This is a genomic window from Streptomyces venezuelae (assembly GCF_008642355.1).
GTDB classification, from domain to species: Bacteria; Actinomycetota; Actinomycetes; order Streptomycetales; family Streptomycetaceae; genus Streptomyces; species Streptomyces venezuelae_B.
This window is the reverse complement of record NZ_CP029193.1, coordinates 1,427,249-1,541,542: the sequence shown is the minus strand read 5'-3', so window position 1 is coordinate 1,541,542 and position 114,294 is coordinate 1,427,249. Positions and strand designations below refer to the sequence as shown.

104 protein-coding genes and 1 tRNA gene (2 of these 105 only partly in view) are annotated in these 114,294 nt (G+C 71.0%); 64 read left to right on the top strand and 41 right to left on the bottom strand.

All coding sequences use genetic code 11. From position 1 onward, the window contains the following. The 3 genes in view from DEJ47_RS07160 to DEJ47_RS07150 are tightly spaced (at most 21 nt apart) and all read left to right on the top strand, a layout consistent with a single transcriptional unit that may run on beyond the window. A protein-coding gene (locus tag DEJ47_RS07160) for an SDR family oxidoreductase (RefSeq protein WP_150166025.1) crosses the window boundary here: on the top strand, window positions 1–342 show its end. Its footprint begins 426 nt before the window's first position; only the last 342 of its 768 coding nucleotides appear in the window; its start codon lies off the left edge, out of view; its stop codon occupies window positions 340–342. Further along, entirely contained in the window at window positions 339–2,021 is a 1,683-nt protein-coding gene (locus tag DEJ47_RS07155) for a class I adenylate-forming enzyme family protein (RefSeq protein ID WP_223828259.1), read from the top strand. Before DEJ47_RS07160 ends, DEJ47_RS07155 begins: the two co-directional genes overlap by 4 nt. Window positions 2,022–2,042: 21 nt before the next feature. Beyond that, the gene (locus DEJ47_RS07150) at window positions 2,043–2,639 is read left to right on the top strand and encodes a TetR/AcrR family transcriptional regulator (RefSeq protein ID WP_150166023.1); all 597 of its coding nucleotides are present in this window, start codon (window positions 2,043–2,045) and stop codon (window positions 2,637–2,639) included. Between the two features lie 124 nt (window positions 2,640–2,763). On the opposite strand, the gene DEJ47_RS07145 is transcribed toward DEJ47_RS07150, so the two are convergent. From DEJ47_RS07145 to DEJ47_RS07135, 3 genes are all read right to left on the bottom strand, one after another. Next, the gene (locus DEJ47_RS07145; protein WP_150166021.1) at window positions 2,764–3,984 is read right to left on the bottom strand and encodes an acyl-CoA dehydrogenase family protein; all 1,221 of its coding nucleotides are present in this window, start codon (window positions 3,982–3,984) and stop codon (window positions 2,764–2,766) included. 6 nt (window positions 3,985–3,990) lie between these two features. Beyond that, the gene (locus DEJ47_RS07140) at window positions 3,991–5,013 is read right to left on the bottom strand and encodes a phosphotransferase family protein (RefSeq protein WP_150166019.1); all 1,023 of its coding nucleotides are present in this window, start codon (window positions 5,011–5,013) and stop codon (window positions 3,991–3,993) included. 135 nt (window positions 5,014–5,148) lie between these two features. Beyond that, entirely contained in the window at window positions 5,149–5,445 is a 297-nt protein-coding gene (locus DEJ47_RS07135; RefSeq protein ID WP_150166017.1) for a hypothetical protein, read from the bottom strand. A 132-nt stretch (window positions 5,446–5,577) separates the two neighbouring features. On the opposite strand from DEJ47_RS07135, the gene DEJ47_RS07130 reads away from it, so the two are divergent. Then, a complete protein-coding gene (locus tag DEJ47_RS07130) occupies window positions 5,578–6,513 on the top strand; it encodes an NADP-dependent oxidoreductase (protein WP_150166014.1) in 936 nt (311 codons plus the stop codon). 255 nt (window positions 6,514–6,768) lie between these two features. On the opposite strand, the gene DEJ47_RS07125 is transcribed toward DEJ47_RS07130, so the two are convergent. Genes DEJ47_RS07125 through DEJ47_RS07105 form a run of 5 tightly spaced genes read right to left on the bottom strand, consistent with a single transcriptional unit; the run spans window position 6,769 to window position 9,577 of the window. Then, window positions 6,769–7,101, bottom strand: coding sequence for a DUF202 domain-containing protein (locus tag DEJ47_RS07125; protein ID WP_150166012.1), 333 nt, complete (start codon window positions 7,099–7,101; stop codon window positions 6,769–6,771). Beyond that, a complete protein-coding gene (locus DEJ47_RS07120) occupies window positions 7,098–7,490 on the bottom strand; it encodes a YidH family protein (RefSeq protein ID WP_150166010.1) in 393 nt (130 codons plus the stop codon). The genes DEJ47_RS07125 and DEJ47_RS07120 overlap by 4 nt, the downstream gene beginning before the upstream one ends. 51 nt (window positions 7,491–7,541) lie before the next feature. Beyond that, window positions 7,542–8,078, bottom strand: a complete 537-nt coding sequence (locus tag DEJ47_RS07115; protein WP_150166008.1) for an NUDIX hydrolase — start codon at window positions 8,076–8,078, stop codon at window positions 7,542–7,544. A 57-nt stretch (window positions 8,079–8,135) separates the two neighbouring features. Beyond that, window positions 8,136–8,930 carry a glucose 1-dehydrogenase gene (locus DEJ47_RS07110; RefSeq protein ID WP_150166006.1) on the bottom strand — a complete coding sequence of 265 codons (795 nt, stop codon included), beginning with the start codon at window positions 8,928–8,930 and terminating at the stop codon, window positions 8,136–8,138. Next, the gene (locus DEJ47_RS07105; RefSeq protein ID WP_150166004.1) at window positions 8,927–9,577 is read right to left on the bottom strand and encodes a TetR/AcrR family transcriptional regulator; all 651 of its coding nucleotides are present in this window, start codon (window positions 9,575–9,577) and stop codon (window positions 8,927–8,929) included. The genes DEJ47_RS07110 and DEJ47_RS07105 overlap by 4 nt, the downstream gene beginning before the upstream one ends. A gap of 243 nt (window positions 9,578–9,820) precedes the next feature. Here DEJ47_RS07105 and DEJ47_RS07100 point away from each other — a divergent pair, with 243 nt between their 5' ends. The 3 genes from DEJ47_RS07100 (at window position 9,821) to DEJ47_RS07090 (ending at window position 14,321) form a co-directional block, all read left to right on the top strand. Then, entirely contained in the window at window positions 9,821–11,485 is a 1,665-nt protein-coding gene (locus DEJ47_RS07100) for an FAD-binding dehydrogenase (protein WP_150166002.1), read from the top strand. A 210-nt stretch (window positions 11,486–11,695) separates the two neighbouring features. After that, a complete protein-coding gene (locus tag DEJ47_RS07095) occupies window positions 11,696–12,658 on the top strand; it encodes a hypothetical protein (RefSeq protein ID WP_150166000.1) in 963 nt (320 codons plus the stop codon). Between the two features lie 97 nt (window positions 12,659–12,755). After that, window positions 12,756–14,321 (top strand): APC family permease, encoded by a 1,566-nt coding sequence (locus DEJ47_RS07090; RefSeq protein WP_150165998.1) that lies wholly within the window; start codon window positions 12,756–12,758, stop codon window positions 14,319–14,321. A gap of 131 nt (window positions 14,322–14,452) precedes the next feature. On the opposite strand, the gene DEJ47_RS07085 is transcribed toward DEJ47_RS07090, so the two are convergent. Both DEJ47_RS07085 and DEJ47_RS07080 read right to left on the bottom strand, forming a co-directional pair. Beyond that, window positions 14,453–15,850: a gluconate:H+ symporter gene (locus DEJ47_RS07085; protein WP_150165996.1), complete on the bottom strand. Its 1,398-nt coding sequence runs from the start codon at window positions 15,848–15,850 to the stop codon at window positions 14,453–14,455. 49 nt (window positions 15,851–15,899) lie between these two features. Next, window positions 15,900–16,415: a gluconokinase gene (locus DEJ47_RS07080; RefSeq protein WP_150175474.1), complete on the bottom strand. Its 516-nt coding sequence runs from the start codon at window positions 16,413–16,415 to the stop codon at window positions 15,900–15,902. Window positions 16,416–16,553: 138 nt separating this feature from the next. Between DEJ47_RS07080 and DEJ47_RS07075 the strand changes: the two genes are divergently transcribed. Then, window positions 16,554–17,255: a FadR/GntR family transcriptional regulator gene (locus tag DEJ47_RS07075; protein WP_150165994.1), complete on the top strand. Its 702-nt coding sequence runs from the start codon at window positions 16,554–16,556 to the stop codon at window positions 17,253–17,255. A 38-nt stretch (window positions 17,256–17,293) separates the two neighbouring features. Beyond that, window positions 17,294–17,701 (top strand): YchJ family protein, encoded by a 408-nt coding sequence (locus DEJ47_RS07070; RefSeq protein WP_150165992.1) that lies wholly within the window; start codon window positions 17,294–17,296, stop codon window positions 17,699–17,701. 33 nt (window positions 17,702–17,734) lie between these two features. Here the strand turns inward: DEJ47_RS07070 and DEJ47_RS07065 are convergent, their stop codons facing one another. Next, window positions 17,735–19,012 carry a lipase family protein gene (locus tag DEJ47_RS07065; protein ID WP_150165990.1) on the bottom strand — a complete coding sequence of 426 codons (1,278 nt, stop codon included), beginning with the start codon at window positions 19,010–19,012 and terminating at the stop codon, window positions 17,735–17,737. A gap of 390 nt (window positions 19,013–19,402) precedes the next feature. Here DEJ47_RS07065 and DEJ47_RS07060 point away from each other — a divergent pair, with 390 nt between their 5' ends. Both DEJ47_RS07060 and DEJ47_RS07055 read left to right on the top strand, forming a co-directional pair. Next, window positions 19,403–22,282 (top strand): peroxidase family protein, encoded by a 2,880-nt coding sequence (locus DEJ47_RS07060; RefSeq protein WP_150165988.1) that lies wholly within the window; start codon window positions 19,403–19,405, stop codon window positions 22,280–22,282. After that, a complete protein-coding gene (locus DEJ47_RS07055) occupies window positions 22,269–23,648 on the top strand; it encodes a hypothetical protein (protein WP_150165986.1) in 1,380 nt (459 codons plus the stop codon). Before DEJ47_RS07060 ends, DEJ47_RS07055 begins: the two co-directional genes overlap by 14 nt. A gap of 14 nt (window positions 23,649–23,662) precedes the next feature. Here DEJ47_RS07055 and DEJ47_RS07050 read toward each other — a convergent pair whose 3' ends face one another. Next, window positions 23,663–25,225: an acetolactate synthase large subunit gene (locus DEJ47_RS07050; protein ID WP_150165984.1), complete on the bottom strand. Its 1,563-nt coding sequence runs from the start codon at window positions 25,223–25,225 to the stop codon at window positions 23,663–23,665. Between the two features lie 73 nt (window positions 25,226–25,298). After that, window positions 25,299–26,336, bottom strand: coding sequence for a GlxA family transcriptional regulator (locus tag DEJ47_RS07045; RefSeq protein WP_150165982.1), 1,038 nt, complete (start codon window positions 26,334–26,336; stop codon window positions 25,299–25,301). A gap of 52 nt (window positions 26,337–26,388) precedes the next feature. Here DEJ47_RS07045 and DEJ47_RS07040 point away from each other — a divergent pair, with 52 nt between their 5' ends. The 8 genes from DEJ47_RS07040 to DEJ47_RS07010 all read left to right on the top strand — a co-directional run bounded on the left by DEJ47_RS07040 (window position 26,389) and on the right by DEJ47_RS07010 (window position 33,056). Continuing rightward, the gene (locus DEJ47_RS07040; RefSeq protein ID WP_150165980.1) at window positions 26,389–26,808 is read left to right on the top strand and encodes a cupin domain-containing protein; all 420 of its coding nucleotides are present in this window, start codon (window positions 26,389–26,391) and stop codon (window positions 26,806–26,808) included. 14 nt (window positions 26,809–26,822) lie between these two features. Next, window positions 26,823–27,524: a bleomycin resistance protein gene (locus DEJ47_RS07035; RefSeq protein ID WP_150165978.1), complete on the top strand. Its 702-nt coding sequence runs from the start codon at window positions 26,823–26,825 to the stop codon at window positions 27,522–27,524. A 100-nt stretch (window positions 27,525–27,624) separates the two neighbouring features. Next, entirely contained in the window at window positions 27,625–27,777 is a 153-nt protein-coding gene (locus tag DEJ47_RS36340; RefSeq protein WP_190415310.1) for a hypothetical protein, read from the top strand. After that, a complete protein-coding gene (kdpF, locus tag DEJ47_RS07030; RefSeq protein WP_033264828.1) occupies window positions 27,774–27,863 on the top strand; it encodes a K(+)-transporting ATPase subunit F in 90 nt (29 codons plus the stop codon). The genes DEJ47_RS36340 and kdpF overlap by 4 nt, the downstream gene beginning before the upstream one ends. An 8-nt stretch (window positions 27,864–27,871) precedes the next feature. After that, window positions 27,872–29,536 (top strand): potassium-transporting ATPase subunit KdpA, encoded by a 1,665-nt coding sequence (gene kdpA / locus DEJ47_RS07025; protein WP_150165976.1) that lies wholly within the window; start codon window positions 27,872–27,874, stop codon window positions 29,534–29,536. Next, window positions 29,533–31,692: a potassium-transporting ATPase subunit KdpB gene (gene kdpB, locus DEJ47_RS07020; RefSeq protein WP_150165974.1), complete on the top strand. Its 2,160-nt coding sequence runs from the start codon at window positions 29,533–29,535 to the stop codon at window positions 31,690–31,692. Before kdpA ends, kdpB begins: the two co-directional genes overlap by 4 nt. A 7-nt stretch (window positions 31,693–31,699) precedes the next feature. Continuing rightward, window positions 31,700–32,368: a potassium-transporting ATPase subunit C gene (locus DEJ47_RS07015; RefSeq protein ID WP_150165972.1), complete on the top strand. Its 669-nt coding sequence runs from the start codon at window positions 31,700–31,702 to the stop codon at window positions 32,366–32,368. Between the two features lie 4 nt (window positions 32,369–32,372). Beyond that, complete coding sequence (locus tag DEJ47_RS07010) at window positions 32,373–33,056, top strand: response regulator (protein ID WP_150165970.1); 684 nt, start codon at window positions 32,373–32,375, stop codon at window positions 33,054–33,056. Window positions 33,057–33,089: 33 nt separating this feature from the next. Here DEJ47_RS07010 and DEJ47_RS07005 read toward each other — a convergent pair whose 3' ends face one another. Then, window positions 33,090–33,446 (bottom strand): effector-associated constant component EACC1, encoded by a 357-nt coding sequence (locus DEJ47_RS07005; protein ID WP_150165968.1) that lies wholly within the window; start codon window positions 33,444–33,446, stop codon window positions 33,090–33,092. A gap of 142 nt (window positions 33,447–33,588) precedes the next feature. Here DEJ47_RS07005 and DEJ47_RS07000 point away from each other — a divergent pair, with 142 nt between their 5' ends. Then, window positions 33,589–34,632 carry a glucokinase gene (locus DEJ47_RS07000; RefSeq protein WP_190415308.1) on the top strand — a complete coding sequence of 348 codons (1,044 nt, stop codon included), beginning with the start codon at window positions 33,589–33,591 and terminating at the stop codon, window positions 34,630–34,632. Between the two features lie 4 nt (window positions 34,633–34,636). Here the strand turns inward: DEJ47_RS07000 and DEJ47_RS06995 are convergent, their stop codons facing one another. Beyond that, complete coding sequence (locus DEJ47_RS06995; RefSeq protein ID WP_190415306.1) at window positions 34,637–36,013, bottom strand: glucose-6-phosphate dehydrogenase; 1,377 nt, start codon at window positions 36,011–36,013, stop codon at window positions 34,637–34,639. 140 nt (window positions 36,014–36,153) lie between these two features. Between DEJ47_RS06995 and DEJ47_RS06990 the strand changes: the two genes are divergently transcribed. Further along, on the top strand, window positions 36,154–38,487 hold the full coding sequence (locus DEJ47_RS06990) for an ATP-binding protein (RefSeq protein ID WP_190415304.1): 2,334 nt from the start codon (window positions 36,154–36,156) through the stop codon (window positions 38,485–38,487). On the opposite strand, the gene DEJ47_RS06985 is transcribed toward DEJ47_RS06990, so the two are convergent. Together DEJ47_RS06985 and DEJ47_RS06980 are read right to left on the bottom strand one after the other, a co-directional pair. Beyond that, window positions 38,484–39,926 (bottom strand): trehalose-6-phosphate synthase, encoded by a 1,443-nt coding sequence (locus DEJ47_RS06985; protein WP_161237172.1) that lies wholly within the window; start codon window positions 39,924–39,926, stop codon window positions 38,484–38,486. The genes DEJ47_RS06990 and DEJ47_RS06985 overlap by 4 nt on opposite strands. A gap of 44 nt (window positions 39,927–39,970) precedes the next feature. After that, a complete protein-coding gene (locus DEJ47_RS06980) occupies window positions 39,971–40,636 on the bottom strand; it encodes an SIS domain-containing protein (RefSeq protein WP_150165957.1) in 666 nt (221 codons plus the stop codon). A gap of 139 nt (window positions 40,637–40,775) precedes the next feature. On the opposite strand from DEJ47_RS06980, the gene DEJ47_RS06975 reads away from it, so the two are divergent. Continuing rightward, on the top strand, window positions 40,776–42,089 hold the full coding sequence (locus DEJ47_RS06975; RefSeq protein WP_190415302.1) for a caspase, EACC1-associated type: 1,314 nt from the start codon (window positions 40,776–40,778) through the stop codon (window positions 42,087–42,089). Window positions 42,090–42,151: 62 nt separating this feature from the next. On the opposite strand, the gene DEJ47_RS06970 is transcribed toward DEJ47_RS06975, so the two are convergent. Further along, a tRNA-Leu gene (locus tag DEJ47_RS06970) sits at window positions 42,152–42,239 on the bottom strand. Between the two features lie 188 nt (window positions 42,240–42,427). On the opposite strand from DEJ47_RS06970, the gene DEJ47_RS06965 reads away from it, so the two are divergent. From DEJ47_RS06965 to DEJ47_RS06955, 3 genes are all read left to right on the top strand, one after another. Further along, entirely contained in the window at window positions 42,428–43,753 is a 1,326-nt protein-coding gene (locus tag DEJ47_RS06965) for a M20/M25/M40 family metallo-hydrolase (RefSeq protein WP_150165953.1), read from the top strand. Window positions 43,754–43,886: 133 nt separating this feature from the next. Then, complete coding sequence (locus DEJ47_RS06960) at window positions 43,887–44,120, top strand: chaplin (RefSeq protein ID WP_150165951.1); 234 nt, start codon at window positions 43,887–43,889, stop codon at window positions 44,118–44,120. Between the two features lie 138 nt (window positions 44,121–44,258). Then, on the top strand, window positions 44,259–45,071 hold the full coding sequence (locus DEJ47_RS06955) for a chaplin (protein ID WP_150165949.1): 813 nt from the start codon (window positions 44,259–44,261) through the stop codon (window positions 45,069–45,071). Between the two features lie 60 nt (window positions 45,072–45,131). Here DEJ47_RS06955 and DEJ47_RS06950 read toward each other — a convergent pair whose 3' ends face one another. Next, window positions 45,132–45,320: a DUF5703 family protein gene (locus DEJ47_RS06950; RefSeq protein ID WP_079074641.1), complete on the bottom strand. Its 189-nt coding sequence runs from the start codon at window positions 45,318–45,320 to the stop codon at window positions 45,132–45,134. A gap of 47 nt (window positions 45,321–45,367) precedes the next feature. On the opposite strand from DEJ47_RS06950, the gene DEJ47_RS06945 reads away from it, so the two are divergent. Next, on the top strand, window positions 45,368–46,120 hold the full coding sequence (locus DEJ47_RS06945; RefSeq protein WP_150165947.1) for a hypothetical protein: 753 nt from the start codon (window positions 45,368–45,370) through the stop codon (window positions 46,118–46,120). Window positions 46,121–46,193: 73 nt separating this feature from the next. Here the strand turns inward: DEJ47_RS06945 and DEJ47_RS06940 are convergent, their stop codons facing one another. Both DEJ47_RS06940 and DEJ47_RS06935 read right to left on the bottom strand, forming a co-directional pair. Further along, entirely contained in the window at window positions 46,194–48,401 is a 2,208-nt protein-coding gene (locus tag DEJ47_RS06940) for an ATP-binding domain-containing protein (RefSeq protein ID WP_150165945.1), read from the bottom strand. Then, complete coding sequence (locus tag DEJ47_RS06935; protein ID WP_150165943.1) at window positions 48,398–49,378, bottom strand: aldo/keto reductase; 981 nt, start codon at window positions 49,376–49,378, stop codon at window positions 48,398–48,400. Before DEJ47_RS06935 ends, DEJ47_RS06940 begins: the two co-directional genes overlap by 4 nt. A gap of 165 nt (window positions 49,379–49,543) precedes the next feature. On the opposite strand from DEJ47_RS06935, the gene DEJ47_RS06930 reads away from it, so the two are divergent. Beyond that, window positions 49,544–50,599 carry an LLM class F420-dependent oxidoreductase gene (locus DEJ47_RS06930; protein WP_150165941.1) on the top strand — a complete coding sequence of 352 codons (1,056 nt, stop codon included), beginning with the start codon at window positions 49,544–49,546 and terminating at the stop codon, window positions 50,597–50,599. Window positions 50,600–50,836: 237 nt separating this feature from the next. Next, on the top strand, window positions 50,837–51,625 hold the full coding sequence (locus DEJ47_RS06925) for a ferritin-like domain-containing protein (RefSeq protein ID WP_150175473.1): 789 nt from the start codon (window positions 50,837–50,839) through the stop codon (window positions 51,623–51,625). A gap of 1 nt (window position 51,626) precedes the next feature. Here the strand turns inward: DEJ47_RS06925 and corA are convergent, their stop codons facing one another. Continuing rightward, a complete protein-coding gene (gene corA / locus DEJ47_RS06920; RefSeq protein WP_150165939.1) occupies window positions 51,627–52,628 on the bottom strand; it encodes a magnesium/cobalt transporter CorA in 1,002 nt (333 codons plus the stop codon). 61 nt (window positions 52,629–52,689) lie between these two features. Between corA and DEJ47_RS06915 the strand changes: the two genes are divergently transcribed. The 5 genes from DEJ47_RS06915 (at window position 52,690) to DEJ47_RS06895 (ending at window position 59,434) form a co-directional block, all read left to right on the top strand. Then, on the top strand, window positions 52,690–53,376 hold the full coding sequence (locus DEJ47_RS06915; RefSeq protein ID WP_150165937.1) for a histidine phosphatase family protein: 687 nt from the start codon (window positions 52,690–52,692) through the stop codon (window positions 53,374–53,376). Between the two features lie 73 nt (window positions 53,377–53,449). Further along, on the top strand, window positions 53,450–54,040 hold the full coding sequence (locus DEJ47_RS06910) for a DUF3090 domain-containing protein (protein ID WP_150165935.1): 591 nt from the start codon (window positions 53,450–53,452) through the stop codon (window positions 54,038–54,040). Next, on the top strand, window positions 54,004–54,828 hold the full coding sequence (locus DEJ47_RS06905) for an SCO1664 family protein (protein ID WP_150165934.1): 825 nt from the start codon (window positions 54,004–54,006) through the stop codon (window positions 54,826–54,828). Before DEJ47_RS06910 ends, DEJ47_RS06905 begins: the two co-directional genes overlap by 37 nt. A gap of 67 nt (window positions 54,829–54,895) precedes the next feature. Next, window positions 54,896–56,125, top strand: a complete 1,230-nt coding sequence (mshC, locus tag DEJ47_RS06900; protein ID WP_150165932.1) for a cysteine--1-D-myo-inosityl 2-amino-2-deoxy-alpha-D-glucopyranoside ligase — start codon at window positions 54,896–54,898, stop codon at window positions 56,123–56,125. A 243-nt stretch (window positions 56,126–56,368) separates the two neighbouring features. Continuing rightward, a complete protein-coding gene (locus tag DEJ47_RS06895; protein WP_150165930.1) occupies window positions 56,369–59,434 on the top strand; it encodes an NPCBM/NEW2 domain-containing protein in 3,066 nt (1,021 codons plus the stop codon). A 98-nt stretch (window positions 59,435–59,532) separates the two neighbouring features. Here the strand turns inward: DEJ47_RS06895 and DEJ47_RS06890 are convergent, their stop codons facing one another. The 12 genes from DEJ47_RS06890 to DEJ47_RS06835 form a co-directional block, all read right to left on the bottom strand. After that, the gene (locus tag DEJ47_RS06890; RefSeq protein ID WP_150165928.1) at window positions 59,533–60,132 is read right to left on the bottom strand and encodes a hypothetical protein; all 600 of its coding nucleotides are present in this window, start codon (window positions 60,130–60,132) and stop codon (window positions 59,533–59,535) included. Window positions 60,133–60,167: 35 nt separating this feature from the next. After that, complete coding sequence (locus tag DEJ47_RS06885) at window positions 60,168–61,925, bottom strand: S8 family peptidase (RefSeq protein ID WP_150165926.1); 1,758 nt, start codon at window positions 61,923–61,925, stop codon at window positions 60,168–60,170. A gap of 213 nt (window positions 61,926–62,138) precedes the next feature. Then, window positions 62,139–63,128, bottom strand: coding sequence for a PAC2 family protein (locus DEJ47_RS06880; protein WP_150165924.1), 990 nt, complete (start codon window positions 63,126–63,128; stop codon window positions 62,139–62,141). 150 nt (window positions 63,129–63,278) lie between these two features. Then, a complete protein-coding gene (locus DEJ47_RS06875) occupies window positions 63,279–63,950 on the bottom strand; it encodes a FadR/GntR family transcriptional regulator (RefSeq protein ID WP_150165922.1) in 672 nt (223 codons plus the stop codon). 51 nt (window positions 63,951–64,001) lie between these two features. Beyond that, window positions 64,002–64,763 carry a ferredoxin reductase gene (locus DEJ47_RS06870; RefSeq protein ID WP_150165920.1) on the bottom strand — a complete coding sequence of 254 codons (762 nt, stop codon included), beginning with the start codon at window positions 64,761–64,763 and terminating at the stop codon, window positions 64,002–64,004. Next, a complete protein-coding gene (locus DEJ47_RS06865; protein WP_150165918.1) occupies window positions 64,756–65,373 on the bottom strand; it encodes a sulfite oxidase-like oxidoreductase in 618 nt (205 codons plus the stop codon). Before DEJ47_RS06865 ends, DEJ47_RS06870 begins: the two co-directional genes overlap by 8 nt. 68 nt (window positions 65,374–65,441) lie before the next feature. Beyond that, on the bottom strand, window positions 65,442–66,803 hold the full coding sequence (locus DEJ47_RS06860; RefSeq protein WP_150165916.1) for an amidohydrolase: 1,362 nt from the start codon (window positions 66,801–66,803) through the stop codon (window positions 65,442–65,444). A 15-nt stretch (window positions 66,804–66,818) separates the two neighbouring features. Then, window positions 66,819–67,589 (bottom strand): nucleoside phosphorylase, encoded by a 771-nt coding sequence (locus DEJ47_RS06855; protein ID WP_150175472.1) that lies wholly within the window; start codon window positions 67,587–67,589, stop codon window positions 66,819–66,821. Between the two features lie 139 nt (window positions 67,590–67,728). Beyond that, window positions 67,729–69,339 (bottom strand): glycerol-3-phosphate dehydrogenase/oxidase, encoded by a 1,611-nt coding sequence (locus DEJ47_RS06850; protein ID WP_150165914.1) that lies wholly within the window; start codon window positions 69,337–69,339, stop codon window positions 67,729–67,731. Window positions 69,340–69,344: 5 nt separating this feature from the next. Beyond that, complete coding sequence (gene glpK / locus DEJ47_RS06845; RefSeq protein WP_150165913.1) at window positions 69,345–70,889, bottom strand: glycerol kinase GlpK; 1,545 nt, start codon at window positions 70,887–70,889, stop codon at window positions 69,345–69,347. Between the two features lie 69 nt (window positions 70,890–70,958). After that, on the bottom strand, window positions 70,959–71,750 hold the full coding sequence (locus DEJ47_RS06840) for an MIP/aquaporin family protein (protein ID WP_150165911.1): 792 nt from the start codon (window positions 71,748–71,750) through the stop codon (window positions 70,959–70,961). Window positions 71,751–72,131: 381 nt separating this feature from the next. Then, window positions 72,132–72,896: an IclR family transcriptional regulator gene (locus tag DEJ47_RS06835; protein ID WP_150165909.1), complete on the bottom strand. Its 765-nt coding sequence runs from the start codon at window positions 72,894–72,896 to the stop codon at window positions 72,132–72,134. A gap of 266 nt (window positions 72,897–73,162) precedes the next feature. Between DEJ47_RS06835 and metH the strand changes: the two genes are divergently transcribed. The 4 genes from metH to DEJ47_RS06815 all read left to right on the top strand — a co-directional run bounded on the left by metH (window position 73,163) and on the right by DEJ47_RS06815 (window position 81,095). Further along, entirely contained in the window at window positions 73,163–76,696 is a 3,534-nt protein-coding gene (gene metH, locus DEJ47_RS06830) for a methionine synthase (RefSeq protein WP_150165907.1), read from the top strand. Window positions 76,697–76,796: 100 nt separating this feature from the next. Beyond that, the gene (locus DEJ47_RS06825; RefSeq protein ID WP_150165905.1) at window positions 76,797–77,492 is read left to right on the top strand and encodes an HAD family hydrolase; all 696 of its coding nucleotides are present in this window, start codon (window positions 76,797–76,799) and stop codon (window positions 77,490–77,492) included. 348 nt (window positions 77,493–77,840) lie between these two features. Next, a complete protein-coding gene (locus DEJ47_RS06820; RefSeq protein ID WP_150165903.1) occupies window positions 77,841–79,448 on the top strand; it encodes an ABC transporter substrate-binding protein in 1,608 nt (535 codons plus the stop codon). Between the two features lie 60 nt (window positions 79,449–79,508). Beyond that, window positions 79,509–81,095, top strand: coding sequence for an ABC transporter substrate-binding protein (locus DEJ47_RS06815; protein ID WP_150165901.1), 1,587 nt, complete (start codon window positions 79,509–79,511; stop codon window positions 81,093–81,095). Window positions 81,096–81,182: 87 nt separating this feature from the next. Here the strand turns inward: DEJ47_RS06815 and DEJ47_RS06810 are convergent, their stop codons facing one another. Together DEJ47_RS06810 and DEJ47_RS06805 are read right to left on the bottom strand one after the other, a co-directional pair. After that, the gene (locus tag DEJ47_RS06810) at window positions 81,183–81,854 is read right to left on the bottom strand and encodes a response regulator (protein ID WP_150165899.1); all 672 of its coding nucleotides are present in this window, start codon (window positions 81,852–81,854) and stop codon (window positions 81,183–81,185) included. Window positions 81,855–81,869: 15 nt separating this feature from the next. Beyond that, on the bottom strand, window positions 81,870–82,751 hold the full coding sequence (locus DEJ47_RS06805) for a RecB family exonuclease (protein ID WP_150165897.1): 882 nt from the start codon (window positions 82,749–82,751) through the stop codon (window positions 81,870–81,872). Window positions 82,752–82,880: 129 nt separating this feature from the next. Here DEJ47_RS06805 and DEJ47_RS06800 point away from each other — a divergent pair, with 129 nt between their 5' ends. From DEJ47_RS06800 to DEJ47_RS06790, 3 genes are all read left to right on the top strand, one after another. Further along, window positions 82,881–84,548 carry a site-2 protease family protein gene (locus DEJ47_RS06800; RefSeq protein WP_150165895.1) on the top strand — a complete coding sequence of 556 codons (1,668 nt, stop codon included), beginning with the start codon at window positions 82,881–82,883 and terminating at the stop codon, window positions 84,546–84,548. A gap of 50 nt (window positions 84,549–84,598) precedes the next feature. Continuing rightward, window positions 84,599–85,501 carry a tRNA (adenine-N1)-methyltransferase gene (locus DEJ47_RS06795; protein WP_055567236.1) on the top strand — a complete coding sequence of 301 codons (903 nt, stop codon included), beginning with the start codon at window positions 84,599–84,601 and terminating at the stop codon, window positions 85,499–85,501. A 217-nt stretch (window positions 85,502–85,718) separates the two neighbouring features. Further along, window positions 85,719–86,306 carry a hypothetical protein gene (locus DEJ47_RS06790; RefSeq protein WP_150165894.1) on the top strand — a complete coding sequence of 196 codons (588 nt, stop codon included), beginning with the start codon at window positions 85,719–85,721 and terminating at the stop codon, window positions 86,304–86,306. A gap of 19 nt (window positions 86,307–86,325) precedes the next feature. On the opposite strand, the gene DEJ47_RS06785 is transcribed toward DEJ47_RS06790, so the two are convergent. Continuing rightward, the gene (locus tag DEJ47_RS06785) at window positions 86,326–86,637 is read right to left on the bottom strand and encodes a ferredoxin (RefSeq protein ID WP_150165892.1); all 312 of its coding nucleotides are present in this window, start codon (window positions 86,635–86,637) and stop codon (window positions 86,326–86,328) included. A gap of 254 nt (window positions 86,638–86,891) precedes the next feature. Here DEJ47_RS06785 and arc point away from each other — a divergent pair, with 254 nt between their 5' ends. From arc to prcA, 6 genes are all read left to right on the top strand, one after another. Beyond that, complete coding sequence (gene arc, locus DEJ47_RS06775) at window positions 86,892–88,658, top strand: proteasome ATPase (protein ID WP_062780029.1); 1,767 nt, start codon at window positions 86,892–86,894, stop codon at window positions 88,656–88,658. Between the two features lie 213 nt (window positions 88,659–88,871). Then, window positions 88,872–90,383, top strand: coding sequence for a depupylase/deamidase Dop (gene dop, locus DEJ47_RS06770; protein ID WP_150165890.1), 1,512 nt, complete (start codon window positions 88,872–88,874; stop codon window positions 90,381–90,383). Between the two features lie 125 nt (window positions 90,384–90,508). Next, complete coding sequence (locus DEJ47_RS06765; protein WP_150165888.1) at window positions 90,509–90,727, top strand: ubiquitin-like protein Pup; 219 nt, start codon at window positions 90,509–90,511, stop codon at window positions 90,725–90,727. Between the two features lie 205 nt (window positions 90,728–90,932). Then, window positions 90,933–91,214 carry an endonuclease VII domain-containing protein gene (locus DEJ47_RS06760; protein ID WP_398338923.1) on the top strand — a complete coding sequence of 94 codons (282 nt, stop codon included), beginning with the start codon at window positions 90,933–90,935 and terminating at the stop codon, window positions 91,212–91,214. Further along, on the top strand, window positions 91,166–92,011 hold the full coding sequence (gene prcB / locus DEJ47_RS06755) for a proteasome subunit beta (protein ID WP_150165886.1): 846 nt from the start codon (window positions 91,166–91,168) through the stop codon (window positions 92,009–92,011). Before DEJ47_RS06760 ends, prcB begins: the two co-directional genes overlap by 49 nt. A gap of 54 nt (window positions 92,012–92,065) precedes the next feature. Then, window positions 92,066–92,833, top strand: a complete 768-nt coding sequence (gene prcA, locus DEJ47_RS06750) for a proteasome subunit alpha (protein ID WP_150165884.1) — start codon at window positions 92,066–92,068, stop codon at window positions 92,831–92,833. 69 nt (window positions 92,834–92,902) lie between these two features. Here prcA and DEJ47_RS06745 read toward each other — a convergent pair whose 3' ends face one another. After that, window positions 92,903–93,967: a LacI family DNA-binding transcriptional regulator gene (locus DEJ47_RS06745; RefSeq protein WP_150165882.1), complete on the bottom strand. Its 1,065-nt coding sequence runs from the start codon at window positions 93,965–93,967 to the stop codon at window positions 92,903–92,905. A 68-nt stretch (window positions 93,968–94,035) separates the two neighbouring features. Between DEJ47_RS06745 and DEJ47_RS06740 the strand changes: the two genes are divergently transcribed. The 17 genes from DEJ47_RS06740 (at window position 94,036) to DEJ47_RS06660 (ending at window position 111,091) form a co-directional block, all read left to right on the top strand. After that, window positions 94,036–95,295 (top strand): MFS transporter, encoded by a 1,260-nt coding sequence (locus tag DEJ47_RS06740; protein ID WP_150165880.1) that lies wholly within the window; start codon window positions 94,036–94,038, stop codon window positions 95,293–95,295. Window positions 95,296–95,304: 9 nt separating this feature from the next. Further along, window positions 95,305–96,666: a Pup--protein ligase gene (gene pafA / locus DEJ47_RS06735; RefSeq protein ID WP_150165878.1), complete on the top strand. Its 1,362-nt coding sequence runs from the start codon at window positions 95,305–95,307 to the stop codon at window positions 96,664–96,666. A 138-nt stretch (window positions 96,667–96,804) separates the two neighbouring features. Next, the gene (locus DEJ47_RS06730) at window positions 96,805–97,803 is read left to right on the top strand and encodes an FKBP-type peptidyl-prolyl cis-trans isomerase (RefSeq protein WP_150165876.1); all 999 of its coding nucleotides are present in this window, start codon (window positions 96,805–96,807) and stop codon (window positions 97,801–97,803) included. Window positions 97,804–97,863: 60 nt separating this feature from the next. Next, window positions 97,864–98,238, top strand: coding sequence for an FKBP-type peptidyl-prolyl cis-trans isomerase (locus tag DEJ47_RS06725; protein WP_150165874.1), 375 nt, complete (start codon window positions 97,864–97,866; stop codon window positions 98,236–98,238). Between the two features lie 134 nt (window positions 98,239–98,372). After that, the gene (locus DEJ47_RS06720) at window positions 98,373–99,326 is read left to right on the top strand and encodes a helix-turn-helix transcriptional regulator (protein ID WP_150165872.1); all 954 of its coding nucleotides are present in this window, start codon (window positions 98,373–98,375) and stop codon (window positions 99,324–99,326) included. 18 nt (window positions 99,327–99,344) lie between these two features. Continuing rightward, window positions 99,345–100,340 carry a helix-turn-helix transcriptional regulator gene (locus DEJ47_RS06715; RefSeq protein WP_150165870.1) on the top strand — a complete coding sequence of 332 codons (996 nt, stop codon included), beginning with the start codon at window positions 99,345–99,347 and terminating at the stop codon, window positions 100,338–100,340. An 11-nt stretch (window positions 100,341–100,351) separates the two neighbouring features. After that, window positions 100,352–100,621, top strand: coding sequence for a hypothetical protein (locus DEJ47_RS06710; RefSeq protein ID WP_150175471.1), 270 nt, complete (start codon window positions 100,352–100,354; stop codon window positions 100,619–100,621). Window positions 100,622–100,630: 9 nt separating this feature from the next. Continuing rightward, on the top strand, window positions 100,631–100,828 hold the full coding sequence (locus DEJ47_RS06705; RefSeq protein ID WP_150165868.1) for a hypothetical protein: 198 nt from the start codon (window positions 100,631–100,633) through the stop codon (window positions 100,826–100,828). A 210-nt stretch (window positions 100,829–101,038) separates the two neighbouring features. Further along, window positions 101,039–101,323 carry a Sec-independent protein translocase subunit TatA gene (tatA, locus tag DEJ47_RS06700; protein ID WP_150165866.1) on the top strand — a complete coding sequence of 95 codons (285 nt, stop codon included), beginning with the start codon at window positions 101,039–101,041 and terminating at the stop codon, window positions 101,321–101,323. Between the two features lie 95 nt (window positions 101,324–101,418). Beyond that, the gene (tatC, locus tag DEJ47_RS06695; protein WP_150175470.1) at window positions 101,419–102,312 is read left to right on the top strand and encodes a twin-arginine translocase subunit TatC; all 894 of its coding nucleotides are present in this window, start codon (window positions 101,419–101,421) and stop codon (window positions 102,310–102,312) included. Window positions 102,313–102,356: 44 nt separating this feature from the next. After that, entirely contained in the window at window positions 102,357–103,247 is an 891-nt protein-coding gene (locus DEJ47_RS06690) for a diacylglycerol kinase (RefSeq protein WP_150165864.1), read from the top strand. Between the two features lie 95 nt (window positions 103,248–103,342). After that, window positions 103,343–106,153 (top strand): DEAD/DEAH box helicase, encoded by a 2,811-nt coding sequence (locus DEJ47_RS06685; protein WP_150165862.1) that lies wholly within the window; start codon window positions 103,343–103,345, stop codon window positions 106,151–106,153. Window positions 106,154–106,507: 354 nt separating this feature from the next. Next, entirely contained in the window at window positions 106,508–108,115 is a 1,608-nt protein-coding gene (locus DEJ47_RS06680; RefSeq protein ID WP_202457236.1) for a sensor histidine kinase, read from the top strand. Next, entirely contained in the window at window positions 108,112–108,519 is a 408-nt protein-coding gene (locus tag DEJ47_RS06675; RefSeq protein ID WP_055556816.1) for a roadblock/LC7 domain-containing protein, read from the top strand. The genes DEJ47_RS06680 and DEJ47_RS06675 overlap by 4 nt, the downstream gene beginning before the upstream one ends. After that, entirely contained in the window at window positions 108,516–108,929 is a 414-nt protein-coding gene (locus DEJ47_RS06670; protein ID WP_150165858.1) for a DUF742 domain-containing protein, read from the top strand. Before DEJ47_RS06675 ends, DEJ47_RS06670 begins: the two co-directional genes overlap by 4 nt. Next, the gene (locus DEJ47_RS06665; RefSeq protein ID WP_150165856.1) at window positions 108,910–109,533 is read left to right on the top strand and encodes a GTP-binding protein; all 624 of its coding nucleotides are present in this window, start codon (window positions 108,910–108,912) and stop codon (window positions 109,531–109,533) included. The genes DEJ47_RS06670 and DEJ47_RS06665 overlap by 20 nt, the downstream gene beginning before the upstream one ends. 76 nt (window positions 109,534–109,609) lie before the next feature. Then, window positions 109,610–111,091, top strand: a complete 1,482-nt coding sequence (locus tag DEJ47_RS06660) for a cytochrome P450 (protein ID WP_150165854.1) — start codon at window positions 109,610–109,612, stop codon at window positions 111,089–111,091. 6 nt (window positions 111,092–111,097) lie between these two features. Here the strand turns inward: DEJ47_RS06660 and DEJ47_RS06655 are convergent, their stop codons facing one another. After that, window positions 111,098–112,045 (bottom strand): RluA family pseudouridine synthase, encoded by a 948-nt coding sequence (locus DEJ47_RS06655; protein ID WP_150165852.1) that lies wholly within the window; start codon window positions 112,043–112,045, stop codon window positions 111,098–111,100. A 180-nt stretch (window positions 112,046–112,225) separates the two neighbouring features. Between DEJ47_RS06655 and DEJ47_RS06650 the strand changes: the two genes are divergently transcribed. Continuing rightward, window positions 112,226–112,825 (top strand): GNAT family N-acetyltransferase, encoded by a 600-nt coding sequence (locus DEJ47_RS06650; protein ID WP_150165850.1) that lies wholly within the window; start codon window positions 112,226–112,228, stop codon window positions 112,823–112,825. Between the two features lie 98 nt (window positions 112,826–112,923). Here DEJ47_RS06650 and DEJ47_RS06645 read toward each other — a convergent pair whose 3' ends face one another. After that, window positions 112,924–113,760: a siderophore-interacting protein gene (locus DEJ47_RS06645; protein ID WP_150165848.1), complete on the bottom strand. Its 837-nt coding sequence runs from the start codon at window positions 113,758–113,760 to the stop codon at window positions 112,924–112,926. Window positions 113,761–113,822: 62 nt separating this feature from the next. Next, a protein-coding gene (locus DEJ47_RS06640) for a 5'-3' exonuclease (RefSeq protein WP_190415299.1) crosses the window boundary here: on the bottom strand, window positions 113,823–114,294 show its 3' portion. Its footprint extends 434 nt past the window's final position; 472 of the gene's 906 nt are visible here — the last part of the coding sequence; the start codon falls outside the window, past its right edge; it ends in the stop codon at window positions 113,823–113,825.

Here is a 114,294-nt window from a genome sequence, read left to right as displayed (position 1 = left end):
GCGCCGTACAGCGTCACCAAACACGGCGCGTACGCGTTCGCCGAGTGGCTCTCCCTCACGTACCGCCACCGCGGCATCAAGGTCCACGCGATCTGCCCGCAGGGCGTGCGCACCGACATGCTCGCCGCCACCGGCACCGCGGGCGACCTCGTGCTCACCCCCACCGCCATCGAGCCGGACGACGTCGCCGCCGCGCTCTTCGCCGGCATGGCGGAGGACCGCTTCCTGGTCCTGCCGCACCCCGAGGTGGCCGCGTTCTACCGGGCCCGCGCCGAGACCCCCGACAAGTGGCTGAAGGGCATGAACCACATCCAGCGGAAGTGGGAGGAGAACGAGCGGTGAGCGACTCCCTGCCTGTCGGGTCCCCGTACACCGCCAAGCCCTGGCTGGCCCGGCTCAATGACGCCCAGCGCGCCCCCGTCCACCCCGCGCCCTCCGTGCCGGACGCGTTCCGCGCGGCCGTCGCCCGCGCCCCCGAGCACATCGCCCTCGCCTACTTCGACGGGCGCCTGACCTACCGCGAGACCGACGCCCTCAGCGACTCCGTCGCCGGACACCTCGCCGCACGCGGCGTCGCCCGCGGCGACCGCGTCGCGATCCTCCTGCAGAACACCCCGCACTTCGTGCTCGCGCTCCTCGGCGCCTGGAAGACGGGCGCCACCGTCGTCCCCGTCAACCCCATGTACCGCACGGCGGAGGTCCGGCACGTCCTCGCCGATGCCGGAGTGACCGCGCTGATCTGCTCCGACCGCGCCTGGGAGACGTATCTGCGCGACACCGCCGCCGACTCGCCGGTCCGTGTCGTCCTCACCGCCTGCCAGCTCGACCTGCAGACCCGGAACGACACCCGGGTCCTCGACTTCGCACGCCTGCCCGTCGCCGACGACGCCGACGACCTGATCGCCGTCGCCCGCCAGGGGCTCCCCGCCCCGGCCGACCGTGCCCTCGCCCCCTCCGACGTCGCGCTGATCAGCTACACCTCGGGCACCAGCGGCACCCCCAAGGGCGCCATGAACACCCACGGCAACATCACCTACAACGCGGAGCGCCAGCGCACCGGATCCGGCATACCGGAACGCGCCTGCTATTTCGCGATGGCGCCGCTCTTCCACATCACCGGCATGGTCGCCCAGGTCGCCGCCTGCATCGCCAACGCGGGCACGCTCGCGCTCGCCTACCGCTTCGAGGCCGGGGTGGTCCTCGACGCCTTCGCCGAGCACCGGCCCGCGTACACCGTCGGCCCCTCCACCGCCTTCATGGCGCTCGCCGCCCACCCCTCCGTGAGCCGCGCCCACTTCGACTCCTTCGCGATGATCTCCTCCGGCGGCGCGCCGCTGCCCCCGGCCCTCGTCGAGAAGTTCCGCGCCTCCTTCGGCCCCTACCTCCACAACGGCTACGGCCTCACCGAGTGCACCGCGCCCTGCGCCTCCGTGCCGCCCGGCCAGGAGGCCCCGGTCGACCCGGTCTCGGGCACCCTCGCCGTCGGCGTACCGGGTCCCGAGACGGTCGTACGCATCCTGGACGACCTCGGCGAAGAGGTGCCGTTCGGGGAGCACGGCGAGATCGTCGTCCGCGGCCCCCAGGTCGTCCCCGGCTACTGGCAGCGCCCCGACGCCACCGCCGAGGCCTTCCCCGACGGGGAACTGCGCACCGGCGACATCGGCTTCATGGACCCGGCGGGCTGGCTCTACGTCGTCGACCGCAAGAAGGACATGATCAACGCGTCCGGCTTCAAGGTGTGGCCCCGCGAGGTCGAGGACGTCCTCTACACCCACCCCGCCGTCCGCGAGGCGGCCGTCGTCGGCGTCCCCGACAGCTACCGCGGCGAGACCGTGAAGGCGTACGTCAGCCTCCGCCCCGGCAGCGACACCGGGCCCGACGACCTGACCGCGTACTGCAGGGAACGGCTCGCCGCGTACAAGTATCCGCGCGAGGTCGAGGTGCTGGAGGAGTTGCCGAAGACGACAAGTGGGAAGATCCTCCGGCGGGAACTGCGTTCCCGTCCGACCGACAGCAAGTGAAGCGAAAGGCAGGTGGCGGCAGTGGCCAGAACGACGGACGGTGACGGCACGCCCGTCCCGCAGCGACTCCTCGCCGCCGCCACCAGGCTCTTCGCCGACCAGGGCTACGACCGCACGTCGGTCCAGGAGATCGTGGAGGCGGCCGGCGTCACCAAGGGCGCGCTCTACCACTACTTCGGCTCCAAGGACGACCTGCTCCACGAGGTCTACGCCCGGCTGCTCCGCGTCCAGCAGGAGCGGCTCGACGCCATCGCCGACGCGGACGCGCCGGTCGCCGACCGGGTCCGCGACGCCGCGGCGGACGTCGTCGTCAGCACGATCGACAACCTCGACGACGCGTCGATCTTCTTCCGCTCCATGCACCATCTGGGGCCGGAGAAGAACAAGCAGGTCCGGGCGGAACGGCGCCGCTACCACGAGCGTTTCCGTGCGCTGATCGAGGAGGGGCAGGAGTCGGGCGTCTTCTCCACGGCGACGCCCGCGGACCTGGTGGTGGACTACCACTTCGGCTCCGTCCACCACCTGTCCACGTGGTACCGCCCGGAGGGCCCGCTCTCCCCCCAACAGGTGGCCGACCACCTGGCCGACCTCCTCCTGAGGGCCCTGCGGGCCCCGTAAGGGGCGCGGGGAACCGCGCGTTCAGCCCCCGCCGGGGGCGCGGTCGCGTCTGCCGCGGCAGGTTGCATGGCGCGTGCGGCTCGCCGAGGGCCGCTCGCGCAGTTCCCCGCGCCCCTGAAGGGCGCTACACGTACCGCTTGAGTTCGCGGTGGGCCAGCGATCGCAGATGAACCTCGTCCGGCCCGTCGGCCAAGCGCAGCGTCCTCGCCGCGGCCCACAGCTCCGCGAGCGGGAAGTCCTGACTGACACCGCCCGCCCCGTGCAGCTGCACCGCGCGGTCGAGGATGTCCACCACCGCGCGGGGCGTCGCGATCTTGATGGACTGGATCTCCGTGTGCGCGCCCTTGTTGCCGACCGTGTCCATCAGCCACGCCGTCTTCAGGACCAGGAGCCGCAGCTGCTCGACGGCGACCCGCGCGTCCGCGATCCACTCCTGCACGACACCCTGCTGGGCGAGCGGTTTCCCGAAGGCCGTACGCGACACGGCGCGTCGGCACATCAGCTCGATGGCCCGCTCCGCCATGCCGATCAGCCGCATGCAGTGGTGGATGCGGCCCGGACCGAGCCGTGCCTGCGCGATGGCGAAGCCGCCGCCCTCCTCGCCGATGAGGTTCGACACGGGAACGCGGACCCGGTCGAAGACGACCTCGGCGTGACCTCCGTGGTAGTGGTCCTCGTACCCGTACACCCGCATGGCGCGCCGGACTTGAAGCCCGGGGGTGTCGCGCGGGACGAGCACCATCGACTGCTGGCGGCGGATGTCCGTGCCGTCGGGGTCGGTCTTGCCCATCACGATGAAGATCTTGCAGTCCGGGTTCATCGCCCCGGAGATGTACCACTTGCGCCCGCTGATGACGTACTGGGAGCCGTCGGCGGAGCGCTCGATGCGCGTCGTGATGTTCGTGGCGTCGGAGGAGGCGACCTCCGGCTCGGTCATCGCGAACGCCGAGCGGATCTCACCGGCCAGCAGCGGCTCCAGCCACTGCTTCCGCTGTTCCTCGCTGCCGAACTGCGCGAGCACCTCCATGTTGCCGGTGTCGGGCGCGGCGCAGTTCAGCGCGGTGGGCGCGAGTTGGGGGGAGCGGCCGGTGATCTCGGCGAGCGGCGCGTACTGGAGGTTGGTGAGCCCGGCACCGTGCTCGGCATCGGGCAAGAACAGGTTCCACAGGCCCTGCCTGCGTGCCTCGGCCTTCAGCTCCCCGACCACGGCGGGCGTGTCCCAGGGAGAGGCGAGCGCGGCCCGCTGCTCCTCGGCGACGGCCTCGGCCGGGTACACGTGGTCGTCCATGAAGGCGAGCAGCCTGTCGCGCAGCTCTTCGGTGCGGGCGTCGTATGCGAAGTCCACGGAGGGTCAGCCTTCCTGGAGGGTCGTCAGACCGTGCTGGATGAAGACGGGCACCAGCTCGCCGATCCTGTCGAAGCCCGCACCGACCGTCTGGCCCAGCGTGTAGCGGTAGTGGATGCCCTCCAGGATCACGGCGAGCTTGAACCACGCGAACGCCGTGTACCAGGAGACGGCCGACACGTCGCGCCCCGAGCGCACGGCGTACCGCTCGATCAGCTCGGCGGGGTCCGGATGGCCCGGCGCGCCCGCCGTGGTGCTGACGGGGGAGTCGGGCACCTCCAGTCTCGCGCTGTACATCACGAGCAGGCCGAGGTCGGTGAGCGGATCGCCGAGCGTGGACATCTCCCAGTCGAGGATGGCCTTGATCCGGTCGTCGTCGCCTATCAGGACGTTGTCCAGGCGGTAGTCGCCGTGGATGACGGTGGGCGCGGGAGAGTCGGGGAGGGAGCGGCCGAGCGCCGCGTGCAGCTCGTCGATGCCGGCGAGCTCGCGGTTGCGGGACGCGTCGAGCTGCTTGCCCCAGCGCCGCAGCTGCCGGTCGAGGAAGCCTTCGGGCCGCCCGAAGTCGCCGAGCCCGACGGCCGCCGGGTCGACGGCGTGCAGGTCGACGAGGGTGTCGACGAGGCCGAGCACCGCGGCACGGGTGCGCTCGGGACCGAGCGGCGCGAGCTCCTCGGCGGTGCGGTACGGGGTTCCGTCCACGAACTCCATCACGTAGAACGGCGACCCGAGGACGGATTCGTCCTCGCAGAGCAGGACGGGCGCGGGTACCGGCACGTCCGTCGGGTGCAGCGCGGCGATCACCCGGTGCTCGCGCCTCATGTCGTGCGCGGTGGCGAGGACGTGGCCCAGCGGGGGTCGCCGGACCACCCAGCGCGAGGTTCCGTCGGTGACGGCGTACGTGAGGTTCGACCGTCCGCCCTCGATGAGCCGGGCGGAGAGCGGGCCGCCGACCAGACCGGGCCGCTCGCGGTCGAGGTGGCCGCGCAACTGGTCGAGGTCGAGGCCCGGCGGGTGGTCTGAGCTCATCTTCGCTCCTGATCGGCGTGGTGGTGGCGGGCCACCGCGTGGGTGACTGCCCTCCATGATGCCGACCAGTCGGTATGCCGTCCAGAGGCTGCCGCGCCCCGTCACGGGGCGCGGGCGGAGTGGCGGCCGCGGGGCTCAGTGGTCGTCCCAGTGCCCGTCGTGCGACGCGTGCCGGTGGCCGTCGTGCAGATAGTCGACGTGGTCGCCGTGCGTCACGGAGTCGTGCCCGCAGCCGTCCCCGTGCTGGTGGTCGTGGCCCTGGTGCGCGGTGTGGCCGGTCGGCTCGCACTCGTCGTAGTGGTCGGAGTGCAGGCGGTGCATGTGGCCGTCGTGCGCGTAGTCGACGTGGTCGCCGTGCGGCACCTCGGGGTGGCCGCAGGCCGGACCGTGGACGTGGTCGTGCACCGGGTGTTCGTGGTGGAGGGTGGTCATGGCGCGCACCTTCTGTGGCTCCGGGGAAGGGTTGACCCTCTCAGGCTAGCCCCCGATGCCCCTTTATTTCCTTTATGCGAGTCTTGGCAGTCTCGACGGTGTTTCCCCCGACCTCCGCGAAGGCGACCCCTCATGAAGGCGATCAGTTACCGCAGCTACGGCGGGCCCGAAGTCCTCGAGTACGGGGAGGTGCGCGACCCCAAGGTCGGCCCCGACTCCGTCCTGGTGAAGGTCCGTGCCGCCGCCGTGAACCCCGTCGACTGGAAGTGCAGGGAGGGCCACCTCGACGGTCTCCTGGACCCCGTCTTCCCCGTGATCCCCGGCTGGGACGTCTCCGGCGTGGTGGTCCAACCGGGCGCGGCGGCACCGGAGTTCGCGGTGGGGGACGAGGTCATCGGCTACGTACGCGAGGACTTCCTCTCCCGCGGCACCTTCGCGGAGTACGTCGCCGCGCCGATCCGCACCCTCGCCCGCAAGCCACGCAACCTCACCTTCGAGGAGGCCGCGGGGCTGCCCCTCGCCGGCCTCACCGCGTACCAGGTCATCAACCAGGCGCTCGAGGTCACCGAGGGCGACGTCGTCCTCGTGCACGCGGCGGCGGGCGGCGTCGGCTCGATCGCCGTGCAGCTGGCCCGGCACGCGGGTGCCCGCGTCATCGGCACCGCGAGCGAACGCAACCACGACTACCTGCGCGACCTTGGCGCCGAGCCGGTCACGTACGGGGACGGTCTGGTGGACCGGGTCCGCGGACTGGCCCCGGAGGGCGTCGACGCGGCGTTCGACCCGGTGGGCGGCGACACGCTGAAGGCGTCCGCGGAGCTCCTCTCGCCGGGCGGCCGCCTCGCGTCCATCGCGGACGGCGGAGTGATCGGCCTCGGCGGCCACTACTGCTTCGTACGTCCCGTCGCCGCGGACCTCCAGCGCCTGTCCGAACTCGCCGAGCAGGACGTCGTGACCGTCCACGTGGACAGGACGTTCCCGCTGGAGCGGGCGGCCGAGGCGCACCGGCTGAGCGAGGAGGGCCGGACGAGGGGGAAGATCGTGGTGACGGTGGAGTGGAAGGAGTGAGGGCCGGGCGGCCCACCGGTCCGGGGAACGCAACGCCGACGTCGGTTCCGCCGGGCACTGGGCCGCGGGACACCCCGCCGCCCGCAGGAGGGCGTCGAAGTGATGCACCGCGGAGAGGAAGGCGCTTCGCCCCTCGTGCATGAGGTCCGCACTCTTCGCCCGCTCCTCGCGCCCCCCGGGCACGTCGAGCAGCCGCGTCCCCTCGGGGCAGAGGGAACCTCGCGAAGTACGCGTATGGTCACGCCTTCCGCGGGGTCAGATCAGCATCACCACCGCGCACACCGCCAGCGCCACCGTGCACAGCGCCGCCGCCCGCGCCGCCCCCAGTGACATCGTGCGGGGCCGGGGCGCCGTCAGCGTGACCATCCGGCGGTGGGCCACCGCCAGGAAGCCGAGCCAGAGCAGCAGGCACAGGGCGCAGGCGAGCACGCCGAACGCCGTGGCCCCGTCGTGCAGGACCGCGCGGGCGGCGAGCACCGCGGCCACCGTGCACGACAGGGTGGTACGCCGCCACGCGAGACGGGTGCGCTCCGGCTGCAGCCCGGGGTCACGGACCTGCGCGGACCCCTGACCGGCCGCCTGCGTCACCCCTCCCACCCGAACAGCACGACCACCACCATGGCGAGCGCGACCACCGCGACCGCCAGGCTCAGCACCGTCGGGAAGCGGCTGGACGGCAGGTCGTCGCCGCGCCGCATGGCCCGCTCGCAGCGCACCCAGTGGTTGACCGCGCGCAGCGCGCACAGGACCCCCGAGACGAGCAGTGCGAGCGCGAGCCCGATCCGCCACCCCCAGCGCAGGTCCGGCAGGAACTGGTCCACGGCGAAGCCGCCGCCGATCAGCGCGAGCGCGGTGCGCAGCCAGGCCAGGAAGGTGCGTTCGTTGGCGAGGGAGAAGCGGTAGTCCGGGGTGTCGCCGTCCTCGCGGATCCGCTCGGGCGCGAACCACAGCTTCAGGCTCTGTACGAAAGTGCTCACGGCCGCACCCTAGGCGGTGACGATCAAGCCGCGTCGCTCACGCCGCGTCGGTCATGCCGCGCGGAAGGCCCTCAGCCGGTGGTAGGCGTCGAGCCCGTCGGGCACCCACTCCCACTCGCCGAGCCGCCGCTCCAGCTCGTCCTCCGTGATGAACGCGTGCCAGGCTACCTCTTCGACCTGCGGCCGCACGGGCAGCTCGCAGCGGACTTCGTAGAGGTACGACCACCAGGTCTTCCCCGCCCCGTCGTCGTACAGGAACTTGAACAGCGGGGTGGGGCGCGGCAGTCCGTGGACGCCGAGCTCCTCCTCCGCCTCGCGCAGCGCCGCGTCGTCGCAGGACTCCCCGGCGCCGACCACCCCGCCGACGAACATGTCGTACAGCGAGGGGAAGACCAGCTTGGTCGGGGTGCGGCGGTGCACGAAGACGCGTCCCTCGGCGTCGCGCGCCAGGATGAACGCGCAACGGTGGCGCAGCCCGCGCGCGTACGCCTCGCCGCGCCGGGATTCGCCGACCACCTCGTCGTGCTCGTCGACGATGGTGATCATCTCTTCGCTGGGGTCGGGCGCGGGCCCGCGGTCGCCGGTCATGCGCCCCATCCAACCGCACTCCGCCGCGAGAGCACCGGCGAGGCGGTCACCGCTGGGTCACTGGCCCATGACGTACTTCACGGTCGGGCCCGCCGTCCAGCCGCCGTCGACGGCTAGCTCGGCGCCCGTGACGTAGGAGGCGGCGTCGGAGAGCAGGAAGACCATGGCGCCCGCGATCTCGTGCGGCTCGCCGACCCGGCCCATCGGGGTGTTGGGGTACTTGCCCTCGCCCTTCTCGATGCCGACCTGGGCCGTCATGGGGGTGTACGTCATGCCGGGGTGGACGGAGTTGACGCGGATGCGGGCCGTGCCGAGCTCCACCGCGCCGATCTTGGTGAGGCCGCGCACGCCCCACTTGGACGCGCCGTATCCGGCGGTCAGCGCCAGGCCCATCAGCCCGGCGGCGGACGAGATGTTCACGATGGAGCCGCCCCCGGCCTCCTTCATGGCCGGGATCACGGTCTTCATGCCGATGAAGACGCCGGTGAGGTTGATGTCGAGGACCTTGCGGAAGTGCTCGACGGACTCCGACTCCAGGAACTGGCCGGTGGATATACCGGCGTTGTTCACCAGGCCGTGCAGACCGCCGAACCCGGTGACGGCGAGGTCGACGACGCGCCGCCAGTCCTCCTCCGACGTCACGTCGTGGTGCGCGAACCGGGCGCGCTCGCCGAGTTCCGCGGCGGTGGCCTCGCCCTCGTCCACGAGGACATCGGTGAGGACGACGTTCGCGCCCGCGGCGACGGCCTGGCGCGCGGCCTCCGCGCCGAGGCCGCGCGCGGCGCCGGTGATGACGACGGTGCGGCCGGTGAGGTCGTACTGCCCGGTGGGGTGGCTGTCGTGTCGGCTCATGCGGTGTCTCCAGGGATGGGATGCGGGGCCCGCAGCAGCGCTGCGGTGGTGGCGGCGAGATCGGCCAGGAAGACGTCCTCGCCGGTCAGGGGGGTGGTGCCGGCCAGGTACTGGCGCGCGCGGTCGCCCAGCGCGGCGCCGACCAGCGTGAGGGCGAGGTCGATCCGTTCCAGGCGGACCGGCTCGGGCAGGGCGGGGACGAGGGCGACGAGGCAGTCCTCGATCCGTCCGATGAGCGTCCAGTAGACGGTGCCGTCGAGGGTGGGGTGCGGGGTGCGGGTGCGGACGCCGCTCTCGTGGCTGAGCTGGGCGGAGATCCGCAGGCAGCGGCGCCCGCGCTCGGTGCGGAGCTCGGTGGCCTCGGCGCGGACGAGGGCGGCGAGCAGTCCGTGCAGGCCGATGTCGTCGCCGGCGCGGGCGAGCTCGGCGGTGAGGACCTGCTCGGTGCGGTGCTGGCGGGCGGCCATCACGGCGTCGAGGAGGCCCGCGCGCGAGCCGAAGTGGTACTGGACGGCGGACGGGTTGCTCTGCCCCGCGAGCCGCACGATGTCCCGCAGCTGGGCCCCGTCCACGCCCTGAGCGGCGAAGACCTCTTCCCCGGCACGGATGAGCTTCTCCCGGGTCTCGGGACCTGAGGTTCTGGGCATGAGGCCATGGTAATGCTGCCCATTATTAAAAGGCGACGCGGACAGGAGCCCGGGATACGGGCAAGGGGCCCGGCCGACCATGACCGCCGCCGACCCGCCGGCCCGCCCGCGCCGTGCACCGGATCTCGGCGAACTCCCTCGCCCTGTCGGTTGACGTCCGTCACTCCGCTGCCCAGGATCTGACCTGTGCGTGAGATGACCCACCAGTAACCTTGCGGGACCTTGTCGAGGAGGACGACCTCAATGGCGTACGACGCAGATGTGATCGTGATCGGGGCAGGGCTGGCGGGACTCGCGGCGACCGCGGAGCTCGTCGACGCGGGCCGCCGGGTCATCCTCGTCGACCAGGAGCCCGAGCACGCGATCGGCGGTCAGGCGCACTGGTCCTTCGGCGGTCTGTTCTTCGTCGACTCGCCCGAGCAGCGGCGGATGCGGATCAAGGACTCGCACGCGCTCGCGCTCCAGGACTGGATGGGGACGGCGGCGTTCGACCGCCGGGAGGACCACTGGCCGCGCAAGTGGGCGGAGGCGTACGTCGACTTCGCGGCCGGCGAGAAGCGGTCCTGGCTGCACGGGCAGGGCGTCCGGTTCTTCCCCGTCGTCGGCTGGGCGGAGCGCGGCGGCTACGACGCGCAGGGCCACGGCAACTCGGTGCCCCGGTTCCACATCACCTGGGGCACGGGCCCCGGGCTGCTCGCACCGTTCGTGCGACGGGTGCGGGCGGGGGCCGCGCGCGGCCTCGTGCAGCTGAGGTTCCGGCACCGGGTCACGGGTCTCTCGCGCAGCGCGGGCAGCGTCGACACGGTCTCCGGCGAGGTGCTCGAACCGTCGGCCGTCGAGCGGGGTGAGGCCAGCAGCCGCGTGGTGACCGGCGGCTTCGAGTTCCGGGCCCAAGCGGTGATCGTCACCTCCGGCGGCATCGGCGGCAACCACGACCTCGTCCGCGCCAACTGGCCCGAGCGGCTCGGCACCCCGCCCCGGAAGATGATCTCCGGCGTCCCCGCCCACGTGGACGGCCGGATGCTCGGCATCGCCGAGGACGCGGGCGCCCACCTGATCAACCGCGACCGGATGTGGCACTACACCGAGGGCATCCAGAACTGGAACCCCATCTGGGACCGGCACGGCATCCGCATCCTGCCGGGCCCCTCCTCGCTCTGGCTCGACGCGCGCGGCGACCGGCTGCCGGTGCCGCTGTTCCCCGGCTTCGACACGCTCGGCACCCTGGAACACATCATGAGGTCCGGACACGACTACACGTGGTTCGTGCTCAACCAGCGCATCATCGGCAAGGAGTTCACCCTCAGCGGCTCGGAGCAGAACCCCGACCTGACGGGCAAGTCCGTGCGCGGCGTCATCGACCGGGCCCGCTCCGAAGTGCCGGGCCCCGTCAAGGCGTTCATGGACCACGGCGTCGACTTCGTCGTGGAGAAGGACCTCGGTGCCCTCGTGCGTGGCATGAACGCCCTCACCGGGAACTCGGCGAATCCCCTCATCGACGAGGACACCCTGCGCCGCACCATCGCCGCCCGCGACCGCGAGATCGCCAATCCCTTCACCAAGGACCTCCAGGTGACGGCCATCCGCGGCGCCCGCAAGTTCCTCGGCGACCGGCTCATCCGCGCCGCCGCCCCGCACCGCATCCTCGACCCCAAGGCCGGCCCGCTCGTCGCCGTCCGCCTCAACATCCTCACCCGCAAGACCCTCGGCGGCCTGGAGACCGACCTGTCCTCGCGCGTCCTGACCGAGGGCGGGCAGCCGCTCCCGGGTGTGTACGCGGCCGGGGAGGCCGCCGGATTCGGCGGCGGGGGAGTGCACGGCTACCGCTCGCTCGAAGGAACCTTCCTCGGCGGCTGCCTCTTCTCGGGCCGCACGGCGGGCCGCGCCGCCGCCCGCGCGGTGAAGTGAACGCGGTCCTGGCCCAGTCCGAGTTCGATGCGAGTGTTTCTCGAGTGCGGGGTGGTAGAGGAGTTCGCCCAGGTGACGGGTGAAGTCTGAGGATTCTGAGACGAGTTGGTGAAGGCGCTGAGACCACCGGGCCTTGACGTGGAGCAGTGCCTACCGCTTTGCTGTGCGTGATCATCCGTACGCAAGCCGCCTCGGGGAGGACGTCCCGCGGTGTCACCACCCCCGCCCCCACTGGGCCGATCCCGCAAGAAGGCCGCGGGGCACGCCTTCGACGCCGCACTCGACGACGCCGAACTCGTCGCCGCACGCGCGGCCTTGGCGCAGGGCCGCTGGACCGAGGTCCGCGCGCTGCTCGCCGCCACCGGCGACGACTGGGACCGCAGGGGACACCGCGTCGACGTCCTCGCACAGGAACCCACCACCACCGCGTGGGCCCGCGACTGGCGGCTCGCCGAGCCCGAGAGCCACGACGCCGAGGTACTGCTCGCGTTCGCCGCCGTGCACAAGGCGCTGCGCGGGAAGGAACGTTCGGGCAAGGTGCGCGAGAGGTGCCGCGAGGCAGCGGCCCGTGTGCCCGCCGACCCCACCCCGTGGCTCGCGCTGCTCATCCTCGAACGCGCGCTGGGCCACGAGGAGGACGTCGTGCGCCTCTTCGACGAGATCAGGCACCGGCACCCCGAACACCACCACGCGCACCACCTGATGGTGGCCCGCCTCGCCGAGCGGCGACCCGGCGCGGGCCAGGACCCGATGCACGAGGTGTACGACTTCGCGTCCTGGGCCGCCGAACAGGCGCCCGCGGACTCACCGCTCGCCGTCCTGCCCGTCGTCGCGCACGCCGAGCGCTACCGCGTCCTCGCCCACGCGGGCCTCGAACCCGCCGACCCCGCCGCGTCCGGGCACTGGGTCGGCCGTCGCGCCCGTGGCGTCATGAAGGCAGCCTTCGACTGGTGGCTGGAGTGGGAGACGCCCGACGAACCCGGCCACCCCCGCTGCCACATCGACCTCAACTTCCTTGCCCACGCGAAGTCCTGCGAGGGCAGGGCGGCCGAAGCCGCCGTGCTCTTCCACCGCATCGGACGGCACGCGACCCCGGCCCCCTGGTCGTACCCGGACCGGGACCCGTACGAGGCGTTCACCGCCGCACGGGCCGCCGCTTTCGGCTCTGTCTGAACCCTGAAGCCTGAACCCTGAAGCCTGAAGCAGTCTCCGCACCTCTCCTGCAGCACTCTCCGAACCTTCGAAGAACCTCCGAAAGGACAACCGCGCCATGGCGACGGGAAGTTCGAGCCCGAGCGGAACCAGATCACCCGGCGGCCCAGCGGGCGGCACCGGCATCAGTACGTACAAGGGCGAGGAGCAGGCGCTCCGCGCGGGCCGGCTCGGCACCGCGGGTCTGCTGCTCTCCGTGCTCGCCGCGACGGGACCCCTGATGGTCGTCGCCGGCGTCATGCCCACCACGTACGGCGTGATGGGCATCGTCGGACAGCCGCTCCTCTTCCTCATCCTCGGCGTCGTCCTCGCCCTCTTCAGCCTCGGATACGCCGAGATGAGCCGCCACGTCCACAACGCCGGCGCGTTCTACGCCTACATATCCCGTGGCCTCGGCGGCACCGCGGGCGCGGGCGCCGCACTGGTCGCCCTCGTCGCCTACAGCGCCCTCCAGGCGGGCCTGTACGGGCTGCTCGGCTTCGAGGTGTCCGGGCTCCTCCAGACGTACTTCGACGTCGAGGTCGCCTGGTGGATCCCGGCGCTGGCCACTGTGGCCCTCGTCGGCGTCCTGGCGTGGATGAAGATCGACCTCAACGCGCGCGTGCTCGGCGTGCTGCTCCTCATCGAGGTGGCGCTCGTCGTCATCTTCGACATCGCGGCCGTCGTCGACCCGGCCAAGGAGGGCCTGTCCCTCCACGCGTTCAACCCGGACACGCTCACCGGCGCGGGCGTGGCCACCTCGCTCTGCTTCTGCATCGCGGCCTTCACCGGCTTCGAGCAGGCCCCCGTCTACGCGGAGGAGACCAGCCGCCCGCAGGTCGTCGTCGCCCGCGTGATGTTCTTCGCCGTCGGCTTCGTCGCCGTCTTCTTCGCGCTCAGCTCCTGGGCGCTGACGGTCGCGGCGGGCCCGTCCGGCATCGTCCCGGCCGCCCGGGAACAGAGCGCGGGGCTGCTCTTCGGTCTCACGGAGTCCCGGCTCGGCGGCACCTTCACCGATGTGCTCCACGTCCTCTTCGTGACCGGCATGTTCGCGGCGATCCTCAGCTTCCACAACGTCGTCGCGCGGTACGCGTTCGCGATGGGCCGCGAGGGGCTGCTGCCCGCAGCGTTCGGCCGCACGAACACGTCCACGGGCGCGCCGGGCACGGGTTCGCTGCTCCAGACCGTCGTCTCCGTCGTGGTCGTGATCGGCTTCGCCGTCGCCGACGACGGCAAGGCGGGCGATCCGACCGCGCCCGTCCTGCACCTGTTCACCTGGGGCGGCAACATCGGCGCGCTCGGCGTGATCCTGCTGATGGCCACGGCGTCCGTCGCCGTCATCGTCTTCTTCGCCCGCAGGGGCGCGGCCCGCGCGCAGGCCTGGCGCATCGCGGCCTCCGCGCTCGCCGCGGTGGGCCTCCTGGTCATCGCCGGCTACACCGTCAAGGACTTCGACATCCTGGTCGGCGCGGGCCCCGACTCCACCCTGAGCTGGGCGCTGCCGGGCATCATCTTCCTGGCGGCGGTGGTCGGCGTCGCGTACGGGGCGATCCTGCGGGCCAGGAACCCGGAGGCGCACGCGAGGATCGGGCTGGGCAACGAGGCGTTCCAGCTCGAGAAGGCGTCGTCCTCGCCGGGCGCGTAACGGTTCCACGGGGCTCGGTCGGTCACCGGCTCAGCCGAGTTCGTCCTCCATGGCCGGACGGGCTCAATGATCCGCGGCCGCGCCGGAGATTCCGGCGCGGCCGCGGTCCTCCGGGGTTCCCCCCCCCGCAGCTAAATGATCAGGGACAGCAGCAGCACCAGACCGCCCGCCACCACGGAGATGATCGTCTCCATGACGGACCACGTCTTGATCGTCTGCCCCACGTCCAGGCCGAAGTACTCCTTGACCAGCCAGAATCCCGCATCGTTGACGTGCGAGAAGAACAGCGAACCCGCACCGATGGCGAGGACGAGCAGGGCCGTGTGCGAGGTCGACATGTCCGCGGCCAGCGGAGCCACCAGGCCTGCCGCCGAGATCGTCGCCACCGTCGCGGAACCCGTCGCGAGCCGGATCGCCACCGCGATCAGCCAGGCCAGGAGCAGCGCCGGGATCGACCAGTCCTTGGAGAAGTCCAGAATCATCTGGCCCACGCCGACGTCGATGAGCGTCTGCTTGAAGCCGCCGCCCGCGCCCACGATCATCAGGACGCCCGCGATGGGGGCGAGCGACTTCTCGACGGTCGTCGAGAGCCGGTCCTTCGTGAAGCCGGCCGCGCGGCCCAGCGTGAACATGCCCACGATCACCGCGGCGAGCAGCGCGATCAGCGGCGACCCGATGACGTCGAAGACCCGCTGCACGGTGGCCTCGGGGTCGTCGACCACGATGTCCACCAGCGCCTTGGCCAGCATCAGGACGACGGGCAGCAGCACGGTCGCCACCGTCGCGCCGAAGCCGGGACGCTTCTCCAGGTCCTCCGAGGGACGCTGCGGAATCATCTTCTCGGGGGCGGGAACGTCCACCCAGCGCGCCGCGACCTTCGAGAACAGCGGCCCGGCGATGACCACCGTCGGGATCGCGACGAGGACGCCGAGGGCGAGCGTGACACCGAGGTTGGCCTTGACCGCGTCGATCGCGACGAGCGGGCCGGGGTGCGGCGGGATGAGCCCGTGCATCACGGACAGACCGGCGAGGGCCGGGATGCCGATCCGCATCAGCGAGTAGTTGCCGCGCTTGGCGACCATCAGGACGACCGGGATCAGCAGCACGATGCCGACCTCGAAGAAGAGCGGCAGACCGATGACGGAGGCGATGAGCACCATCGCCCACGGCATCGCGCGCCCGCCCGCCCTGGCGAGGATCGTGTCGACGATCTGGTCGGCGCCCCCGGAGTCCGCGAGCAGCTTGCCGAGGATCGCGCCGAGCGCGATGAGCACGCCCACGCCCGCGACCGTCGAGCCGAGCCCGGCGGTGAAGCTGGCGATGGCCTTGTCGAGCGGGGCGCCCGCGAAGGCCCCGAGCGCGAGCGACCCGACGGTCAGCGCGAGGAACGCGTGCAGCTTGAACTTGGTGATGAGCAGGACGATGACGGCGATGCCCGCGAGGACGGCGATCCCCAGCTGGGCATGGCCCGCCGAGGTGATCGGCTCGACGGGATCCGCTGCCAGCATCTCGACGCTGAGATGGGTCACGGTGCTTCCTTGTGCGTGATGGTGGTGGTGCGGTGCGGGGGCGCAGGACCTAGTCGAGGTCCCGCAGGGCCACGACCGCCCGGTCGGCGATCTCCTCGGGCTCACCCGAGACATCGACGTCGACGCCCGCCTCATCCGCCCCGAGAGGCTGAAGCGTGGCGAACTGGGAGTCGAGCAGCGCCGTGGGCATGAAGTGGCCCTGCCGGTGCGACATCCGGTTCTCGATGAGGGCCCGGTCACCGGTGAGGTGGACGAAGACGACGCCGGGCGCGGCCGCCCGCAGCCGGTCGCGATAGCTGCGCTTCAGCGCGGAGCTGCTGACCACCCCGCCGAGCCCGGACCGCCCGTGCGCCCAGGACCCGATCGCGTCGAGCCAGGGCCACCGGTCGTCGTCCGTGAGCGGCGTGCCGGACGACATCTTCCGGATGTTCTCCGGCGGGTGGAAGTCGTCTCCCTCGGCGTACGGAACGCCGAGCCGGTCCGCGAGCAGGGGGCCGATCGTGGTCTTGCCGGTCCCTGCCACGCCCATGACCACGACGACGTGGGGGGTGCGCCGTTCCTGCATCGCGTCCTGCCTCGCTGTCTTCATCGACATCGGTCGGTTGTTCACGTCACTGAAACTCATTAGGTCCGACAAATTCAAGAGCCTGTGACATAAAAGTCTGACTTATTCTCCGCGTCCGGCTCCTCGTAGGCTTCCGTCATGACCGCACAGGCCCGAGGGCTGCACTCCCGCGTACTGGAAAGCCTCGGGCCCGCCATCACCGCGGGCGAGTACCCGCCGGGCAGCGTGTTGCGCACCGACGAGCTGGCCCAGCGCTTCGAGGTGTCCCGCTCCGTGATGCGGGAGGCCGTCCGGGTCCTGGAGTCCATGCACCTCGTCGCGTCACGGCGCCGCGTGGGCGTCACCGTGCTGCCCGCCGAGGAGTGGAACGTCTACGACCCGCAGGTCATCCGGTGGCGGCTGGCCGGCGCCGACCGGCCGCGGCAGCTGCGCTCCCTGACCGTCCTGCGCTCCGCCGTCGAGCCGGTCGCCGCCGGGCTCGCCGCCCGGTACGCCACGGCGGCGCAGTGCGCGGAGCTCACCGAGTGCGCGCTCGGCATGGTCGCCCACTCCCGCGGACACCAGCTGGAGGGCTACCTCAGGCACGACGTCGCCTTCCACCGGGTCATCCTCAACGCCTCCGGCAACGAGATGTTCGCCCGGCTCGGCGACGTCGTCGCGGAGGTCCTCACCGGACGCACCGCGCACCAGGTGATGTTCGAGGACCCCGACCCGCCCGCCGTCACCCTGCACGTCCGGGTCGCCGAGGCGGTCAGGGAGGGCGACGCGGTCCGCGCCGAGGCGCTCACGCGGGAGATCGCCCTCGGCGCCCTTGAGGAGCTGGACATCCTCGCGCCCTGAGCCCACGACCTCGGGAAAGGTCGGCGACAATGGGCTCCATGTCCCGACGCGCGCCACGCCCCACCGCCACGTCCTGCCCCTGCGGGCACCCCCTGCCGTACGAGAAGTGCTGCGGCAGGCTGCACCGCGGCGAGGCCACCGCGGCCACCCCCGAGGAGCTGATGCGCTCCCGCTACAGCGCCTTCGCCGTACGGGACGAGGGCTATCTGCTGCGCACCTGGCACCCGCGGACCAGGCCGCCGCGCGTCGAGTTCGACCCGGCGCTGCGCTGGGTGGGCCTGGACGTCGAGGCGACCACGGAGGGCACGGCGTTCCACACCACCGGTACGGTCACCTTCCGGGCGCGCTACACCGACAGCGGGCGCCCGGACTCCCTGCACGAGAAGAGCCGGTTCGAGCGGGTCGACGGGGCATGGGTGTACGTCGACGGCACCTTCATCGACTAGGCCGTACCCCGCACCCCCGCCGGGCGGCGCCGCTCACAGCACGTCCCCGAACTCGCTCAACACCCCTGGCGGGGTCAGCGCGTTGACGTAGTGCCCCGGCCCGTGATCCTCGAACGAATACGTGAACGGAATCGTCCGCGTCAACGCGAGACGCGCCGCGAAGAACGCCAGCGGCGCCACCACCGCGAGTCCGGCGAGGCTGTCCATCTGCGGATAGTGCAGGCCCGGGTCGCTCACCTCGGCCCAGCCGCCGTCCCGCGGCCCCCGCGCCAGCTCGGTCAGCGAGCGCCCGGCCGCCCGCGCCCTGCGGCCCGCCATCCGGCGCAGCTGCCCGCGCAGCAGGTCGCCCGGGAGCGACACCGCGTCGATCGCCGTCTCGGCGGCGAAGGCGAGCGTCCCCTCCGCCACCCCGCGGGGCCTGCGGTAGTGCAGCTCGCGACCGAAGGGGGCGTACGGCCCGACGGGCCGCGGCGGCAGCGCGGGCACGACGTCACGGTCGAAGATGTAGCGCAGCAGCCGGTCGCGCAGCACGTACTCGCCTCGGTGGTCGGTGGCCCGCGCGCACGCGTCGGCGAAGTCGGGCCCGCCGAGCAGCGGCTGGCCGAAGGTGTAGACGGCCCGCAGCCGTTCGGCGACGGAGCGGTAGCGCTCCTCGTGGGCGAGGACGACGCCCATCAGCGCGGCCATCGCCCCGCCGAGGCTGTGCCCGGTGATGTACAGCGCCTCCATGCCGTCGCCGCGTACCCCCTTCTCCTTCGGGTCGACCGACTCGCCGCGGGCCGCCCGGTCGAGGGCCTGCATGATCAGGTGCCGGGTGGCGCGCATGTTGCGGTAGAAACCCGCGTGCACCTCGTGCCGCTCGCCCGCCAGGTCCACGCAGAGCGTCTCGGGGCGCACGTCGGCGTCGGTGAGGATGCTGATGATGTCCTCGGGCTGGGTGCCGCGGTAACAGAGGATCACCACCCGGCGGTCCTTGTCCTGGATCAGATACGCGGCCGACGCGATGTACATGGCGTCCACCCGCTGCTCGAAGACCCGGCAGCGGTTCTCCTCCAGGCCCAACCTCGACATGATCATGGCGACGGTGCGCGGGTCGCCGACCCGGCCGACACCGGCGTACGCGTACGCGGCGCACGTCGCCATGGTGTGCGGGACGGGCCCCACGGTGTCCGGCAGGCCCTTCTCCGCGGCCAGCAGGTCCACCAGGTCGCGGTGGACGGGGAAGGCCGGGTGCCCCGGCGCGCCCCCGGTGGGCTCCTTGAACGGGCGCAGCTCCGCGAAGCTCGGCCCCCTGGCGAAGTCGTCCCGCATGGCGTTCCCCCCACGACGAGCGGTGGCTGCACCGGAGCTGCGAGCACACCACCGGCCCGGCACACCGTCAACTCACCGGTCCTCCGGCGGTCGGCACCCGACGGGACTTGGCCATCGCCCGCGCCCCGCGCGTGGGACTGATGGGAACCCAGACGCACACGGGGTGTGAACGGAACACCCGCCGTCGCCCGCCGCACCCGGGGCAGCCCGATCCACGGGCCCAAACGCCCTGGCCCGCCCGCCAGTTCGAGGCACTCGGCGGGCCCCGCACATAGGCGGGAACCATCGCTGCGGCCGACCGGAGCCGCCAGTAGCGTCTGCCTGCCCCCTGTCCCGTACGCAGTACCGCCACCAGCCGTGCGAAGGAACGTGCGAAGGAAGAGGCGCCCGATGGCCGACACCGGACAGCACCAGCAGAGTCACGAGCGATACATGGGCGGCAGCCCGGAAGCCGAGCGCCGGATCTTCGAGCGGCTGACCAAGGAACTGATCAAGGTCCAGGAGAAGAACCGGCGCGCGGCCCGGGCGGCGGACATCGGCCGCGTCCAGCACGAGAAGGCCGCGCTCGGCGTGGAGAACGCCCGGCTGCGCTTCCACGACGACCTGCCCGACACCCTGCGCTGCGGCTTCGCCCAGCCCGGCGCCCAGTACCCGGCGACCGTACGGCTCTCCAACGCCGGCGGCATCCGGCAGGCCGACGGCGCCCCCGACCTGCGCGGCGCCGCCGTGCGCGTGACCGTCTCCACCGAGGAGCACCACGACCTGCTCGCCACCAACCACCCGGTCTCGCACGCCCGCGACGCCCGCGAGTTCGTCGCCTTCGCCAAGGCCATGGCGGGCGCGACGACCCGGCTGCACAAGGCCGTCGCGCTCTTCGTCGAACTCCCGCTCACCGTCGGCCTCGCCACCGCCACCCGGATGCGCCGCAACATCCAGGCCGCCACCCGCCGCACCGTGCACAGCCTCGCCGCCGAGACGTACTGGAGCCGCAGCGCCATCCTGTGGGGCGAGGCCGGACCGGTCCGCTACCTGCTGCGCCCCGCGGGCGGCGCGGCCACCGCCAGGTCCGACCCCGAGCGCCGCGACCCGCAGTACCTGCGCCGCGAGCTGGAAACCCGGCTCGCCCGGCAGGACGTCACCTTCGAACTGTGCCTCCAGCGGTACGTCGACGAACGCCGCACCCCCGTCGAGGACGGCTCGGTGGAGTGGCTGGAGTCCGTCGCCCCCGCCGTGCCCGTGGCCACGCTCACCATCCCCAGCCAGGACCTCGACACCGCCGAGGCGCGCGCCGCGGGAGGCCGCGTGGAGGTGATGGGCTTCAACCCCTGGTTCACCACCGACGACTTCCGCCCGCTCGGCAACCTCAACCGGGCCCGCAAGTCGGCGTACGAGGCGAGCGCCGCCCACCGGCACGGCCTGCGCTTCGTCACCGAGGAGCCGCTGCGCAACAAGCTGCTCGGCATACCCACCGACACGGCCCTCCGGCTGCTCAACCGCTACGTGCCGTGGCACAAGCTGCCCGTCCAGGCCGGCCTGCTCAACCTCGTCTTCCTCCGCAAGGCGCTGCGCCGCTTCAACCTCATCGACACCGACGTGTACGAGGCGCCGCCGAAGACCATGCCCGTGCCCGCCCCGGTCGACGAGCAGCTGCGCACCGTCCGCTCCTACGACGGGACGTACAACGACCTCTCCAGGCCGGCCATGGGTGCCGTCGGCGCCCCCTTCGGACGCAACCTCAAGCCCGTGTACCGGCCCGACCTCTTCGACGTCCCCAACCCGGTCACCGTCAGCCGCGAGCTGCTGCACCGCGACACGTTCCTGCCCGCGACCTCGCTGAACGTCCTCGCCGCCGCCTGGATCCAGTTCCAGGTCCACGACTGGGTCAACCACCGCCGCCACAAGCCCGGTGGCAAGTCCGTCGAGGTGCCGCTGCCGCCCGGCACCACCTGGTACAACACCCCGGGCGGGCCCGCCGAACGCGTGATGCGCTTCGCCGACAACGAAGGCGTCGAACTCCCCGGCGACCAGCCGCCGATCCTCTTCGCCAACACCGCGTCGCACTGGTGGGACGGCTCCGAGGTGTACGGCGAGAACGAACACACCGCGAGGTTCCTGCGCGAGCCCGACGGCGGCGCCAAACTCCGCCTGGAGGAAGGCCATCTGCCGCTCGGCCCGAACGGCGTCCCGCTGACCGGCTTCGCCGAGAGCTGGTGGATGGGCCTCAGCGCCATGCACACCCTCTTCGCCCGCGAGCACAACGCCGTCTGCGACGCGCTGCGGCAGGCCTACCCGTCGATGAGCCAGGAGAGCGTCTACCACACCGCGCGTCTCGTCGTCTCCGCGCTCATCGCCAAGATCCACACCGTGGAGTGGACGCCCGCGATCCTCGCCACCGAGGCCATCGACATCGGCCTGCGCACCAACTGGGAGGGACCGCCGAGCAGTTGGCTCAACAAGCTCGGGCTCTGGCTGTTCGAGTCCCACTCGCTGACGGGCATCCCCAAGACGTTGCCGGACCACCACGGCACGCCGTACTCCCTGACGGAGGACTTCGTCACCGTCTACCGCATGCACCCGCTGATCCCCGACGACTTCGAGATGCGCGAGCACCGCTTCGGACAGCGCCTGGAGACCCTCGGCTTCCACGACATCCAGGGCTCCGCCGCCGAGGCCGCCATCCGCAAGACGGGCCTCGCCGACACGCTGTACTCCTTCGGCATCTCCCACCCGGGCGCCATCACCCTGCACAACTTCCCGCGCGCGCTCCAGCACTTCGAACGCGACGGCGAGATCATCGACCTCTCCGTCGTCGACCTCGTCCGCACCCGCAGGCGCGGCGTGCCCCGCTACAACGACTTCCGCGCAGGCCTGCACAAACAGCGCATCCGCCGCTTCGAGGACCTGTCGCAGGACCCCGAGACCGTCGCCCGCCTCAAGGACGTCTACCGCTCCGTCGACGAGATCGACACCGTGGTCGGCCTCTTCGCAGAGAACCCGCCGCACGGCTTCGGCTTCAGCGACACCGCGTTCCGCATCTTCATCCTGATGGCCACCCGGCGGCTGCAGAGCGACCGCTTCCTGACCGTCGACTTCCGCCCCGAGATCTACACGCCGCTCGGCATCGACTGGGTCCAGAAGGGCGGCATGAACTCCGTCCTGCTGCGGCACTGCCCGGACCTCGCGGGCCTGCTGCCGCGCGGCGCCAGCGCGTTCGCGCCGTGGCGGCAGGTACAGGCGATGAGCGACAGGGGCGAGCGTGCGGGCGGCTGACGGCGACCCCGGCCACCCGGGCCTCGCGGACCTGTTCGCCAGGCCCCTCCTGGAGACGGTCTGGCGCCGCCGCACCCACCGGGTGAGCCGCGGCGCCGCCGTCCCCGCGGGCTCGATGAGCTACCGGTCGCCGCACGAGCCGCGGCCCCTCTCCGAATTGGAGGAGGCGGTGCTGATCGCGCTCACCGGCTGCACCGGCCTCACCATGCCGGACCGGCCCTTCGACGACCCGCGCGACGGCAAACCCATCATGGCCAAGCCCAACATGACCATGGCGGGCCGTACCGCGGGCAGCCCCGACAACGCGCAGGGCACGCACTTCTTCCTGATCAACGACTCGGGCACGTACTTCCTGCGCAGGCTGGACCCGGCCCCCTCCACACCCCTCGACGCCACGGCCCTGCTGGAGCGGGCGCGACAGGCGAAGGTCCGCGTCCTCGACCACCGGCTGGACGTCGCCGATGGCCTGCGCGACTTCCCCGCCTACCTCGACTCCAACCGCTTCCTGTCCAACCTCCCGGGGACGACCCTCCTCTTCCCCGTCGTGGACCTCTCCCACCAGTACATCAACGCGCTGATGTACCTGCTCACCCAGCCGGACGACGTCCGCCCCACCGTGGTCGACGACCGCAACTTCTACCGCCCGGCGGGCGTGAAGAAGTGGGTGAGGAACGGCTTCCTGAACGGCGACATCAAGCTGCCGCTGGGCGCCCTCGGCCCGTTGCGCACCCAGATCGAGGCCGACCTGCTCCTGCAGAACCTGATGCTGACCGCGGAGGCGATGGGCCTCGGCGCGTGGATCCACGCCTCCATCAACCCGCAGATCGCCCTCGGCGACCCGAAGTTCTCCCGCGCCTACGGCCGCATGCTCGGCTTCACCTTCGTCACCCCGCGCTGGCGCCCGCAGGACGCGTGGCGCTGGCACGTCCCGCTGCCCAAGTACGCCGACCTGCGCTCCCACCCCGTCGGCCTGCGGTCTCCGGAGGGCGAGGCGCTCATCGAGGCCGCGTGCCCGCCCGCGCACCGCACGATGGCGTCGGCGGTCGACGCGGTCATCCGCGCCAAGTTCGGGCCCGGCGGAACGTACGGCGACAAGGACGTCTTCACCCGCATCTACAAGGAGGGGTACGGGCAGCGGTACCTCGCGGAGGCGAGCGAGTACGAGGACCGGGTCGTCGGCTGCGCACGGGACATCTGTACGTACATCCTGCGCACGCACCGCCGCTTCCCCGCGCACACCGACGCGATCCACGTCCCCGGCGTCTGGCTCCAGGTCCACCACGTCGAGTCCGAGTACTACGACCGGTTCTTCGCCGACGGCCTGACGGACGCACACCGCGACCACGAAGGGCTGTGGGACACCTGACACCCGCTTGAGCCCTACGCCAGCGGCGGCACCACACAGGCGATCAGGAAGGGCCCGGGTTCCGCCAGGCCCCGCTTCAGCAGCGCCGCGAACTCCTCCGCCGTGCCCGCCCGTTCGGCGGGAACCCCCATCCCGCGTGCCAGCGCGACGAAGTCGAGGGGCGGCCCCGACAGGTCGAGGAGCCTGCGGGCCCGCTCCCCGCCCGCGACCGCGCCCACCGCGCCCAGTTCCAGATTGAGGATCGCGTACGACCCGTTGTCGAAGACGACCGTCGTGACGTCGAGCCCCTCCCGTGCCTGCGTCCACAGCGCCTGGAGTGTGTACATGGAGGCGCCGTCGCCGACCAGGGCGAGCACGGGCCGGTCGGGGCAGGCCACCCCCGCCCCCACCGCGACCGGCAGCCCCTGCCCCATGGCACCGCCCGTCAGCGTCAGCCAGTCGTGCGGCGGCGCGCCCGCCGTCGCGCCCGGCAGCCACAGCCCGGAGGTGTTCGCCTCGTCGACGACGACGGCGCCCTCCGGCAGCAGCGCCCCGATCACCCCGGCCGCCGACTCGGCCGTCAGGCCACCGCTGGGCAGCGCGGGCCGTACCGCCTCCTCCCGCACGTGCCGCGCGCCGGGCCCGACCACCTCGGCGAGCCCTTCGAGCGCCGCCGTCACGTCCTCCGCGCCGGCCGCCAGCGTATGCACCGCGCACCCCTGCGGCACCAGCGCGCCGCCCTGCCCGGGATACGCGAAGAAGGTGACCGGCGACGCGGCACCGGCGAGCACCAGGTGCCGTACGCCCGCGAGCTGTCGGCTCGCGCCGGCCGCCAGGTACGCGAGCCGCTCCACGGCGGGCCGCCCCGCGCCCCGCTCCATGCGGGCGGGAAAGGTCTCGCCGAGCAGCCTCGCGCCGGTCGCCGCGGCGATGCGTCCCGCCGCCTCCAGACCGGCCCCGCGCACGGCGTCCCCGCCGAGCAGCAGCGCGGCGTCCTCGCCGGACCGCAGGGCCCCGGCGGCGCCCGTCACGGCGTCCACGGAGACGAGACCGTGCCGCGCGGGGGCGGGACGGGCGGCGGCCGGTGCGTCGCCCGCCTGCGACCAGGACACGTCGGCGGGCACGACCAGCGTCGCGACGGCGCCGGGCGGACCGGTCGCCGCGGTGACGGCGGCGGCGACGTCACCGGCGAGTTCGGTGGCGTAGTAGGTGCGCCGCGTCCATGCCGAGACGGTGCGGGCGAGCGCCCCGATGTCGGACTCCAGGGGCGCGTCGAGCCGCTTGTGGTGCAGGGCGTGGTCGCCGACGACGTTGACGACGGGAGTGGCGGCCCTGCGCGCGTTGTGCAGGTTGGGCAGGCCGCCCGCGAGGCCGGGGCCGAGGTGCAGGAGCGTGCAGGCGGGGCGCCGCGTCATGCGTCCGTAGCCGTCGGCGGCGCCCGTGGCGACGCCCTCGAAGAGGCAGAGCACGGGCCGCAGTTCAGGCGTCTCGTCCAGGGCGGCCACGAAGTGCATCTCGGAGGTGCCGGGGTTGGCGAAGCACGCGCGGACGCCTCCGTCCACGAGTCCGTTGATCAGGATCTGCGCTCCGGTCGGCATGGCGGTCCGCCTCTGCTCGGTGGCGAGGGCGCGCGGTGGGCGACGGCGCCCGGCGCGTGGGGGAGGCCAGTCTTCACGGGGTGCGGGCCATGGCGGCAGCCGGGATCCGGCCAGCCGGTACGGGCGCCCCGGGTCCGAACCTGCGCCGGTAGCCGGACGGGCTGAGCCCGGTCTCGCGGCGCAGCCGGGCCCGCAGGTTGGCGGCGGTGCCGAGGCCGCTGCGGTGCGCGACCACGTCGAGGCGCTCCTCGCCGCGCTCGATGAGTCGGCAGGCCAGCGCCACACGCTCACCCGTGAGCCAGGCCAGCGGGGTCGTGCCGAGCTGGGCGCGGAAGCGGCGGTGCAGGGTGGCGGGGCTGACCCCGGCGCGGGCGGCGAGAGCGGTCACGGTCACGGGTTCGCCGAGCCGCTCCCGCGCCCAGGCGAGGAGCGGCGCGAGGGACTCGTCCCGGACGGTGGGCACCGGCCGTTCGATGAACTGCCGCTGCCCGCCGTCGCGATGGGCGGCGAACACGAGCCGCCTGCTCACGGAGCACGCGACCTCCGCACCGAAGTCCGTGCGCACGATGTGCAGGCCGAGATCGAGGGCGGCCGCGCTGCCCGCCGCGGTGAGGATGTCGCCGTCGTCGACGAACAGCACGTCGGGTTCGAGCTGAACGGCCGGAAACCGCTCCCGGAAGGAGTCGGCCCACTGCCAGTGCGCGGTGGCCCGCCGCCCGTCGAGCACCCCGGCCTCGGCGAGCGTGAACGCCCCGCTGCAGAACCCGACCAGGCGGGCGCCCCGCGCGTGGGCGCGGCGGACGGCGTCGAGGACGGCGGGGCGGCGCGGTACGTCGGTGTCCGGCCGGTTGGGCACGATCAGGGTGTCGGCGGAGTCGGCGGCGTCGAGTCCGGCCACGCCGGTGAGCGTGAAGAAACCGTCCCGCATCGGGGTGCCGGGTCCGGGCGAGCAGAGCGTGAAGTCGTACAGCGTGCGGCCGAGTTCGGGCCTGCGCAGCCCGAAAACCTCCGTCGCGCAGCCGAGTTCGAAGGGGTTGGAGTTCTCGTCGACGATGACGACGACGCGGTGCGGCGGTCGCGCGGCGGACGAGTGCGAGGATCCTTGCGCCATGTGCGATTTCTAGCACTCGTGGCGGCGGTGGGCCACGTCGCAAGATCACGGCATGAACACCGAACCCGGCAACGCGTCCATTCCCCGGCCCATCGCGCTCGACCGGGCCTTCGCCTCCTTCGACGCCCTGTGGAGCCCCCGCATCGTCACCTCCGTCAACGACTACGACGTCCGCGTCGCCAAGGTCGAGGGCACCCACGTCTGGCACGTCCACGACGACACCGACGAGTTCTTCCTCGTCCTCGGCGGCGAGCTGCACATCGACCTGCGCGAGCCCGCGGGGGAGCGCCGGGTCACGCTCCCGCAGGGCTCGCTCTTCACCGTCCCGCGCGGTATCGAGCACCGGCCCCACGCACCCAAGGGCGCCCGCATCCTCCTCTTCGAGCCCACCGGCACCCCGACGGTCGGCGACCGCCACGACGAGATCCCGGACCACGTGGACGCGACGACAGGAACGCCTATTCAAATTTGACTAGACTGGGCGGCATGCCCGAGAAGATGATTCCGCTCCTCCCGTGCCGCACCGTCCAGCCGGTGGTCGACTTCTACACCGCCCTCGGCTTCGAGACGACCTTCTTCCAGAAGAGCCCCTATCCGTACGCCGCCGTCGAGCGCGGCCGCATCGAGCTGCAGTTCTTCGCCATGAAGGAGTACGACCCCCAGCAGTCCTACTCCGGGTGCTACGTCGTCACGGACGACGTCGAGACGCTGCACGCCGCCTTCCGCGCCGGTCTCAAGGCGGCGTACGGCAGGATCCCCACCCGCGGCCTGCCCCGCATCGGGCCGCTCAAGGACATGTCGTACGGCATGCGCCAGTTCCTGATGACCGACCCCGGCGGCAACAGCATCCGCGTCGGACAGCGGATCAGCGAGGACCGGTCGATGCGTCCCGCGCCCAAGGAGACCTTCGCGCGGGCCCTGCACATGGCCGACCTGTTCGCCGACTCCAAGGAGGACCTGCCCGGCGCCGCGAAGATCATCGACAGGGCCCTCGGCCGCACCGACGAGCACCCCACCCCCGTACAGGAGCTGCGCCTCCTGGTCCTGCGCGGCGACATCGCCCGCCGCCTCGGCGACGAAGGCCTGGCCGAGCGGCTGCTGACCCGCGCCGCCGACCTCCCGCTCACCGCCACGGAGCGGGAATCCGCGCGGGACGCCCTGGCGCGCCTGGCCGAGCTGCGGGAGTAGCGGCCCGGCCCCGGACGGGCGCGGACCGGCACCCTCCGTATGGGAGCCGTCAAGACGGCCGAACGCGCCGTATGGAGGGTGTCAACGCCGGCCGTGGACGGTGAAAAGGACGGTTACCTCTAACCGTCCGAGCAACTACTGCACCGTCCACTTCCTTCAGGAGCTCACGATGGCCGACGTGGCCTTCGTCGTCACCACGCTCGCGCTCTTCGCGCTGGTGGCCCTCGTCGCCAAGGGGGTGACGAAGCTGTGACCGCCGAGAACATCGTCGGCCTCGTCGTGGCCGTCGCCCTCCTTGGCTATCTCGTCCTCGCCCTCGTCTTCCCGGAGAGGTTCTGAGTACGGATATGAGCCCCGTTCTTGCCGGTGTGCTCCAGCTGCTCGCCCTCGTGGCGGCGCTCGCGCTCGCATACCGTCCGCTCGGCGACTACATGGCCCGCGTCTACAGCTCGAAGAAGCACCTCCGTGCCGAGAAGTGGATCTACAAGGCCATCGGCGCCGACCCCGACACGGAGATGCGCTGGCCCGCGTACCTGCGCGGCGTCCTCGCCTTCTCCGCCGCCGGCGTCCTCTTCCTCTACCTGCTGCAGCGGCTCCAGGGCTCGCTGCCCGGCTCGCTCGGCTTCAAGTCCATCGACCCGGACCAGGCGTTCAACACCGCGGCGTCGTTCGTCGCGAACACCAACTGGCAGTCGTACTCCGGCGAACAGGCCATGGGCCACGTCGTGCAGACCGGCGGTCTCGCGGTCCAGAACTTCGTCTCGGCCGCCGTGGGCATCGCCGTCGCGGTGGCCCTCGTACGCGGCTTCGCCCGGTCCCGCACCGGTGAGCTCGGCAACTTCTGGGCCGACCTCGTGCGCGGCACCGTCCGCATCCTGCTCCCGATCTCCGTGATCGGCGCGCTCGTCCTGGTCGCCTGCGGCGCCCTGCAGAACTTCTCCGGCATCCACGAGGTCGGACAGTTCCTCGGTACGAAGCAGGAATGGAACGGCGGCGCCGTCGCCTCGCAGGAAGTCATCAAGGAACTCGGCACCAACGGCGGCGGTTACTTCAACGCCAACTCCGCCCACCCCTTCGAGAACCCCGGCCCGGTCTCGAACCTCTTCGAGATCTTCCTGATCCTGCTCATCCCGTTCGCACTGACGCGGACCTTCGGCAGGATGGTCGGCTCGCTCCGGCAGGGCTACGCGATCCTCGCCACGATGGCGACGATCTGGCTCGGCTTCACCGCGCTGATGATGTGGACCGAGTTCCACCACGGCGGCCCGGCCTTCGACCTCGCGGGCGGGGCGATGGAGGGCAAGGAGAACCGGTTCGGCGTCGCGGGATCGGCGATCTTCTCCGTCGCCACCACGCTCACCTCCACCGGCGCGGTGAACTCCTTCCACTCCTCGTACACCGGCTTCGGCGGCGGCATCCAGCTGCTCGGCATGCAGCTCGGTGAGATCGCGCCCGGCGGCACCGGATCCGGCCTTTACGGCATGCTCGTCATGGCCCTCATCGCCGTGTTCATCGCCGGACTGATGGTCGGCCGCACCCCCGAGTACCTCGGCAAGAAGATCGGCACCCGCGAGATCAAGCTGGCCGCCTGCTACATCCTCGTCACCCCGGCGCTCGTCCTCGGCTTCACGGCCGTCGCGATGGCCCTGCCCACCCCGGGCGACTCCATGACGAACACCGGCGCCCACGGCTTCTCCGAGATCCTCTACGCCTACACCTCAGGGGCCAACAACAACGGTTCGGCCTTCGCGGGCCTGAACGCCGACACGCAGTGGTTCAACAGCACGATCGGGCTCGCGATGCTGCTCGGCCGCTTCCTGCCGATGGTGTTCGTCCTCGCGCTCGCCGGGTCGCTGGCCGCGCAGCAGCCGGTTCCCGAGACGGCGGGGACCCTGCGCACCGAAAAGCCGCTGTTCACCGGATTGCTGGTCGGCACGATCATGATCATCACCGGTCTCACCTATTTCCCCGCGCTCGCGCTGGGACCGCTTGCCGAGGGGCTCGCGTCATGAGCACAGACACCGAGAAGCACCAGGCCGACGACCGGAACGAAGGGTCGCTCGCCACCGCGGACCGCGCCCCGCACCAGGACGTCCCCACGGGGCACAAGCCCGCCGACGGCGACTCCGGCAAGGTCGGCGCGGGCCTCTTCGACCCGGCGCAACTCCTGAAGTCACTGCCGGACGCCTTCCGCAAACTGAACCCGCGCGTGATGGTCAAGTCGCCCGTCATGTTCGTCGTCCTGATCGGTTCGGTGGTCACCACCGTGCTCGCGCTCAAGGACCCGGGGGACTGGTTCGGCTGGGCGATCACCGCCTGGCTCTGGCTGACCACCGTCTTCGCCAACCTCGCGGAGGCCGTCGCCGAGGGCCGCGGCAAGGCGCAGGCCGACACCCTGCGCAAGGCCAAGACCGACACCGTCGCCCGCCGCCTCTCCGGCACCGCCGAGGAGTCCGTGGCCGGCACCGACCTGCGCATCGGTGACCTCGTCGTCTGCGAGGCCGGCGACATCATCCCCGGCGACGGCGACGTCGTCGAGGGCGTGGCGTCCGTCGACGAGTCCGCGATCACCGGCGAATCGGCGCCCGTCATCCGCGAGTCCGGCGGCGACCGCTCCGCCGTCACGGGCGGCACGAAGGTCCTCTCCGACCGCATCGTCATCAAGATCACGACGAAGCCCGGCGAGACGTTCATCGACCGCATGATCAACCTGGTCGAGGGCGCGGCCCGCCAGAAGACACCCAACGAGATCGCCCTGAACATCCTCCTGGCGTCCCTCACCATCGTCTTCCTGCTCGCCGTCGTCACCCTCAAGCCCTTCGCGATCTACGCGGGCGCCGACGACCAGACCTCGATGATCGTCCTCGCCGCGCTCCTCGTCTGCCTGATCCCGACCACCATCGGCGCCCTGCTCTCCGCGATCGGCATCGCGGGCATGGACCGCCTGGTCCAGCGCAACGTCCTCGCCATGTCCGGACGGGCCGTCGAGGCCGCGGGCGACGTGTCGACGCTGCTCCTCGACAAGACCGGCACCATCACCCTCGGCAACCGCCGGGCCGCCGAGTTCGTGCCGGTGCGCGGCACCACCGAGGCAGAGGTCGCCGACGCCGCGCAGCTCTCCTCGCTGGCCGACGAGACGCCCGAGGGCCGCTCCGTCGTCGTGCTCGCCAAGGAGAAGTACGGCCTGCGCGAGCGCCACCAGGGCGAGCTGACCGGCGCCGAGTGGATCGAGTTCACGGCCCAGACCCGCATGTCCGGCGTCGACATCGACGGCCGCAAGGTCCGCAAGGGCGCGACCGGTTCGGTCATGGCCTGGGTCGAGGAGCGTGGTGGAGAGGTCGCCGAGGACGCGCAGGAGATCAACGACCGGATTTCCCAGGCCGGCGGCACGCCGCTGCTCGTGGCTCTGGAAGACGCCGACGGGGCCCGGGTCCTCGGGGTGATCCACCTCAAGGACGTCGTCAAGGAAGGCATGCGCGAACGGTTCGACGAACTGCGCCGCATGGGCATCAAGACCGTCATGATCACGGGTGACAACCCGCTGACCGCCAAGGCCATCGCGGACGAGGCGGGCGTGGACGACTTCCTCGCCGAGGCCACGCCCGAGGACAAGATGGCGCTGATCAAGCGTGAGCAGGCCGGCGGCAAGCTGGTCGCGATGACGGGCGACGGCACCAACGACGCCCCCGCGCTCGCCCAGGCCGACGTCGGCGTCGCCATGAACACCGGCACCTCCGCCGCCAAGGAGGCCGGGAACATGGTCGACCTCGACTCCAACCCGACGAAGCTCATCGAAATCGTCGAGATCGGCAAGCAACTCCTGATCACCCGGGGCGCGTTGACGACCTTCTCGATCGCCAACGACGTCGCGAAGTACTTCGCGATCATCCCCGCGATGTTCGCGGTCGCCTACCCGTCGCTCGACAAGCTCAACATCATGAACCTGTCGTCGCCGGAGTCCGCGATCCTCTCCGCCGTCGTCTTCAACGCCCTGATCATCGTCGCGCTCGTGCCGCTCGCCCTCAAGGGCGTCCGGTACCGGCCGATGAGCGCGGACAGGATGCTGCGGCGCAACCTCGGCCTCTACGGCCTGGGCGGGCTCGTCGCCCCGTTCATCGGCATCAAGATCATCGACGTATTCATCTCCCTCATCCCCGGCATTGGGTGACGCAGCCATGAACAACTCCGTAGGAAACACCGCCCGGCTGATCGGCGCCGGCCTGCGCGCCCTCCTCGTCCTCACCGTCATCTGCGGCGTCCTCTACCCGCTCGCCGTGACCGGCGTCGCCCAGGCCCTGTTCCACGACAAGGCCAACGGCTCCGAGGTGACGGCGGACGGCAGGACCGTCGGCTCCGAACTCATCGGCCAGCGCTACGACCTGCCGCTGAAGGAGGGCCAGGAGACGGCCGAGCCCGACCTCAAGTGGTTCCAGCCCCGCCCCTCCAACGGCCTCGGCGAGAACAGCGTCAACACGCGGTACAAGCTGCTCCTGTCCGGCGCCACCAACCTCTCCGGCGCCAACAAGGAACTGATCAAGCAGGTCGAGGACGCCAAGGCGGCCGTCATCAAGGACAACTCCACCCCCGGCCACCGCGTCAGCCCCTCCGACGTGCCCCCCGACGCCGTCACCTCCTCGGGATCCGGCCTCGACCCGCACATCTCCCCGGCGTACGCGGACCTCCAGGTCCGACGCGTGGCCGCCGAGAACCACCTGCCCGTACGACAGGTCCAGGAGCTGGTCGACGACCACACCGACGGACGCACCCTCGGCTTCATCGGCGAGCCGCGCGTCAACGTCCTCCAGCTCAACATCGCCCTGAAGGAACTCACCGGCAAGGGGTGACCAGATGACCCGGGTGCTGGTCGTGGAGGACGACACGCAGCTCGTACGGGCGCTCGTGATCAACCTGAGAGCCCGTCAGTACGGGGTGGACGCCGCCCCCGACGGAACCACCGCGCTGCGCCTGACGGAGGCCCGGCAGCCGGACGTCGTCATCCTCGACCTGGGCCTGCCCGACATGGACGGCATCGAGGTGCTCAGACTCCTCCGCGGCCGCACCCGCGCGCCGGTCCTGGTCCTCACCGCCCGGCGTGCCTCTGCCGAGAAGGTCGTGGCGCTCGACGCGGGCGCCGACGACTACATCACCAAGCCGTTCGGCATGAACGAGCTCCTCGCCCGGCTGCGGGCCGCCGTCCGCCGCACCCAACCCGTCCCGGCCGGACGGGAGACCGCCGTGATCGCCACCGACGGCTTCACCGTCGACCTGGCCGCCAAGAAGGTCACCCGCGACGGCCGCGACGTACGCCTCACCCCCACGGAGTGGCAGCTCCTGGAGATCCTCATCCGCCACCCGGGACGCCTCATCACCCAGCGGCAGCTGCTGCTCGACGTGTGGGGCCCGTCCCACGGCACGAAGACCAACTACCTGCGCGTCTACATGGCGCAGCTCCGCCGCAAACTGGAGACGGACCCCTCCCGGCCCCGGCACCTCGTCACGGAGCCGGGAATGGGGTACCGGTTCGATAACTGACCACGGACGGGGGCGCATGCGGGCAGCAGGGCGTCAGGGTGCCGGGTCCGCGTCCCGCAGCACCGTTCGGATGAATTCCTCGGCACCCGAGATCTGCTCCGCGTCGATCTCCACCTCCTTGCCGTCCGGGTGCCGCACGACGATGGAGAGGTTCGCGCGCCGCTGCTTGATCCAGAGCTGCGCGGACGCCACCAGGGCGGCGACCGTACCGCTGCTGACCGCCGTCAGGACGAGCTCCGACACGGCCCCCATCTGGCCGGGCTCCGGCGCCGCGCCCGCGAGCCCGACCCGGCCCCGCAGGTCGTCCTCCCGCTGCAGCCAGGCGTGCAGATCCCGCACCAGCGCCGCGTCGGACCCCGCAGGACCCCTCACTTCGATCCGTACCGACATGACCTCACCGCATCCGTTCCCGCGTCCGTGCGCACGTCTCCGTGTGTCCGTGTCCGCATGGACGTCTCGTCATACTGTGCCCCACGACAACTCGGCCCGTACGGGGGAGAATTGGGCCGACCCGAGACGAAGTGGTGAGGCAGTGCGCACAACGGTGGCCGCGTTCGACGTGGGCGGTACCCATTCCCGGCTCCGCGGCGGCCGGGCCGGTGAACCGGAGTACGGGGAGTGGAAGGTGCGCACCGCCGACTTCCCGTCGCTCGGGGACCTCGTGACCGCGACCCTCGGCGCGGCGGGCCTGCGCCCCGAGTCCGTGGTGCTCGCGGTCGCGGGCCGCGTCCCCGCGCACGGCAACGTACAGATGACGAACCTGCCGCACTGGCCGCTGTTCGAGAGGGACGCGTTCGCGGCCGAGCACGGCATCCGGCTCCGCGTCGTCAACGACATGACGGCCACCGCGCACGGCATGGCGGACCTCGGACCGGACGAGGTGCGTCCGCTCACCCGCCACGACGCCGCCTCGCACGCGGACGAACTCCTCGCGGTCTCCGTGGGCAGCGGCGTCGGCAGCGCGCTCCTCGACGGGGGCGGGGAGGTGCGCACGTCCGAGTCGGGGCACGTCACCTGGCAGCCGGTGGACGCGTTCGAGGCGGGTTACCTCGCCTTCCTGCGGTCCGGGAGCGGGGGGATCGGCGGGCTCGCGGGGGTCGTCACCGTCGAGGAGTCCATCGGCGGGCTCCGCGGCTTCGACCGGATGTACGACTACGTGTGCCACGCGACGCCGCCGGCCCCCGGCCTGCACGCCGGGGTGACCGAGGCACGGCGGACCGGCGCGGCCGTGGCGCCCCTGATCACCGCGGCGGCCCTGGCCGGCGACCCGTGCGCCCGCGAGGCCGTCCGGCTCTTCGCCGCCCTCTTCGGCCAGTACCTGCGCGACATGGTCCTGGTGTGCATGCCCGCGGGCGGCGCCGTCACCCTGACGAGCGGAGTGCTGCAGGCGCCCGGCGTCGCGGAGTTCCTGTGCGCGGAGACGGCGTTCCTGGACCGCTTCATCAGCCCGGGAGCCTGCCACCACGACCTGCTCGCGGAGGTCCCGGTCCGACTCGCCCTCGACCCGCTGGTGGGCGTGCGGGGCGCCTACCGGCTGGCGACACGGGACGCGCTGGGGGAGGGGCAGGCTCCGTGAAGACCTAGAGCGGCGCGCACCACCCGTCGGCCCCGGGCAGCCCCGCCGCCTCCTCCGGACCCCACGAGCCGCGCGCGTAAGGCAGCGGCGCGTCCCGCACGTCCAGCGCCGGGGCCACGATGCGCCACGACTCCTCCACCGTCCGCATCGACACGAACCGGCCCGTCCTGCCGTGGATCGCGTCCGCGAGGAGATGCGTGTACGCCTCCCACGAGGGCCCCGCCGCCTCCAGATCGAAGGCCAGATCCACCGGCATCGGCCCGGGATCCGCCCCGGGCCTGCGCGCGTTGACGGTCAGCACCGCCCCGCCGTGACCGCCCAGCCGGAACCGCAGACGCGCGGGCCCAGGATCCTCGCCGGCGAACCAGAGCCGGCGCTCGGCGGGCACGAAGTCCACGACCACCTCGATCGCCGTCGCCGCCATGCCCTTGCCCGAGCGCAGCAGGAACGGCACACCGCGCCAGCGCTCGGCGTCGACGTCCAGGCGCAACGCGGCGAACGTCTCCACCGCCGAGTCGCGGGCCACCCCCGCCTCCGCCCGGTAGCCCGCGTACTGTCCGCGCACCAGCCGTCCCGGCTCGACCGGGCGCACCCGGGCGAGTGCCTGCGCGATCCGCTCGCGGAAGGCCTCCGCGGTGCCGTCGGCGGGCGCCTCCATCGCCACTGTCCCGACGAGTTGCAGCAGATGGCTCTGGACGACGTCACGGACCGCGCCGATCTCCTCGTACAGAGAGCCGCGCGTGTCGACACCTCTGCTCTCGCAATGCGTGATCTGCACCCGGGAAATGGTGTTCCTGTCCCACGCGGCGGCGAGAAAGGGATTGCAGAAACGGAAAGCCAGGAGATTTTCGACCGCTTCCTTGCCGAGGTAGTGATCCATTCTCAGGACGGAGTCGGCCGAAAACACCTTCAGCAGCGATTCGTTCAGCGCCCGCGCCGAATGAAGATCGTTGCCGAAGGGTTTCTCGACGAGCACGGAGCCCGGCGGAAGGCGCACGGCTCCCATCGTCGCGATCGTCCCGGAAGCCAGCGGGGGCGGGACGCCGAGGAAGTACACGGAACGGTCCGCGGCGCGCAGCGCCCGCGCCACCTCGTCCATGGTGTCGCGCCGCGCCGTGTCCCCCTCGATGTAGCAGGTCCTGGCCAGCAGTCCGTGGACCGTCACCCCGTCCGAAGGGCCGCACATGTCGTGGACGGCCGACGTCACGAACTTCTCGAAACCCTCCCTGCCGAGACCGGGCAGACCGACCGCGACGATCAAAGGCGAACACTGTTCGGAAAACGGGAGTGACAGACGATAGAGGGCGGGCCAGAGTTTTCGTCGCGCCAGATCACCGGTCGCGCCGAAGAGAACCAAGGCATCTGACGATGCGTTCGCCACGCACCCTCCCCAGGAAGAACCCGACGCCCGCGAGAATACCCAAGCCACCCCTCCGGGACACGTCTCGCGGCCTTTCGAGAGCCGTATAATTCGCTCCACTTGGCTTGACCCACGGGGGTGGACCGGTGTCGGCAGGGGAAATGCACGGAACGGTCACGGGCGCGCCGTCGCGCGACGCGCCCGTGACCGGCTCGCAGACCAGCTGGGAGGGGCTCCGCAGGCTGCTGGACGACCGCACGGGCGGGCGGCCCGGCCGGAACGCGCCGGACACGGAGGAGAGCCGCCGTCCCGCCGTCGGATCGGTCGACGAGCTGTCGCGAGCCGTCACCGCGGACCCCGAGTTCGGCCGCCGGCTGATCGAGAACCTGCTGAGGTTCCGGCCCGCCGAGGCGGCGCCCGCGGACCGGCCGCCGCTCCCCGTCCCCCACCAGCTGCCGCTCGACCGCCCCGGGTTCGTCGGCCGCGACGACGAACTCGCCGAACTGGACCAGCTGCTGGGGGAGCGCCGCGGGGTGGGCCCCGACACCGCCGTCATCTCCTCCGTCGGCGGCGCCCCCGGCGTCGGGAAGACCGCGCTGATGGTCCACTGGGCGCACCGCTCACGCGACGCGTTCCCCGACGGACAGCTCTACGTCAACCTCCGGGGCTACGGACCGGGCATCCCCCTCGAACCCGCAGAGGTCCTCGCCGACTTCCTGCACGCGCTGGACGTGGCCTCACCCAAGGTGCCGCAGGAACTCGAACCGCGCGCGGCCATGTTCCGCACCCTCCTGCACGAACGGAAGATGCTGCTCCTCCTGGACAACGCCCGTGACACGGCACAGGTGCTCCCCCTGCTGCCCGGCAGCGCCACCTGCGTGGTCATCGTGACCAGCCGCAACCGCCTCCAAGGGCTGGTGGGGACCTACGGCGCGCGCTCCATCCGCCTCGACACCCTCAGCGAACGAGAGTCCATCGAGCTGCTGACCGGGATCGTCGGCGGCGACCGCGTGCTGCACGAGCCCGGCGCGGTCGAGGAACTCGCGGCCGGCTGCGGCCATCTGCCGCTGGCCCTCAGCATCGTGGGCGAACGCGTCGCCGCGTACCCGCAGTGGCCCATAGCCGACCTCCTGGAGGGCCTCGGCGACGAGCGCCACCGGCTCGACACCTTCGCCGCGGACGGCGAGGACACCGGCGCCGAACAGCGCGAGGTGCGCGTCGCCTTCTCCTGGTCGTACCGCGCACTCGGCACCGGCAGCGCCCGCTGCTTCCGGATCCTCGGCCTGCACCCCACGGGCGAGTTCAGCCTCCTCGCCGCGGCCGCCGCGACCGGCGACTCCCGTGCCCGCACGCACGTGTACCTGCGCGGCCTGATCGACTGCCATCTGCTCGAACAGGTGGCGCCCGACCGGTTCCGCTTCCACGACCTCATCCACGACTACGCCGCCGAGCGCGCGTACGAGGAGGAGTCCGAGGAGTCCCGCGCGGAATCCATCAGGCGCTGCCTCCTCTGGTACCTGCACACCGCCGACGCGGCGAACCGGCAGCTGATGCCGCACCGGCGCGCCATCGACCTCGACGCGCTGCCCGACCGCTGCGAACCGCTCCGGTTCGCCGACGGGGCCGAGGCCCTCACGTGGTGCGACACCGAACGGACCCACCTGATCGCCCTCGTGCGCCAGGCCGTGCAGTGCGGGCAGGACGCCATCGCCTGGCAGCTGCCCGTGGTCCTGTGGAGCTTCTTCAACGTGCGCAAGCTGATGACCGACTGGATCGTCACCCACGAACTGGGGCTGAGCGGCGCCCGCCGCTCCGGCTGCCACATGGGCGAGGCGTGGACGCTGAACAGCCTCGGCAACGCCTACCGCGGCACGCTGGAGTTCGACAAGGCCGTCGAGGTCTGGGAACAGGCCCTGGCCATCCGCCGCCGCATCGGCGACAAGTACGGCGAAGGGACCTCGCTCAACAACCTGGCGGGCGCACTGCGCCGGATGGACCGCATCGAGGACTCGATCCGCTGCTCCAAGAAGGCCCTCGCCATCCACCGGGAGATCCGCGACCGCTGGAACGAGGGCATCGACCTCAACAGCCTCGGCACCGCCTACCGCGACCTCGGCCGCATCGAGCAGGCGATCGCCTACTGGCTCGACGCCCTCGTCATCCAGCGCGAGATCAAGGACCTCTTCGGCCAGGGCACCTCGCTCAACCACCTCGGCGAGGCCTACCGCACGGCGGGGCGCGACGACGAGGCCGTGTCGACCTTCGACGAGGCGCTGCGGATCAGGCGCTCCTTCGGCGACGAACCGGGCGCCGCGGCGACCGCCGTCAACCTCGGCGCGACACTCGCCGCCATGGGCCGCCCGAAGGAAGCCGCCATCTACTACTCCCTCGCCCTCAAGGATCTCGAACGGCTCGGCGACCCCCGCACCGAAGCGGTCAAGGAAGCCCTCCGCGCCCTGGACGACGACATCGCGCCCTGGACCCCGGACCCCTAGGGACGGAGATCCCGGACCTCTGTGAGATCGGCGAGCTGCGCCCGCAGCCAGCTCTCGGGCGAAGTGGTCAGGAGCGGCTCCCGCATCCGGCGCGCCCGCGCGGCACGCTCGGCGGGCGGCATCGCGAGGGCCTGCCCGAGCGCCGCCGCGGTCGCGCGCACATCACGCGGATCGTCGACCACGACAGCGCCCGCGCCGAGCCGCTCGGCGCTCCCGGTCCTGGCCGACAGGACGACCACCCCCTCCCGCCCGTTCACCAGCACCCCCTCCTGGGCGACCAGATTCATCCCGTCGTGCACGGAGTTGACCAGCAGGACGTCGTACTCCCGCAGAGCCGCCATGGCCCGCACCCGGTCCTCGTCCCAGTACACGGTCAGGACCCCGGGAAAATCCCGCTGGATGGCGGCGACGGCCTCCCGCACACGCGCCGCGTACCACGCGTACTCGGGGACGGCGGGCCGTGAGGGCGTCAGACAGCACACGAACCTGACGCCGTGCCGCAGCTCCGGGCGCTCGGCGAGGAGCAGCGCCAAGGCCTCGAACCCCCGCAGGACGTTCTTCGCGGGATCGAGCCGGTCCACCCGCACCAGCAGCCGCGCACCGGCCCCCGCCCCCTCCCGCAGCCGCCGGAAGGTCTCGGACCACCGGTCCGCCTCCGCCGTGCCGAACACACCGGACAGGTACTCCTGGTCGGGCGGCGCCGGATAGCGCCGGACCAGCGTCCGGCCACCCGCATGCCGGACCGCGCCGGACACGGTGTCGACCTCGTGCCCGGCCTCCCCGGCGAACCGGAGGAAGGAGTCCGCCCACCGCTCGCACTGGAAACCCAGCACGTCCGCCGCGAGCATGCCGCGCAGGAGCAGCCCACGCGCCGCACCCGGCAGCCCGGCCAGCGACGCGGGACCGGCGAACGCGGCGTGCACGAAGAGCCCCACCGTCTGCGTGGGCAGCAGGGAGCGCAGGAACCCGGGCGCCGTGGCGAACTGGTAGTCCTGGAAGCAGACGACGGTACCGGGACGGCAGTACGTCGCCGCCGCCGCGGCCACACCGCGGTTCACCCGCTGATACGCCCGCAGCGCCGCGCCGTCGCCGAGCGGACCCGGGCCCCCCTCGTCCAGACCCCGCGGAAGGTCCGCCCACAGATCGTGGAGCGCGTACCAGAGCCCTCGTACGCCCGCGTCCTCGTAGTACCGCCGGTAGTCCGCGGCCCCGAAGGGCACCGGCCGGAACTCGTATCCCAGGCCGAGACCGGCGAACCGGCCGTCCCGCACCGCCTCCCGGTCCTCCTCGCTCGCCGACGGTGCCAGCCAGCACACGTCGCCGCCGAGCGCCCGCGCGGACCGGTCGAGCAGCGCCGTCACACTGCCCGCCCGGCGCTCCGGAGCCAGGCCTGACGGGGTGGCACGGAACGTCACGGGCCCCCGGTCGGACACCAGCACCACATCGGCCGTACGCGCCCCCCGCGCGGACCGACGTCCCACCCTCAGCCCTGCGTTCCGTCGAGCGAGGCCTCGAGAATGTCCTGGGAACGGCCCCTGCCCGTGCCCAGGGCGAGCGCCAGGGAGTGCACGAGGCCCAGGTGGACGGTCTCCACCACGCCGTACACCTCGCTGTCGACCAGCAGCGGCACGTCGACGAGCGCGGCCGCGCTGCCGCCCGAGCCGCCGAGCAGCCCGACCGTGGGCACCCCGCGCGCCCGTGCCGTCTTCAGGCCCTCCAGGATGTTCGGCGAGTTGCCGCTGACGCTGATGGCCACCACCACGTCGCCCGGCGTCAGCAGACGGGCCAGCTGCTCCGAGAACACGCGGTCGTAACCGACATCGTTGGCCAGCGCGGTCAGCAGCGGGGTGTTGCCGGTGAGCGCGTTCGTCCGCAGCCCCGCCGCCTGCGGGCCCGAGGTCATCGCGAGATCGCACGCCAAGTGGGCCGCCGTCGCAGCGCTCCCGCCGTTCCCGATGGCGTAGAGACAGTTGCCGCTCGTCCTGACCGAGTCGAACAGCCGGACCGCCGACGCGAACGCGGCGGACTCCACCGCGAGAGCGGCGTCGGCCACCAGATTCTGGAACGCCGTACAGACGGCGGAAGCCCGGTGCGCACCGCCTCTGCCGTCTAACGCGTCCACGTCGTCCCGCACGTCCGAGCGCCCCATAACAACCCCCACCCGTCACAGCCGACTTCGGATTGGCCAGCATGCCCGAAACCTCGGACAGCGGTAAGAGCGCCACTCCTCAGATGAGTTGCGTCGCTATCATTTGGGCAGCGGTGCGGCACAGCAAGAGGGGGACCAAGTGCGGTTGGCCGGCGGCTCGAACTCCCATGCAGTGCTCATCGGTTGCGGCAGCTACGACGACGTCGAACTGCCGCACCTGCCCGCGGTCCGCAACAACCTCGACGACCTGCGGACCCTGCTCACCAGCCCCCACAACGTCGCACTGCCCGAGGAACGCTGCACGCTCCTGCGCGACGTACGGGAACCGCAGAAGGTCGGGGCGGCCCTCAGCCGCGCGGCGAGCGGCGTGGAGGACATGTTCCTGGTCTACTTCGCGGGCCACGGCGCGCTGGACGAACACGGACTGCTGCACCTCCTGCTCACCGGGAGCGACACCCGGCTGCTCGGCTGGACGAGCCTGCGCTTCGACCTCATCCGCCAGACCATGGCGTCCGCACCGGCGAGGAACCGCGTCCTGCTCCTCGACTGCTGCTTCTCCGGCCGGGCCATCGAAGCCATGGGCGACACCGCGTCGCTCTACTTCGGCCAGCTGGAGATCGCCGGTACGTTCGTCCTCGCCTCCGCCCCCGCGAACACCCCGGCCCGCGCGCCCCTGGGCGACCGCCACACGCTGTTCACCGGCGAGCTGATCAAGTTCCTGCGCGACGGGTCCGCCGCGGAACCGGAGCTGCTCACCCTCGGCGCGGCCTACCGCCACACGGCCCGCGTCCTCGCGGCCAAGGGCGAGCCGAGACCCCAGCGCTGCGGTACCGGGACGAGCGACCAGCTGGCCCTGGCCGCGAACACCGCGTTCCGCGGGCTCACCGCCGAGGACGTGCCCGAACGGCTGAGCAGCGCCGTCGGCCTGGGCGAGGCCGGTGACCTGGCGGGAGCGCTGGAGGCCCTGGACGTCCTCGCCCAGCAGTGCGGCCGGGTCCTCGGCGCCCGCCACGAGCTCACCCTCCTCACGCACCGGGCTCTGGCGCACGCCGAGGGGGAGAGCGGCCGTGCCGCCGCCGCGGCCGCCCGGTACGGGCGCCTCGCCGAACAACTGGCCGCCCAGCACGGCCCACGCCACCCGGACACCCTCCAGGCGCGCCACGAGCACGCCCGGTGGGCCGGTATCGGCGGCGACGCCGAGGCCGCCGCCGACCTCTTCGCCGAGCTCGCCGTGGACGCCGCCGGAGCGCTGGGCCCCGAAGACGTGCGTGCGCTCAGCTGCCGGTGGCAGCACGCCCACTGGCTGGGAGTGAGCGGCCACCCGGAGCGCGCGGCGGCGGCCTTCGCCGAGCTCGCCGAGAACTACCGCTCCTCGCTGGGCGAGCGGCACGGCGACACGCGGGCGGCCCGCCGCAACCACGCCTACTGGCGGGATGCCGCGGGACCGGCCTGAGCGCCCCGTCCCGCGCGACCCGCACAACGCGAAAGGCCCCAGTCTCTCGACTGGGGCCCTGCTGGTGTCCGAGGGGGGACTTGAACCCCCACGCCCGATAAAGGGCACTAGCACCTCAAGCTAGCGCGTCTGCCATTCCGCCACCCGGACAAGGTGTCTGTCTTCGCGGGGCGTTTCCCGCGGCGACACAGAGAACATTACCAGGCTTCCAGGGGTGTCCGATCACCCCCGCCACCCCTCGTGAACTGCGGATGACGACACCCGCCCGCCCTTGGGCGCGGAGCCGCGGAGAGAGAGGATGAGGGGGACCACCAGCAGCGAATGCGGGAGGAGCCAGCGTGAGCGGGTCCAGCACGGGCAAGGCCGTCACCGGTGAGGACGAGGTCGTCGACCTCTGTCGCGAACTGATCCAGATCGATACGAGCAACTACGGCGACCACTCGGGCCCGGGGGAGCGCAAGGCCGCCGAGTACGTCGCGGAGAAGCTCGCCGAGGTGGGCCTCGAACCCAAGATCTTCGAATCCCACCCGGGCCGGGCCTCCACGGTCGCCAGGATCGAGGGCGAGGACCCGTCTCGGCCCGCGCTCCTCATCCACGGCCATACGGACGTCGTCCCGGCCAACGCGGCGGACTGGACGCACCACCCCTTCTCCGGGGAGATCGCGGACGGCTGTGTCTGGGGCCGGGGCGCGGTCGACATGAAGGACATGGATGCGATGACCCTCGCCGTCGTCCGCGAGCGCATGCGCACCGGCCGCAAGCCCCCGCGCGACATCGTCCTGGCCTTCCTCGCGGACGAGGAGGCGGGCGGCACGTACGGCGCGCGGCACCTGGTCGACCACCACCCCGACCTCTTCGAGGGGTGCACGGAGGCGATCAGCGAGGTCGGCGGGTTCTCGTTCACCGTCAACGAGAACCTGCGGCTCTACCTCGTCGAGACGGCCCAGAAGGGCATGCACTGGATGAAGCTCACCGTGGACGGCACCGCCGGCCACGGATCGATGATCCACAAGGACAACGCGATCACCGAGCTCTCCGAGGCCGTCGGGCGGCTCGGCCGCCACAAGTTCCCGGTGCGCGTCACCAAGACCCTCCGGCACTTCCTCGACGAGCTCGGCGACGCCCTCGGCACCGAGCTCGACCCGGAGAACATGGACGAGACGCTCGCCAAGCTCGGCGGCATCGCCAAGCTCATCGGCGCCTCCCTGCAGAACACCGCCAACCCCACGCAGCTCGGCGCGGGCTACAAGGTGAACGTGATTCCGGGCCAGGCCACCGCGCACGTCGACGGGCGCTACCTGCCCGGCTACGAGGAGGAATTCCTCGCCGACCTCGACCGGATCCTCGGTCCGCGGGTCAAGCGCGAGGACGTACATGCCGACAAGGCTCTGGAGACCTCCTTCGACGGTGCGCTCGTCGACGCCATGCAGACGGCGCTGCGCGCCGAGGACCCGATCGCCCGCGCCGTGCCGTACATGCTCTCGGCCGGCACGGACGCCAAGTCCTTCGACGATCTCGGCATCCGCGGCTTCGGCTTCGCGCCGCTGAAGCTGCCGCCGGAGCTGGACTTCGCAGGGATGTTCCACGGCGTCGACGAGCGGGTGCCGGTGGACGGCCTCAAATTCGGCGTCCGCGTGCTCGACCGGTTCATCGACGCGTCCTGACGAACAATCGTCTGCGCGTGCGTACTTGACTGAGAAGAGTGAAAGGGAGCGACCGCTCGTAGCCTCATCACTTCCTCCTCGTTACAGGTCATGCAGTCCGCGGCTGGGACTGCATTGCCAACAAGGAGGAATAATGATCAAGAAGGTCGTCGCCGCTGTGGCTGCCACTGGCGGTCTCGTGCTCGCGGGCGCGGGCATCGCCACCGCCGACGCCGGCGCCCAGGGTGCCGCTGTGGGCTCTCCCGGTGTCGTGTCGGGCAATGTCGTCCAGGTGCCCGTGCACATCCCGGTGAACGCCTGCGGCAACACGGTCTCCGTGATCGGGCTGCTGAACCCCGCCTTCGGCAACACCTGCGTCAACAAGTGACGTCGTTGTGCCTCGCCCCTTGAGGGTCTGAGTCCGTCGGCCCCGGAGTGCGTGCCATGCGCTCCGGGGCCGATGGGCATTCCGCGTCCGGGCAGCGGGCCCGTACGCATTCCGGCAGGTTGAAGGCAGGGAACAGCTATGCGACAGGTCACGCGCAAAGGCCTGATCACCGTGGCGGCCGCGACCGGCGTGCTCGCCGCCACCGGCGGTTACGCACACGCGGACTCGGGTGCCAAGGGAAGCAGTGCGAATTCGCCCGGCGTGTTGTCGGGCAACAACGTCCAGCTTCCCGTCGACGCACCGGTCAACGTATGCGGGAACACCGTGAACGTGGTCGGCGTCCTGAACCCGGCGATGGGCAACAGCTGCGTCAACGGCGGCCACAAGGGCGGCGGTTCGCACAAGCCGTCCGGCGGGGCCAAGGCGCAGGGTCACGCCAGTGACTCGCCCGGCGTCGGCTCGGGCAACAACGTGCAGTTGCCGATCAACGCCCCCGTGAACGTGTGCGGCAACAGCGTCACCATCGGCGGCCTCGGAAACCCGGCCATGGGCAACGAGTGCGCCAACGAATCCGGTTCCACGGTCACCCCGCCGGGCGGCGAGAAGCCCCCGACGGATCCCGAGGAGCCGGGCAAGCCGGAACACCCCGGCAACCCGGAGGAACCCGGCAAGCCGGGCAATCCTGGTGAACCCGGTCACCCCGGTCACCCGGGCAACCCCGGCGACCCGGAGACGCCCGGGGGCTCGCAGTCCCCGCACGACCCGGTCAAGCCGATCCAGGACCGCGCCATGCCCAACAACCCGCAGGCGCAGGTCGTCACCCCGCCCGAGGGGAAATCGCAGCTCGCGTCGACCGGCAGTGAGCTGCCGCTCGGCCTCGCGCTGCCCATCGGCGCGGGCGCGGTGCTCGCGGGCGCCGTGCTCTACCGCAGGGCCCGGGCGTCCGCCTGAGCCACTGCACGCCGGCACGCCGAACGGAGCGGGCCCCGCGACCGCGGGGCCCGCTCCGTTTCACCAGGTGGCGCGCAACTGGCGGATGATGCGCCGTTTCAGGCGCACCCTGCGGCTCCCGTCGGGGCGCAGACTCAGGCGGTCGAGCTCCCAGTGTCCGTACTCGGCGTGGTCCGTCAGCAGGCGCGTGGCTTCCTTGCGGGTGACCCCGCGCGGTACATACACGTCGACAAATTCGTATTCCGGCATCGCATCTATTGTGCGGGCACGGGCCTCGTACGGATAGCGTCTGCACTATGTCTGATGCTGCGCAGCCCACCGCTGCCGAGGTACGTGCCGCCGCCGAGGCGGTCAAGACCGCGCTCGACCGCCACCTGGCCGCGGTCGAACGCAGGTCGGGCGAGGACGATCCGGCCGTCTACGAAGCGTTCAACGAACTCGCCGCGGCCGCCGAGGAGTACGACGAACTCCTCTACGACCGCTACGACGAGGTCACCCCCTTCGAGATCCCCGGCACCGACGACGCGCTCCCGCCGTACCAGGGCCCCGACGAAGCCAACGCGCTGAGCGTGCTGCTCCGGCGCGACTACACCGTGGTCGAACCGCAGCGGCTCCTCGCCCAGGCCCAGCGGGTCGCCGACCTCGAAGCGGGCGGCACGGGGGGCGCAGGATCGGCGGACACCGTGCACAGCGCGCTCGGCGTCCTCTTCGGAGAGTTCGAACCGGACGAAATCTCCTCGCGGCACAAGGAATTCGGCCTGGAGGAGGGCGACTCCACGCTCTGGGTCACCGCGGTGGACACCCCGGCGGAACCGGGGGAGTGGCTCGACGCCCCCTTCGACCAGGCCGACCCGCACCGGGTGGTGTGCCGCTTCGACGTCAGCGTGGTCTTCGACGACGAACTGGACGACGACGGGCTCGAAGGCCTGGACACCGACGTCGACATCGACATCGACCCGGACGTGCCGGTGCCGCTCGACGACACCGATGACGCCGACGATGTCGACGACGTCGGGGACGCTCCCGGCGCCCGGCAGGCCGGCCGCTGACGGTTGCGTCCGGCGCCGTGGACCCTGGCGAATCGCTCCTGCGCTCGCCAAGGTCCGCGGCGCTCCGGGACTCTCAGGCCGTCGTCGTCGGCACCTGCGGGCGCAGCAGCGTCTGCAGACGCGTCGTGCGGTCCTTCCAGAGGCGTTCCGCCACCGCGCGCGGCAGAGCCTGCTCCACGCCCTGCACGACCGACAGATGCCGCTCCGCGCGGCTGAACGCGGTGTACACCCACGGCCGGGACAGCGCCTGGGCCGCGTCGCCCGGCAGTACCACGACGACCGCGGGCCAGCGTCGGCCGGCCGCCTGGTGCGCGGTGAGCGCCCAGCCGTGCCGCACCTCACGCTCCACCCGCTCCTTGGGTACGACGACGGAGCCGCCCTCGCACTCCAGGTGCAGTCCTTCCGCGTCGGCCCGCACCACACGGCCGAGCGTCGTGCGGCCCGGCGCGGGGGCGTGCGCGACCCGGTCGTCGGGGTCGAAGCCGCCGAACCGGCCGGGGCCCGGATTCAGCCGTTCCTTGAGGGCGGCGTTGAGCGCGCGGGTGCCCGCGGCGCCGCCGTGTCCCGGCGTGATGACCTGGGTGTGCTCGGCGGGCACTCCGATCGCCCGGGGCACGGAGTCCGCGACGAGCTGGACGGTGCGGTGGATAGCCTCCGCGGGGTCGCGCACGGGGACGAGGACGACTTCCTTGCCGGGCGCCTCGACCTGGTTGAGCTCGCCGATGCCGATGCCGGACGTCAGCTCGCCGACGGGGCCCGGGTCCGGGGTGCGCGAGACGACCTGCGGGCAGCAGCGCGCGGAGAGGAGGTCGGCGAAGACCCGGCCGGGGCCCGCCGACCAGAGCACGCCCGGGTCGCCGCTGAGGACCAGGCGGGCGCCGTCGGGCAGGGACTCGACGAGCATCGCCGCGGTCTCCACGTCCAGCTGCGGCGCGTCCAGGACGACCAGGAGGTCGAGTGCGAGCGCGCCCTCCGCGTCGCGCCCGGGGCCCTCGTCGCCCGCGAGGAGTCCGGCCACGGTCACCGCGGTGTCGTCGGCGCCCGTCGCCCGCGCGAGGCGGCGCCGTCCGTCGGCGCTGTGGGCCGCGGCGCACACCCGCAGGCCCAGCGCCGCCGCGGCGCTCACCAGCGCCGCGGGTTCGGCACGCGCCTCCTCGCCGCCGGAGTGCAGTACGAGTCCGTGCCCGGCGACGGCGCGGATCAGCTCGGCGGCGGACCCGGACGCCTGCGTGGCGGCGGCCTCCCAGTCGGGGCTCTCCAGCTCCCTGGTGTCGTCGGTCTCCTTGGGCAGGGAGTTGATCAGGCGGGCGAGGCCGTCGGCGAGGCTCTCCTCCGCGAGTGCGTACCGCTCAAGGCCGATCAGGACGCGGACCGGGCGCTCCGGCTCCGCGTCCTCCCCGACCGCACCGTCCTCTCCGCCGGCCTCGCCCCGCGTCGCCTCGACGTCCGTGCGCGGACCCGGCACCTCGGTCCCTTCGAGCGCGTCCTGGAAGACCAGGGCATCGCCCTCGGCGAGCGCGCCCTGGACCGCCGCGTCCGGATCCGGCACCGCGCGCTGTCCGAGCGCGGCGATCAGCGTCGCGACGTCGAGCGCCGCGTGCCCGGCGACGGCGGCCTGCTCCAGGAGCCACACGGTGATCGCGCGGCCCCTGCGCTCGTCGTCGGGCCCGCACTGGGCGCCGAGCAGCGCCCTGGCGAACCCGTCGGCCTGCTCGGGCCGCACGCCGGGGACCCGCAGCAACTGCCACGGGTCCGCACGCAGTTGCCCGTCGGCGCCGTCGCCGAGCGCGGCCGCCGTCGGCTCGGCGAGCGCGGGCGGCGCGCCTCCCTCGGCGAGCACGGCACGGACGGCCTCGACGGTCTCCTGCGCGGGTGCCCGGTCGGCCGCGGGCTGCTGCGGGCGCACGGGTTCGGGCGCGCGGGCCGGGGCGGGCCTGCGCGCGGGCTCCGGCTCCTGGAACGCGCTCGCGACGGGCTTCTCCCCGCTCTCCACGGCGCGCACGGCGGCCAGCAGGTCGGCGGCGGTGCCGCTCAGCTTCGTCCCTGCCTCGATCGGCCCCTGCTTCGACGCCTTCCGCTGCTCGATGCGCTCCCGCAGTTCGCGCTGCGCGGCGATCTCGGCCTCGGCCTCGGACAGCTCGGTGCTCTCGCCCTCGTCCTTGCTCTCGCCGGTGTCCGTCGTGGCCTCGGCGTCCGGCGCGGCTTCCTCCGCGCCGGGCGACTCCGCCTCCTCCGCGGCAGCGGCCCCGGGGTCCTCCGCGGCGGCGGGTTCCGTACTCACAGCGTGCTCCAGTCGTGATCGGGATAGCGGTGCACCGGCGCCGACACATCGTCGAGCGCCCTGCAGATCTCGTCAGGAAGACTAAGGGTCTCCACTGACAATGCGGCCGTGAGCTGCTGCGCGTTGCGCGCGCCGACGATCGGGGCCGTCACGCCGGGGCGGTCCCGCACCCAGGCGAGGGCGACCTGGAGCGGGGTCGCCGCGAGCCCGTCGGCGGCCGTCGCGACCGCGTCGACGACGTGGCCCGCCGTCTCGTCCAGGTACGGCGCGACGAAGGGCGCCATGTGGTCGGAGCCGCCGCGCGAGTCGGCGGGCGTGGAGTGCCGGTACTTCCCGGTGAGCACGCCTCTGCCGAGCGGCGAGGACGGCAGGAGCCCGACGCCCAGGTCGAGGGCGGCGGGCAGCACCTCACGCTCCACGCCGCGCTGCAGCAGTGAGTACTCCATCTGCGTGCTGGCCAGGCGGGTGCGGGTGCCCGGCGCCGCGAGCTGCCATGTCGCGGCCTTGGCGAGCTGCCAGCCGCAGAAGTCCGCGACACCCGCATAGCGGGCCCGCCCGCTGCTGACCGCGATGTCCAGGGCCTGGAGGGTCTCTTCGAGGGGTGTCCCCGGGTCGAAGGCGTGGACCTGCCACAGGTCCACATAGTCCGTGCCGAGGCGGGTGAGGGAGGCGTCGAGGGCGGCCAGGAGGTGGCCGCGTGAGCCGTCGAAGCGCCGCTCCGGGTCCGGGACGCTGCCCGCCTTCGTCGCGATGACCAGATCGCGGCGGGGCACGAGCCGCTCGACCAGGCGGCCGATGAGGTACTCGGCCTCCCCGTCGCCGTACACGTCGGCGGTGTCGACGAGGGTGCCGCCGGCTTCCCAGAACACCTTCAACAGGTCGGCGGCGTCGTTCTCCTCGGTGTGGCCCCAGGTCAGGGTTCCGAGTCCGATGCGGGACACGCGCAGGCCGGTCCGGCCGAGATGCCTCTGCTCCATGGGCGCTGAGATTACTGGCCGTGCCCCCGCGACGGGCGAGCCTGTGGACAAAGCAGCGATTGTGGAGAACCGGGCCACCCTCCGTCCCTGACGGATCGGGTGCCGCACGCTACAGTCCCGGGCACAGACACGTTACTCATGAGTACAGCGGTAAGGGGACCGGTCATGCAGCTCGGGATCAACCTCGGCTACTGGGGCGCGGGGATGGACGCGGACAATCTCGCCGTCGCGAAGGAGGCCGACAAGCTGGGCTATGCGGTCTGCTGGGCCGCGGAGGCGTACGGGTCGGACGCCGCGACGGTCCTTTCCTGGGTGGCGGCGCAGACGGAACGCATCGACATCGGGTCGGCCATCTTCCAGATCCCGGCCCGGCAGCCGGCGATGACCGCGATGACGGCGGCGACCCTCGACTCGCTCTCCGGCGGCCGGTTCCGCCTCGGCCTCGGCGTCTCGGGCCCACAGGTCTCCGAGGGCTGGTACGGAGTCAAGTTCGACAAGCCCCTGGCCCGTACGCGCGAGTACGTCGAGATCGTCCGCAAGGCCATGACCCGCGAGCGCCTCTCCTACGAGGGCGAGCACTGGACGCTGCCGCTGCCCGGCGGCCCCGGCAAGCCCATCAAGCTGACGGTCCACCCCCAGCGCGAGCACATCCCGCTGTACGTCGCCGCGATCGGCCCGAAGAACCTGGAGCAGACCGGCGAGATCGCCGACGGCGCCCTGCTGATCTTCCCGGCCGCCGAGCACCTGGAGGACACCGCGATCCGGCACCTGCGCGCCGGGCGGGAGAAGGCGGGCAAGACGATGGACGGCTTCGACGTCGTCCCGACGGTGCCGCTCGCCGTCGGCGAGGACGCGCAGGTCGACGCCCTCGCGGACATGTTCCGGCCGTACACCGCCCTGTACGTCGGCGGCATGGGCAGCCGCAAGCAGAACTTCTACAACCAGCTGGCGCAGCGCATGGGGTACGAGAAGGAGGCCGCCGAGATCCAGGACAAGTACCTGGCGGGCGACAAGGACGGGGCGGCCGCGGCCGTGCCCCGGCAGCTGATCGACTCCACCACGCTGCTCGGTTCCGTGGACCGGATCGCCGACCGCATGCAGGCCTACGCCGCGGCCGGGGTCACCACGCTGACGCTGGCCCCCGCGGGCTTCACGCTGGAGGAGCGGCTCGCCTCGCTGCGCGCGGGCACGGAGGCCCTGGAGCGCGCCGGACTGGCGTAGGGAAGAGGGGGAGCGAAGGGGGAAGCAGGTCTGCGGCCGTGGTGGGGGCTCGGGGGGTCTTCCCCGCCACGGCCGTCACGGGGAACAACGCGTCAAGGAGCCCTCGGTTACGGCCTCGTGGCGGGACAGGCGTCCACCGTTCGGCGCAGTCGGCCGGTACAGGTGTTGCCCCTGACGGAACCTCGCATTTGACTCGTTCTTCGCGAGGTTCGCGCGCAGGCCATGGAGGTGCCCGTGATGCTGTCGGCCAGGAGTGTCTTCGGAGAGATCCTCGACCACGACGAATCGTTCAGGCTCTTCTGCTCCATCGCGGCCAGCGGCGAGGCCCAGGGCGGCTGGGAGAACGGCCGCATCGCCGCGCTCGTACCCGAGGCCGAGCGCGCCCTCGCCCCCAGGATCACCCGGCACGGCGCCGACGAGGACAAGCACGGCAGGATCTTCCACGCGCTGCTCAAGAAGCGCGGCCTCCAGCCCGTCGAGGTCCCGCACGACACCGACTACACCATGCTCCTGGAGAAGCACGGCATCGGCCTCGCGCACGACAAGCTGAAGGCCGACGAGCCGCTGTCCGTGCGGGACATCGTCACGTACCTGGCCCACAGCAGAGTCACCGAACAGCGCGCCTCCGAACAGATGCGGCTGCTGCTCAAGTACTTCGGCGACCACCCCGACATCGGCCGCGCCGTCCGCATGATCTCCCACGACGAGGACAACCACCTCGCGTACTGCCACGAGGAACTGCTCCGCCTCGCGCGCGCGGGGCACGGCCGCGCCATCCAGCGCACTCTGCGCGAATGCGCCCACGCCGAGATCCGCATCCACCGCGACGTGAGCCTCGCGGTCATGGAGCGCATGGGACGCATCCTCCACTGGCCGCACGCCAAGAGGCAGCTCCTCACCGCCGGTATTCACGCCATGTACGGCTACGAGAGAGCCATCGGCTGGCGGCGCATGGTCTCCCTGAAGATGCCCCGACGGCGCGACGCCCTCGGCGGACCCGCCACGACGGCCACCGAATTCGCCTGAGCTACAGCCAGCCGCGGCGCTTGAACATGCGGTAGAGCACGATCTCCAGGACCGCCATCAGGAGGATCACCGCCGGATACGTCCACGGCCAGTGCAACTCCGGCATGTGGTCGAAGTTCATGCCGTAGATGCCCGCGATCATCGTGGGCACCGCGGCCATCGCCGCCCACGCCGAGATCTTCCGCATGTCGTCGTTCTGCCGCACGCTCATCTGCGCCAGATGCGCGGACAGGATGTCCGACACCAGCCGGTCCAAGCCCTCCACGGACTCGTTGACGCGCGTCAGGTGGTCGTTGACGTCCCGGAAGAACGGCTGCGCCGTCTCGTCCACGAACGGCACCGAAGGGCTCAACGGGTTCACCCCGGAGAGCCGTGCCACCGGCAGCGCCAGCGGACCCGTCGCCCGGCGGAACTCCAGGATCTGCCGCTTGAACCGGTAGATCCGCGACGCCGTGTTCCGCGACGAGCTCCCGCCCTCCGGCGAGAAGACCTCCGCCTCCAGGACCTCCAGATCGGCCTGCAGCTCGTCGGCCACCTCCAGATAGTGGTCCACGGACGCGTCGGCGATCGAGTACAGGACCGCCGTCGGACCGTGCTTCAGGACATCGGGTTCGGCCTCCAGACGGTGCCGTACGACACCGAGCGGCGCGCCCTCACCGTGCCGGACGGTGACCACGAACGAGTCACCCATGAAAATCATGACCTCGCCCGACGAGACGGTGTCGCTGTCCTGCTCGTACACGACCGGCTTGAGAACCATGAACAACGAGTCGTCGTAGATCTCCAGCTTGGGCCGCTGATGGGCCTTGAGGGCGTCCTCCACGGCCAGCGGATGCAGCCCGAACTCCTGGGTGACCCGCTCGAACTCGTTCTCCGTCGGCTCGTGCAGCCCGATCCACACGAACGCGTCACCCTCCGCCCGCGCCTGATCGAGGGCGTCGGAGAGGTCACCGGGGCCCTCGGTCCGACGCCCGTCCCGATAAATGGCACAGTCGACGATCACACCGCGCATTCTTCCCGGCCTTTCCGCGGTTGCACCACCTGGGGCGCATAGGCTGAACCGCATGCCCACGCTGATCCTCGTCCGGCACGGACGCTCCACGGCCAACACCGCCGGCCTGCTCGCCGGGTGGACCCCCGGCGTGGCCCTCGACGAGCGCGGCTCCGCCCAGGCCGCCGCGCTGCCCGACAGGCTCTCCGCACTGCCCATGTCCGAGGTCGTCACCAGCCCCCTGCAGCGGTGCCGCGAGACCGTCGCGCCGCTGCTCGCCGCCCGCCCCGGACTGCGGGTGCACACCGAGGACCGCATCGGCGAGTGCGACTACGGGGACTGGTCGGGCCGCAAGCTCGCCGAACTCGGCGACGAACCCCTCATGGAGGTCGTCCAGCGCCACCCGTCCGCCGCCGCGTTCCCCGGCGGCGAGTCCATGCGGGCCATGCAGACCCGCGCCGCGGAAGCGGTCCGCGAATGGAACGCGCGCGTGGAGCACGAACACGGCGAGGACGCCGTCTACCTGATGTGCTCCCACGGCGACATCATCAAGTCCCTCGTCGCCGACGCCCTCGGCCTCCACCTCGACCTGTTCCAGCGCATCTCCGTGGAGCCCTGCTCCGTCACCGCCATCCGCTACACACGGCTGCGCCCCTTCCTCGTACGCCTCGGCGACACCGGCGACTTCGCGTCCCTCGCGCCGCGCGAGGAGCCGCCGGGCGACGACGCGACCGTGGGAGGCGGTGCGGGCGCACCGTGATCGTCCCCCGCAGTAGGGTGAACCGGGCTGAAACAGCCCTCCGTACATTGCCGCCGATCAATGGAGACAGGACGTGTCCCGTCAGGTGTTCCTCTACGACCCCCCGGAGCGATTCGTCGCGGGAACGGTAGGGCTGCCCGGACGGCGTACCTTCTTCCTCCAGGCCTCCGCCGGTGTCAGGGTGACCAGCGTCGCCCTGGAGAAGACCCAGGTGGCCGCGCTCGCCGAGCGCATGGAGGAGCTCCTCGACGAGGTCGTACGCCGCAGCGGCGGCAACGCCCCGGTGCCGGCCGTCGCACCGTCCGAGGTCTCCGACAGCGCGCCGCTCGACTCCCCCGTGGAGGAGGAGTTCCGCGTCGGCACGATGGCGCTCGCCTGGGACGGCGAGGAGGAGCGGATGGTCGTCGAGGCGCAGGCCCTCGTCGAGCTGGACGCCGACACCGAGGACGACCTCGCCGCAGCCGAAGAAAGGCTCCTGCAGGACGAGGAGAACGGCCCGCCGATGCTGCGCGTCCGCCTCACCGGCGCGCAGGCCCGCGCCTTCGCCAAGCGCGCACTCGAAGTCGTCAACGCGGGTCGCCCGCCGTGCCCGCTGTGCAGCCTCCCGCTCGACCCGGAAGGACACGTATGCCCGCGCCAGAACGGATACCGGCGGGGAGCGTGACCGTCGCCGACCCCGTCGCGCTCCTCACCCACGGGGAGCTGACCGTGCGCGGCCGCATCCGCGAGGCCTCCAACGCGGTGCTCTACTGCACGGTCGCGTACGAAGGCCAGGAGGCCGCCTGCGTCTACAAACCGGTCGCCGGCGAGCGCCCGCTGTGGGACTTCCCCGACGGCACCCTCGCCCAGCGGGAGGTCGCCGCCTACGAGGTGTCGCTCGCCACCGGCTGGGACCTCGTGCCGCCGACCGTGCTGCGCGACGGGCCACACGGCGAGGGCATGTGCCAGCTGTGGATCGAGGCGTCCGGTGACGCGCGGCTCCTCGCCCTGGTCGACGGGGACGAACCCGGCGAGGGCTGGAAGGCCGTCGGCCTCGCGCAGGTCGACGAGGAGCGGACGGCGCTCCTCGTGCACGCCGACGACGTACGGCTGCGGCGCCTCGCCGTCCTCGACGCGGTGATCAACAACAGCGACCGCAAGGGCGGCCATCTGCTGCCCGCCGACGGCCACCTCTACGGCATCGACCACGGCGTCACCTTCCACGCCGAGAACAAGCTGCGCACGCTGCTGTGGGGCTGGGCGGGGGAGCCCCTGACCGACGAGGCCCTGAAGGCCCTCCAAGGCCTCCAGGACGGCCTCGCGGAGGGCGCGGCGCTGGCGGGCCGGCTGGCCGACCTGATCACTCCCACGGAGACCGAGGCGCTGCGCGCACGAGTGGCGGCACTCCTGAAGTCGGGACGCCACCCGGAGCCGAGCGGTGAGTGGCCCGCTATTCCCTGGCCGCCCGTGTGATCCCCCACTCTTGTCCGCCGTGATCCCCCACTCGTATACGGACGCCCCGTCCGGTTAGGCTCAGGGCATGCATGCCTGGCCCGCTTCTGAGGTCCCCGCCCTTCCCGGCAAGGGCCGCGACCTCCGGATCCACGACACCGCGACCGGTGGACTCGTCACCCTCGACCCCGGTCCCGTCGCCCGTATCTACGTCTGCGGAATCACCCCGTACGACGCGACCCACATGGGTCACGCGGCGACCTACAACGCGTTCGACCTCGTGCAACGCGTGTGGCTCGACACCAAGCGGCAGGTTCACTACGTCCAGAACGTGACCGACGTGGACGACCCGCTCCTGGAACGCGCCAACCGCGACGGCAAGGACTGGGTCGAGCTCGCCGAGGGCGAGACCGCGCTGTTCCGCGAGGACATGACCGCGCTGCGCCTGCTGCCGCCGAAGCACTACATCGGCGCCGTCGAGGCCATACCCGGCATCGTGCCGCTCGTCGAACGCCTCCGCGACATGGGCGCCGCCTACGAACTCGAGGGCGACATCTACTTCTCCGTCGAGTCCGACACCCACTTCGGTGAGGTGTCCGGGCTCGACTCCGCCGCGATGAAGCTCCTCTCCGCGGAGCGCGGCGGCGACCCGGAGCGCGTCGGCAAGAAGAACCCTCTCGACCCGATGCTGTGGATGGCGGCCCGCGACGGCGAGCCGAGCTGGGACGGCGGCAGCCTCGGCCGCGGGCGCCCCGGCTGGCACATCGAGTGCGTCGCCATCGCCCTCGACCACCTCGGCATGGGCTTCGACGTGCAGGGCGGCGGATCCGACCTCGCGTTTCCGCACCACGAGATGGGCGCGTCGCACGCGCAGGCCCTGACCGGCGAGTACCCCTTCGCGAAGGCGTACGTCCACGCGGGCATGGTCGGCCTGGACGGCGCGAAGATGTCCAAGTCCAAGGGCAACCTCGTCTTCGTCTCGCAGCTGCGGCGCGACGGGGTCGACCCCGCCGCGATCCGGCTCGCCCTGCTCGCGCACCACTACCGCGCGGACTGGGAGTGGACGGACGCGGTCCTCGCGGAGGCGGTGGAGCGGCTCGGGCGCTGGCGTGCGGCGGTGTCCCGTCCCGACGGGCCGTCCGCCGACGCGCTCGTCGAGGAGATCCGCGAGGCGCTCGCGAACGACCTGGACGCGCCGACCGCGCTGGCCGCGGTGGACCGCTGGGCGGCGGGGCAGGCTGCGGAGGGCGGAGCGGACGAGGGGGCGCCGGGGATGGTCTCCCGCGCCGTCGACGCGTTGCTTGGCGTGGCCTTGTAGCGGCTTCCTTGCTGAGGTCGAATCGCCCCGCGGGATCGTCCTCGAGCGCCGGACGGGCTGAATTCTCTTCCGTCCGTCCGGTTTTCCGCGTGCGGGTGCAGGCCGTCGCCCCGCGGGCTCGTCCTCAGACGCCGGACGGGCTGGATCTCCGCGCCCTGTCCGCCCGGGACCTGGGCCGGAAATCCACGAGCCCGGCAGCAAAGTCCATGGCCGCGGGGCCGGTTGGCGCGCTAGACCTCCGCCATGAGATCTCCCACGCGCTTCAGACCTGTGGCCGCGGCCGCTCTGCTGGGTCTCCTCGCGGTGTTCGCGGGGCCCGGCGGAGGCTCCGCGCAGGCCGCGGCCGACGAGACCGCGAGCACCGTCGGTGACGTCACCGGATTCGACGCCGAAGGCTCCGTCTACCGGCTGACCGCGGGCGACGCAGAGGCCCGTGTCAGCTTCGTGTCGGCCGAGACCTTCCGCCTCGAACTCGCCCCGGACGGCAGGTTCACCGACCCCACGGGCGACGACATCGTCCTGCCGCGGCAGGGCAAGGCGCCCCGCACCAAGTGGGCCGACAAGGGCGACCGTTACGAGCTGAGCACCTCCAAGGTGACGCTCCGCGCCTACAAGTCGCCGCTGCGGTTCGCCCTGTACCGGAGCGACGGCAGCCGGGTCTGGGCCGAGTCCAAGGGGCTGTCCTGGTCCGCGGACGGCACCACGCAGAGCCTCGCCCGCGGCGCCGACGAGCAGTTCTACGGCGCCGGGATGCAGAACGGGCGCGGCAACACCTCGCACCGCGGCAAGAAGGTCGAGGTCAGCGTCGACTACGACTGGGACGACGGGGGGCACCCCAACTCCGTGCCCTTCTATCTGTCCTCCGAGGGGTACGGCGTCTTCCGCAACACGTACGCCCCCAACACTTATGACTTCGCCGCGCCCGTGACCGCCACCGCGAAAGAACAGCGCTTCGACGCCTACTACTTCGCCGGACGCGGCAGCGACGCCACCAAGGACGTCATCGGGCAGTACACCGAACTCACCGGGAAACCCTTCCTGCCGCCGGTCTACGGCATGGAGATCGGCGACGCCGACTGCTACCTCCACAACGCCAACCGCGGCGAGCGGCACACCCTCGACGCCCTCGAGGTCGCCGACGGGTACGTCGAGAACGACATGCCCAACGGCTGGATGCTCGTCAACGACGGCTACGGCTGCGGTTATGAGGATCTGGGGGAGACCGCCAAGGGTCTCGCCGAGCGCAAGATGAAGATGGGGCTGTGGACCGAGGACGGCCTCGACAAGATCGCCGAACAGGTCAAGGCCGGACAGCGCGTCGCCAAACTCGACGTCGCCTGGGTCGGCGACGGCTACAAGAAGGCGCTCGACGGCTGCAAGGACGCCTACCGGGGCATCGAGGACAACAGCGACGCCCGCGGCTTCACCTGGGCCCCGGAGAGCTGGTCCGGCGCGCAGCGCTGCGGCGTGCAGTGGTCCGGCGACCAGAGCGGCAGCTGGGAGTACATCCGCTGGCAGATTCCGACGTACGCCGGGTCCACCATGTCCGGCCTCGCCTACACGACCGGCGACGTCGACGGCATCTTCGGCGGCAGCCCCAAGACGTACGTACGCGACCTCCAGTGGAAGATGTTCCTGCCGGTCACCATGACGATGGACGGCTGGGCCGCCAGCGACAAACAGCCCTTCCGCCAGGGCGAGCCCTACACCTCCATCAACCGCAAGTACCTGAAACTCCACGAGTCGCTGCTGCCCTACCTCTACTCGTACGCCCATGAGGCGACCGAGACCGGGGTCGGCGCCGTCCGGCCGCTCGCCTTGGAGTACCCCCATGACCCCAAGGCCGCGACCGACGCCGCCAAGTACGAGTTCCTCACCGGCGAGGACTTCCTCGTCGCGCCCGTCTACAAGGACACCACCACCCGCGACGGCATCTACCTCCCGAAGGGCACCTGGACCGACTACTGGAGCGGACGCACCTACCGGGGCCCGACCACGATCGACGGTTACAGCGCGCCCCTCGACACCCTGCCGCTCTTCGTGCGCGGTGGTGCGACCGTGCCCATGTGGCCGGGCGGCATCCGCTCGTACCAGGACAGGAAGGCGGACTCGCCGCTCGCCTGGGACATCTACCCGCAGGGCACATCCTCCTTCGAGCTGTACGAGGACGACGGCGTGACCCGGCAGCACCGCGACGGCAAGTACGCCACCCAACGAGCCGAGGTCCGGGCGCCGCACTCCGGAGCGGGTGACGTGCGGGTGCGGATCGGCGCCAGCAAGGGTGCGTACGAGGGGAAGCCCGGCAGTCGGGACCACGCCTTCACCCTGCACACCGGTGACGCGCCCAGTCGTGTGCGGCTGGACGGGCGCACACTGCCGCGGCTGACCTCGCAGCACGCGTACGACCGGGCACGCGCCGGGTGGTTCTACGACCGTGACGACCGCGCAGGCGTCGTCAAGGTGAAGACGGCCGCGCTGCGCACCGACCGGGCCTTCGAGCTGCGGCTCGACGACACGAGCGCCGTCGGCGGCGCCGTGCCCGGCGCGCCGGCCACCGTGAGCGTCCCCGCGGATCAGGAACTCGGCGCGGGTACGCCCGGCAAGGTCGCCGTCGACATCACGGCGGGCACGAAGGACGCCACCGGCGTCGAGGCCACCCTCGACGTACCGGCAGGCTGGACCGCCGGCACCGCGAAGGCCGACCGGATCCCCGCCGGAACCACCCGCCGCGTCGAGGTGGTCCTCACCCCCGCGAAGGACGCGGACATCGGCGAGCAGCCGCTCACCGCGACCGTCCGCCACCGCTCGGCCGGCCAGGACCGCACCGCCGTCCAGCGGTTCGCACTCGGCGTCATGCCGGAGACACCCACCCGGGACACCTGGGCGAGCGACATGAAGTGGCTCAAGTCCACCAACGGGTACGGGCCCGCCGAACGCGACCGCAGCAACGGCGAGTCCGGCGCCGCCGACGGCCACCCGCTGACCCTGGCCGGAAAGACGTACGAGAAGGGGATCGGCACGCACGCCGATTCCGTCATCGAGGTCTACGCGGGTGGCCGCTGCGGCACGTTCACCGCGGACGTCGGCATCGATGACGAGATCAACGGCTACGGAGAGGTCGCCTTCTCCGTCGAGGCCGACGGCAAGGTGCTGTGGACCTCGCCGAAGGTGACGGGCGCGTCGGCGAGCGTCCCGGTCGACGTCGACGTGCGGGGCGCCCGGCACGTCGGGCTGAAGGTGTCCGACACCAACGGCTCCAAGAGCGGGGACCACGCGGACTGGGCGGCGGCCCGGTTCAGCTGCGGCTGAGCGGCACGTCGACATCTCGGCATGGGGCGGCGCCGGGCGGGAGGATCTCCGCCCGGCGCCGCCGTGTCGTCACGCCGACGGCGTGCCGTTCACGCGCGTCACTTGGTGATGACGATGGCCAGCAGGTAGCCCGGGTTGTTGGTGTCGTAGTAGCCGATCACCTGATGCCCGTACGCGAAGGCCTCCTGGATCTCGTCGTGCGTGTGCGGGTTGGGGTCGACGAAGGCCCGCCACGCGTTGTCGACGTGCAGATAGAGGATGTACGCCTGGCCCGGCAGCGGCTCGACGACGTCCCAGAACGCCGTCGCGACGTTGGACGAGAGGGCCTGTGTGGAGATCTCCGGCGCGTGCGCCTGCGGGATCTGCTGCTCCTGCTCCTGGCCGAACTGCTGGAGCAGGTTCTGGAACGGCTGCTGCTGGCCGAGCTGCTGGAGCTGCTGGCGCAGCTGCGGCGGGACCTGCTGCATGCCCTGCTGGCCCTGGATACCCTGCTGGCCCTGCATGCCCTGTTGGCCGTACTGCTGTCCGTACTGCTGCTGGCTCTGCTGCGGCGGGGCCGTGCTGGGGCTCTGCTGCTGTCCGTACTGTTGCTGTCCGTACTGCTGCGGCCCGTGCTGCTGGGAGCCGTACTGCTGCTGCGGTCCGTACTGCCGTCCTTGCTGCTGACCCAGTTGACTCATCTGCGGGGTGGTGCTCATGCCTGTGCCACCTTCCCTCACTGTGATCGGTTGATTCAGCCGGTGACGACGAGGCCGACGACCTCGTCGTCCGAGAACCAGACACGTACGTCCGGTCGTCCCCCCGCGAAGGCGGCGTGCACCGCCTGCCGCGTCTCGGGGGACGGGTTGTCGAGGTTGCGCCACGCCCCGGCCACGAACAGCCGGAGCCGCGGCGGGAGTTCCGGCGGATACGGGAGCAGCTCGTCCCAGTACCGCTCGGCCTGACCCGAACCCACCGCGGACGGCAGCAGGTTCGTCACCGCCGCCTTGAGGTCGGGGCGGTTGCCTATCCGCTGCGACGCGGGCCTGCCCGGCGCGTCCTGCTGCGGGGAGCCCGTCGCGCGCAGCGTCGCACGGGCCCGCTCCGGCGTCATAGGCTGCTGGCCCGCGGCCTTCAGCATGCCCTGCAGCGAGGCGAGGGCACCCACGACGATCGGTGACGCGGAGGACGTGCCGGAGAACGTGTCCGTGTACCAGACGAGTTCCTCGGCGCCGCCCTGCAGATCGCCGGGCCGGTCCCAGAAGCCGCCGGTCGTCGTGGTCTCACGGCCCCAGCCCTGCGCGTCCACACGCGCCCCGTAGTTGGAGAACGCCAGGCGGGAGCGGTCGGGGCCGTGGTCGCGGCCGTGGGTGCCGGGCGGGGGAGCGCCCGCGCCGACCAGGACCGCGCCGGAGGAACGGTTGCTCGGGTTGAACGGGTTGCGCCACCAGGACGGGAAGCCGTCCGGCCGCCGCTCGTACACCGCGTCGTCCAGGGACTCGCCGCCGTTGCCCGCCGCGCCCACGACGAGCACACCCTTCGCGGTGGCGTACCGCACCGCCGCGTAGTCGTCGGGCCACCACTCGATGGCGATGTACCCCTTCTGGTCGTCGCGCGGACCGAAGTCGAACTTCGGTCCGGGCCGGTGCAGTTCGAGCAGGATGATGTCGCCGCGGTTCAGCCGCTCCGCCGCCGCGTGGATCGTCGCGGCCGTACCGAGGGGCTGGAAGGACGCGGCCGCCGTCACGGCATCCGGCACGATGCCGGTGATGCCGAGGGAGTTGCGGTCGCCGCCGATGACGCCGATCACGGCGGTGCCGTGGTTGCGCCAGGCCAGGTCCTGGATGGGCGTCCCGACGACGACGCCGGCGAGCTTCGCCGCGAGGTCCTCGTGGCGCAGCTGCCAGGCGCCCTCGATGTCGACGATGGTGACGCCCTCGCCGGAGCCGCCGAGGCGCTGCCAGGCCCAGCGCGCGTCGATCCCCTCGGGTGCCGGGTTCAAGTAGCCCTGACGGCTGGTGAAGTCGGGTGTGGCGGGCATGCCCTCCTTGCGCCGCCGCGTCGCGTCGTCCAGGTCGTGCGGCTGGGTCGGCGAGGGGTCGATGGAGGCCGGTACGGCGCCGGGCTTCACGTACGCCGTGTCGATGCCCGGCAGCGCCGCCATCCGCGCGCGCAGTTCGTCGGGCCGGTCGTCGCCGCCGCGGACGCGGTAGAACAGGGCCAGGTCGGGCACGTCGTCCTCGCCCGCCGCGGAGGGCGCGGCGGCCCGCAGCCGGTCCTCGTTGCCGAACAGCGGTTCCAGAGTGAGCTGTTCGTCGGAGAGAAACATGTTCAGTGCCGATACGTCGGAGCCGGAGGCCGAGCGGACGTCCCGCTCGCCGGCGCGCAGCCGGGCCTCGGGCCTGGCGACGACGATCAGCTCTTGTTGGGCTTCTCGGTAGGTGAATCCCATTCCGTCGGGGCCCGGCCCGCCGGCTCCGGGGTCCCGCGCCGGGTCTGCCTGCTCGGTCATCGCTTCACCGCTCCCTTCCGTCCTTCGGGTGCCGTGCTGTGCGCTGCGCCAGGTTTCCGGGGCACACCCTGCTACGGCAGGGCCGCGCCGTCCACCCCTCTTTCGAGCAACAGTGTTTGAAAGGAAGTTGAAAAGGGAACCCCGTGCAATTCGGCCACGAGCAGCACAATGGGGCGGCACCCGTACAGGTGCCGCCCCATCGTGTCGAGAAGGTCAGTCGTCCGAGGAATCCGGAGGGCTGGGGTCACCGCTCTCGCCCTCGCCGTCCTCCGCGCCCTGCCCCGGCCGCTGCGTCGGCTTCGGCTTCGGCGGCCGCGTGCGGTCGCTCGGCGAGTCCCGGAGGTACGCCGCTCCGCCCTCCCCGCCGTCGCGCCGCCGCAGGTACCGCTCGAACTCGCGGGCGATGGCCTCGCCGGACGCCTCGGGGAGCTCCGCGGTGTCCCGCGCCTCCTCGAGCGACTGGACGTACTCCGCGACCTCGCTGTCCTCGGCGGCCAACTGGTCCACGCCCACCTGCCAGGCACGCGCGTCCTCGGCCAGCTCGCCCAGCGGGATCCGCAGGTCGATCAGGTCCTCGAGGCGGTTGAGCAGCGCCAGCGTGGCCTTCGGGTTGGGCGGCTGCGACACGTAGTGCGGCACGGCGGCCCACAGGCTGACGGCCGGGACGCCCGCGTGCGTGCACGCCTCCTGGAGGATGCCGACGATGCCCGTCGGACCCTCGTACTTGGTCTCCTCCAGGTCCATGGTGCGCGCCAGGTCCGGGTCGGACGTCACGCCGCTGACCGGGACCGGGCGGGTGTGCGGGGTGTCACCGAGCAGCGCGCCCATGATCACGACCAGCTCGACGCCGAGCTCGTGCGCGAAGCCCAGGATCTCGTTGCAGAACGAGCGCCAGCGCATGGACGGCTCGATCCCCCTGACCAGGACGAGGTCGCGGGGCTTGTCGCCGCCGACGCGGACCACCGACAGCCTGGTCGTCGGCCACGTGATCTTCCGTACTCCGCCGTCGAGCCAGACGGTGGGGCGGTTGACCTGGAAGTCGTAGTAGTCCTCGGCGTCCAGTGCCGCGAACACCTCGCCCTTCCACTCCTTGTCGAGATGCGCGACCGCGGCGGAGGCGGCGTCGCCGGCGTCGTTCCAGCCCTCGAACGCGGCCACCATGACCGGGTCGACCAGCTCGGGTACCCCCTCGAGCTCGATCACCCAGGCCTCCTTCCGACGTTCCCTTGCGTACGCCCCAACCTTACGGCGTCGGCGGGGTCCGTCCGCAGCCCCCTTGCGTGGGGGAGTGCGTGATCACTGCCCACGCTCCGGCCCGGGAAACGACCGTTCACACACAGGAGCGAAGCGCTCTCACAGCGTCGTGCGAAGCCACTGTTCGACGCTCGCGATGTGCACGGTCGCCCACGAGCGGGCCGCCTCCGCGTCGCGGTCCCGCAGCGCGGTGAGGATCGCCCGGTGCTCGTGGAGGGTGCGGCTGACGGCGTCCTCCTGGGTCAGTCCGCGCCAGACGCGGGCCCGCGTGGTCGGCCCGGAGAGGCCGTCGATGAGGGAGCACAGGACGGAGTTGCCGGACGTCCGGACGATGCGGCGGTGGAACTCCAGGTCGGCGGCGACCAGCTCCTCCACGGACGGACCGGCGCCGAGCGCGTCCAACTGTTCGTCCAGCGCGTCCAGTTCGGCGTCCGAGATGTGGGCGCAGGCCATCGCCGTGGCCGCCGGTTCCAGGATCCGGCGGACGGCGAGGAACTCCAGGACCGTGTCGTCGCGGTGGAAGTCCACGACGAAACCCAGGGCCTCCAGGAGGAGTTGGGGGTCCAGACTGGTGACATACGTGCCGTCGCCCTGGCGTACGTCGAGAATGCGGATCAGGGCGAGGGCGCGCACCGCCTCACGCAACGAGTTGCGCGAAAGGCCCAGTTCGGCGGCGAGCTCGCTCTCCTTGGGCAGCCGGTCACCCGGGCGCAGGGCGCCCGAGACGATCATGCCCTTGATCTTCTCGATGGCTTCGTCGGTGACAGCCATGGGGACCTCGCCTGATAGACATCCGATGTGTCAGGCGATTATGGACCGGGGTCAGCCGAAGCGTTCGATCCGGATCCGGTCCACCGGCTGGCCGCCCTCCACGAGCAGCCGCGAGGCGTGCTCGGCGAACCCGTTGGAGCCGCAGACGTACGCCTCCCAGCCGCCCTCGGGCTGCCCCTGCGCGCCGAGGAACGGCGCCAGATGGGCGGCGTTGAGCCGGCCCTCGGAGCGGGTCAGGACGACCGTGGTCTCGTCCGCGTACTCGTCCGCGTAGATCAGGTCCGCGGGCGTGCGCGCGGAGACGACGAGCCGCACCGGGACGTCGAGGCCCGCGAGCCGCTGGTGCCGGACCATCGACATCAGCGGCACGACGCCCGAGCCGGCCCCGAGCAGCAGCGCGGGCCGGTCGCCGGGCCAGGCGAAGAAGCCGGACAGCGGCCCGCGCACCTCGACGGTGTCGCCGACGTGCGCCACGGTGTGCAGATGCCCCGACACCTCGCCGCCCGGCACGTGGTCGAGGGTCAGCTCGATCTCGCCGCTGCCGTCGGGCGCGGAGGCGATGGAGTAGTGCCGTTGGGCGACGTAACCGTCCTCGGCGGTGAGCCGCAGCATCAGGTGCTGGCCCGGCAGGTGCCCCTGCCAGTCGGGCACCTTCAGGCGGAACGTCGAGACGAGCGGCGTCTCGCGGCGGATCTCCACGACGGTCGCGCGCTGCCACACGGCCGCGGAACGGCTGCTCACCTCGATGCGGCCGGGCACGGCGAACGCCGTCGGCGGCACGAAGGGCTCACGGGGGGTCTGGGGGTCAGTCACCGGCGTAACGCTCCTCGGCCCACGGGTCGCCCCGGTGGTGGTAGCCGTTCTGTTCCCAGAAGCCGGGCTCGTCGCGGTCGAGGAGCCGCAGCCCCGCCACCCACTTGGCGCTCTTCCAGAAGTACAGGTGGGGGACGATCAGCCGGGCCGGGCCGCCGTGCTCGGCGGGCAGCGGCTCGTCGCCGTACTCCCACACGATCCACGCCTTGCCGCCCGTCACGTCGGACAGCGGCAGGTTCGAGGTGTAGCCGGTGTGCGCGTACGCCACGACGTGCGTCGCCTCGGGGAGCGGACGGGCCGCGGCCAGGAACGTGTCCAGGCTCACCCCGCCGAACCGCACCCCGAACTTGGACCAGCTCGTCACGCAGTGGATGTCGCCCCGGTACTCGGACGCGGGCAGCGCGTGCGCCTCGTCCCAGGTCCAGGTGCGCGGGGCCGCGACGAGACCGTCGACGCGGAACGTCCAGTCGGCGGCGGCGAGCCGCGGGGTGACCTCGGCGGACAGGACGGGCCAGCCGTCGCCCGCGTCGTACTGCCCCGGGGGCAGCCGCGGGTCGCGGTCGGCGGCCCGGGCGCGGCCGGTGAAGCCGCGGGTGGGTTCGAACGTCATGCGGTGGGTGCCACTTCGGGGGTCGATGTCAGTTCAGTTCGGGTGCGGGTCGGGAGACCGCGCGCGGGTCAGGAGACCGGTGCCGCATCGGACGCGGTCGCCGCGTCATGGAGGGCCCGCAGGACGGCCTGCTCGTCGAGGGTGAGCAGCGCCCGGTCGCGCATCAGTACACGTCCGTCCACCACAGTGTCCCGCACGTCGGCGGCCGACGCCGCGTACGCCAGTGTGGACCACGGGTCGTGCCGGGGCGCGAGGTGCGGCCGGTCCAGGTCGAGGACGATCAGGTCGGCCTGCTTGCCGGGCTCCAGCGAACCGAGGCGGTCGCCGAGCCCGAGCGCGCGCGCCGACTCGATCGTCGCCATCCGGACGGCCTGCTCGGCGCCGACCGCGGTGGGGTCGCCGCCCGCCTTGTGCACCAGCGCGGCGATCCGCACCGCGCCCAGCAGGTCGAGCGTGTTGGAGGACACCGCGCCGTCGGTGCCGAGGCCGACCGTGACGCCCGCGTCCAGCAGCTCGGGCACGCGCGCGATGCCGCAGCCCAGCTTGAGGTTGGACACCGGGCAGTGCGCGACGGCCGTGCCGGTGCGGGCCAGCGTCGCGATCTCGGCGTCCGTGAGGTCCACGGCGTGCGCGAGCAGCGTGTCGGGGCCGAGCACGCCGAGCGAGTCGAGGAGTTCCACGGGGCGCATGCCGTGGAGGTCGACGACGTTCGCCACCTCCGCCGCGTTCTCGGAGGCGTGGATGTGCAGCAGCGCGCCGTGCTCCCTGGCGAGCGCGGTGATCTCGGTGAGCTGCGCGGGGTTCAGCGTGTACGCGGAGTGCGCGCAGACGACGGGACGGGTGCCCGGCGCGGGGACGTACGCCTTCAGGTGCGCGGTCGCCCACCCGAGCCGCTCCTCGTAGGGCCTGCCGTCCGGCGGTCCCGGGACGTCCATGAACGTCGGACCGGTCAGCAGCCGCCACCCGGCGCCACGGGCGGCTTCCTCGGCCGCCTCCTGGAACCAGTACATGTCGAGCGCGGTCGTGACCCCGCCCCGCACGGACTCCGCGACGGCGGCGCGCATCGCGGTCGCCACCGTGTCCGGCGAGAGGATCGCGGCCTCGCGCGGAATGACCCGGGAGAGGAAGCCCTGGAGCGTGACGTCGTCGGCGATGCCGCGCATCAGGTTCATCGCGAGGTGCGTGTGCGTGTTGATGAGGCCGGGCAGCACCAGGCAGCCCCGCGCGTCGATCTCCTGGGTGGCGCGGTGGGCGGCGCGCAGGCGGGCGGCGGGACCGACCTCCACGACGCGCCCGGCGCGCACGGCGACCGCGCCGTCCCTGACGACGGTGCCCGCGGCGTCGACGGTCAGCACGTCGCCGCCGTGCACCAGCAGGTCCAGGTCGTCAGGGCCGCCGCGGCCCTGGGCCGGCAGATCGGTGTGAGGCATCGTCTCTCCGGGTCGTCATGTCGGCCGCGCGACGAGCAGGCGCAGCGCGTCCAAGGCTATCCGGGCGCCCCGGTCGACCCCGGCGGCGACCACCTCGCGGTGCGGGTCGTAGCCGCCGGTCGACAGGAGCGCCTCCTCGTCGACCAGCTCGTCCGCGTTCGCGCCGTCCACCACCAGGGCGCCGCCCGCGGTCAGACCGTGGGTGGAGGCGAAGACGTACAGCGCGGAGAGCTCCATCTCGATGGCCGCGACGCCCGCCCGCTCGTACGCGGCGGCGGGCAACGGCAGGAAGCCCGGCTGGAACGCGGCCCGCGTCCACACCACGCCCCGGTGGTGGGGCGCGTCCATGGCCCGTGCCGCCCGCTGGAGCGCCAGAACGGCCTCCGGTGCGGCGAACGCCGGGTACTCCGCGGGGATGAGCTGCTGGCTGACCCCGTCGTCGCGTACCGCCGCGTCCGCGATGACCAGGTCGCCGTCGCGGACTCCGGGCCGGATCGCGCCCGCCGTGCCGAGCCGCAGGAAGGTCCTGACGCCGGCCGCGGCCAGCTCCTGGAAGAGCAGCAGGGCGCCGGGCGCGCCGACGCCGTGCGAGGAGACGACGACCGGGGTGCCGTGCCAGTCACCGGTGAAGGTGCGGTACTCGCGGTGGTACGACACCTCCTTGGCGTCGGCCAGGAGCGCGGCGACGGTCTCCGCGCGGCCCGGGTCGCCGACGACGACCGCCTGGGCGGGCAGTCCGGTGCGAGGGACGCGGGTGATGGGCTGCGCGTCGGAGGGCGACGCCATGGGAGAGCTCACGCCGGTGATCGTACGCAGCGCCCGCCCGGCGTACGGACGCGCCCCCGGACACAGGTAAGGGGCGGTCCCCATGGGAACCGCCCCTTACCGACTGCCCCTTACGGACCGCTCGTGCGAGCCCTCGGGCTCAGCTCTTCTTGCCGAGCAGGTCCTCGACCTTGCCGCGCACCTCGTCCGTGGCCAGGCCGCGGATCGTCAGCGTCGTACGGCGGCGCAGCACGTCGTCCGCGGTCTCGGCCCACTCGTTGTCGCGGGCGTAGACGACCTGTGCCCAGATCTCCGGGGCGTCCGGGTGGACGCGCTCGGCGAGCTCGGGGTTCTCGTTCGCCAGGCGGGCGATGTCGAAGGAGAGCGAGCCGTAGTGCGTCGCCAGGTGCTTGGCGGTGTCGGCGGCCATGCGCGGGCCGGGCGCCGGGCCGTCCACGAGGAGGCGGTGGGCGACGGCGCGCGGGTTGGCGATGCCGGGCAGCGGCAGCTTCTTCGGCAGCGAGGAGACCGGCTCGTAGTCGTCGCCCAGCGGGTGGCCCGGCAGCGACTCCAGCTTCTTCATGATGGTCCGGCCGATGTGGCGGAACGTCGTCCACTTGCCGCCCGCGACCGACAGCATGCCGCCCGCGCCCTCGGTGACGACCGTCTCGCGCTTGGCCTTCGACGTGTCGCCGGGGCCGCCGGGCAGCACCCGCAGACCCGCGAAGGAGTACGTGATCAGGTCCCGCGACAGCTGCTGGTCGCGGATGGAGAACGCGGCCTCGTCCAGGATCTGCGCGGTGTCGGCCTCGGTGACGCGCACGTCCGCCGGGTCGCCCTCGAACTCCTCGTCCGTGGTGCCGAGCAGCAGCATGTCCTCCCAGGGCAGGGCGAACGTGATGCGGTACTTGTCGATCGGGGTCGCCAGCGCGGCCTTCCAGGGGGCGGTGCGCTTGAGGACCAGGTGCGCGCCCTTGGACAGGCGGATGGAGGGCGCGGCGGCCGGGTTCTCCATCTTGCGCAGGTGGTCGACCCACGGGCCGGTCGCGTTCAGGACCAGCCGGGCGTTGACGCCGAACTCGTCGCCGGTCGTGCGGTCCTTGAGCTCCGCGCCCGTGACCCGGCCCTGGGTGAAGCGCAGGCCGGTGACCTCGGCGTGGTTGAGGACGGCGGCGCCGGCCTCGACGGCCGCGCGGACCGTCATCAGCGCCATGCGGGCGTCGTTCATCTGGTCGTCGCCGTAGACCGCGACGGCCTTCAGGTTGTCCGTGCGCAGCTCCGGCACGTCCTGCGCGGCCTTCGACGGCGACAGGAGGTGACCGACGCCGTCGCCGAACGCGGAGAGCGCGCTGTAGGCGAACACGCCCGCGCCGAGCTTGGCGGCCCCGTGCGGGCCGCCCTTGTAGACCGGCAGGTAGAACGTGAGCGGGTTCGCCAGGTGGGGGGCGACCTGGCGGGACACCGCACGACGCTCGAAGTGGTTCTCCGCGACCAGCTTCACCGCGCCGGTCTGCAGGTAGCGCAGACCGCCGTGGAGCAGCTTGGAGGAGGCGGAGGAGGTGGCGCCGGCGAAGTCACCGGCGTCCACCAGGGCCACCCGCAGTCCCGACTGCGCGGCATGCCAGGCGGTGGAGATGCCCAGGATTCCGCCGCCGATCACCAGGAGGTCGTACGTCGCCTTGGAAAGCTGCTCCCGGGTCTCGGCGCGGCTCTGCTGGGAACCGGCGGCCGGACGCGTCCCGAGGGCAGGGACGCTCTGCAGGGTGGTCATGTGTCTTACTCCTCGCCACTCTCGTCGAGCCAACCCATGGACCGCTCGACGGCCTTGAGCCAGCTCTTGTACTCACGGTCGCGGGTGCCCGCGTCCATGTGGGGGGTCCACTCCGCGGCCCGCCGCCAGTTGGCGCGCAGCTCGTCGGTCGAGGACCAGAAGCCGACGGCGAGACCGGCGGCGTAGGCGGCACCGAGGCAGGTCGTCTCGGCCACCATCGGGCGCACCACGGGTGCGTCGAGGAAGTCCGAGATGGTCTGCATCAGCAGGTTGTTGGAGGTCATGCCGCCGTCGACCTTGAGGGCCGCGAGCTCGACGCCGGAGTCCTTCGTCATGGCGTCGGTGATCTCACGGGTCTGCCAGGCCGTGGCCTCCAGGACGGCGCGCGCGATGTGCGCCTTGGTGACGTACCGGGTCAGACCGGCGATCACACCGCGGGCGTCGGAGCGCCAGTACGGGGCGAACAGGCCGGAGAAGGCCGGTACGAAGTAGGCGCCGCCGTTGTCCTCGACCGACGACGCGAGCGTCTCGATCTCGGCGGCGGAGTTGATCAGGCCCATCTGGTCGCGCATCCACTGCACCAGCGAACCGGTGACGGCGATGGAGCCCTCCAGGGCGTAGACCGGCTTCTGGTCGCCGATCTGGTAGCCGACCGTGGTCAGCAGGCCCGAGTAGGAGTTGATGGCCTTGTCACCGGTGTTCAGGAGCATGAACGTGCCGGTGCCGTACGTGGACTTGGCCTCGCCCTCGTCGAAGCAGGTCTGGCCGAAGAGGGCCGCCTGCTGGTCGCCGAGCGCGGAGGCGACGGGGATGCCGCCGAGCAGGTCGCCGAGCTGTCCGCCGGTGACCTCGCCGTAGACCTCGGCGGAGGAGCGGATCTCGGGGAGCATCGCCATCGGCACGCCGATGGACTCGCAGATTCTGGCGTCCCACTCCATCTTGTGGAGGTTCATCAGCATGGTGCGGGAGGCGTTGGTGACGTCGGTGACGTGCTTGCCGCCGTCGACTCCGCCGGTCAGGTTCCAGATGACCCAGGAGTCCATGGTGCCGAAGAGGATGTCGCCGGCCTCGGCGCGCTCACGCAGGCCCTCGACGTTGTCGAGCAGCCAGCGTGCCTTGGGGCCCGCGAAGTAGGAGGCCAGCGGCAGGCCGGTCTCGCGGCGGAAGCGGTCCTGGCCGACGTTGCGCCCGAGCTCCTTGCAGAGCGCGTCGGTGCGGGTGTCCTGCCAGACGATGGCGTTGTGCACCGGCTCGCCGGTGTTCTTGTCCCACAGCAGCGTGGTCTCACGCTGGTTGGTGATGCCGATCGCCTTGATGTCGTCGCGGGTGATGCCGGCCTTGGAGACGGCTCCGGCGACCACCTCCTGGACGTTGGTCCAGATCTCGGCGGCGTCGTGCTCGACCCATCCCGGCTTCGGGAAGATCTGCTCGTGCTCCTTCTGGTCGACGGAGACGATCCGTCCGTCCTTGTCGAAGACGATGCAGCGGCTCGAGGTTGTGCCCTGGTCGATGGCCGCGATGAAGGGGCCTGCGGTGTGTGCGTCGGTCACGGTGTGCTCCAGAAGTTCTTGGCTGTCGGTCTCAGGCGTCTGTGCCGGTCATCGGTCGCTGTCGCGGTTCTACTTGAATGCGACGTTGTAGAGACCGCCGGCGATGGCGCCGCCGATCAGCGGGCCGACGATCGGAACCCAGGCGTACGACCAGTCCGAGCTGCCCTTGTTCGGCAGCGGGAGCACGGAGTGGACGATGCGCGGACCGAGGTCACGGACGGGGTTGATCGCGTAGCCCGTGGGGCCACCGAGTGAGAGGCCGATGCCGACCACGACGAGCGCGGTGATGAGCGCGCCGAGGACACCGAGGCCGTTGCCGCCGTCGTTGAGGCCCTGCGTGAGGATGGCGAGGACCAGGACGACCGTGGCGATGATCTCCGTGAGCACGTTCTGGACGTAGTTGCGGATCTCGGGGCCCGTCGAGAAGATCCCGAGCACCGGTCCCGCCGCGGGGGCGGCCTTCTGGTCGACCATGCCGTCCTCGACGGGCTGCGCCGCGAGGATCTCGGGGTCGGTCAGGTGGGCCTTGAACTGGCCCATGTACGTGACCCACACCAGAACGGCGCCGATCATCGCGCCCAGCAGCTGCGAGCCCAGGTAGAGCGGAACGTCGCTCCACTTGGTGCCGCCCTCGACGGCGAGCCCGAGCGTGACCGCCGGGTTCAGGTGGGCGCCGGAGACGCCGCCCGCGAGGTAGGCACCGGTCAGTACGGCGAAGCCCCACCCGAAGGTGATGGCGAGCCAGCCGGCGTCCTTGGCCTTTGAGCGCTTGAGCGTGACGGCGGCGCACACGCCACCGCCGAGCAGGATGAGCACGGCGGTACCGATGGTCTCGCCGATGAAGATGTCGGAGCTGGACACCCGCGACTCCTTTGTCCTTCGTCCAGGGGAAGGCGAACCCCGGGTCCCTCCGGTGGTCCGCGACCTCAGGTGAGGTCGTTGCCGGCCCTTGGCCTTGTCCCACTCTAGCGCGTAATGCCGGTAGGTGTTCGACAATGCCGACCGATGGACGCGAGTCTCGCTCCGGGGTTACTCGCTCGTCAAGAGTTCTGTTATTGAAAACACGATCGTTATTGATCGTTTCGACCTATCGGTACGGACGCACCTGTCCGCCTCCGTCGGGGCCCGTTCACCTGAGGCGCCGACACGCCCACAGCGGGGCCCTGACGCGTCCATGGATCGTCGCCCGAACCCGGGCCACCTGCACGTCGAACCGCCGAACCGCCCGGCGGCTCGCCCCGCTCAGAAGCGCCCGGCGCCCAGATCCCGGGACACCGCACGCGCGCAGTCCCGCACCGCGGCGATCAGCTCGGGCCGCAGCTCCCCGTCCTTGCACACGCGCTCCACGGCGCCCGTGACACCGACCGCGCCGACCGGCATCCGCCGCCGGTCGTGAATGGGCGCGGCTACGGAGGCGATGCCCTCCCAGGTCTCCTCGACGTCGGACGCGTACCCGCGCGCGCGAGTCAGATCGAGGACGCCCTCGAAACCCTCGGGGTCGGTCACCGTGTGCACGGTGAACGTCTGCCGCTCGACCTCGACGGCCTCGTTGTGCGCCACCGGGTCGTACGCCGACAGGACCTTCCCCAGCGCCGTGGAATGCAGTGGCTGCATGGCCCCCACCTCCAGGACCTGCCGGCTGTCGTCGGGCCGGAACACGTGGTGGACGATCAGCACACCCTGCTGGTGCAGGACCCCCAGGTGCACGCTCTCGCCGCTGGAACGCGCCAGATCGTCCGTCCACACCAGGGCACGCGCCCGCAGCTCATGCACGTCCAGATAGCTGTTGCCCAGACGCAGCAGCTCCGCGCCCAGCTGATAGCGGCCCGACGCGGAGTCCTGCTCCACGAAACCCTCCGCCTGAAGGGTGCGCAGAATGCCGTGCGCCGTACCCTTGGCGAGGTCGAGGGCGGAAGCGATCTCGGAGAGGCCGAGCCGTCGCTCGCCGCCCGCGAGCAGCCGCAGCATCGCCGCGGCCCTTTCGAGCGACTGGATGTTGCGTGCCATCGCAGCCCCGACCTCCGTCCCCTGGTACCCATCCACGTTCGACAATGCTGAACACTATCGGTCGTTGTCGACCTCCCGCTAATACGCGGACGGCCTGTCCTGTACCCAAGGACCACCCCGACGATCCGATCCGGCCAACCCCGCCCCGCCCGTCCGTCCCGTGGACTACTTCACAACGGGACCATGGTCCCGGCTACCCTGACCGAGTGCGCCCTCCAGCCAGAGGACGCAAAGCCGACAGCCGTCGCACTCCAGGGAGCTCTTTCATGGCCTCGTCGCCGACCCCGTCGTCGCAGCCCACGCCTGTCTCGTCCGACAGCAGGACCCGAGCCGACGCCCTCCGCGAGGCCCTCGCCACCCGCGTGGTGGTGGCCGACGGCGCGATGGGCACCATGCTCCAGGCGCAGGACCCCACGCTCGACGACTTCCAGCAGCTCGAGGGCTGCAACGAGATCCTCAACGTCACCCGCCCCGACATCGTGCGCTCCGTGCACGAGGAGTACTTCGCCGTCGGCGTGGACTGCGTGGAGACCAACACCTTCGGCGCGAACTTCGCGGCACTCAGCGAGTACGACATCGCCGACCGCAACTTCGAACTCTCCGAGGCCGGCGTCCGCATCGCCCGCGAGGTCGCCGACGAGTTCACCGCTTCCACCGGACAGCAGCGCTGGGTCCTCGGCTCGATGGGCCCCGGCACCAAGCTGCCGACCCTCGGCCACGCCCCGTACACCGTCCTGCGCGACGCCTACCAGACCAACGCCGAAGGCATGATCGCCGGCGGCGCCGACGCACTCCTGGTGGAGACCACCCAGGATCTCCTGCAGACCAAGGCCGCCATCCTCGGCGCCCGCCGCGCCCTGGACGCCACCGGCGCGAACCTCCCGCTGATCTGCTCGGTCACCGTCGAGACGACCGGCACCATGCTCCTGGGCTCCGAGATCGGCGCCGCGCTCACCGCCCTTGAGCCGCTGGGCATCGACATGATCGGCCTGAACTGCGCCACGGGCCCGGCCGAGATGAGCGAGCACCTGCGCTACCTCGCCCGCCACTCCCGCATCCCGCTCTCCTGCATGCCGAACGCGGGCCTCCCCGTCCTCGGCAAGGACGGCGCCCACTACCCCCTGTCGGCCTCCGAGCTGGCGGACGCGCAGGAGAGCTTCGTGCGCGACTACGGGCTCTCCCTGGTCGGCGGCTGCTGTGGCACGACGCCGGAGCACCTGCGCCAGGTCGTGGAGCGCGTCCGGGGTGTCGAGACGGCCCCGCGCGACCCGCGCCCCGAGCCGGGCGCCGCGTCGCTGTACCAGACTGTCCCGTTCCGGCAGGACACCTCGTACCTGGCGATCGGGGAGCGGACCAACGCCAATGGGTCGAAGAAGTTCCGTGAGGCGATGCTGGAGGGGCGCTGGGACGACTGTGTGGAGATGGCGCGCGATCAGATCCGTGAGGGCGCGCACATGCTCGACTTGTGTGTGGATTATGTGGGCCGCGACGGGGTGGCGGACATGGAAGAACTTGCCGGGCGGTTCGCCACTGCCTCCACGCTGCCCATCGTGCTGGACTCCACCGAGGTGCCGGTCATCCAGGCGGGTCTGGAGAAGCTGGGCGGGCGTGCGGTGATCAACTCCGTCAACTATGAGGACGGGGACGGTCCGGAGTCCCGCTTCGCGAAGGTGACCGCGCTGGCCAAGGAGCACGGGGCGGCGCTGATCGCGCTGACCATCGACGAGGAGGGCCAGGCCCGCACGCCCGAGCACAAGGTCGCCATCGCCGAGCGCCTGATCGCCGATCTGACCGGTAACTGGGGCATCCAGGAGTCGGACCTTCTCATCGATACGCTGACCTTCACCATCTGCACCGGTCAGGAAGAGTCCCGGGGTGACGGGATCGCCACCATCGAGGCGATCCGTGAGCTGAAGAAGCGCCACCCCGACGTGCAGACCACGCTGGGTCTGTCCAACATCTCCTTCGGCCTCAACCCGGCCGCCCGTGTCGTCTTGAACTCCGTGTTCCTGGACGAGTGCGTCAAGGCGGGGCTGGACTCCGCGATCGTGCACGCCTCGAAGATCCTGCCGATCGCGCGTCTGGAGGAGGAGCAGGTCAAGGTCGCCCTCGACCTGATCTACGACCGGCGCGCCGAGGGCTATGACCCGCTGCAAAAGCTGATGGAGCTGTTCGAGGGGGTCTCGACGAAGTCGATGAAGGCGGGCAAGGCCGAGGAGCTGCTGGCGCTGCCGCTGGAGGAGCGGTTGCAGCGGCGCATCATCGACGGTGAGAAGAACGGCCTGGAGGCCGATCTCGACGAAGCCCTGCGGGACACCCCCGCGCTGGACATCGTCAACAACACTTTGCTTGAGGGCATGAAGGTGGTCGGGGAGCTGTTCGGCTCCGGGCAGATGCAGCTGCCGTTCGTGCTGCAGTCCGCCGAGGTCATGAAGACGGCCGTGGCGCACCTGGAGCCGCACATGGAGAAGGTGGAGGGTGCGGAGGGCAAGGGCACCATCGTGCTGGCCACCGTGCGCGGCGACGTGCATGACATCGGCAAGAACCTCGTCGACATCATCTTGTCCAACAACGGCTACAACGTCGTCAACCTCGGCATCAAGCAGCCGGTCGCGGCGATTTTGGATGCCGCCGCCGAACACAAGGCGGATGTCATCGGCATGTCGGGGCTGCTGGTGAAGTCCACGGTGATCATGAAGGAGAACCTTCAGGAGCTCAACCAGCGCCAGATGGCCGCCGACTATCCCGTCATCCTCGGCGGCGCCGCCCTGACCCGCGCCTATGTCGAGCAGGACCTGCACGAGATCTACGAAGGCGAAGTCCGCTACGCCCGCGACGCGTTCGAGGGCCTGCGGCTGATGGACGCCCTCATCGCCGTCAAACGCGGCGTGCCCGGCGCGCGCCTGCCCGAACTCAAGCAGCGCCGCGTGCCCAAGCGCGACACTCCGGTCGCCGTCGAGGAGCCCGAGGGCCCGTCCCGCTCCGACGTGGCCGTCGACAATCCGCTGCCCACGCCCCCGTTCTGGGGCACCCGCGTCATCAAGGGCATTCAGCTCAAGGAGTACGCCTCCTGGCTCGACGAGGGCGCCCTGTTCAAGGGGCAGTGGGGCCTCAAGCAGGCCCGCACCGGCCACGGACCCACGTACGAGGAGCTCGTCGAGAGCGAGGGCCGCCCGCGCCTGCGCGGTCTTCTGGACGAGCTGCAGACCAAGAACCTCCTGGAAGCCGCCGTCGTCTACGGCTACTTCCCGTGCGTGTCCAAGGGCGACGACCTGATCATCCTCAACGACGACGGTTCGGAGCGCACCCGCTTCACCTTCCCGCGTCAGCGCCGCGGGCGCCGGCTGTGCCTGGCCGACTTCTTCCGCCCCGAGGAATCCGGCGAGACCGACGTGGTGGGCCTGCAGGTCGTCACCGTCGGCTCGAAGATCGGCGAGGCGACCGCGGAGCTGTTCGCCGCCGACTCCTACCGCGACTACCTCGAACTGCACGGCCTGTCCGTCCAGCTCGCCGAAGCCCTCGCCGAGTACTGGCACGCCCGAGTGCGCGCCGAACTCGGATTCGGGGGAGAGGACCCCGCCGACGTGGAGGACATGTTCGCCCTGAAGTACCGCGGCGCACGCTTCTCGCTCGGCTACGGCGCCTGCCCCGACCTGGAGGACCGCGCCAAGATCGCCGAGCTCCTGCAGCCCGAGCGGATCGGCGTACAGCTCTCCGAGGAGTTCCAGCTCCACCCCGAGCAGTCCACCGACGCGATCGTCATCCACCATCCCGAGGCGAAATATTTCAACGCGCGCTGATCCGGAGCAGTCGTACACTGGTCGGTCCAGTGCAGGCCGGTTGCCTTCCCGCAAGAAGGAGGCAACCGGCCTTCTCGTCCCTTATGGAAGGTGTGGTCGCATGACCAGTACGGTTCCCGCGCTCGGCACCCCAATGGCCGAAAGCTCCGCATTGCAGGGCGTGCTCCTCGACATGGACGGCACCCTCGTCGACACCGAGGGCTTCTGGTGGGACGCCGAGGTCGAGGTCTTCGCCTCCCTGGGCCACGCCCTCGACGAGGCCTGGCGCGATGTCGTCGTGGGCGGCCCCATGACCCGCAGCGCCGGATTCCTCATCGAGGCCACCGGCGCCGACATCACGGTCCCCGAGCTCACCGTGCTGCTCAACGACGGATTCGAGAACCGCATCAGCCGCTCCCTGCCACTGATGCCGGGCGCCACCCGCCTGCTCGCCGAACTCGCCACGCACGGCGTGCCGATGGCCCTGGTCTCCGCCTCGCACCGCCGCATCATCGACCGCGTCCTCGACTCGATCGGCGCCCACCACTTCGAACTCACCGTCGCGGGCGACGAGGTGGCCCGCACCAAGCCGCACCCCGACCCCTACCTCCTTGCGGCCCGGGGCCTCGGCGCGGACCCCGCCAGATGCGCCGTCATCGAGGACACCGCGACCGGCGTCGCCTCCGCCGAGGCCGCGGGCTGCCGCGTGGTGGCCGTGCCGTCGGTCGCCCCCATCCCCGCCGTCGCGGGCCGCACGGTCGTTCCGTCCCTCGAACACGTCAACCTGCCTTTCCTGCAAGGCCTGATGACCCTCTGACAGCTCCGCCGGTTTCACCGCCAACCCTGTTTCGGTGTGTGACGTTTCCCACCCGAACGAGGGTCGACAGCAGGGCCCGCCTGTGCTGTGTGCGATTGCGGGGGCCGATGCGGCGTGACGTTGTGTCCCGATTGATGGGAGCGTGCACGAAACCTTCCGGTGTCGGGTTATCAGTGTGTCCACGCCCGGTTTCGCAGCGTGATTGATTGCGGGTTCAGGCGCCCTCCGACGCTCGTCTGGTGCGGACTAATCTCGTCGCGAGAACATCGCCCCACCCCCCGTGCCCCACCAACCCACACCCCGCGTTGCGGGATTCACGGGATTCAAGAGCTCTGGAGAACGTCGAGCATGAACCGCAAGACTTTGGTGCTGCCGGCAGTCATAGGTCTGCTCGCCCCCGCGCTCGCCGCGTGCGGTGGCTCCGACGGCGGCGACGGCGACAATCCGATCGCGGTCGGCACCACGGACACGTTCGCCATCTCGAAGGAAGTACCGGCCCCCTTCGACCCGGCGTACGCCTACGACGCGGGCTCCTGGAACGTCCTGCGCCAGACCGTCCAGACGCTGATGGGCATGCCGCGCGGCGGCGGCGACCCGCAGCCCGAGGCGGCCGAGCAGTGCGGCTTCACCGACACCGGCAACGAGCGGTACGCCTGCACCCTGCGCAAGGGGCTGAAGTTCTCCGACGGCAAGCCGCTGACGGCCGCCGATGTGAAGTTCTCCATCGAGCGCGTCCGCGACATCAAGATCAAGGACCCCAGCGGCTCCGACGGTCTGGTCTCCAACGTCGACGAGATCGAGGTCCAGGGCGACCGCGACATCGTCTTCCACCTCAAGACCCCCGACGCGACGTTCCCCTTCAAGCTGGCGACCCCCACCGCGGGCATCATCAGCAAGGAGCACTACAGCAAGAACAAGCTGCGCGACGGCTTCGAGGTCGATGGCTCCGGCCCCTACAAAGCCGAGCAGAAGGTCGAGGACAACCGTCTCGTCAAGACGGTGTTCACCAAGAACCCCCACTACAAGGGTGGGTTCAAGATCCAGAGCGACAAGGTGGAGCTCCGCAACTTCACCGACACCGAGGCCATGGGCAAGGCGCTCGAGGACGGCGACATCGACCTGATGACGCGCACCATGTCGCCCGAGCAGGTCAAGGAGCTCGACGCCTCCACGAGCAAGAAGATCGACCTCGTCGACATGCAGGGCCTGGAGATCCGCTACCTCGCCTTCAACACCGACGCCCCCATGGCCAAGAACAAGGCCGTCCGCCAGGCCATCGCGCAGCTCGTCGACCGCGGCGCGCTCGCCTCCTCGGTGTACGGCTCGACGGCCGACCCGCTGTACTCGCTGGTGCCCTCCACCATCACCGGGCACGCCAACTCGTTCTTCAACAAGTACGGCAACCCGAGCACCGCCAAGGCCCGCTCCCTGCTCAACAAGGCCAACATCTCCACGCCGGTGAAGATGACCCTGCACTACACGACCGACCACTACGGCCCCGGCACGAAGAAAGAGTTCGAGCTGCTGCAGAAGCAGCTGAACGACTCCGGCCTGTTCGACGTGTCGGTCAAGGGCGTGCCGTGGAACACCTTCCGCGCCGCCGAGCGCGACGGCAAGTACGCGGCGTACGGCATGGGCTGGTTCCCCGACTTCCCCGACGCCGACAACTTCCTCGCGCCGTTCCTCGACAAGGACAACTTCCTCGGCTCGCCGTACGTCAATGACACGATCAACGACCAGCTGATCCCGATGTCCCGCCGCGAGGCCGACCGGCTCGCCGCCTCCAAGAGCATCCGCAAGATCCAGGACATCGTCGCCGACGACGTCCCGGTGCTCCCGCTCTGGCAGGGCAAGCAGTACATCGCCGCGCGCGACGACATCACCGGCATCGAGTGGGCCCTCAACTCCTCCTCGAACCTCCAGCTGTGGGAGCTCGGCCGCGGCGTCAGCGGCTGACCCCCGCACCCCGAGGGCACTCAAGTTCCAGCGAACGATCACACCAACAAAGGCACGTACGTGAAATGTCGTAACCAGTGGCTGGCCCTTCCCCTCACGGGAGGGCTGGCCGCCGCCCTGCTGACCGGCTGCGGCACGGAATCGGGCGGTGCGGGGGACACGGGCGACGCGGTAGTGATGGGGATGTCCGACGACGTCCTCGCCACCGACCCGGCATCCGGCTACGACCCCGGCTCCTGGCTCCTGTTCAACAACGTCTTCCAGTCGCTCCTCAGCTTCCCCAAGGGCGCCACCGAGCCCGAGCCGGAGGCCGCCGAGGAGTGCGGCTTCACCGACACGGAGGCGAAGGTCTTCAAGTGCGAGCTGCGTGACGGGCTGAAGTTCAGCAACGGCAACGCGCTCACCTCGAAGGACGTCAAGTTCTCCTTCGACCGCATGCGGAAGATCAACGACGACGACGGCCCCGCGCTGATGTTCCCGATGCTCGACCAGGTGCAGACGCCCGACGCCAAGACCGTCGTCTTCAAGCTGAAGTACTCCGACGCGACCTTCCCCAGCAAGATCGCCTCGGGCGCCGGTTCGATCGTGGACCACACCGAGTACGACATGAACCGGCTCCGCGAGGACGGCAAGGCCGTCGGCTCCGGACCGTACAGGCTGGACTCGTTCAGCAAGGAGCAGGCGGTCTTCTCCGTCAACTCCGAGTACAAGGGCACCGCGAAGACGAAGAACGACGGCATCTCCCTCAAGTTCTTCCGCGGCGACCAGAAGGGCCTCAAGCAGGCCCTCCTCGACGGCAAGATCGACGTGGCCTACCGAGGCCTCGCCGCCGCCGACATCGCCGACATCGAGCAGGACACCTCCAAGGCAGGCCAGGACGTCGACATCGTCGAGGGCACCAGCGCGGAGGTGCAGCACCTGGTCTTCAACATGAAGGACCCCGTCGCCGGCAAGCTCGGCGTCCGCAAGGCCATGGCCTACCTCCTGGACCGCGACGCCCTGGTCAAGGAGGTCTACCAGGACACGGCCACGCCGCTGTACTCGATCGTCCCCGCCGGTATCGGCGGCCACAACACCGCCTTCTTCGACACCTACGGCGCCCGCCCGCAGCGCGCCAAGGCCGCCGCCGCGCTCCGCGCCGACGGCGTCGAGGGCAAGGTCAAGCTCACCCTCTGGTCGACGCCCACCCGCTACGGCCCGGCCACCGACCAGGAACTGCGGGCCATCGCCAAGCAGCTCAACGCCTCCGGCCTCTTCGACGCCGACGTGAAGTCCGTCGCCTTCGAGCAGTACGAGAAGGACATCGAAGCCGGCAAGTACGGCGTCTACGTCAAGGGATGGGTCCCCGACTACCCCGACGCCGACAACTTCACCCAGCCGTTCTTCGGCAAGGGCAACGTCCTCGGCAACCACTTCGAGAACCCCACCATCACCTCGAAGATCATCCCGGGCACCGCCACCGAGAGCGACCGCACCAAGACCGACAAGCAGTACGGCCGCCTCCAGGACATCGTCGCCGAACAGCTGCCCATCCTGCCGGTCTGGCAGGCCAAGCAGTACGCCGTCGTCCGCGACAGCGTCTACGGCCTGGAGTCCTGCCTCGACGCCTCGACCGTCTTCCGCTTCTGGGAGATCAGCAAGGGCTGAGCCGTCCACCGACGGCGAAGGGCGGCCGCCCCCTCGGGGGACGGCCGCCCTTCCTCGTTCACACCCCGGACGGGGACAGCGTCACCGTCACTGCGCGCCGGGACGCACCAGACCGCTCTCATACGCGTACACAGCGGCCTGCACCCGGTCGCGCAGCCCCAGCTTCGTCAGCACATGACCCACGTGCGTCTTCACCGTCGTCTCGCTCACGAACAGGTCCGCCGCGATCTCCGCGTTCGACAGGCCGCGGGCCACCAGCTTCAGTACCTCGACCTCACGGTCGGTCAACGTGTGCAACGTGTCCGGCACCGGCTCGTCACCCGACGGCAGATGCGCCGAATACTTGTCCAGGAGCCGACGCGTGATGCTCGGCGCCAGCATCGCCTCACCCGCCGCGACCACCCGGATCGCCTGCACCAGCTCGTTCGCCGGGGCGTCCTTCAGGAGGAAGCCGCTGGCACCGGCGCGCAGCGCCTCCACCACGTACTCATCGAGGTCGAAGGTCGTCAGAACCAGCACCTTCGCCGGACCGTCCCGGCCCGGACCGGTGATCTGCCGCGTCGCCTCGACCCCGTCCATCCGCGGCATACGGATGTCCATGAGGACCACATCGGGCTGCAACGCCCGCACCTGATCCTGAGCCTGCAGGCCGTCTCCGGCCTCGCCGACGACCGCGATGTCCTGCTCGGCCTCCAGAATCATCCGGAACCCGGTGCGCAACAGCGGCTGGTCATCGACCAGTAGGACGCGGATGGCCACGTGTCTCTCCTTCAGCTAGCCCGCGCCCATTCTGCCCTGCTCACCCTCCGCCGACTCGGGCGCCCTCACAGGAAGCGGATACGGCGGGGGAGTCCCCCCGAATTCAGGACAGACCGCCCGGTGGTCGCACCAACCGCACAATTTCGTCGGCCGCGGCCGCCAGTTCCCCGTCTCCGTCGCCAGCTCGATCGCCTCCCACAGCGCGAGCAGCTTTCGCTCCACCCGCTCCAGGTCCGCCACCACCGGGTCGTACGTGATCACATCACCGCTCCCCAGATACACGAGCTGCAGACGCCGCGGCACCACACCCTTCAGCCGCCACACCACCAGCGCGTAGAACTTCATCTGGAACAGCGCACCCTCCGCGTACTCGGGACGCGGAGCCTTGCCCGTCTTGTAGTCCACGATGCGGACCTCACCCGAAGGTGCCACATCCACCCGGTCGATGATCCCGCGCAGCTTCAGCCCCGACGCCAGCTCGGCCTGCACGAACAGCTCCCGCTCGGCCGGCTCCAACCGCGTCGGATCCTCCAGCGTGAACCACCGCTCCACCAGCTTCTCCGCGTCCGACAGCCAGCGCGCCATCCGCTCGCCCTCCGGATCGTCCGCGAACAGCTCCGACAGCTCCGGCTTCGCCTCCCGCAGACGGTCCCACTGCCCCGGAATGAGCGACTTGGCCCGCGGCGCCGTCCGCTCACCCGCGGGCGCGTCGAAGAGCCGCTCCAGCACCGCATGCACCAACGTGCCCCGCGTCGCCGCCTCACTCGGCTTCTCGGGCAGCTTGTCGATCACCCGGAACCGGTACAGCAAAGGGCACTGCATGAAATCGCCCGCACGCGAGGGCGACAAGGACGCCGGGCGCACGGCCGCCACGGCGTCGTCGGAGCTGGTTTCCATAGGAACAGACCCTACGACCCGACACTGACAACAGCCGCATACCATCGACGGCAGACCCTCTCGCCCTGCATGATCGTGCGGGTAACCACGCCATACCGGGGCGAGGGACGCTTCGAACGAGGGGACATCGTGGACGAAAGCGGCGGGAGCGGCAGGCCGCAGTCCGACGGCGCGGAGGGCCTGCGGCCGGCGGAACCACAAAGGCCGCACCACGCGCCCGGCTCCCAGGAGCCGACGCGCCCGGTCGACACGGCCGAAGAACCGCAGCGCCCGGCGAACGAGCCGCAGCGCCCGGCGAGCGAGCCCCGACGACGCCCTGCGGACGACCCTCTGCGCCCGGCCCCATCGGCCGACCGGAGCGATCCGCAGGGCCCGGCCCACACGTCCGACGCAGCCGATCCGGCCCACGCGTCCGATCCGGCCCACGCGTCCGACCCGGCCCGCCAGGCCGACCCGTCCCACGGACCGGCGCGGCCGGAGCGGGACGGTGACAGTGCGCGCCCCGCCGAGTCGACGAACAGCGGCGGCCGGGCCTCCCTCACCAAGGCCCCCGCGGAAGAACAACCCGCCGAACCCCCGCGCCCCCGCGCCGCGAACCCCCGCCGCCCCGGCAAGGGGACCCCCGTACCGCCCAAGGCCCAGAAAGGCCCCGGCGGCGGACTCCTCATGGGCAAACCCTTCGGCGTACCCGTCTACGTCGCGCCCAGCTGGTTCCTCGTCGCCGCCCTCATCACCTGGGTCTTCGGCAACCAGCTCGACCGCGTCCTGCCCGAACTCGGCGGCGCCCGCTACCTCGTCTCCCTCTTCTTCGCCGTCGCCTTCTACGCCTCCGTGCTCGTGCACGAGCTGGCCCACACCGTCGCGGCCCTCCGCTTCAAGCTGCCCGTGCGCCGCATCCAGCTCCAGTTCTTCGGCGGCGTCTCCGAGATCGAGAAGGAATCCGAGACCCCCGGCCGCGAATTCGTTCTCGCCTTCGTCGGCCCCCTCCTCTCCCTCGTCCTCGCCGGTGTCTTCTACGCGGGCATGCAGGCCGTAGACCCCGGCACCGTCCCCGGCGTCCTCCTCGCCGGCCTGATGATCTCCAACCTCATCGTCGCCGCCTTCAACCTCCTCCCGGGACTGCCTCTCGACGGCGGTCGCATGCTGCGCGCCGTCGTCTGGAAGATCACCGGCAAACCCATGAGCGGCACCGTCGCCGCCGCCTGGGTCGGCCGTGCCCTCGCCATCTCCGTCCTCATCGGCCTGCCCCTCCTCAACCAGTCCGGCGCCCTCGGCGGCGAAGCGCAGGACATCGGCGGCATGGACACCGTCACCGACGCCCTGCTCGCCGCGATCCTCGCCGCGATCATCTGGACCGGCGCCGGAAACAGCCTCCGCATGGCCCGCCTGCGCGAACACCTCCCCGAACTCCGCGCCCGCACCCTCACCCGCCGCGCCGTCCCCGTAGAGAGCGAAACACCCCTCTCCGAAGCGCTGCGCCGCGCGAACGACGCAGGCGCCCGCGCCCTCGTCGTCGTCGACACCGATGGAGACCCCGTGGCCCTCGTCCGGGAAGCGGCCATCGTCTCCGTGCCCCAGCACCGCCGCCCCTGGGTCGGCGTGGGCGGCCTCGCCCAGGACCTCACCGAAGGCATGCGCATCTCCGCCGAGCTCTCCGGCGAGGAACTCCTCGACACCCTCCGCGCCACACCCGCCACCGAATACCTCGTCGTCGAGGAGTCCGGCGAGATCTACGGAGTCCTCTCCGCCGCCGACGTCGAGCGCGCCTTCGTCAAGGCCATGGCCCGCCCCACCTAGGACAACCCTCAGTGGTCGGCGGGCCGCGCCGAGGCCGGTAGGCTGGTCACATGTCCGAACCGACCGGTGCCGCCCGCCGTCGCGGGCCCTTCAAGGTCGGGGACCAGGTCCAGCTCACCGACCCCAAGGGACGCCACTACACGTTCACGCTCGAAGCCGGGAAGAACTTCCACACCCACAAGGGTTCCTTCCCCCACGACGAGCTGATCGGCGCTCCCGAGGGCAGTGTTGTCCGAACCACGGGAAACGTCGCCTACCTGGCGCTGCGACCCCTGCTCCCCGACTACGTCCTGTCCATGCCCCGCGGCGCCGCCGTGGTCTACCCCAAGGACGCGGGGCAGATCCTGGCCTTCGCCGACATCTTCCCCGGCGCACGCGTCGTCGAGGCGGGCGTGGGCTCGGGCTCGCTGAGCAGCTTCCTGCTCCGCGCCATCGGCGACCAGGGCATGCTGCACTCCTACGAGCGCCGCGAGGACTTCGCCGAGATCGCCCAGCAGAACGTCGAGCGCTACTTCGGCGGACCCCACCCCGCCTGGCAGCTCACCGTCGGCGACCTCCAGGACAACCTCAGCGACACCGAGGTCGACCGGGTCATCCTCGACATGCTCGCCCCCTGGGAATGCCTCGAAGCCGTCTCCAAGGCACTCGTCCCCGGCGGCATCCTCTGCTGCTACGTCGCGACCACCACCCAGCTCGCACGGACCGTCGAGTCCATCCGCGAGATCGGTGGCTTCAACGAGCCCACCGCCTGGGAATCGATGATCCGCAACTGGCACATCGAGGGCCTCGCCGTCCGCCCCGACCACCGCATGATCGGGCACACCGGCTTCCTCCTCACCGCCCGCCGCCTCGCGGACGGCGTCGAGCCGCCCATGCGCCGCCGCCGCCCCGCCAAGGGCGCCTACGGCGAGGACTACTCAGGACCGAACGCCGACGGCGGCTCCCCGCGCTGACCCGCGAGACACGCCCCGTCCAATGAACAGGCGCCGCCGCCGAGTTCCCTGACCGACCAGGGAACTCGGCGGCGGCGCCGTTTCGTTGAGCAGGACACCAGCCCGTACCGGAAGAACCGCGAGAACCACCGGACCCCGGTGTTCCTCCGCACTGTGACGTATGGCACGATGCTGGCCACCTCCCCGCCGGCCCAGCCCTCACAGGAGACGCTTCCCCGTGCAGCACCCCGCGGTCCCGGAACTGGCACACACCACCACCCGCCCCGTCCACTGGCTGGCTGTCGCGGCCGCACTCGCCGCCGTCGTCGCGGGCTCCGCCGTCCTGCAGCCCGACCCCGCCACCGCGGCCCAGACCGGCCCCGGAACGCACTCCCGAGCCGCCGCCGGCGCAGCCGCCCCGGTCCCCGCGCCCGACCCCGCCGCCGTCACTTTCCCGATCGCCTGCGGCCCCGTCGAACCCGTCGTGAAGAACAAGGCCTCCGGCGACCTCGACGGCGACGGCAGACCCGAAACCGTCGCCGTCGTCCACTGCGAAGCAGGCTCCGGCACCCCGCCCGACGGGATCTACGTCATCACCAGGCCCAAGACGGGAAAGCCCCGCGTCGTCGCCACCCTCGTCGACCCCAAGGACCGGCAGAACGCCACCGGCCTCACCCTGCGCGACGGCGCCGTCACCGCGACCCTGCTCGGCTACTCCACCCCCGACGTCCCCCGCTGCTGCCCCGACCAGAAGGACAAGGCCAAGTGGCAGTGGAAGGACGGCACGTTCAAGCGGACCGCCCCCGCAGGAGCACGCAGCGTATGACACCGCCGCAGGGGTGAAATCAAGCCGCGTCGGGGCCGTACACCTCGACGCTGTCCGAAACGCGACGCACATGGATGCAGTCCCCCGGACACTCCTTGGCCGAGTCCACCACATCGTTGAGGAGCGTCAGCGGCACGGGCGTTGTCGCCCCCGGCGCCTGCAACAGCTCGTCGTCGGCGCTCTTCACATACGCCAGACCATCGATGTCCAGCTCGAAGACCTCGGGCGCGTACTGCGCACAGATGCCGTCCCCGGTACAGAGGTCCTGGTCGATCCAGACCTCCAGATCGTGGCCCTCACTGCCGGTCTCGGCCTCGTGCCGCACGGTCATCTCTCCTGCCGGTCTCAGCGCCGAGCGACCCCACAATGCAGCAAGTCGGGCCAGCCCTGACGGGTGTTGAACACTTCGACGATACAACCGCCCGCTTTCCGATGTTGTTGGGTGGGTATTCCCCTGGTGTGAGGGAGAGCGCAAGGGTGAAGATCGGACACACCCCCACCGTCTTTGTGATCTAGGGGTTTCAATCGACACCCACCCAGGTAGGGTCAGGAAGCGTCCAGCTCCCCTTGGAGGAGGTGAGGACCGTGGCAGCCCACGACGACGACATCAACCGCGGCATCCGGCCGGGGCGAGGGTCTGAAGACCCTGCCGGTCAGGTTGCCTATCTCGAGCAGGAAATCGCCGTCCTGCGACGCAAGCTCGCCGACTCTCCGCGTCATACGAGGATTCTCGAAGAGCGGATCGTCGAGCTGCAGACCAACCTGGCCGGCGTGTCCGCACAGAACGAGCGGCTCGCCAACACGCTCCGCGAGGCCCGCGACCAGATCGTGGCCCTCAAGGAAGAAGTCGACCGGCTCGCACAGCCACCGGCCGGCTTCGGAGTCTTCCTCGCGGCGAACGAGGACGGCACGGCCGACATCTTCACCGGGGGCCGCAAGCTCCGGGTGAACGTCAGCCCCAGCGTGGAGCTCGAAGAGCTCAGGCGCGGCCAGGAAGTCATGCTCAACGAAGCGCTCAACGTGGTCGAGGCCATGGAGTACGAGAGCGTCGGCGACATCGTCACCCTCAAGGAAATTCTTGAGGACGGCGACCGAGCCCTGGTGGTGGGACACACCGACGAAGAACGAGTGGTCCGGCTCGCCGAACCCCTCCTCGACGTCACCATCCGCCCCGGCGACGCCCTGCTCCTCGAACCCCGCTCCGGCTACGTCTACGAAGTCGTGCCCAAGAGCGAGGTCGAAGAACTCGTCCTCGAAGAAGTCCCCGACATCAGCTACGAGAAGATCGGCGGCCTCGGCGGCCAGATCGAAATGATCCGGGACGCCGTCGAACTTCCGTACCTCTACCCCGACCTCTTCAAGGAGCACGAACTGCGGCCCCCCAAGGGTGTGCTGCTGTACGGGCCCCCCGGCTGCGGCAAAACGCTGATCGCGAAAGCCGTCGCCAACTCACTCGCCAAAAAGGTCGCAGAGGTCACCGGCCAGCCCGCGGGGAAGAGCTACTTCCTCAACATCAAGGGCCCCGAACTCCTCAACAAGTACGTCGGCGAGACCGAGCGACACATCCGCCTGGTCTTCCAGCGTGCCCGCGAGAAGGCGAGCGAAGGCACCCCTGTCATCGTCTTCTTCGACGAGATGGAATCCCTCTTCCGCACCCGCGGATCCGGCGTCAGCTCGGACGTGGAAAACACCATCGTCCCCCAGCTGCTCGCCGAGATCGACGGCGTCGAAGGCCTGGAGAACGTCATCGTCATCGGCGCCTCCAACCGCGAGGACATGATCGACCCCGCGATCCTCCGACCCGGACGACTCGACGTCAAGATCAAGATCGAGCGCCCGGACGCCGAAGCGGCCAAGGACATCTTCGCCAAGTACCTCACCGAACGCCTCCCCCTGCACGCCGACGACCTCGCCGAGCACAGCGCCGACCGGCGCGCCACGGTGCACGGCATGATCCAGTCCGTCGTCGAGCAGATGTACGCGGAGTCCGAGGAGAACCGCTTCCTCGAGGTGACGTACGCCAACGGAGACAAGGAAGTCCTCTACTTCAAGGACTTCAACTCCGGCGCCATGATCGAGAACATCGTGGGCCGCGCCAAGAAGATGGCCATCAAGGCCTTCCTCGAAGCCAACCAGAAGGGCCTTCGGGTCGCTCACCTCCTCCAGGCTTGCATCGACGAGTTCAAGGAGAACGAGGACCTGCCCAACACCACCAACCCGGACGACTGGGCCCGCATCTCCGGAAAGAAGGGCGAACGGATCGTCTACATCCGTACGCTCGTCACCGGAAAGCAGGGCGCGGATACCGGACGCTCCATCGACACGGTGGCCAACACCGGTCAATACCTGTAGAACACAGGGCGGCTGCGGGTGTCCTTCACGGGTACCCGCGGCCGTCTGTTTTTCAATGACAGCAATGATCTCCCCACCAGCGCAAAGGCGTTCTAGGCTCTTCGGTACCGCCGAGTCGCGCAGTGCGGGGACGGGCACCGCACACGCACCGGAGCACCAGCGGTACTTGAGCGCCGTTCCCGAACGGGAGCGCCGCCGGGCAAGGAGGGCCGCATGACCGTACGGCGAGTAATGGGCATCGAGACGGAGTACGGCATCTCCGTCCCCGGCCACCCCAACGCCAATGCCATGCTCACCTCGTCCCAGATCGTCAACGCCTACGCCGCGGCGATGCACCGGGCGCGACGCGCCCGCTGGGACTTCGAGGAAGAGAACCCGCTGCGGGACGCGCGGGGCTTCGACCTCGCCCGCGAGGCCGCCGACGCCAGCCAGCTGACCGACGAGGACATCGGCCTCGCCAACGTCATCCTCACCAACGGCGCACGCCTGTACGTCGACCACGCACACCCCGAATACAGCTCCCCGGAGATCACCAACCCCTGGGACGCCGTCCTCTGGGACAAAGCGGGCGAACGCATCATGGCCGAAGCCGCGGAGCGCGCCGCGGCACTGCCCGGCGCCCAGCCGATCCACCTCTACAAGAACAACACCGACAACAAGGGCGCCTCCTACGGCACGCACGAGAACTACCTGATGAAGCGGGACACCCCCTTCTCCGACATCGTGCGGCACCTGACGCCCTTCTTCGTCTCCCGCCAGGTCGTCACCGGAGCGGGACGCGTCGGCATCGGACAGGACGGCCACGAACACGGCTTCCAGCTCAGCCAGCGCGCCGACTACTTCGAAGTCGAGGTCGGCCTCGAGACCACCCTCAAGCGCCCCATCATCAACACCCGCGACGAACCCCACTCGGACGCCGAGAAATACCGCAGGCTCCACGTCATCATCGGCGATGCCAACCTCTCCGAGATCTCGACGTACCTGAAACTCGGCACGACGTCCCTGGTGCTCGCGATGATCGAGGACGCCTTCATCAACGTCGACCTCGCGGTCGACCAGCCCGTGCGCACGCTGCACCAGGTGTCCCACGACCCGTCCCTCAAGCACCTCATCACGCTTCGTAGCGGCCGGTCACTCACCGCGGTGCAGCTCCAGATGGAGTACTTCGAGCTGGCCCGCAAATACGTCGAGGAGCGGTACGGCTCCGACGCCGACGATCAGACCAAGGACGTCCTGTCCCGCTGGGAAGATGTCCTCGGGCGCCTGGAGAGCGACCCGATGAGCCTCTCCGGAGAGCTCGACTGGGTCGCCAAACGAGAACTCATGGAGGGCTACCGCCGGCGCGACAACCTCGACTGGGACGCCGCACGCCTTCACCTCGTCGACCTGCAGTACGCGGACGTACGGGCCGAGAAGGGCCTGTACAACCGCCTGGTCGCGCGGGGCAAGATGAAGCGGCTCCTCGACGAGGCGGACGTCGAGCGAGCCACCACGAAGCCGCCCGAGGACACGCGCGCGTACTTCCGCGGCCGCTGCCTCGAGCAGTACGCGGACGACGTGGCCGCGGCGTCCTGGGACTCGGTCATCTTCGACCTCCCCGGCCGTGACTCTCTGCAACGGGTCCCCACGCTGGAGCCCCTGCGCGGCACGAGGAACCACGTCAAGGAACTCCTGGACCGCTGCCGATCGGCAGAGGACCTGGTTCGGGTCCTCTCGGGCGGCTGAAAGGTCATCGGCGGGGGAATCACACAGGTGAGACCCCGCACGTTGAGGCAACTGCGGGGCCTATGTCGGACCCGAAGCGTAGGGTCTGATCAAGAACGTCTAACCGAGCGAGCGGGGTGAGGTAGATGGCGACCAAGGACACCGGCGGCGGACAGCAGAAGGCGACGCGTCCCACCGAGGAGACCGAGGAGCAGACGCAGGACGCGCAGGCTTCGGAGGACCTCAAGGAACGCCAGGAGAAGCTGAGCGACGACGTCGACTCGGTTCTTGACGAAATTGACGATGTCCTCGAGGAGAATGCGGAGGACTTTGTGCGCTCCTTCGTTCAGAAGGGCGGACAGTAGAGCCCTTTTGCCTTCGGATCCAAGGTTACGAGGGGGCTGCGGTAAGTGGAGCAAGAAGCGGATGTGAAGCGTTGCTCGCGGTGCCGGGTCGAGTGGCCGCGGGCAGCCTTCGCGCGAAACAGCTCTAGCCGTGACGGCCTGCAGGCCTACTGTCGCGAGTGCTGGGCTGCGTACTATCAAGCGCGACAGATTGCCAAGGGCAAGAATGTACGGCCGAAGGTCGCTGTTCCTGAGGGGCACAAGTACTGTCGCGCTGATCGCCTCTCAAAAGGGGCTCTGCGTGATCTGTCTCAGTGCCCCCGCAGTCCATGTGGATCACTGTCACGAGACGGGTAAAGTCCGTGGCGTACTGTGCTTCAACTGCAACTCGGGCATCGGCAAGTTGGGGGACGACCCCGACAAGACCCGCCGAGCCACCGCTTACCTGGAAGGAAACTCGTGGAAGCCAATCCTCGTAGCACCGGGCGTCTACCAGCTGCCTTCCTGACGCCTGGTTCGTCGTCGTTCATGGATTTCCTCTCCGAGCACCAGCCGGAGATCCTCCCCGGCAACCGCCAACTGCCGCCCACGCAGGGCGTCATCGAGGCGCCGCACGGCACGACCATCGTGGCCGTGACGTTCCCCGGCGGTGTCGTCCTCGCCGGTGACCGGCGGGCGACGATGGGCAACGTCATCGCGCAGCGCGACATCGAGAAGGTGTTCCCGGCCGACGAGTACTCGGCGGTGGGTATCGCCGGTACGGCGGGTCTGGCCGTGGAGATGGTGAAGCTCTTCCAGCTGGAGCTTGAGCACTTCGAGAAGGTGGAGGGGGCCACGCTGTCGCTGGAGGGCAAGGCGAACCGGCTCTCCACGATGATCCGCAGCAACCTCGGCATGGCGATGCAGGGTCTCGCCGTGGTGCCGCTCTTCGCGGGGTACGACGTGGACCGCGAGAAGGGCCGCATCTTCTCGTACGACGTGACGGGTGGGCGTTCGGAGGAGCACGGGTTCGCGGCGACCGGTTCGGGTTCGGTCTTCGCGCGGGGTGCGATGAAGAAGCTCTACCACGACGGTCTGACGGAGGAGCAGGCGACGACGCTGGTCGTCCAGGCGTTGTACGACGCCGCGGACGACGACTCGGCGACGGGCGGCCCGGACATGGCGCGGCGGATCTTCCCCATCGTCACCGTGATTTCCGACGAGGGGTTCCGGAGGCTGACGGATGACGAGTCGTCGGCCATTGCGCGTTCGATCCTGGAGAAGCGTCTGGAGCAGCCGGACGGCCCGCGGGCCGCACTGCTCTGAGCGTTCCCGAATTCGCCACTGACTGAAGTTTTTTGACAGAAAGGGACGGATCCGGTGTCGACGCCGTTCTATGTCTCACCCCAGCAGGCCATGGCCGATCGGGCGGAATACGCCCGGAAGGGCATTGCCCGTGGCCGCAGCCTTGTCGTGATGCAGTTTGCCGACGGCATCGTGTTCGTCGGCGAGAACCCGTCCCGTGCGCTGCACAAGTTCAGCGAGATCTATGACCGGATCGGCTTCGCGGCCGCCGGTAAGTACAACGAGTACGAGAATCTGCGGATCGGTGGAGTGCGGTATGCCGATCTTCGCGGTTACACGTACGACCGTGACGATGTGACGGCTCGTGGTCTGGCGAACGTGTACGCGCAGACGCTCGGCACGATCTTCTCCAGCAACGCGGAGAAGCCGTACGAGGTGGAGCTGGTGGTGGCCGAGGTCGGCACCACGGCCGACGGCGATCAGATCTATCGCCTGCCGCATGACGGTTCGATCGTGGATGAGCACGGTTCGGTCGCGGTCGGTGGCAATGCCGAGCAGATCAGCAGCTATCTCGATCAGCGTCACCGGGACGGGATGACGCTGGCGGAGGCGTTGAAGCTCGCCGTTCAGGCGCTGTCCCGGGACACCAACGGCAGTGAGCGGGAGATCCCGGCGGAGCGCCTTGAGGTCGCGGTGCTCGACCGGACGCGTCCTCAGCAGCGGAAGTTCAAGCGGATCGTGGGCCGTCAGTTGTCGCGGCTGCTCGACGAGGGCGGTGCGACGGACGCGCCGACCGATACGGATGCGGGCTCCGCGCCGAAGTCGGGTGGAGACGTCGAGTAGTCCGCGCGGGCGTGCGCCCCGTGTTCCGGCCTCTGGGCCGGGGCGCGGGGCGCTTTTTCGTGTGCTGAGTCAGCGCGCGGGGCCCGTGGAGCCGCGTACGACCAGTTCGACGGGGAGCGGGGTGGCGTCGGGCTCGCGGCCTTCCAGGACGGCGATCAGGGACTCCATGGCGCGTTCGCCGAAGCGTTCGGCGGGGAGTCGGACCGTGGTCAGTTCGGGTTCTACTGCGGTCGCCAGGGTGAGGTCGTCGAAGCCTGTCACCGAGACGTCCTCGGGGACGCGCAGGCCGAGGCGTCGCGCGGCTTTGCAGGCGCCGGCGGAGAGGAAGTCGTCGTCGCAGACGATGGCGGTGGGGCGGGGTCCGGGTCCGGAGAGGGCGGCTTCGGCGACGGCGCGGGCGCCTTCGACGTTCAGCGGGGCGGCGACGCGGCGTACGGCGGTGCGGGTGCCGCGGAGGGTGCGGGCGAACGCTTCGGCGCGGACGTCGAAGGTCCAGGAGTCGACGTCGGCGGCCAGGTGGAGGAAGTCGCGGTGGCCGAGGGCGAGGAGATGCTCGGTGACCTGGCGCATGCCGTCGGCGAGGTCGAGGTTGACGGTGGCGGCGCCGAGGCTGCCGGCGGGGTCGCTGTCGAGCATGACGAGGGGGAGGTCGTCGCCGCGGATGGTGGCGAGGGCGTCGGAGGCCATGGAGGAGGCGAGGACGCCGTCGAGGGAGGCGCGGGCGGAGGCGAAGGGGTCGCGGGCGGGGCCGATGCCGTCGGGGGAGGGGTAGAGGACGACGCCGAAGCCGTGGCGGGCGGCGATGCGGGCGACTCCGGTGTAGACGTGGGCGAAGAACTCGTTGGTGAGTTCGGGGACGACGAGCAGTGCTGTGCGGGTGCGGCCCAGGCGGAGGTTGCGGGCGGCGAGGTTGGGGCGGTAGCCGAGTTCGCGGGCGGCGGTGCGGACACGTTCGGCGGTGGGTTCGGCGACGCGGCCGCGCCATTTGTCGCCGAGTACGAGGGAGACGGTGGCTTGGGAGACGCCGGCCGCGCGGGCGACGTCGCGGCTGGTGGGGCGTGGGGCCCCGGCTTCCTGTAGTGGCCCGGCCACTGTCACCTCCCGTTCTGATGTGGACCTGCGGACTGGGCTCATGGTACGTATGACGCCGGACGTTATACGTAAAACCCCGGCCCGGCGGTGCGGGGGGAGGGCGGTAGAGCATGGCTGCGGGATACGCGGAGATCCTCCGGACGCGGTATGCGACGCGGTTGCTGGCCGGGACGCTGGTGGGCCGGTTGCCGAACGCGACGGCGGCGATCGCGATCGTGCTGTTCATCCGGGCGGAGGGCGGCACGTACAGCCTGGCCGGTGCGCTGGCCGCGGTGTACGGCGTGGCCAACGCGGTCGGTCAGCCGCTGCTCGGGCGTCTGGTCGACCTGCACGGGCAGCCGCGCGTCCAGCTGCCCGCCGCGCTGCTCTCCGCGCTCGGCATGGCGGTGTTCGCCTTCACGGGGCCGGACCAGCTGGCGCTCGCGTATGGGGCGGTGGCGGCCGCCGGGCTGTTCACGCCGCCTCTGGAGGGTGGTCTGCGGGCCCTGTGGCCGAGCGTCCTCGGCAAGGAGGAGCAGGTCCACACGGCGTACGCGATGGACGCGATAGCCCAGGAAGTGATGTTCACCGTCGGCCCGTTGCTGGTGACCGGATGCGTGGCGCTGTGGTCGGAGCGGGCGGCGCTGCTCGTCGTCAACGCGGTGGGTGTGCTCGGTGCCCTCTCCGTAGTGGTGTCGAGGCCCTCGCGCGCGTGGCGTTCGGCGCCGAGGGAGGCGCACTGGCTCGGGGCGCTGCGCTCGCGCGGGCTGCTCGCGCTGCTCGGGGCGTTCCTGTTCATCGGGATGGCGCTGGGTTCCATCACGGTGGCGGGGGTGTCGTACGCGGACGGGAACGGCGGCGACGCGGTGTACGGGTGGATGATGGCGGCGCTCGGGCTCGGTGCGCTGGTCGGCGGGTCCGTCTACGGGGCGCGGCAGTGGAGTGGTGTGCCGGAGCGGCGGCTGAGCGTCCTGGTGGCGCTGCTGGCGGTCTTCTACTGGCCGTTGGTCCTCACTCCGGGGGCGGTCGCGATGACCTCGTTGACGGCGCTCGCCGGGGTGTTTCTCGCGCCGGCGCTCGCGTGTGCGTTCATCATCGTGGACCGGCACGCTCCGCGCGGGACGGTGACGGAGGCGTTCTCGTGGCTGGTGACGACGTTCACGGTGGGGGCGTCGCTGGGGACGGCGGCGGCGGGTCCGGTGGTCGAGTGGGGCGGGACGGCGTGGGGGTTCGCGGTGCCGGGGCTGGCCGGGGCGGCCGCGCTGGTGGTCCTGTTGGCGACGGGACGGGTGCTCGTACCGGCCGGAGAATCGGGGGTTGTTGCGGGTTCATCGGAAAATGATCGAAACGGTGCTGCCGAACCCGGTTTCAGTACCCCGCATCAGGCGTAATGTTCAGACATGGACCGCCGCATTTTCGGGCTGGAGAACGAGTACGGCGTCACGTGCACGTTCAGGGGACAGCGCCGTCTGTCGCCTGACGAGGTGGCGCGCTACCTCTTCCGCCGTGTTGTGTCATGGGGCCGCAGCAGCAACGTCTTTCTGCGGAACGGCGCCCGCCTCTATCTTGACGTGGGATCACATCCGGAATATGCGACACCGGAATGTGACAACGTGACCGAGCTGGTCACCCACGACAAAGCGGGCGAGCGCATTCTGGAAGGCCTGCTCGTCGACGCCGAACGCCGCCTGCACGAGGAGGGAATCGCGGGCGACGTCTATCTTTTCAAGAACAACACCGATTCGGCGGGAAACTCCTACGGGTGCCACGAGAACTATCTGGTGGCCCGTCACGGGGAGTTCTCCCGGCTCGCGGACATCCTCATCCCGTTCCTCGTCACGCGGCAGCTGCTGTGCGGTGCGGGCAAGGTGCTGCAGACTCCGCGCGGCGCCGTGTACTGCGTGAGCCAGCGTGCCGAGCACATCTGGGAAGGGGTGTCCTCCGCGACCACCCGTTCCCGGCCGATCATCAACACCCGCGACGAACCGCACGCGGACGCCGAGCGGTACCGCAGGCTCCACGTCATCGTGGGTGACTCGAACATGTCCGAGACGACCATGCTCCTGAAGGTCGGCGCCACCGATCTGGTGCTGCGCATGATCGAGGCGGGCACGGTCATGCGGGACCTCACCCTGGAGAACCCGATCAGGGCCATCCGTGAGGTGTCGCACGACATCACGGGCCGCCGCAAGGTGCGCCTGGCCAGTGGCCGTGAGGCCTCGGCCCTCGAAGTGCAGCGCGAGTACTACGAGAAGGCGGTGGACTTCGTCGACCGCCGCGGTATCCGCACGGGCACCGTCGAGCAGGTCCTGGAGCTGTGGGGCCGCACGCTGGACGCGATCGAGGCGGAGGACCTCGACCGCATCGGCACCGAGATCGACTGGGTCATGAAGTACAAGCTCATCGAGCGGTACCGGGCGAAGAACAACATGACCATGTCGCATCCGCGGGTCGCGCAGATAGACCTCGCCTACCACGACATCCACCGTCGGCGGGGGCTGTACTACCTCCTGGAGAAGAAGGGGCAAGCGGCGCGGATCTGCAACGACTTGAAGATCTTCGAGGGCAAGTCGGTGCCGCCGCAGACGACCCGCGCCCGGCTGCGCGGCGACTTCATCCGGCGGGCCCAGGAGCAGCGCCGTGACTTCACGGTCGACTGGGTCCACCTGAAGCTCAACGACCAGGCACAGCGCACGGTGTTGTGCAAGGACCCCTTCCGGTCCGTGGACGACCGGGTGGAGAAGCTGATCGCCGGGATGTGACCCATGTGGCCCCAACGTCCAGTGTGGCGTTGCGGGAACGCAACACGGGCGCCGTACGTTCCTCGTACGGCGCCCTTCTCACGCCGTAGAGTTGCGCGCACGCCAACCCACAAGATCGACCGATACGAGGCCCCCACCGTGCGCCGACGCTCACTTCTTCTTGCCGTCCCGGCCGGCCTGCTCACGCTGGCAGGCTGTGGTGACGACAAGGCCGACAAGGCCAAGACCAAGCCCAGCGACAGTCCGACCAACGCCACGTCGGCGCCGCCGACCGCGAAGATCGTGGACGGGCCGCTGCCCGAGATCACGAAGGGCACGAAGTTCGGTCAGAAGCCGACCGTCGCCAAGGGTTCGGGCAAGCCGTCCTCCGACCTCGCCGTGAAGACCCTCATCGAGGGCAAGGGCAAGGAGGTCGTCAAGGGCGACTACCTGCAGGCCAATTACCTCGGCCAGATCTGGGCGACGGGCAAGGTCTTCGACAACTCGTACGACCGGGGCAACCCCACCGTGTTCCCGATCGGCACCGGTCAGGTCATCCCCGGCTGGGACCAGGCCCTGGTCGGCAAGAAGCTCGACAGCCGCGTGCAGCTCGCCATCCCCCCGAAGATGGGGTACGGCGAGGAGGGCAACAAGCAGGCCGGCATCAAGGGCTCGGACACCCTCGTGTTCGTCGTCGACCTCGTGGGCACCTTCTCCGCGACCAGCTCCGCGAAGGGCAAGGAGGTGGCGCAGTCCAACAAGGACCTGCCCAAGGTCGGCACGAACACCGACGGCAAGGCCCCCTCCGTCGACGTCCCGAAGACGGCCGCGCCGAAGAAGCTCGTCGCGTCGTACGTCCTTGAGGGCGACGGCGACGAGGTCAAGGAGACCGACAGCCTCCTGTGCCAGTACAAGGGTGTGCTGTGGGCCGACGGCAAGGAGTTCGACTCCTCGTACAAGCGCAAGCAGCTCGCGTCGTTCCAGCTGGCGCAGGTCGTCAAGGGCTGGGCGCAGGGTCTGACGGGCAAGAAGGTCGGCAGCCGCGTCCTCGTCGTCATCCCGCCGGAGCTGGGGTACGGAGACCAGCCTCCGCAGGGCAGCTCCATCAAGAAGGACTCCACCCTGATCTTCACCGTGGACATCCTGGCGAAGATGTGACGTCCTCAGGGATGTAAGACTGTCCGCGCTGACCTTTCGTATCAAAGCAGGAGCATTTTCGTGAGCATTGACAAGCCCGAGGTCGACTTCCCCGTCGGCGAGCCGCCGACCGACCTTCAGATCAAGGACATCTGGGAGGGCGACGGGGCGGTCGCCAAGGCGGGCGACTTCGTCAAGGTCCACTACGTGGGCGTCGCCTTCAGCACGGGCGAGGAGTTCGACGCGAGCTGGAACCGCGGCAACCCGCTGGAGTTCCAGCTCGGTGCCGGTCAGGTCATCTCCGGCTGGGACCAGGGCGTGCAGGGCATGAAGGTCGGTGGCCGGCGCGAGCTGACCATCCCGGCCCACCTCGCGTACGGCGACCGCGGCGCCGGCGGCGGCCGCATCGCCCCCGGCGAGACGCTGATCTTCGTCTGCGATCTGGTCTCCGTCTGAGGACGTCTGTGACCTGATCCTTTCGCCGAGGGTCCATGCCTGTCCGGCATGGGCCCTCGGCTTTTGCCCGGACACCCCGGGGCGGTACGGTCATCGGTCGGAAGCACAATCTGAACAGCCGAGAAAGGGCGTCGATGGCCATTGCCAAGGCCGAGCGGCTGATGAATCTTGCGCTGTGCCTGCTCGGGACCCGGCGGCCGCTCAGCAAGCGGGAGCTGCGTGAGTCGATCGAGGCCTATCTGGAGGCGGGGTCCGACGACTCCTTCAACCGGATGTTCGAGCGCGACAAGGACGATCTGCGCGAGCTGGGCCTGGTCATCGAGACCGTGGAGAACCTGGAGGGCGAGGTGGGCTATCTCGCCCGCCGCGACAGCAACCGCCTGCCCGCCATCACCCTGGACGCCGAGGAGGCCGCGGCGCTCGGCCTGGCCGCGAAGGTCTGGCAGCAGGCCCGCCTCGCCGGTGCCGCCAGCGGCGCCCTGCAGAAGCTGCGCGCCGCGGGACTGCCCGAGGACGTCGACCCGTACGGGGGGCACAGCGCCCTGGAGCCGCGGATCCCCGCGCACGAGGCGTCCTTCGAACCGCTGATGCTCGCCTGCCGGGACCGCCGCCCCGTCGTCTTCGACTACCGCAAGGCCACCGCCGCCCGCCCCGAGCAGCGCCACGTCGAGCCGTGGGCGCTGGAGTGCTGGCGCGGTCACTGGTACCTGGCGGGCTGGGACAGGGACCGGGGCGCCGAACGCGTGTTCCGGCTCTCCCGCATCACCGGGAAGGTGCGGGCCCGCGCGGGCAAGTACACCGCCGATGTCCCGGACGTCGTCACGGTCCGCGAGACCGTCGCGAGCTGGGCGGGGGAGACCGCCGACCGCACCGCTCTGATCCGGCTGCGCACGGACGCCGGGTACCCGCTGCGCGCCAAGGCCGTCGCGGTGCAGAAGGGCGACGACGGGTGGGACGAGCTGGAGATTCCGTACGGCCACGGCCTCGACGCGTGGCTGGTGGAGTTCGGGCCCGACGTGGTGGTCCTGGAGCCCGCCGAACTGCGGGCCGACGTCGTGGACCGGCTGCGCGCCGTGGCCAAGGGCTGAGGGGAAGCGGACAGAGCAATGGCCTCGAACGCCATCGACCAGACGCGGCGGATGCTGTCGCTGGTGACCTATCTGCGGGAGCGCCCCGGGGCGCACGTCGGCGACGTCGCCCGCGCCTTCGGGATCAGCACGGACGAGCTGATCTCCGACCTCGACGTGCTGCCGCTGTGCGGGACGAGCTTCCGCGGCGGTGACCTCCTGGACATCGACACCGACGGCGACCGCATCTGGTGGCACAACCCCGACGACGTGGCGGCGCCGCTGCGCCTGGCCGCCGACGAGGCGACCGCCCTCCTCGTCGCCGCCCGCGCGGTGTCCACCCTGCCCGGACTGCGCGAGAGCGACCGCCTCGCGCTGCTGCGTGCCACCGCGAAGCTGGAGACCGCGGCCGGCGAGGCGGCGGGCGCCAGCTCCCGCCTGTCGGTGACGTTCGAGTCCGAAGGCGGCGTCTTCGCCGACGTCGACCGGGCCATCTCCGAGCGCCGCAGGCTCTGGATCCGCTACTACTCGCCGGCGCGCGACGAGCTCACCGAGCGGGAGATCGACCCCATCCGCCTGGTCAGCGTCGGCCACACCTACGTAGAGGCGTGGTGCCGCCGCTCCGAGGCGCGGCGCACCTTCCGCCTGGACCGGGTCGCCGAGATCAAGATCCTCGACGAGCCGTCCGCGCCGCCCGAGGTGGAGCTGCGCGACCTCTCCGAAGGGCTGGTGCAGCCCGCCGCCGAGGACCCGGAGGTCGTCGTCGAGGTGGGACCCGGCGGCCGCTGGGTCGCCGAGTACTACCCGCACGACAGCGCCGAGGAACTGCCCGACGGCGGCCTGCGGATCACGCTGCGCACTCCCGACCCGGCCTCGCTGCGGCGCCTCGCGCTGCGGCTCGGCAGGGACGGGCGGATCGTGTCGCCAGCCCAGCTCGCCGACAGCGCGCGGGAGGCGGCCCGTGAGGCCCTCGACGCGTACGAGCGGGAACTCGCGGCGTACGAGGAACGCGACGGTCAGGAGGCGGGACGTTGAGCACACCGACGATGTCCGGACTTCCGGGGGTGCCGTCGCAGCCGCAGCGGTCCGGTCCCGCCCCCGTCCTCTTCACGGCCGCCTGCCCCGACTGCCGTGCCCGCTTCGAGTTGTCCGCCGGCGCGCTGCGCCTCGCCATCGGTGCGAGCGCCCGCACCACCTTCTACTCGTTCACGTGCCCGGAGTGCGAGGCCGCGGTGCGCAAGCCCGCGGGCGAGCGGATCGTCGAACTCCTCACCGGTGGCGGGGTGCGGACACTGCGCCTGCACTCGACCGTCTAGGCTCGGCGCATGTTCTGGGCGATGCTCGCGATCGCGGCGGGCTTCTTGGGCCTCGCCGTCCTCGGCGTACTGGCGATCAAGGTGTTTGTGGAGGCGCAGCGTCTCGCTAGTCAAGTGACCGAGACCACACGGCAGATCAACCGGGCGGCGGAGGACCTGGAGAAGGCAGCGGCCGGTGTGGCCCGTGCGGGCCGCGGGGCTCTTTAGCGTCCGCGGCCTGTCGGCTCCCGGAGGTGGACGGGTACGCTGCGAAGACGGCCCGGGATCGAGGCGGGGGCCGTACTCGGAGTATGCGCGGGGATTGCCGAGCGTTTACCCCGGGGGGTTACGATCGCTGCCATGCGCGGGAGATCGGATATATGTCCGGTCTGCCGAGCAACCAGACTCCTGTCGCCTCGGTGAAGAAGGTAAACAGCTATGGGTAGGCTCGGCCCCACCGAGATCATCCTCATCCTCGTCGTCATCGTCCTGCTCTTCGGTGCGAAGAAGCTGCCCGACATGGCGCGCTCCCTCGGCAAGTCGGCCCGCATCCTCAAGAGCGAGGCCAAGGCCATGAAGTCCGAGAGCAAGGACGACACCGCCGCCCCGGCCGACCCGCCGAGCGACCCGGCCGTCCAGAAGCGCACGATCCAGGCTGCCCCCGGCGACGTGACCAGCTCGCGCCCGGTCACCGAGCCGACCGACCGTACGACGCAGCGCTGATCCAGGGCCGGCGCCGACGGCCGGCCTGCCGCACGAGATGAGGACGTGGGTTGCTCAAGTCTGCCCGCAAGAAGGAGAAGGACCCCGAGGGGCGGATGTCCCTCGCGGAGCACCTTCGCGAGCTCCGCAACCGGCTCGCCAAGGGGCTCCTCGCCATCACGGTCGTGTCGATCGTGGCGGCGTTCTACAGCCAGGAACTGATGGAGTTCCTGGCTGACCCCGTGCCGCGCTGCGAGCCCGGCATGAAGGAGACCGGTGGCCACTGCGCGACCGTGACCTTCAACGACCTGCTCTCGCCCTTCACCACCACGGTGAAGGTCAGCCTCATGGTCGGCATAATCGTCTCCAGCCCGATCTGGCTGTACCAGCTGTGGGCGTTCGTCGCGCCCGGTCTGCACAAGAACGAGCGCAAGTACACGTACTGGTTCGTGTCCGCCGCCGTGCCGCTCTTCTTCGGAGGCGCCTGGCTCGCGTACACGATCCTCCCCGTCAGCATGCGCGTGCTGCTCGGCATCACACCCGACGGCGCGGCGAACCTGCTGCCGATGGACAAGATCCTCGACTTCACGGTCAGGATGGTCCTGGTCTTCGGCGCCTCGTTCGAGCTCCCGTTGTTGCTGGTGATGCTCAACATGACGGGCATCGTGACCGGCCGCCGCATGCTCACCTGGTGGCGCGGCGTCGTCATGGGTGTCTTCATCTTCGGCGCGGTGGCGACCCCGACGACCGACCCGGTGGGCATGATCGCGCTCGCGGGTCCGATCGTCGTCCTGTACTTCATCGCGGTCGGCATTTCGTTCCTCAACGACAGTCGCCGCCGCCGCAACGACCCCGACGCCGAGCTCGACGACGACGAGGCGTCCGACCTCGACCTGACACCGCAGGCCGTCGGCGACGTCGAAGCGGTACGGCCGCCCCGGGCGCTGCCCGAGCAGGCGGGCACCGGACGGAACGATCAGCGGGTGAACGGTTTCGACGACGTGACCTGACGTTGCTAGGGTCCTCCCTCAAACTCCGTCCGGGGGGACCCCTAGTGACCAGCGAGATCACTCTCTTCGTCAATCCCACCGCGGGCCGCGGCCGGGGCGCCCACGCGGCGCAGCCGGCCGCTTCCGCTCTGCGGGCCCGCGGCTTCTCCGTGCGCACGGTCATCGGTGAGGACGCCCCCGACGCGCTGCGGCGGGCCCGTGCCGCCGTGGAGGGCGGCACGGGGGCGCTCATAGCCGTCGGCGGCGACGGCATGGCGAGCCTCGCGCTGCAGGCCGTCGCCGGGACGCGCACCCCGCTGGGCGTGATCGCCGTGGGGACCGGCAACGACTTCGCGCGGGCCCTCGGCCTGCCCGTGCGCGAGCCGGCCGCCGCGGGGGAGCTCGTCGCCGAGGCGCTGAAGGGGGCACGCACGCGCGACGTCGACCTGGGGAGGGTCGGCGGGACGTGGTTCGGGACCGTGCTCGCCTCCGGCTTCGACTCGCGGGTCAACGACCGCGGCAACCGGATGCGATGGCCCACGGGGCGCTTCAAGTACGACCTGGCGATGGTCGTGGAGCTCGCGGCGTTCCGTCCCGTCCCGTACCGCATCACCCTGGACGGCGGCGCCGTCCACGAGGTCGAGGCGACGCTCGTCGCGGTCGGCAACGGAACCTCGTACGGCGGCGGCATGCGGATCTGCGCCGGGGCCGACATGAGCGACGGTCTCTTCGACGTCACCGTGGTCGGCGACTGCAGCCGCACGACGCTCCTCAAGGTCTTCCCCAAGGTCTACAAGGGAACGCACCTGGACCACCCGAAGGTCACCGTGCACCGGGCGGCCCGGGTCGAGCTCGCCGCCCCGGGCATCACCGGATACGCGGACGGGGAACCGCTCGGCGCGCTGCCGCTGACCGCGGAGTGCGTGCCCGGAGCCGTGCGCGTCCTCGGGCCGTGAGCGCCGCGGCGCACGCCGCGTGAGCTGGCGCGTTCCACCCCTGTTCCGATAATGATCGTCTGTTGTCAGTGGTGGCCGGTAGTCTCGAAAGCACGATGACAGAGGACCTCTCACCGGCCGAGCGGTACGCGGCGGCGCGCAAGCGCGCTGCCGAGCAGGCCACCGCACTCGCGTCCTTCCGCGAGATGTACGAATTCGGCCTCGACCCCTTCCAGATCGAGGCGTGCCAGGCGCTGGAGGCGGGCAAGGGCGTGCTCGTGGCCGCCCCCACGGGATCGGGCAAGACGATCGTCGGCGAGTTCGCCGTGCACCTCGCCCTGCTGCAGGGCAAGAAGTGTTTCTACACCACGCCGATCAAGGCGCTCTCCAACCAGAAGTACTCCGACCTCGCCAAGCGGTACGGCGCGGACAAGGTGGGCCTGCTCACCGGCGACAACAGCGTCAACAGTGACGCCCCGGTGGTCGTCATGACCACCGAAGTCCTGCGGAACATGCTGTATTCGGGCTCGCAGTCGTTGCTGAACCTCGGCTATGTGGTCATGGACGAGGTGCACTACCTCTCCGACCGCTTCCGCGGCGCCGTCTGGGAGGAAGTGATCATCCACCTCCAGGAGTCGGTGACGCTGGTCTCCCTGTCGGCGACGGTGTCGAACGCGGAGGAGTTCGGCGACTGGCTCGACACGGTCCGCGGCGACACCGAGGTGATCGTCTCCGAGCACCGGCCCGTGCCGCTGTTCCAGCACGTGCTGGCAGGGCGCCGGATGTACGACCTCTTCGAGGAGGGCGAGGGCCAGAAGAAGGCGGTCAACCCGGACCTGACGCGCATGGCGCGGATGGAGGCCAGCCGGTCGTACAACCCGCGTGACCGCCGCAAGGGCAAGATGATCCGTGAGGCCGACCGCGAGCGGGAGCGCAGGCAGCGGTCGCGGATCTGGACGCCGGGCCGGCCCGAGGTCATCGAGCGGCTCGACGCGGAGGGCCTGCTGCCCGCCATCACGTTCATCTTCAGCCGGGCGGGCTGTGAGGCCGCGGTCCAGCAGTGTCTGTACGCGGGGCTCAGGCTGAACGACGACGAGGCGCGGATGACGGTCCGCGGGATCGTCGAGGACCGCACGTCCTCCATCCCGAACGAGGACCTCCACGTCCTCGGCTACTACGAATGGCTGGAGGGTCTGGAGCGCGGCATCGCGGCGCACCACGCGGGCATGCTGCCGACCTTCAAGGAGGTCGTCGAGGAGCTCTTCGTGCGCGGCCTGGTCAAGGCGGTCTTCGCCACCGAGACCCTCGCACTCGGCATCAACATGCCCGCGCGCAGCGTGGTGCTGGAGAAGCTCGTCAAGTGGAACGGCGAGCAGCACGCCGACATCACCCCGGGTGAGTACACGCAGTTGACGGGCCGTGCCGGGCGCCGCGGCATCGACGTGGAGGGGCACGCGGTGGTGCTCTGGCAGCGTGCCATGAGCCCCGAGCACCTGGCGGGTCTCGCCGGGACGCGCACGTACCCGCTGCGGTCCAGCTTCAAGCCGTCGTACAACATGGCGGTGAACCTGGTCGAGCAGTTCGGGCGGCACCGCTCGCGCGAGCTCCTGGAGACGTCGTTCGCGCAGTTCCAGGCCGACAAGTCGGTCGTCGGCATCTCCCGTCAGGTGCAGAAGAACGAAGCGGGGCTCGAGGGCTACAAGGCCTCCATGACCTGCCACCTGGGCGACTTCGACGAGTACGCGCGGCTGCGCCGCGAGCTGAAGGACCGCGAGAACGAGCTGGCCAAGCAGGGCGCAGCGCAGCGCAGGGCCGCCGCTGCCGCCGCCCTGGAGAAGCTGAAGCCGGGGGACGTCATCCACGTGCCCACGGGGAAGTACGCGGGCCTGGCGCTCGTCCTGGACCCGGGGCTGCCGGCCGGGCGGGCCAACGGTCACCGCGGGTTCGACCACGTCGACGGGCCGCGGCCGCTGGTGCTCACGGCCGAGCGGCAGGTCAAGCGGCTCGCGGCCATGGACTTCCCGGTGCCGGTCGAGGCGCTGGAGCGGATGCGCATCCCCAAGTCGTTCAACGCGCGCTCCCCGCAGTCCCGCAGGGACCTGGCGTCCGCGTTGCGCACCAAGGCCGGGCACATCGTCCCGGACCGGCACCGCAAGGGCCGTGCGACGGCCGCCGACGACCAGGAGATCGCCCGCCTGCGCGCGGAACTGCGCGCGCACCCCTGCCACGGCTGCGACGAGCGCGAGGACCACGCGCGCTGGGCCGAGCGGTACCACCGCCTCAAGCGCGACACCGCGCAGCTGGAGCGCCGCATCGAGGGGCGCACGAACACGATCGCCCGCACCTTCGACCGGATCGTCGCGCTCCTCACCGAGCTCGACTATCTGCGGGGCGACGAGGTCACCGAGCACGGCAAGCGGCTCGCCCGGTTGTACGGGGAGCTGGACCTGCTGGCCAGCGAGTGCCTGCGGGCGGGGGTGTGGGAGGGCCTGAGCCCGGCCGAACTGGCCGCGTGTGTCTCGGCGTTGGTGTACGAGGCGCGGGTCGGCGACGACGCGCTGGCGCCCAAGCTGCCGTCCGGCGCGGCGAAGGCGGCGCTGGGTGAGATGGTGCGCATCTGGGGCCGGCTCGACGGCCTCGAGGAAGAGTTCAAGATCAGTCAGACGGAGGGGGTCGGCCAGCGGGAGCCCGACCTCGGCTTCGCCTGGGCGGCGTACATGTGGGCCAATGACAAGGGCCTGGACGAGGTGCTGCGCGAGGCGGAGATGCCGGCCGGTGACTTCGTGCGCTGGTGCAAGCAGGTCATCGATGTCCTCGGGCAGATCTCGGCCGCGGCTCCGCGCGAGGGGAGCACGGTCGCGAAGAACGCCCGCAAGGCCGTCGATCAGCTTCTGCGGGGCGTGGTGGCGTACAGCTCGGTGGGCTGAGCCGGATCTTCGTCGCGCCGCGGGCGCGTTCCTCGACCAACTCGGTCGTGGGGCGCGCCCGTTCGGTGTTTTACGACGTTTTCGAGGCGTCACTGCCTGTGTTCGAACGATTGCCACCTGTGCAAAAGGGCAGAGTGTATGCCTCTTGGCGGGCCCTTTGCAGAGGGTTGCCGAATGTGACTCGGCGATGATTTCGGCGGACTAAGCTCGCCCGGAGCGCGGCGAGTTGAACGAGTTGCGACGGATTCGCGCGCTTGTTCCCAAATCTTTCGATCGTTCGTTTCGTCATTCCCCCTATGTTCTGTCATCCCCAAGACATCACATTCCCCCAAGACGAGTGTTCAGAGGGCATACATGGTGAGTGTTCAATCGCCTCCCGGTGGCCGAGAAGTCCCTTACGCGCGCGTGCTGTTGCTGCCCGCCATGCTGATGGCGGCCGCGACCGGAGCCGCCGTCGCCTCGGTGACGCCGCCGGCCCGGCCCGCCGTCACCTGGTGCGGCGCCGTCGCGACCCTCATGGTCATCGCGGTCGGCGCCGAAGCGGTGCGCCGCGGCCGGACCATCCGGGGGCAACGCGCGCAGTACGCACAGCGGCTCGCCTTCCTCGAACGGCGCATCGCCGCCCACGACGACGAGACCGTGCGCCTGGGCGCGGAGCTCCTGCCCGACGCGCTCTGGCGGCTCCGGCAGGGCGAAACGCCCGCGGATGTCGTCCGCAACGTCGTCGACAAAAACGAGGTCTACAGCGACCTCCCCGCCTCGCAACGCGACTTGCTGCGGTCCATCCTCGAAATCCTCGACAACGAGGAAGCGATGCGCGAATCCGCGCAGCGCGCCTTCGTCAACATCGCCCGGCGCGTCCAGTCGATCGTCCACCAGCAGGCCGCGGAGCTCCGTGAGATGGAGGAGTTCCACGGACGCAACCCCGAGGTCTTCGACGACCTGCTGCGCATCGACCACGGCACCGCTCTGATCGGCCGGCTCGCCGACTCCATCACGGTGCTCGGCGGCGCACGACCGGGCCGCCAGTGGCCCAAGCCCGTGCCCCTGTTCAGCGTGCTGCGCGGCGCGATGTCCCGCATCCTCGACTACCCCCGCGTGGAACTGCACTCCATCGCCGACGTCGCCATCCTCGGCACGTCCGTCGAACCGCTCATCCACGCCTGCGCCGAACTCCTCGACAACGCCACCCGGTACTCGCCCCCGCAGACCAAGGTGCACGTCACCGCCGTCGAGGTGCAGACCGGCATCGCCGTCGAGATCGAGGACGGCGGCGTCAGCCTCAGCGAGGAGGCGCGGGCCCGCGCCGAACGCATGCTGGCGCAGGCCCAGGCCGGCATCGACCTCAACGACCTCGGTGAGACGCCCCGCCTCGGCATGGCCGTCGTCGGACGCCTCTCCCAGATGTACAACCTCCAGGTCTCCCTGCGGCAGTCCGCGTACGGCGGTGTCCGCGCGGTGCTCATCGTGCCGCGCGAGATGATGACCACCGGGCCCGCGCCCGGCCTCGCCCACGGCATCGGCGCCTCCGCCGTGCCGCGCGTCGACAACGCCGGACGCACCATCGAGGAACCCGCCCGCAACATCCGCCGCAAGAAGCCCCGCGTCGTCACCGCGGGCCCGCCGCTGCGCTCCCCGCTCACCGCGACCATGCAGGACGACGTGCCCGAGGTCACCGAATGGACGGAGGGAGGCCTGCCGCAGCGCCGCAGCCGCGTCAAGATCTCCCTCGCCGAGCGGTACGCGCAGGAGGCCGAGGCCCAGCGCATCGCCGAGGCCCACGCCGCGGCCACCGCGTCGCCCCCCGCACCGCCCAAGCGGCAGGAACCCGAACCGGGCCTGTGGATCGAGGCGTTCATGAAGGGCGTCAAGGGTGATCCCGGCGCGGACCAGCCGGACGAGCCCGGTCCGGTGCCCCCGCAGAACAACCACGGCAGCGCCGACGAGAGGGACTGGCAGTGATCCAGCAACGCGCCAACTTCGACTGGATGCTGAAGGAGCTCGCCGACGGAGTGCCGCAGACCCGGCAGATCGTGGTGCTCTCGGCGGACGGCCTGCGCATCGCGCGCTACGGCGGCGACCCCGACGCGGCCGACCGCATCGCCGCCGCCTGCGCGGGCCTGCAGAGTCTCGCCGCAGCCGTCGCCACCGAGATCCCGCACAGCGACGGCGGCATGAAGATGGTCATCATCGAGATCAACGGCGGCTACTTCTACCTGATGGCCGCGGGCGCGGGCGCCTACCTCGCCGTGCTCGCCGACGAGACCGTCGACGCGGGCCTCATCGGCACCCGCATGCGTGACCTCGTGGTACGCATCGGGGCGCATCTGACCAGCCCGCCCCGGCGTGACGGGCAGGCCGTATGACTCCTCCGCAAGACTCCCCACGCGGCCCGCAACAGGGCGATGTCCCGCCGCAGGACGGGGCGCCTCCCCAGCGGGAGCGGCGCAGCCCCGAGAACCCGGAGCGGCTGTACATCCTCACGGGCGAGGACTCCGAGCGCGCGCCGCTCGACCTCGTCACCCTGATCGTCGCGCAGGGCGAGGCGTCCCCGACGGCGCAGCCGGAACACTCGGCGGTACTGCGGCTGTGCACCACGCCGCTGTCCGTCGCCGAGCTGTCGGCGTACATGGCGCTGCCGTTCTCCGTCGTGACCGTCGTCCTGACGGAGTTACTCGCGACCGAGCTCGTGCAGGCGCGCGCCCCCATCGTCCGCTCCGCGCTCCCCGACCGATCCCTCCTCGAAGCGGTGATGCATGGACTTCAGAAACTCTAGGAACACGGACACCATCACCGGCCCCCGCAGCGAGGACGTCCTGCCGCACACGGCCGCGGCCGCCGTGAAGGTCGTGATCGTGGGCGGGTTCGGGGTCGGCAAGACGACGATGGTCGGCTCGGTGAGCGAGATCCGCCCGCTGACCACCGAGGAGACGATGACCCAGGCGGGCATCGGCGTCGACGACAACTACGGCTCCGAGTCCAAGACGGCCACCACCGTGGCGATGGACTTCGGTCGCATCAGCATCTCCGAGGAGCTCGTCCTCTACCTCTTCGGCACCCCCGGCCAGGAACGCTTCTGGTTCCTGTGGAACGGCCTCTTCGAAGGGGCGCTCGGCGCGGTCGTGCTCATCGACACGCGCCGCCTGGAGGTCAGCTTCGACGTCATCGGCCGCCTGGAGGAGCGCGGTGTGCCGTTCGTCGTCGCCGTCAACGACTTCCCGGACGCGCCCCACCACCCGGTCGAGACCCTGCGCAGGGCCCTCGACCTGGAGGAGATCGTCCCGATCATGGCGTGCGACGCCCGCCGCAAGGAGTCCAGCCGGGACGTCCTGATGACGCTCATGCGCTACCTGCACTCCCTGACCGTGGCCCGCGTCTGACCGTGCCCCCACCCCTGTCCAGCCACCGCACCCTGCTCAGCCCGCCCCCTCCTCAGCCAAACCCGGAGCGACGACCGTGACGACCCCTCCCCCTTCCCCCTGGGCCGGCACCGACGACCTCGGTGCCGCACCCCCCGGCTGTCCCGCCCACGGCCTCGGCCCCGGAGGTCTGCGCCGCATCTACGGCCCGGAGGCGGACGCCGACCTCGCGGGCCTGTACGAGAAGCTCCGCGCCGAGCACGGCCCGGTCGCGCCCGTGCTGATCCACAACGACGTCCCGATGTGGGTCGTGCTCGGCCACAGCGAGAACCTCCACATGGTCCGCACGCCCTCGCAGTTCACCCGCGACTCGCGCACCTGGCGCGCCGTGCGGGACGGCACCGCGGGTCCCGACCACCCGCTCGCACCCGTCTTCACCTGGCAGCCGATGTGCAGCTTCGTCGAGGGCGACGAGCACCAGCGGCTGCGCGGCGCGGTCACCGGCGCCATGTCGGGCATCGACCACCGCGGCATCCGCCGCCACATCAACCGCTACACGAACCAACTGCTCAACGACTTCTGCCAGAACGGCCACGCCGACCTCGTCAGCCAGTTCGCCGAGCACCTGCCGATGATGGTGATGTGCCACGTCCTCGGCATGCCCGAGGAGTACAACGAACGGATGGTGCAGTCCGCCCGCGACATGATCAAGGGCACCGAGACCGCCATCGCGAGCAACGCGTACGTGATGGAGGTCCTGATGGGGCTGGTGGCGCGGCGCCGCGCCAACCCCGAGGAGGACTTCACCAGCAGCCTCATCGCCCACCCCGCGCAGCTCACCGACGACGAGGTCGGCGCGCACCTGCGCCTCGTGCTCATCGCCGCGTACGAGGCCACCGCCAACCTCATCGCGAACGTCGTGCGGATGGTCCTCACCGACCCGCGTTTCAGGGCGCAGCTCAGCGGCGGGCAGATGACGGTTCCCGAGGCGGTCGAGCAGTCCCTGTGGGACGAACCGCCGTTCAGCGCGATGGTCGGCTACTTCGCGAAGCAGGACACCCAGCTCGGCGGTCAGCGCATCCGCGCGGGCGACGGCCTGATCATGGGCATCGCGCCGGGCAACGTCGACCCCGTCGTCCGGCCCGATCTCGCCGCCAACATGCAGGGCAACCGGTCGCACCTGGCGTTCAGCGGCGGCCCGCACGAGTGCCCGGGTCAGGACATCGGCCGCGCCATCGCCGACACCGGCGTCGACGCGCTCCTGATGCGTCTGCCCGACGTCGAACTCTCCATCGACGAGCGGGATCTGCGGTGGACGTCGTCCATCATGTCGCGGCACCTCGTGGAGCTGCCGGTCAAGTTCGCGCCGCGCCCGCCGCAGGACGTCACGGCCCGCCCCTCTGCGCAGCTGCCGCCCCCGCGCAGGGACTGGCACGTGTCGTCCCCGGCACCGCGCCCTGCGGCGCCCGCCGTCCCGGCCGCCCCGCCGTCACCGGCGGCAGTCCAGGACCCGGCTCCCGAGACCGTCCGGCCCAAGGGGGCATGGCAGCGCTTCCTCATCTGGTGGCGCGGCTACTGAGTGCGGCTACTGCCGCGCCCAGGTGTCGTACGCCTCCCAGGCCTCCAGGGTGCGTCCGCTGGTGAAGCGGTGGGCGGCGCCCGTGACCGGGTCCGTGAACTCCAGGACGCGCGCCAGGAGTTGCAGGGGCCGCCGGAAATCGCCCGGCGGCACGGGCCCGGCCACCACCGGATAGAGGGGGTCGCCGAGGATCGGCAGGCCCAACGCGTTCATGTGGACGCGGAGTTGGTGGGTGCGGCCGGTGTGCGGGGTCAGGCGGTAGCGGCCGAGGCCGGCGCGGTGCTCGACGAGTTCGATCCGGCTCTCGCTGTTGGGCTCGGCGCCCCCCACCTCGTACGCGGCGATGATCCCGGGCTCCTTCACGATGTGGCTGCGGACGGTGCGGGGCAGCGCGACGTCGGGGTCGTACGGGGCCACGGCCTCGTACTCCTTGCGCACGCGGCGGTCCCGGAACAGCGTCTGGTACGCGCCGCGTTCCTCGGGCCGCACCGTGAACAGGAGCAGCCCGGCGGTCAGCCGGTCCAGGCGGTGGGCGGCGCCGAGCGTCGGGATGCCGAGGTCCGTGCGGAGCCGGGCGAGTGCCGTCTGCGTGACGTGGCTGCCGCGGGGCATCGTCGCCAGGAAGTGCGGCTTGTCCACGACGACGATGTGCTCGTCGCGGTGGACGACGTCGAGGGCGAAGGGGACGGGGACCTCGGCGGGGAGGTCCCGGTGGAACCAGACGGAGGCGCCCGGCAGGTAGGGGGTGTCGGGGGTGACCGGTCCCCCGTCCGCGCCGACGAACCGGCCGTCCCGCACCATGGCGTCGACGACGCCGGACCCGACCGGGAGCCGCTCCACCAGGTAGGCGCGCACGGTCGGCCACGCCCCGTCGGCCGGCAGGGCGACCCGGACGGGGTCGATGCCGTCGCGCTGGGGGAGCGGGGCGGGCGGCAGGCGGCGCTTACGTCTCATCAGAGGGTCAGCGTACGGGGCGTCGCAGGTCACGGGGGGTGCGGGCGGGGGTGCTTGGGGTGTTCGTGGATCTTCGGGGGCGGGCGGGTGTGCGGGGCGCGCGGGCTTCGGCCCGGCAGGCTCATGTGCGCCCCGGAAAACCACTGCCGTCGCCCGTGTCCCCGCTGACACGATGCGCCCATGCCTTTCAAGATCTCCGACATCGTCGCGGCCGGCACCCTGGCCCGCCGCGCGCAGCCGACGCTGCCCGCCCCCGGCGGCCTGGTTCTGCGCCCCTGGTCGACCTCCGACGTGCCCGCGGTGTACGAGGCGTTCCAGGACCCCGTTATACAGCGCTGGCACGCGCGCGTGGCCGACTCGGAGAGCGAGGTGCGCGGCTGGATAGAGGGCTGGCGCAAGGCGTGGGCGGACGAGCGCGACGCGTACTGGGCGATCGCGGACGCCGGGACCGACGAGGTGGTGGGCCGGGTCGCGCTGCGCTGCATCGTCCTCGCGGACGGCCAGGCGGAGGTCGCGTACTGGACGATGCCGTCGGCCCGCGGCCGCCGCATCGCCCCCCGAGCCGTCGAGGCGCTCTCGACGTGGGCGTTCGACGAGGTGGGCCTGCACCGTCTGGAACTGACCCACTCCACGGCGAACGAGGCGTCGTGCCGCGTGGCCCTGAAGACGGGGTTCGCGGTGGAGGGCACGAAGCGGAGCGCGCTGCTGCACGAGGACGGGTGGCATGACATGCATCTGCATGCGCGGATCAGGGGGGAGGGGAAGGGCGGGGTGGCATAGAGACCGCCACCCCCAGGCTCGGGCCGCCGCCCCCAGGCTCGGGCCGCCGCCCTCGGGCTCGGGCCGCCACCCCCAGGCTCGGGCCGCCGGTCCGCGTGTCAGGCCGCCTTCTCCTGCTCCGCCTCCACCTGCGCGTTCCACTCCCGCTTCGACGCCTGCCAGCCGTCCTCGTTGTGGCCGAGGCGCCAGTAGCCGGAGATGGAGAGCTGCTCGCGGGGGATCTCGCGTTCCATGCGGAGGTAGCGGCGGAGTTCCTTCACGAAGCCCGCCTCGCCGTGGACGAAGGCCTGGAGGGTGCCCGGGGGGAACTCCAGGGAGCGGACGGCCTCGATGAGGAGTTCGCCGACCGGGCGGCCGCCGCGGTGCAGCCAGGTGATGTCCGCGGCCGTGGCGATCTTCTGCTCTTCCTCCGGGCCCTCGACCTCGATGAAGATGCGGGCCGCCGCGCCTTCGGGCAGGGCCTCCGCCGCCGCGGCGATCGCGGGCAGCGCGCTCTCGTCGCCGGCGAGCAGGTGCCAGTCGGCGTCCACGTCCGGGGCGTACGCGCCGCCCGGCCCGAGGAAGCGCACCGTGGCGCCCGGCCGGACGTCGCGGGCCCACGGCCCTGCGAGGCCCTCGTCGCCGTGGATCACGAAGTCCAGGGCGAGCTCGCGGGTCGCGGGGTCCCATGAGCGCACCGTGTACGTGCGGGTGACCGGCCACTGGTCGCGGGGGAACTCCTCGCGGATCCGCTGCATGTCGAAGGGCTCGGGATAGGTGACGCCCTCCGCGTCGAAGAGCAGCTTCACGTAGTGGTCGGTGCAGTCGCCGGCCGTGAACTCGGCGAGGCCCTCGCCGCCGAGGACCACCCGCTGCATGTGCGGGGTCAGCCGCTCCGTGCGGACGACCTGCGCGACATGGGCCTTCGGTGCTTTGCGTGCCGGACGTTCTGCCATGGCGGCGGCTCCCCTGATCCACAAATGATCCACAAGTACTTAGGTTTACCTAAGCTAACACCTCAGGGGGTGAGGGTGGAGAGCAGTCGCTGCAGTGCGCCGCCCAGGTTCCAGCGGGCCGCGAGGTCGTCCAGGGCGGCCGGGTCACGGGGGGTGTGCGGAAGGGTGGTGTCCACTTCCGGCAGGGGGACGTCGTCCGCCACGCGTACGACCTTCGGCGCGACCGCCACGTACGCGCGCGACTCGTCGAGCCGCCTGCGCTGCGACGGAGTGAGCTTCGACTTCGGGTCGTCGACCGCCGCCATGATTCCGGCGAGGTCGCCGTAGGCGTCCAGGAGCTTGGCAGCCGTCTTCTCGCCGATGCCCGGGACGCCCGGCAGGCCGTCGCTGGGGTCACCGCGCAGCAGCGCCAGATCGACGTAGCCCGGCCCGTCCACGCCGTACTTCTCCCGGAGCCACGCCTCGTCCGTCGTCTGGAGCGTGCCGACACCCTTGAGGGGATAGAGGACGCGGACGCCGCGCTTGTCGTCGACC

Coding starts and splice junctions, on each gene's coding strand:
- DEJ47_RS07140 (WP_150166019.1), bottom strand. CDS start 5,013: ATGAGCTCAGACCACCCGCCGGGCCTCGACCTCGACCAGTTGCGCGGC.
- DEJ47_RS07135 (WP_150166017.1), bottom strand. CDS start 5,445: ATGACCACCCTCCACCACGAACACCCGGTGCACGACCACGTCCACGGT.
- DEJ47_RS07130 (WP_150166014.1), top strand. CDS start 5,578: ATGAAGGCGATCAGTTACCGCAGCTACGGCGGGCCCGAAGTCCTCGAG.
- DEJ47_RS07115 (WP_150166008.1), bottom strand. CDS start 8,078: ATGACCGGCGACCGCGGGCCCGCGCCCGACCCCAGCGAAGAGATGATC.
- DEJ47_RS07110 (WP_150166006.1), bottom strand. CDS start 8,930: ATGAGCCGACACGACAGCCACCCCACCGGGCAGTACGACCTCACCGGC.
- DEJ47_RS07105 (WP_150166004.1), bottom strand. CDS start 9,577: ATGCCCAGAACCTCAGGTCCCGAGACCCGGGAGAAGCTCATCCGTGCC.
- DEJ47_RS07100 (WP_150166002.1), top strand. CDS start 9,821: ATGGCGTACGACGCAGATGTGATCGTGATCGGGGCAGGGCTGGCGGGA.
- DEJ47_RS07090 (WP_150165998.1), top strand. CDS start 12,756: ATGGCGACGGGAAGTTCGAGCCCGAGCGGAACCAGATCACCCGGCGGC.
- DEJ47_RS07080 (WP_150175474.1), bottom strand. CDS start 16,415: ATGCAGGAACGGCGCACCCCCCACGTCGTCGTGGTCATGGGCGTGGCA.
- DEJ47_RS07075 (WP_150165994.1), top strand. CDS start 16,554: ATGACCGCACAGGCCCGAGGGCTGCACTCCCGCGTACTGGAAAGCCTC.
- DEJ47_RS07070 (WP_150165992.1), top strand. CDS start 17,294: ATGTCCCGACGCGCGCCACGCCCCACCGCCACGTCCTGCCCCTGCGGG.
- DEJ47_RS07065 (WP_150165990.1), bottom strand. CDS start 19,012: ATGCGGGACGACTTCGCCAGGGGGCCGAGCTTCGCGGAGCTGCGCCCG.
- DEJ47_RS07060 (WP_150165988.1), top strand. CDS start 19,403: ATGGCCGACACCGGACAGCACCAGCAGAGTCACGAGCGATACATGGGC.
- DEJ47_RS07050 (WP_150165984.1), bottom strand. CDS start 25,225: ATGCCGACCGGAGCGCAGATCCTGATCAACGGACTCGTGGACGGAGGC.
- DEJ47_RS07045 (WP_150165982.1), bottom strand. CDS start 26,336: ATGGCGCAAGGATCCTCGCACTCGTCCGCCGCGCGACCGCCGCACCGC.
- DEJ47_RS07040 (WP_150165980.1), top strand. CDS start 26,389: ATGAACACCGAACCCGGCAACGCGTCCATTCCCCGGCCCATCGCGCTC.
- DEJ47_RS07035 (WP_150165978.1), top strand. CDS start 26,823: ATGCCCGAGAAGATGATTCCGCTCCTCCCGTGCCGCACCGTCCAGCCG.
- kdpA (WP_150165976.1), top strand. CDS start 27,872: ATGAGCCCCGTTCTTGCCGGTGTGCTCCAGCTGCTCGCCCTCGTGGCG.
- kdpB (WP_150165974.1), top strand. CDS start 29,533: ATGAGCACAGACACCGAGAAGCACCAGGCCGACGACCGGAACGAAGGG.
- DEJ47_RS07015 (WP_150165972.1), top strand. CDS start 31,700: ATGAACAACTCCGTAGGAAACACCGCCCGGCTGATCGGCGCCGGCCTG.
- DEJ47_RS07010 (WP_150165970.1), top strand. CDS start 32,373: ATGACCCGGGTGCTGGTCGTGGAGGACGACACGCAGCTCGTACGGGCG.
- DEJ47_RS07005 (WP_150165968.1), bottom strand. CDS start 33,446: ATGTCGGTACGGATCGAAGTGAGGGGTCCTGCGGGGTCCGACGCGGCG.
- DEJ47_RS06990 (WP_190415304.1), top strand. CDS start 36,154: ATGCACGGAACGGTCACGGGCGCGCCGTCGCGCGACGCGCCCGTGACC.
- DEJ47_RS06980 (WP_150165957.1), bottom strand. CDS start 40,636: ATGGGGCGCTCGGACGTGCGGGACGACGTGGACGCGTTAGACGGCAGA.
- DEJ47_RS06960 (WP_150165951.1), top strand. CDS start 43,887: ATGATCAAGAAGGTCGTCGCCGCTGTGGCTGCCACTGGCGGTCTCGTG.
- DEJ47_RS06955 (WP_150165949.1), top strand. CDS start 44,259: ATGCGACAGGTCACGCGCAAAGGCCTGATCACCGTGGCGGCCGCGACC.
- DEJ47_RS06950 (WP_079074641.1), bottom strand. CDS start 45,320: ATGCCGGAATACGAATTTGTCGACGTGTATGTACCGCGCGGGGTCACC.
- DEJ47_RS06945 (WP_150165947.1), top strand. CDS start 45,368: ATGTCTGATGCTGCGCAGCCCACCGCTGCCGAGGTACGTGCCGCCGCC.
- DEJ47_RS06935 (WP_150165943.1), bottom strand. CDS start 49,378: ATGGAGCAGAGGCATCTCGGCCGGACCGGCCTGCGCGTGTCCCGCATC.
- DEJ47_RS06930 (WP_150165941.1), top strand. CDS start 49,544: ATGCAGCTCGGGATCAACCTCGGCTACTGGGGCGCGGGGATGGACGCG.
- DEJ47_RS06925 (WP_150175473.1), top strand. CDS start 50,837: ATGCTGTCGGCCAGGAGTGTCTTCGGAGAGATCCTCGACCACGACGAA.
- DEJ47_RS06915 (WP_150165937.1), top strand. CDS start 52,690: ATGCCCACGCTGATCCTCGTCCGGCACGGACGCTCCACGGCCAACACC.
- DEJ47_RS06905 (WP_150165934.1), top strand. CDS start 54,004: ATGCCCGCGCCAGAACGGATACCGGCGGGGAGCGTGACCGTCGCCGAC.
- mshC (WP_150165932.1), top strand. CDS start 54,896: ATGCATGCCTGGCCCGCTTCTGAGGTCCCCGCCCTTCCCGGCAAGGGC.
- DEJ47_RS06895 (WP_150165930.1), top strand. CDS start 56,369: ATGAGATCTCCCACGCGCTTCAGACCTGTGGCCGCGGCCGCTCTGCTG.
- DEJ47_RS06890 (WP_150165928.1), bottom strand. CDS start 60,132: ATGAGCACCACCCCGCAGATGAGTCAACTGGGTCAGCAGCAAGGACGG.
- DEJ47_RS06885 (WP_150165926.1), bottom strand. CDS start 61,925: ATGACCGAGCAGGCAGACCCGGCGCGGGACCCCGGAGCCGGCGGGCCG.
- DEJ47_RS06875 (WP_150165922.1), bottom strand. CDS start 63,950: ATGGCTGTCACCGACGAAGCCATCGAGAAGATCAAGGGCATGATCGTC.
- DEJ47_RS06865 (WP_150165918.1), bottom strand. CDS start 65,373: ATGACGTTCGAACCCACCCGCGGCTTCACCGGCCGCGCCCGGGCCGCC.
- DEJ47_RS06860 (WP_150165916.1), bottom strand. CDS start 66,803: ATGCCTCACACCGATCTGCCGGCCCAGGGCCGCGGCGGCCCTGACGAC.
- DEJ47_RS06855 (WP_150175472.1), bottom strand. CDS start 67,589: ATGGCGTCGCCCTCCGACGCGCAGCCCATCACCCGCGTCCCTCGCACC.
- DEJ47_RS06850 (WP_150165914.1), bottom strand. CDS start 69,339: ATGACCACCCTGCAGAGCGTCCCTGCCCTCGGGACGCGTCCGGCCGCC.
- DEJ47_RS06835 (WP_150165909.1), bottom strand. CDS start 72,896: ATGGCACGCAACATCCAGTCGCTCGAAAGGGCCGCGGCGATGCTGCGG.
- metH (WP_150165907.1), top strand. CDS start 73,163: ATGGCCTCGTCGCCGACCCCGTCGTCGCAGCCCACGCCTGTCTCGTCC.
- DEJ47_RS06825 (WP_150165905.1), top strand. CDS start 76,797: ATGACCAGTACGGTTCCCGCGCTCGGCACCCCAATGGCCGAAAGCTCC.
- DEJ47_RS06820 (WP_150165903.1), top strand. CDS start 77,841: ATGAACCGCAAGACTTTGGTGCTGCCGGCAGTCATAGGTCTGCTCGCC.
- DEJ47_RS06805 (WP_150165897.1), bottom strand. CDS start 82,751: ATGGAAACCAGCTCCGACGACGCCGTGGCGGCCGTGCGCCCGGCGTCC.
- DEJ47_RS06795 (WP_055567236.1), top strand. CDS start 84,599: ATGTCCGAACCGACCGGTGCCGCCCGCCGTCGCGGGCCCTTCAAGGTC.
- DEJ47_RS06785 (WP_150165892.1), bottom strand. CDS start 86,637: ATGACCGTGCGGCACGAGGCCGAGACCGGCAGTGAGGGCCACGATCTG.
- dop (WP_150165890.1), top strand. CDS start 88,872: ATGACCGTACGGCGAGTAATGGGCATCGAGACGGAGTACGGCATCTCC.
- DEJ47_RS06765 (WP_150165888.1), top strand. CDS start 90,509: ATGGCGACCAAGGACACCGGCGGCGGACAGCAGAAGGCGACGCGTCCC.
- DEJ47_RS06760 (WP_398338923.1), top strand. CDS start 90,933: ATGTACGGCCGAAGGTCGCTGTTCCTGAGGGGCACAAGTACTGTCGCG.
- DEJ47_RS06745 (WP_150165882.1), bottom strand. CDS start 93,967: ATGAGCCCAGTCCGCAGGTCCACATCAGAACGGGAGGTGACAGTGGCC.
- DEJ47_RS06740 (WP_150165880.1), top strand. CDS start 94,036: ATGGCTGCGGGATACGCGGAGATCCTCCGGACGCGGTATGCGACGCGG.
- pafA (WP_150165878.1), top strand. CDS start 95,305: ATGGACCGCCGCATTTTCGGGCTGGAGAACGAGTACGGCGTCACGTGC.
- DEJ47_RS06720 (WP_150165872.1), top strand. CDS start 98,373: ATGGCCATTGCCAAGGCCGAGCGGCTGATGAATCTTGCGCTGTGCCTG.
- DEJ47_RS06715 (WP_150165870.1), top strand. CDS start 99,345: ATGGCCTCGAACGCCATCGACCAGACGCGGCGGATGCTGTCGCTGGTG.
- DEJ47_RS06710 (WP_150175471.1), top strand. CDS start 100,352: ATGTCCGGACTTCCGGGGGTGCCGTCGCAGCCGCAGCGGTCCGGTCCC.
- DEJ47_RS06705 (WP_150165868.1), top strand. CDS start 100,631: ATGTTCTGGGCGATGCTCGCGATCGCGGCGGGCTTCTTGGGCCTCGCC.
- tatA (WP_150165866.1), top strand. CDS start 101,039: ATGGGTAGGCTCGGCCCCACCGAGATCATCCTCATCCTCGTCGTCATC.
- tatC (WP_150175470.1), top strand. CDS start 101,419: ATGTCCCTCGCGGAGCACCTTCGCGAGCTCCGCAACCGGCTCGCCAAG.
- DEJ47_RS06685 (WP_150165862.1), top strand. CDS start 103,343: ATGACAGAGGACCTCTCACCGGCCGAGCGGTACGCGGCGGCGCGCAAG.
- DEJ47_RS06680 (WP_202457236.1), top strand. CDS start 106,508: ATGGTGAGTGTTCAATCGCCTCCCGGTGGCCGAGAAGTCCCTTACGCG.
- DEJ47_RS06670 (WP_150165858.1), top strand. CDS start 108,516: ATGACTCCTCCGCAAGACTCCCCACGCGGCCCGCAACAGGGCGATGTC.
- DEJ47_RS06665 (WP_150165856.1), top strand. CDS start 108,910: ATGGACTTCAGAAACTCTAGGAACACGGACACCATCACCGGCCCCCGC.
- DEJ47_RS06655 (WP_150165852.1), bottom strand. CDS start 112,045: ATGAGACGTAAGCGCCGCCTGCCGCCCGCCCCGCTCCCCCAGCGCGAC.
- DEJ47_RS06650 (WP_150165850.1), top strand. CDS start 112,226: ATGCCTTTCAAGATCTCCGACATCGTCGCGGCCGGCACCCTGGCCCGC.
- DEJ47_RS06645 (WP_150165848.1), bottom strand. CDS start 113,760: ATGGCAGAACGTCCGGCACGCAAAGCACCGAAGGCCCATGTCGCGCAG.